Raw genomic sequence first — 115343 nt, 5'->3', positions numbered from 1 at the left:
ATTTAACGCTTAGATATCTATCACGCTAAAAGTAATGCCCTTCATCAGGTTTCCTTTAACTTTGTAAATCTGATCCCCCAACAGAACCTGAATTGATGTAAGCACGTTATCAAATGATCCTTTCCCTTCTGCATCAACAACTTTAATACTCACCTTATTATCTTTATTAACAGCTTCTATGGTCAGATAGATGTACTTTCCGTTTTTGTATTTGAACCCCTCTCCTTCATCGTAATATACCTTTCCCAATGCCTTATTATTTTCATCCAGATATATCATCAATTCCAAATTTTTTATTGAATACTGTGTGGTGTTTTGAATGACCTTACCCAACGGAACAATGGCTCCGGGACGAATCATTACATCGGGCAAATATTGGTCTTTTGAACTATCCTCACCAATAATTGAAATCAATTTCCAATCTCCCTTCGGCATGCTTACCTCATCTGCCCACTTGGGAACAATAAATAAATCCGGGCCAAATAAAAAAGCCTCGTCTTCCCCCCTAAGGTTAAGATCTCGAACATCGGCAAAAAAAGCCGGTTGCATTACAGGCATTCCGGTTTTTGAAGATTCGTAGAACTGGGTATACAGGTAGGGCAACAAACGATACCTTCTTTCAATTGCTTTGCGCGACACATTTTCTATTTCTTCTCCGAAAGCCCATGGCTCATGTGGTTTGGAACCTTCAATGGAATGCCCTCTCGAGAAAGGGTAAAAAGTGCCCAGAGCAATCCAATGCCCAAACAACTCAGGCGTGGCATTCCCCTCAAAACCGCCAATATCCGGCCCGTTAAAGGGCTGACCTGAAAGCCCTAGATTAAGGCTCATGGGTATAGACATTTTTAAATGCTCCCAACTGGACTCATTATCCCCGGTCCATGTTGCCGCATAACGCTGACCCCCCAAGAAATTAGAACGCGTAAGAACAAACGGTCTTTTTTTGGGATTGGCAGCCAGAATTCCCTCCCGGGAAGCTTTAACCATCATCATACCGTACACATTGTGATATCTCAGGTGCATGTTTTTTTGTAATACCTCACTTCCCAAATGTATGTTATCCGCGGGCATGGTAAAAGTTGGTGTCCCAAACACTGCGGGCTCGTTCATATCGTTCCAAACACCATCTATTCCCGTTGCCATGTAATCCTTGTATAGCCCCGACCACCACTTGTTGGTTTTGGTCTGGGTAAAATCAGGAAAGACACATTCTCCCGGCCATACCACTCCTTTAAAATCAACACTATCTTTAGTTTTGATCCATACATCCAGTTCTTTACCCGAATCGTAAACACTATAACCTTCTTCGTACTTCACTCCCGGATCAATCATCCATATGGATTTAAAACCTTTATTGTGCAAATACCTATTAGTTTCCGTCGGATTAGGGAAACGATCCGGTGAAAATGTAAACACTTTATACGCATCCATGTAATGAATGTCCATCCAAATCACATCACATGGTATCTTTTTTATACGAAAAGTATCTGCAATCTCTTTAACTCTGGTGTCAGGATAATACGACCATCTGCATTGCTGATAACCCAGGCTCCACAGCGGTGGAAGCTCCATTTTGCCCGTCAGTTCGGCAAGCTCTTTTACTACTTCCTGTGGAGTTTCTTTTTCAATTACGAAAACCCTAAACGGTGTGCTTTCCGCCGAGAACACAATCTCCGTTCCCAATGAAATTTCCTGGCGCCAGGTATTATCGGCCAATACCCCAAAAGCAGAACCGTCGTCCCTAACCCCCAATACCCAGGGATGTGATTGGTACAATCTTAAACCGTGAAAGCGTTCATAAACAAAATTGTCCGTATTGTACAAAGTCCTGGTAGTTCCATTACGCAGCAATTCTCCCGTGACTTCTCCCGTACCATATAAATCGACATTCTCCCCGACTGATACCTGGGCATAACTTCTGTTTGAAGATTGGTAAAATTCGACTTTCGTTTTCCATTCCGAAGGCAGTTCCCCAATAACCTGGGGCTCTTCTAGTAAAGCAAAAGAAGGAAGATGACTCATGGCATCAAAGTTTTCCGGATAAAACATAGCCACATCATCCTTGATCAATAATTCAATATTCTGAGCGCAAACCCCGCTCATTACCGCTACTACCAACAGCAAGGATAGTACAATACTTTTTATTTTCATGTCTTTAAATAAGGTTATACTAGTACCAACAAACAATTAATAGCATTGCTTAATTTACAACTTTCATCTATGAATTAAAATTTTATTCTTGTTTGTTTTCACAATGTCTTAGTAAACAACTAAGATTTATTATTTGGGATGAACAACTAGTAATATGTTCAGGTTGAACCCGGATTATGTATTGGAGGTTCGTCATGAGCATTGCAAGTACAATAAAACAAGGCATTACTGAAACGAGGCATTACTTGTCCCGATTACTTTCAGGAGCACCGATCCGGTGTGTTGAACTCAGTGCAACGACTCGTTTTGAAGTGGTTGGATTGCGTAACAGGATCTCTAATGCACATGACGGGTTTAAAGAGTTTGTATGGCCGGAAGAGAGTAATATTTGGCAGATGGATGTTTTTAATTTTTGAAACCTGAAAAAAGAAGGGAGAATGTTGTCTCCTTTTCGCGTGTGTTTAATTGAATCATTAAACAGAAAATGAATTGTTTCTTCGATGTTATTTGGAAATCATCATAACATAACATTAATCCCTTTATTAAATCACTAACTAGTAAACAATACCCCTTGTGTTAATTACGCACTTCTTCTTCAATCGTCATCCCATTTACTGCCAGAGAACCACTTAAATCAACAGCTATTCCATAGGCAACTAAATCATATTCTTCACTTGATACTGCCACATACTCAATATGGACAGCAACGTTATCGGCATCTTCGCTTCCATCAATTGTGTAATTGTATGTATAATCAACTTTAACATCAACCTTCTGATCTTTAGCTACCGTATTACTTTGGCGAACAATGAATAGGTTACCTTCCTCATCAAAATATCCTCTACAATTGTACGCTTCACTATTACTTCTTCCATGGCTGTTAGCTTGATAACTCTGCTCACGCCTACTGATAATAAAAGTATGCAGCGACCATCTCCGAGTCTAAATTAATATCATATCAATCTGTTCCCAGGGCATCTGAAATCGGCGTATTAATAATTAGAACTTTAGTTAATCACTCGTCATGTGAGACTGTTTTTCAGTGCATGAAATAATTTAACTCAAAAAAAGGTGAGCCTATTAGCCCACCTTTACAAACTACAATAAACATTTAGCAATATTTACCCTAAAAACTTCTTTCTCAAGGCCTCTACCTGCTCATCGTTGATCGGGAACAACTTGCCCAATGGGGCTCCCATAACCAGCGACTTGGCGCTGAATTCTGCAACTTCCAGCCTATCGAAGGTTTGCAGCAATTTATCTCCCGTAACTAAAAATGAATCGTTTGCGATCAAAACGGAAGGCACGGATTCACTTAACAACTCCGGAATTTTTAAGTCTCCTTCAAAATAGGTACCAAATGGGAGAAGAGGTACATCCTGTAGGAATATCCAACTTTCAGGAATGGTTCTTACATCAAACTTAACCCCTGTTGTGCCATAAGCCATTAAATAAGGAGGCTGTGTAAGTATGATAGAATTAATATGAGGGTTTAACTCATAAATTTTTTGGTGCAGAGCCACTGAGCGACTAGGTGTTTTTCCCGGTTCTGCCTTGCCTCCTTTTATTTGAACAATATCCTGGGGCATAATATCCCATCGGGCAACATTGGGAGGTGTTACCAAAAAGTCATTATCCTTCCAGCGAACAGATACCGTGCCGTACGAACTAATCATCAACCCCTGGTCGCAGGCACGTCGAACTATGTTACAAATATCCTGACGGATTTCACGTTCTTCCGGTGGATAGGTTACCTCATCGTTTTTAGCAAAACCATGTGGGATTTGCGAATCAAACTTGTTGATTTGTTCATCCGTTAGATACACAGGCTCTCCTATTGTTTTCGCATTGATAATGGTTCTGGCACAAAACTCTAAGGTCTCGAATCTTGTGTAGGCATCCATCATATCGGAACCACCCAATACGGTTCCATGGTTTTCCATAATCACCGCCATGATATCACTGCCTTTGAACTGCGCAGCGATATTGTCCCCCAACTCCTGACTGCCTGGCAACTCATATGGCGCATAACCAATTTCTCTACAAATTTGCTTAGCCTGCGGTATAACATTGGTATTAGGGATATCCCTTACAATACTAAACGAGACCAAGGCTGGCGGATGGGCATGAATCACAGCCTTAATCTCAGGGCGCACATCATAAATGGCTTTATGAAACGGAAACTCGGATGAAGGTTTATGATCTCCAATGATGGTTCCATCTTTTTTCACACAAATGATATCCTTTTCCGTTAATGTGCCCTTATCGATGGCAGATGGCGTTACCCAGATATCACCATTCTCGTCTTTAATGGAAATATTGCCACCTGAGGTGGTTGTCATTCCATTTTTATAAATCCTGCTAATTACTTTTGTTATCTGCACTTTGGGGTGCATTAACGCTACATCTAGTTGTTTCATTTGCTAAAATTTAGTGTCAAGTATCAAGATTCAGGATTTCTCAACTTATAAAGCAGTATCCCTTTTCCAATTACCACTTTAATATACTGTTATATCTGTTATTACTACCTGAATATCTAATACCTGATTGTTCATAAAATCTAATTCTAAAAAATCCGTTTTTTTAAATTAAAGCGCAGCTCTATAAATACTAATTGTATCCTCAAGCGTTACTTCTTTAGGGTTACCCCCGGCACATACATCTAACAATGCGTTTTTCGACATTAACTCAAAATCCTTTTCGTCAACGCCTAATTCCTTTAGCCCACTTGGAATCCCAACGTCTGCAGATAGCTTTTTAATAGCCTTGATAGCAGCTTTATTTGCCTCTTCGGTACTCATTCCGGCAGTATCTACTCCCAACGCCTCGGCAATATCCCTAAACTTATCGCCACATGCGTCTGCGTTAAACTCCTCTACGTAGGGAAGTAAAACTGCATTACATACACCGTGAGGCAGATTGTACAAACCTCCAAGCTGGTGAGCCATTGAGTGAACATAACCTAACCCACAATTCGAGAATGCCTGTCCTGCAATAAACTGCCCCCAGGCCATTTTACTTCTGGCCTCCACATTTTTACCGTCTTTTACAGCATCTCTTAAACTCTCCCCAATCAGCTTAACGGCTTTTATGGCAAGTGTGTCAGACCATTCGTAAGCACCTAAGGTAACATAAGCCTCAATGGCATGCGTTAATGCATCCATACCGGTAGCTGCAGTTAATGCCGCAGGTTTGTTTAACATCAACAAAGGATCGTTAACGGCAATATCCACCAAACAGTTTTTATCTACCATCACCATCTTTACCTTACGTTTCTCGTCAGTAATCACGTAGTTGATGGTAATTTCACTGGCCGTACCTGCTGTAGTATTGATCGCAATAATTGGTAAAGACTTCTTTTTTGAAACATGAATTCCTTCATAATCTTCGATAGCCCCACCATTGCTTGCTAAAATACCAATGGCTTTACCACAGTCCTGAGGTGATCCGCCGCCTAAAGTAACGATACAGTCGCAACCGTTCCCTTTAAGCACCTCTAAACCTTTGTTTACATTCTCAACAGTTGGGTTTTGTTTAACATCACTATATACTACATAATCTAAACCGGCAGCCTCCATAATGCTTTCTACTTCCTTGGCCAAACCAATTTCCAGTAACATGCTGTCCGTTACTAATAAGGCTTTGTTGAACCCTCTTGACTTAAACTCTTCTTCTAATTCTTTTAAAGAGTCAGGCCCCACAATACTCAATGGGGGCAAATAAATTTTTCTTGATGCGTTCATTTTATTTTGTTTATTAATTTAGTGTGAAGAGTGTAGTCCGTTTAAATTAACGCGCTTCACACTAAGTTAGAGTTTTTGTATCTTTTGTCAAATCTATATTACTGCTTTCAAAACCATGCAGGTTGTCAGCAATAACTAAAGCGGCTCCCAGTGCACTGGCATTATCAATTTCGGAAGTAAACACCTTCTTATTGGCATAATGATCCGACAAGAGCTTGATATATATAGGGTTTCGGGCAAATCCTCCCGAAACGTATAATATTTCCGTTTTATCGTCGGCAGGGATAATTAAATCAATAGAAGCTATACACAAATCCGTTAGTTCCATCACCATACGTGTATAGGCCTGATTGAACGAATGGAATACTGACAAATCTATCATATCCAATCCTTTATCGAAACCAGCTATTCCTTCCGGGAAGAAGACTTTACTATCGCTGAATTCTTTATTCAAGGTTTCTATAAGGTCTGGCTGATAACTTACCGATTTGAAATAATTAGCATCTATTGTAAAATAGGCGTTTAGCTTTTCAACTAATTTCTCATGAAAATAACCCATGAACAAACGTGACGACTTCACCTGTTGTTTTTGAGGTGTTAAAAAACACAAACAATCATTTTTTAGTTGGTCAGCAGTTAATGGTTCGTCATTATAAGGATTCATGCTGATGCACCAGGTCCCTGTTGAAACCAGGATAAATTTATCTTTCGAATTAGCAAGATAAGGAACCAGGGAAGCTGAACTATCATGGATACCCACCCCAGTTTTTATTTCTTTACTTTTTATGGTACAAGTATAAACGGTGTCGTTATTGACCGGCTCGGGAAGGCCAACCCCTTCTTCTTTAACCCATGGGTGGTATTGCATGTTATCAAAATCCCACATAAAGGTATGACAACCGATAGAGGTTGGTTCTGAAGATATTTTACCCGTCAATACATACGAAAGGTATTGAGGGAAGTGAAGCACATCATGCACTTTGTCCCAAATCTCTTTCTTCTCCTTTTTCAACCAAAGTGTTTGAATACCGGAATTCAGCAACAAACCTAAGGCAGGACTAGCCGTTTGACGACAAAACTCATTTACTCCGCCATGCTTTGAAAATAAAGTCTCTTGAATATCAGAATTTACCTCCTTTAAATAGTTATAAATAGGTGTTAATAGTTCACCCTCTTTATTTAAAAAGGCCAATGATGCCCCATAGGTCGAAAAGTTAATGCCCTGAATATCAAACTTCCCTTCGTCTATAATAGAACTCAGGGTATCTACCATCCAATCCTGTATCAGCTTGATATCATCGCACTCAAAACCATCTTCATCGACTGAGGTTTCGAATTTTTGCTCATGTTGATAAGCCACTTTAAGATTCTGATCGAATAACAAAATCTTTTTATTTGTTTTACCAATATCAAATACCGCTATAACTTTAGTCGCACTCATTACTTACTTTCTTTAGATATTTTTCTTCTATAATTCTCCACTTCCCAATTATCAATAAAATCGATTTGTTGTTGGGTCATAGGGCGCGGCCCCCCGAACGATTCAGATAAATAACTCACTTTCATCATATCCTTGTACACATCTAATACAATCTTTGCCGATTTCATGTTCTCTTCGATACATACCAGTCCCTTTCCTTCCAATGCAATTACCTTTGGGTTATATCCACACTCCTTCTTAAAAGAAGCAATCCTGGCATTCACATCATCCTTATCTGTAACCAACAAATATTTCGATTTGCAATACACGATATTATCCGGTGTAAAAGGAACACTTACACTGGCAAAGCTATTGGCATCCTTAACAAATGATTTGGTTAGCTCACTGTCATCAACAGCTGCATAAACTTTGCTCTCCTCTCCATTTAACTCTATTTGTCCGGCCAGCTTCAACAACGCTTCATTGTCGCCCTTGCCCGAATCGGGCGGACAGGAAGAAGCCTTGCTTTTTAACTTCTCTTCTATCTCAGTATAGATCTTTTCTATTTCCTCACAGCTATCGGCCCCCACAAACACCCCATGGTTTTCCAGGAAGATAATTTGGGCTTCTTTAGCTTTTTTTTCTTTGTATTTTAGCAAAGCGTTAACGACCTCTTTAAACAACACATAACCGGGATCGGTATAGGGTACATACACCACATCGTCCCCGAACAGGTCCTCAATCATTTCTTTGGATTTTTTGGCACACAAGACCCCGTTTACGAGGGTTGGGTGCGTATGCATAATAAATGCATACTGAATAACCTCGTGCATGCTGGCCTCAACCGACGGCCTTTTTCCTTCAGGAAATAAAATAGCATTCTGCAAATCCTGTTTTACCTCCTGCTCTCGCACCGTTGCATCGTCGCTATAGGTTTTCTCAGACAACACTTGCATCTTGTTTCTATCCAAACATACAAATCCGTTCTCATCGATATCGGCCATGGAAGTCCCACTGGCTTTTACCCACATTCTATCCTCATCCTTATAGGAACTGTTTCCGCCTCCGGCAATGATATAATCAGGGTTTTTCCCGAAGGTTTGGGATATTTTTATTAATCGATCAATATTTTTATCCATTTTTAAATTACTTAGATACACTGATTTTTAGGAGAATGACAAACATGACATTAAGGGTATCGGCATACCTGCCATTGTATTAAAAAAGGCAGGTGAAGAATGACTTGGGCAAACAAGTACAATTCTTCAACCTGCCTTATATATAACTTATCGTTTTGACAATACTTCTTTTTCGTAAGCTTGTATTTCAGCGATATAATCCTCACCTACAGCAACTCCTTCTTTCATACAGTAGTAATCCCATACCGCACCAAATGGCTTTGTTTTCAACTCCTCAAGAAGAGCCAGACGCTCAAAGTTCTGCTCGTTCTCTTCATATTTCACTAAAGTAGAAGTAGGTTCTAACATGGCTATCATAAATGCTTTTTGGGCAGCACGGGTACCTACCACATAAGCACCAATGCGGTTGATAGAAGCATCAAAAAAGTCAAGACCTACGTTTACTCTATCAATAAAGTCGTTACGTACAATTTCAGAAGCAATTAACTGCACCTCTTCGTTAAGCGTTACAACATGGTCAGAATCCCAACGGATTGGACGTGTTACGTGCAGCAATACTTCATCAACAAACTGAAGACAAGATGAAATCTTATCACCTACTACTTCTGTTGGATGGAAGTGACCGTTATCCAAACAGATCATTTTGTTGTTTTTGATGGCATATCCTAAATAATAATCGTGTGAACCAACAGTCATAGACTCAGCTCCAATTCCAAACACTTTACTTTCCACGGCATCCTTCATGTGTTCCTTAGGGAAATCTTGTGCCATTCCTTCGTCAAGCGACTTGGTTAATTGGGCACGCATTCCGTTACGATCGATTGGTGTATCTTTTGATCCATCGGGAATCCAGGTATTCAAAACACATGGAGTACCTAATTGCTTGCCTACTTCGGCAGCGATTTCGCGAGAACGTTTCAGGTGCTCTACCCAGAATTTACGAATTTCTTCGTTTTTAGAAGACAAAGTAAAACCGCTATCCGCTTTAGGGTGTGAGAAGAATGAACCGTTAAAGTCCATACCAATACCTTGCTCTTTACACCAATCTATCCATCCCTGAAACTGCTTCACGCTAATTTCATCACGATCAACCATACCTTCGGAGAAATCACCATATAAGGCATGTACGTTAACACGCTGTTTTCCCGGAAGCATGGACATCACTTTCTCCAGGTCAGCCATAATTTCAGCAGCATTACGGGCCTTACCGGGATAATTACCTGTAGCCTGAATACCACCGGAAAGCTGTCCATCCGGGTTCTCGGTTCCTGAAACATCATCCGTTTGCCAACAGTGGAGACTTATTTTAATGTCATTGATTTTCTTCAATACCGCTTCGGTATCTACTCCTAACGCTGCATACTGCTCTTTGGCCAACTCATAGGCCTTTGTAATCATTTCTTTACTTGCCATTTTATGTTGAATTATACTGTTTGTTTTAATTAAAATACTTTTACTAACGCACCAGAAAGATTGAATAATCATTCACCCCGCTCTTTTTAACAACTGATATAGTTCCGGCCATATCTCGTTATATCTCTTGATGTATTCCCCCTTCTGCCCTTGATTTAAGTGCATAATAAGGCCCCTCGATTTATTGGATACTTTTTAGTGGGCGAAATCGGTCTTGGCAATACCCATAATTATTACCGATAACAGGATCAGACCAATTCCGAGCAAAATCGTGGTTTTGGTTTTTTTAGAAACGCCTGCCCATTCCTTACGATAGAAACCCCAAAAGTTGGCTGTAAGGATAATTGTGGACATGTGTAATATCCATGAACTGGCGCCATTACCAATCTTTGTCTCTCCCATACCATAAAAGAAGAACTGCAAAAACCATGTTGTACCTGCCAATGCACAAAAAAGGTAATTCTTTAACAATGGAGTTTTGGTGTCGACAAAATCGCCACCCGTTTTATTTTTAAGAATCAGGGCAACTGTCCAAATGAGATTGGTTGTTAAACCACCCCAAAGGATTACCAAAAAGATAATATTGTTCTCAAACAAATATTTACCATCGCTTACAAAAGAGAAGTCATTAGTAACTGCTATTTCTCGAACGGCTTCACCCATCTCTTTTCCAGCATCTATTCCAAAGCTAAAAAAAGCACTCAATATGCCCGAAATCGCAGCAATTATTAAACCTGTAGTAAGTTTAAATTCACTGTTTACACCCTCTTTTACGTCTGCAAGTTCCTTATCTTTCATCAGGCCGGCCTTGCCACATAAAACAATCCCAACCATAAGTACAAGTATCCCGAGCAAAACGATTTGTCCACTGGTTGTTGAGAGCATATCGGTAAAAGAATCTCCTTCCGGCAGAATTTCGCCCAGACTACCTATATTACGGAGAATAGGTAAGCCCAGAGACCCTACCAACGATGTTATCCCCAGTAATACCGAATTACCCAAAGACATGCCCAAATAACGGATTCCCAAACCATAAGTCAGGCCGCCTATGCCCCACAATACACCTAAGATATAGGTAAGGCGAACTGTTGACGAGTCTGTGGCTGACAAAATATCCAGCCATCCGGGAGAAGTTAGTGCTGTTGCTATGTATGGCATTATTAACCACGAAAAAAGACCTCCTACTATCCAGTAAATTTCCCAACGCCATTTTTTTACAAGGTTATATGGCATATACCAGCTTCCTGATGACGCCCCACCCAATGAATGAAAAATAATTCCTAATAATGCTTGCATATTTTTGTTTTTAGTATAATAAAATGAATACTTTTATCTCTGTTTAAAAACTTATTTGATACAAAAATATATAGATACACACGCACTTACAATACACAAAATGGCGTTTGATTTGCACTTTTTGGACTAACAATGAAAGATTTTTTTAAATATATAACAGCCAGTGAAGAAGACAAAAATTGGGGCTTATATTTAAATGTTGCCGGAAAATCAACTATTCCTGCCGGAATTACCTACCCTTCGCCGGAACACCCAAGTGGGTATTACTTTACCTGGAATAATGGCCGTACTTTGCCAGAATACCAAATTAACTTTATAACAGAAGGATCAGGAGTGCTGGAAAACGAAAGAGGGAAATTTATCGTTAAAGCTGGTTCATTAATGATTATACGAAAAGATGAATGGCACAGATACAGACCTAACAAAAACCAGGGTTGGCTAGAACACTATATTGGTTTTGATGGAAAGCTGGCGCAACATTTTCTTCAGGAAAACCAAATCCTTCAAGGACAATCTGTTATCAACTGTGGTGTGCGTGAAGATTTTATTGATACCTATTATAAAATATTTGAACTCATTAAAAACGAGGATCCGGGCAACCAGCATATTGCGGCAGGTCTTATCATCAAATTGTTAGGTTATATAGTAGCCTGGCAAAAACAAAGAAACTTTACCGGCAGACCTATCGAGAAACTGATTCAGGAAGCACGTTTCCATATGCGCGAACATATTGAGGGAGAAGTAGACCTTCAAAGACTATCGGAAGAGAACTGTATAGGATACTCCTATTTTAGAAAGATGTTTAAAAAGTACACAGGCATCTCACCACATCAATATCACTTGGATTTAAAGATTATGAGAGCCAAAGAACTCATCCTTACTTCCGATAAAAACATAAAGGAAATAAGCTATGAACTGGGATTTCAGAGTATCCATTATTTCAGTCGTCTATTCAAGAAAAAAGTTGGACAAAATCCTACAGAATTGAGAGGTACCGTAATAAAAAAATAAAGGTTGCTAATCCGAAGACTAACAACCTCTCCATTAAATATATGTAGATGAAATTTTAGTAAACAAACTTGTAGGAACCCGATCCCAACGTCAACTTTAAAGCACCTGCTGATTCAGTGATATCTGTTTTAACCATTGTTTTAATGGGCTTTGAGTTAACCATTACCGGCTTCCCTTTGGCATTAGGCAAAGTCACAGTTCCTGTTGAATTAGCAGGAATAACAACTTCATAAATAAATTGCTCTCCTTTAATTTCCCAGGCTGATTTAGCTTCTCCGTACATGGTGTTAAGCTCATACATAACGTTTGTTAATCCACCACCTGGATGTGGGTGAAATAAAATATGTTTATATCCCGGATTATTTTCATCGATACTAATACCTGCTACGTAACTATACAACCATTCTCCAATGGCTCCATAAGCATAATGATTAAAGCTATTCATACCATCAATGATAGTACCATCTGGCTTTTGTGTATCCCAACGTTCCCAAATGGTTGTAGCCCCTTGCGTAACAGGATATAACCAACCCGGATACTCTTTACGGTTTAGCAACATAAAAGCCAAATCGTCGCGACCAATGGCAGACAAGCTACTATTTAATATGGGCGTTCCTAAAAAGCCAGTTGTTAAATGTTTGAACTTTTTCACATCCTCAGCAAAATAGTGAGCAGCTTTTTCTTTAAGTTCATCCGGGATTAAATCAAAAGTGATGGCTAAAGCATAAGCTGTTTGTGTATGCGAGACCAAACGACCATTAGGAGTGATATATTCCTTAGCAAAAGCAGCCTTTATCTTTTTTACTAATTCTTCGTACTCCTTTGCCTCTTCATTTTTTCCTAATACCCTTGCAATTTTAGCTAAAAGCGAAGTTGAATAACAATAATAAGCTGTCGCTACTAAATCAGTTTCGGTATAAGCCCCCGGATAGCCAGGTTTATCGGTATTATAACTCAACCAATCTCCCCATTGATGGCGTCTTTGGTTCCATATATAATCATCACCTGCATTTTTCTTGACATACTGAACCCAGGCTTTCATGCTTGAATATTGCTGCTCTAAAATACGCTTATCTCCATATGCTTTATAAACTGTCCAGGGCACAATAAGGGCTGCATCTGCCCAACCGGCACAACCTCCAAATTTATTATTCCACATATCAGGAATAATATTTGGAACTTCACCGTTCGGCTGCTGGTCTGCCGATAAATCTTTCAACCATTTGTCATAAAACGGAGCTACTCCAAAATTATAAGAAGCTGTCATACTAAAGGCCTGCGTATCACCTGTCCAACCCACACGCTCATCACGCTGAGGGCAATCCGTTGGAATATCCAAGAAATTATCCCTCTGCCCCCAAAGAATATTGCTTTGCAACTGGTTAATCAAAGGGTTAGAGCATGAGAAATTACCCGTTTGCTTCATATCAGAATGAATTACAATTCCTGTAACAGCATCCTTAGTTACCACACCCGGATAATCAACTAATTTTACAAAGCGGAAACCATGAAAAGTAAAATGAGGCTCATAAACCTCTTCACCTCCTCCCTTTAAGGTATAGGAATCTGTAGCCTCGGCGGAACGTAAGTTTTTAGTAAAGAAATTTCCCTCTTTATCCAACACCTCTGCAAACTGAAGCGTTACTTTGTCTCCTCTTTCACCATTTACTTTCAGACGAACCCATCCTACCATATTCTGACCCAGGTCAAGAACTGTTTCTCCTTTAGGCGTAGTAATTATTTCAATGGGTCTAAGTTCTTCAATAGCTCGAACCTGCAGACCATTTGATGCAACCAAAATATCTTTTGTATGATCAATAAGCTCTACTGTTTCCCAGTCATCATCATTAAACCCCCTGTCAGCCCAGCCATCCATTTCTTGGGTAGCATCGTATTTTTCACCATTGTATATGTCCGATTCCTGAATAGCCCCATACGAAACTTTCCAGTTTTCATCGGTGGTTATCAGTTCACTTGTTCCATCTTTGTAATTCACCTTTAACTGAACCAACAATGAAAGCTGGTCGCCATAATACGCTTTATCGCCATCCCATCCCAGATACCCACGATACCATCCATCACCCACCATCGCTCCAATGGCATTTTCTTTTTGAAGCATACCTGTGACCTCATAAACCTGATATTGCAAACGTTTTTTGTAACTGGTAAAACCCGGCGTAAATAATTGGTCGCCTACTTTTTTTCCGTTCAAAAACAATTGGTACAAACCCAAGGAGGTTACGTAAGCACGAGCAGAACTCACCTCTTTTGATGTTGAAAATTCATTTCTGTAATATTGAGCGGGAAGTGACTTACTTGACTTATTTTCATTTTTGGTTATCCATTTCGCTTTCCACTCATCAGATGACATAATGCCCATTTCCCAATAAGCAGGCCTACTCCAGTCACTCACTTTCCCGTTGTTATCCCAAACACGAACCTGCCAATAAACTCTTTGTGATGATTTTAATGCTGGACCTGCGTATTCAACACTTACCGATTCGTCACTTAAGACCTTGCCAGTGCTCCAGGTTATTTTATCTCCCTTAATAAGATTAGATTCACATTCAGCTACTCTTATTTCATAAGCAGACTGCGTTACATTTTGCTTATCCGAAAACATTTTCCAGCTAAGCCTGGGCTTTAACACATCTATCCCAATTGGATTAATGTGGTACTCACAAACTGTTTCACCCACTTTTACTTTGGCAGAAACAGATGTAACAAACATACCCAGCAAAATAGTTACAGCAAGCTCTTTTACAATATATTTCATTGTTAATATTTTTAAGACACTAAGTGCATTTTATAATCCTAATAACTAAAAAACAAACCACAGAATACGCTATGGATAGGTCAATAGGCTAACTATACGTATTCTGCGGTAATATCCAGACATATCAAATCATAGGGGCAACTAAGATATATAGTTCCAGACATTTTAACTTATTCGATTACCCTTAATTTTACTGTCTTTAAATCTTCTGTCCTTGATGAAGTACCTATCGAAATTGTAAAAGTACCGGGCTCAACTACTTTTTTCATGTCCTGCGTTAAAACAGCCAGATTTTCCGGGTTTAATTCAAACTCTACTGTTTTGGTTTCGCCTGGTTTAAGGTTGATACGTTCAAATCCTTTTAACATTTTAAGATAACGGCCTACAGAAGCATAGTCATCTCTCACATACATTTGGACTACTTCGTCACCTGCCCGTTTACCTGTATTGGTAACATCTACCGATACTGTTGTGGCATCACCTACCTTAATAGCCGACTTTACTAACCTTGGTGTTCCATACTCAAAAGTTGTATAACTCAATCCATAACCGAATGCGAATAATGGAGACTTATCACTAAATCGATATAACCCTTTACCCGAACCAATAAAATCAGGACGTTCCAGATATGTTACAGGTACCTGTCCAACCGAGCGAGGAAAAGACATTGTCAGTTTACCACCTGGGTTTACATCACCAAAAATAACATTGGCAACAGCATCACCTGCTCGCATACCTCCATACCATGTCTCAAGCACAGATGGGATATTTTCGGCGATGTAATTTATACTTAATGGACGACCATTGATTAAAACAACAATAACAGGTTTACCTGTTTTATGAATCAACTCTACCAATTCATTTTGAACGCCATACAAATCAAGATCAGAACGGTCTCCACCTTCACCGCACGTTTTATGAGAGCTACCCACAACTAAAACAACTGCATCCGACTTTTTTGCAGCAGATACAGCTGCAGAAAATCCTTCTTTTGAAAAACTATCAATATCGCAGCCTTTGGCGTAGTTTATTTTTACTTTTTTACCTACTTTTTTCTTTAAACCATCTAAAACTGAAACGTAGTATGGAGGTAATCCTGAATATCCTCCCAATAGTTTATAGGTTCCTTTTTTAGGTTTTTCTTCGTGGGCGTTAGGTCCAATAACAGCTAAAGATTTGATTTTTGATAGATCAAGAGGTAAGAGATTGTTATCATTTTTCAGCATGATAATAGATTTTTCCGCTATTTCCAATGCAAACTCACGATGTTCTTCACGACCAGCATTTACAGTTTCCTCGTCAATCTCTATTTGTTCTGTATCAAACAACCCTAATTTATATTTTGCGGTCAAAATACGTGATGTGGCTTTGTCGATATACTTCATTAATGAAGGATCCTGCTCTACCGTATCTTTCAATATATTTGAGTGATATGTTGCCAGTTCAACATTTTTACCAATTACCAGGTCCATATCTACACCCGCTTTTAATCCTAAGATAGCCGCTTTTGTTCTGGTTTCAGGAATAAAATGCATGGTCTCTAATCTACCTACATCATTATTATCAGAAACAATAAAACCGTCGAAACCAAGCTCATCTCGTAAGATATCCTTTAATAACCAGGTATTCATATGACATGGAACGCCGTTGAAGTCTTGATGACCCGGCATAACGGAACCTACCTGTGCTTCCTTTACAGCCGCCTCAAACGATGGAAGGTAAACCTCACGTAAACGACGCTCAGACATATCGCTAAATCCACCATTTATACCTCGGCGGTTTTCAGGATATCCGACAAAATGTTTGGCCGTTGCAATAACATGGTTTTCATCAAATTGCTCATCACCTGTACCTTGTAAACCCTGGATAAATGCAACTCCCATTCGTGAAACCAAATAAGGGTCTTCACCATAAGATTCTTCAACACGACCATAGCGAGCGTCTCCTGCATAAACATCCAAATTAGGAGAGTAACAATGAGTAACACCTAAAGCACGGGCTTCCAGCGCCGTTTGAGAAGCCATTTTTTTGATGAGCTCAGGTTCCCAAGTTGAAGCACAGGCTACGGCTTGCGGATAAACAGTAGTATTCCCATAATAGTCAAGAACAAGCCATAATCCATGTAATGCTTCTCCATATTTCATAACAGGAATGTCCAACCTGTCATTGGCAGGTGCATCCTGGGTCATCTCGGCTATTTTTTCTTCTAAGGTCATTTGGCTTAAAAGCTTCTCAACTTTAACTGCAATTTCTGCATCTTTTTTGCTCAACTGCTTTGTTTGCTTTTGTTGACATCCTGTGAATAGGATAACTGCCGTCAAAAAAATTATACCTTTTTTCATTGTTCTGTATTTAAATATTATTCAATCTCTATTTTATTAATCCACAAATAACTCATCTATATAGGGTCCACTTTGTCCTGTGGTCTCCAATCTTATACTATTGGCTCCCGATTTAAAATTGACAATGGTGTTCACAAACTTCCACTCTTTTTCCCAACCACCGGTTGCCTTAAACTCGAACGTTTTAACATATTCGTCATTGACAAATAATTTCATGGGGTGCAATTTTCCTATGTTGTTGTGCATGTACCTAAAGCGTATACTAAAATCACCGGCCTCACCATCATTTTCCTTGTACCAAGTAATAGCGCCATCCTGGCCATTAAAAACTACAAAGCCGCTACCTTTATAACGATGTGCATTATCACTAACTTTTATTTCACCTTCTAACAGCGCATCTTCCGCAGCAATATTTACACCTCTTCCTATCCACATATCAGCCGAATGTTCATCTCCCCAGAACAAACCCTCGTTTTCTCCAAAGACCTCTTCCATGGATAAAACCACCATGCCATTCTGCAGGACAATAGCTTTCACGGTAGTTCCATCCGAAACCTCAAAAGGAGATAGATATTTAATACCATTCGTTTTAGGGTCGGAACCATCAGTCGTGTATTTGATACTTAGTTCAGGAAAATCTGTATTACCTAAAACAGGAATTTGTTTTGCTTCTATCGCAATTTCATTGGATAGGTAAAGGTTTTTGTCTCCAAGTATGGAGGCGGTGATCACAGAAGCCTCAGTGCAATGATCATTTCCTTCCAGAAACAGCCTTGTTTTCCCAAAGAACATTTTCCTAAAATCGGATTTTGTACGACTCGTTGGGTCAATAGGATCCCCATTCTCCATGGAAACCTTTTGAATACCCCCTTGCAGACGATAGTATATTCTGTTTTCGGCATAGGGAAATAAGTTTCCTTCATTATCCAAACCCTCTGATGTTAAAATATAACTTGCAGGAAAACCGTCTTCGGCTTCTAGTGTTTGAACGGTATGGTTTAGTTTTGATGGTTGTTTACTTGTGTTTACCTCAAGGTGTTTTACTTCCTTTCCTTGGATATAGGCTACCGCTTCTAATTTCCCTTTCTCGTAAGGCACCATCCAATCGCACTGCATCTCATCCCACACGGTACCTGGCTTATCTTTGCCTAAGGACTTACCGTTTAAAAACAATTCTACTTCATCGGCATTGGAATAAACCCAAACAGGTATAATCGTACCTTTTTTCATGCGAGGGTGGGTCCAATGAGGAAGCATATGCAATACTGTTTCATTAGTCCACTGACTTTGATAGAAGTAATACAGATCTTTTTTTAAACCTGCCACATCCAGTGCTCCTCCCATAAATAAATTAAATGGTAAACCGCCATGAACCAAACCTGCCTCCCCGTAATAGTCAAACCCTGTCCAACGGAAATGACCACTGTGCCATGGATTATCACGCATCTGCTCCCAATTTTTTCGGGCACAAATCCGAACCGTCGCATTATCATACGAGGAATTAAAACGTTGTTTTCTGTTCTTCCATTTTTGGGGGTCGATACCTTCATAGAAGAAAATCTCCTTTTCCGTTAGATTTGGTAGAGGGTAAGTATTGGGCAATTCATTATCGCGCCACCATGTGTGGGTACGATAATATCCCCTGGTTTGCCAGGTATGTGGTGCTTCGGTAGAGATAAAAGGTTTATCGAAGCTTTTGTTTTCAATAAAAGATTGGTTCTCGGAACCTCCATTCACACCAATAATATCCATGTCTTCACTATTACCGGCGCCGGAAGTGTACAAGCGGGTATTATCAATGTTTCTGCTGAATTTTACCAACTCGGGCGCAATGTCGCTATGTGTTTCATTACCCAGGCTATATACAAAAATACTTGGATGGTTACGGTCTCTGGTAATCCACTCCTTGATGTCGCGTTGCCACCAGTCATTAAAAGCCTGCTTTCCATAATCCTGTGGGGCTTTTTTGTGCCAGCCATCAAAAATTTCGTCCATCACCAACAAACCAATTTCATCGCAAATATCGTAAAACATGGGAGGGGTTGGGTTATGAGAAGGGCGAATGGCATTCAACCCCATATCTTTTAAAAGTTGCAATTTCCAGCGCAGCATTGGTTTAGTCCAGGCTCCACCAACCGGGCCACCTTCCCAATGTTCGCAGGCTCCTTTTAGCTTAATATTCTCACCGTTTAACCAAAAACCGGTACTCTGCTCCCATTTAACGGTTCTGAACCCAAAATTTGTTTTCACCACATCAATCACTTTCTTGCCCACCATTACCTTCGTTTCCAGCACATATAAGGCAGGGGTTTCCGGACTCCATAACTGTGGTTTGCTCACATCCATTTTTAAGTCAAATGGTTTTGATGTATCAGAAACACTATGTTTGGCCTTTGCGATCACTCTGCCATCCGAAGAAAGAATGGAAGTTTTTAGGATTGTCTTTGGGGGCACTTTCCCCGAAACTGTTAACTTCACCTGAGCATTAACGCTACCCTTATCCTCTGATATTTCCGGTGTGGTTACGAAAATTCCGTTTGGCGAAATATGTAGTGGATTGACTTCAATCAGTTGAACAGGTGCATAAATTCCGCAAGGGTGATACCAGCGTGCAGAAGGTTCTAAACTGTTGTCCACTCTTACCGCAATGGTATTTTTACCTTCCTGTAAATATTCTGAAATATCGTAACGAAAACTAATATAACCGTACGGTCGCTTGCCTAAATGTTGTCCGTTTATCCATACCTCGCTGTTCATATATACGCCTTCAAAATTGACATAAGTAGTGCTTGAAAGGCTCTTGTTTTTTACCTGAAACGATTTTCGATACCAGCCAATTCCGCCATCATGGTAACCTCCACCCTGTCCCTGATCACCGCCTGTTCGCACTCCTTTTTCAAACGCCCAATCGTGCGGAACATCTAAAGGCGTCCAGCTTGCATCATTGAAGTTTTCTTTGGCAAAGTTTTCCTTATCCTCATCCAGGATAAACTTCCATTGCTTATTAAAATTCGTTGTTTTTCTTTGGCTATAACCTGTAAACACAGCCAAAACCAAACATAAGATTAAAATAAATTTGAATTTAGTTCGTGTCGTCATATGCTTAGTTAATTTCTTTTAATGCTTTATTATTCTCACCAGCAGTTAATTCATTTTTTCCAAAACTCAACTTACTCCCTTCACCAATGTATAAGCTAACCTGTACTTTGTCTCCTTTGCTTTGGGTACGAACAATTCCAAAGCAGCCGTCGAATTTCAGTTTTAATTTCTTATTAATGTAACTATCTTTTGCACTATCCTGGCAAATAATGTAATCTGTTATTATTTTATCTTTCACCTTTGAAACCACGATAGCCCCAACCACCTTATCGCCATTCATTAATGCTTCCACACTTTGAATACTCGATTCACATTCGGTTGAAGGCTCAAAAACAGCTATATAAGGTTTGTTCCATGCCTCACCTTGCTGACGAACAGCCAGCACCTGCGTTTTCTTATCAATATATCCATTACGGGCCTCGCGGCTAGGAGGAGCCAATGCCTTGGTATATTCACGTGTGACACCTGCTGGCATAAACATATGCATATATCTGTCGTCGTATTTTATATCGAAACGAACCTTAATGGCTTCTTTTGTTGGAGAAGAAACTTCCGTATTTTCAAAATATCGCCAGCCAGGAGAGTGGACAACATCACCTATATCGGTTTGGTATCTGTTGGTTTGTTTTAGATCCAGAACCTTACCATTTTTATTACTTAGTTGTGTTTTGTCTCCTAAATTGTGATAGATATAATCGTGAAATTTGTTTTCATCGTTAGACTTTGAACGAAACATATCGAAGTAATATCCGGTTGTTTCACTGGTACGGATGGTGCTTAAGGTACGTTGCTGGTCGCAATTATTCACTTCATCCTTTAGAAACTGAGTAGCAAAACTAAAATTTGCGCAAATTGGCTCTTCCAAATGTTTGGGCTCAGACGCTATATTTTTGACTGTATTTTGCCAAACATTGGCCATGCCTTTCCACGACCCTTCATCACGGCCATGTGATGTCCCGTTTACAATAACAGTATTATTACCAGCATAAAGCCTAAAATAATGCTCGTGCAACGGAATTTTACGTTCTTTTACCGAAGGAGGCAAACCTGCATTGGGAGCCATTACATAACCAGCTCCATACAATTCCATTGCAATACCCGTCAAATGAGAATGTACATAATGCGCTCCGCCAATTATTCCGCACAAACCGTAGGTTTCATTGTCCTTCTCCACGGCATTCCGTTGTAAAGCCACACCTGCATGCTCAACAATCACGGTGGGTTTATTAAAATCCATATCACTTTCTACCTCCTTTGGAACAGGAAGACCCCAAAATAATTCAAGTGCTTGGAAATTATTGAAAATTTGATTTGGTGTTATACGTGGATGATAGCCTCCCTGAGCTTTATATGATAGCTGCAGTGCGAGTTCTGCTTTTTGTTGTAATTCAGCATAACCTTTTCTTTCTGCGATGCTTAAGGTATACCTGTATAGATCAGCCGTATTATCATTATTTCGTTTTGAATCCCCATATCGGACAAATTTTCTGTCTGGATTTCTTAAATAATCAAAAAGGAAATTACCTTCGAAAACATGCATATAGTCAGCAGTCACATCCATTTCTGGCTTAACTCTATCAACAATATTTAATACCATGGTAATTATGGGCATAAAACTATAACTTAATGACTCCGGCCATATACCCTGATCGGAGAACATCGGTAAAATGGTATGCTTAAATGAGTTTTGATGCCATGTTCCTGTTTCCCAAAACACATTAAACAAACGTTCGCGTTCCATGTCATCTTCAACACAAAGAATTCCGAACAAAACACCCGTTGCAGTTAAAATAGGATGGTTTGAAATGAACTTACCATGGCGATCCGGCTTACCATACTCTTGTAATACATTACCCACAATATTGGTCATTGCTTTTTGCGCTTTAACCTGATCAAACAATACATAAGCATTAGTTGCTTTATTGTATACTTTAAGGTCTGGCTTCTTCAAATAATTCCAAATGAAATCATAGGTCAGCGCAAAAGGCCCATAAGTAGTCCTGGCATCATAAAATGCAAAACCACAAATCGAAGTTGTTTGCGGGGTTCTTGGGGCTATTTCATCAACGTATGCCGCTAAAATATCTGCCGCAAATTGTGCATATTTTTCATCCTCGGTTATATAATAAAGCATCCCTGCTTTAGCGGCTAAAGACAATATTCTATTATGCCCCTGGGCAAATGGTGCCGCCTGAGACTCCGCATTCTGATGATCATTCTTTGCAAAAACAGGAATTTCTCCTAAAATAGCTCCCGGATCAGCCTGATGGATTTTTATGTGCGGATCCACTTGCGTGTGCAATTGGCAAGCGATACTTTTTGCCCAGTCGTATTTTTCTATTTTACTTAAAACTTCCTCTCGCTCATCAACCGTTGTATATATCACTGGATGCTTTAAAGACTGTGCATTTATTAATGCACTGCATAAGGCTAAAAAGATTAAAGCAAATATTTTAATATATTGAAAATTCATAAATAATATCTTGTAATTACTTTATTGTTGTTTTCTACTGACTGCCAAGTTTCTGTTCTTCCATAAAACTTAATCATCTTGTCTTTTTAAATACACCACAGCAACAGGTTGTCCTAAGACCTTTGCTGTGGTGTATTATGGAGTAAACCTAACAACTATCTTATTATTACTTTTTGAACTTCTCTTCCACGCTCGGTTATTACTTCCAGCATAAACAGTCCGTTTATATTTCTCTCCACATTAACCTCTGCTTCAGAGAAGAAAATTCCGTTTTTCACAATTGTTCCATTGAGATTATACAAATTATATTCTGCATTCTCACTTTGAATTAGTTTAATAGTGAACACCCCCTCAGAAGGGTTTGGACTAATTCTCAGGATATTTTCCACATGGGATTTGACGGCGGTATTATTTTGATAATTAGCAGTCATATTTAAAGTGGATACTACCTTTAATGTCAATGGATTATCGGTTCCTGTATAATCCCCCGACCAGGATACGAATTCATAACCTTCATCAGGAGTAGCGGTTATGGTCACCTCCGTATGAATTACGTGCTCGTCTTGTTCGGGAGTTACAGCTACCTGACCATGCTCAGATACAATATTCAGACTAAATGTCTTCCATGTCCATGTTGCAGTCACTTCCATATCTTCTGTTACCACTGTATTTTCATCGAACGTCTCACCTGTACTTGTAACCCAGTTTACAAATACCTTTTCTACCTGTGTAGGTGTTGCAGGAAGCTCGCAAGTTCCATCATTACCTGAGTATGCATTTGTAATATTTTCACCCCCATTAAAAGTGACTTTATAAGCATCTGAGGTTTTGGTCAGCTCAAAATAATCTAAATCAAAGCCATATTCCAGCATATTAAACCGTAATACATGGGTTCCTTCTTCTAAATAAATATTCCCAATAGTCTCTGTTAAATAACTACCAGAACCTGTGTTAGTCATTACTATATCACTTAAAAAAGTGATGTTTTCTTCGGGAAAAGACACCGTGAGCTGCTTAAATGCGGGGCTACGACGTGTTTGATGTCGAACCTCCAGATCATAATTTCCTGATTCCGTAACATCAATCGTAAACTCCAACCATTCACCTGTTTTAATATCACGGACTTTTGTACCATCCGAACTGATATCCACCATCTCATCCGGTCTAAATGAGGATGAATTTTGATTTAACTTGTCCCAATAGGCTATATCCTTGCCTCCATTGTCATAATGTTCGAATTCCACTCTTCCTGGAATTGGGTGAGGCAGATTATCATCGGTATAAGCCCATTGATTAGGGGTTAAAATAGTAAGTGTGCGTTCTTCCACTTCTCCCTGTGCATCCTTAGCTACAATTTTTATCAGGTATTCCAGTTCCGTCATATTTGTTAACTCGGGAACTGACGACCAAACATAAGGAGCTTCGGTTAACGTTCCAACGTTAACATCATTTACAAATAGGGTTGCTTCGGTAAAATCAGCACCCACAATCGCTTCAACATCTATATTAGATCCTTTGGCCACTTCCTGGTTATTTTCAAGATCTTTAAAACCTATAATGCGACTCATATCGGCATCGACCTCAATTACCTTTTGCCCCTTTTTGTCACTATCCGCATCAAGTGAGTGTTCGCCATAAGCCAGACTCGTTCCTTCGCCAATATATAAGGTTACATATGCCTTATCCAGTTTTTGTTCTGAACGTACAATTGCAAATCTTCCCGTAAAACTTATCCCCTCTTCGGTCCATGTAAACACCTTTGCGGCATCCTCCTGACAAATCACATAATCCGTAACTACTTTATCACCAATCTGACTGTAAACTTTAGCGCCAACAATTACATCTCCACTATATAAATGTTCTACAGATTTCACACTTGAGTTGGTAGATTTTGAAGGTTCGAAAATATGTACATAAGGTTTATTCCAGGCTTCACCTTGTTGTCTTACGGCTAGTATTTGTGTTTTTTTATTGATATACCCACCCTTTGCTTCACGGGTTGCAGGCCCAAGCGCCTTGGTATACTCACGCGCTATACCAGCAGGGGCAAACATATTCATATAGGTATTGGTTTCGTTTAAATCAAAACGTACCTGAATAGCTTCATCGGTTGCATCTGTCACATTTGTTTCTTCAAAAAATCTCCATCCCGGAGATTTTTGAAAATCACCTATGTCATTTTGGTACCTGGTAGTTGGGGAGACACTCAGCTCCGTTCCATCCATGGTTGTGATATGGATAGCATCGCCCAGGTTATGGTAGATATAATCATGAAAATTATTTGCACCAAGAGATTTTGAACGGAACAAATCAAAATAATACCCACTTGTTTCACTTGTTCTGATCGTACTCAAAGTTCGTTGCTGTTGGTCATCATTTATTTTGTCATCTAAAAACTGGGTTGCAAAACTGAAGTTAGGATTTATGGGATCCTCCAAATGTTTTGGTTCGGCAGCGACATTTACTGTGGTATTCATCATTAAATAAGAATCCGTATTCCAGGATCCTGGCTGAGTTCCGTGTGTTGTTCCATTTACAATCATGGTATTGTTACCCGCATGACGCCAAAAATAGTTTTCATGTTCAGGCTCGCTTCTTTCGGCCAGGGTTTTGGGCAGTCCCGCATTTGCTGCCATAATATAATCAGCTCCGTAAAGCTCCATGGTTATACCTGTACAATGCGAATGTACATAATGCGCTCCTCCAATGATACCGCACAATCCGTAATCTTCATTGTTCTCTTCTACATAATTACGCTGAAGAGCTACACCGGCATGCTCTATTATAACAGTTGGTTTTTGGAAGTCTATTTCACCTTCAATGGTTGTAGGAATATCAATACCCCAGAACAATTGATCAAAAGCCCTGTAGTTACCAAAAGTAGTAATCGGAACAATGGGATTATAGCCACCCTCAGCATCATAACCATGCCTTAAAGCGACTTTCGCTTTTTGTATATAAGCATCATATCCTCTTCTGGTAGCCAAATTTAAGGTATAACGGTAAATTTCACCGGTTTTGTCAATGTCTCTATGAGAATCACCATAACGAACAAAACGTCTATTGGGCATCCTGAGGTTATCGAAAAGAAAATTACCATCGAGAATTCGCATATTATCATCCATCACATTCAACTCCGGCTTAAGGCGATCAACAATATTTAGTACCAATGTAATGTTTTGCATAAAGCTATAGCTTACCGCTTCCGGCCAAATACCTTGTTCCCCGAACATTGGTAAGATGCTTTTGGTAAATGAATTCTGCTCCTTTGTTCCAACCCGCCAGAACACATCAAACATCCTTTCTCGCTCATTATCATCTTCCACACACAGAATGCTAAACAAAACACCGGGAGCCCTTAATATAGGGTGATTGCTTACCACTTTGCCATATTTAGTATCTGCTCCTCCATGCTCATGCAAGGCATTCATGGCAACATTATAAACTGCTTTTTGCGCCATAACATTATCAAAAGCCACTTTAGTACTGGTAGATTTCTGATATACCTTGGTGCCCGATTGCTTCAAATAATTGACCATAAAATCATAAGCGATGGAAAACTGCACATATCCGGCCCGAGGATCATAAAAGTTACTTCCACTCATTGCTGTATTTGCAGGAGTTCTCGGAGCTAGCTGTTCGATATAATACCATAGGATATCTGCTGCAAATTGCGCATATTTTTCTTCACCTGTTACGTAATACACCATGGCAGCATAAGATGCATAATTCAACACTTTGGAATGCTTAGCATTATTTGAACTGGCTGCAGCTTCAGATAAATTATCATCTGATGCAAGGACAGGTATGGTATTTAAAATAGCATCCGGGTTGCTTACATGCGTATTGACTTTATCATCAATGGCCGCTTTCGCTTTTGTGATTATACTTTCGGCCCAGGTATAATTTTCAATTTTCGCTAATACTGTAGGTTTGTCTTTTGGTGTAGTCCAAATTACAGGATGTTGCAAGGATTGCGCAAAAGAAGAAGCTGCCAATAGCCATACACACAACAACCACCCAATTTTCGTTTTAACTATTTTCATTTTGTAGATTTTTTTTGATTCTAATTTTCGTCTGGATAGAAAGAGGTTCTGTCAACCGGAAATTGCTTCTCCAGTAGTTTTTTCATTCTAACTTCTACCTTTTTATATTCAGGATTTCCTGCAAAATTCTCCTTTGCCACCTGAAGGTTTTCTTCATATCTATAAAGCTCAGCTCCTTTTACATCTTGCGTTATGCCGTTACGCCATTCGGTATAACGCCACTCGCCATCCGTACAAGTAATACCCATGGCCTTACCTCTTGCATATAAACTGTAAGCCCCTTTATCCCATTTTAATTTTGGGTTATCCACCAATGGCAATAAACTTTTACCTTCAAGAGGATGTGTTTTTAATCCCCATAGCTCAGCTATTGTGGGAAATAAATCGACATTTTCGACTAATGCATCGGATTTTACATTAGTAACCCTGTCTTTATAACCTGTTTCCCGACTGATAATCATGGGCACATGCACATCCAACTCAAAATTCGTATGCTTACACCACGCTCCATATTCACCTAGTTTCCATCCATGATCGCTCATTAACACAACCACGGTATTTTTTCTTAAGTCCAACTCTTCCAAAGCCTTCATTATCCTTCCCATTTGCGCATCCATATAGCTCACACAGGCATAATAGCCGTGTTTTAGATCTCTCGACAGGTCATCATCCAAAAGTCCTTCTTTAGGAATTCCATCATAATTTCGCAATTCTCCCCAGCGGGTTAATGCCAGTTGGTGCATACCTATAGGTGTCGTTTTTTCAGGCACTGTTAAATCGTCTTTGTTATAAAGATCCCAATATTTTTTGGGTGCATTAAATGGTAGGTGGGGCTTAGTTAAGCCCACGAACATCAAGAATTTTTTATCCTTAATTTTATGCAGTATCTCAATAGCTTTGGTTGTTGCACGCCCATCCTTATAAGCGTCATCACCTACATCAGCACATTCAAAAGGAGGTCCATTGCCTTTGACTCCTGCCTTTTTTAAGCTATCGATGATGACTAAACTTTCAGGCTTCACCCATGAATTTATTTCTTTAGGGATATGTATAGAAAAACTCTCCATATCATCATGCCCATGATGATAAACTTTTCCTACACTAACTGTTGTATAACCTCTCTCTTTGAAAAACTGAGGCATAGTCACCATATCCTTATGCACCTTACGAAGTGGGGTGAATATAGAATAAATGCCAATGGACTCCGGTCGCAAACCAGTCAGTATACTCATGCGCGAAGGTGCGCAAATGGCTTGTTGCGCATAGGCATTGTTAAACAAAACACCGTCTTTAGCCAGTGCATCAATGTTAGGACTTTTAACAATATCACTTCCATAACATCCTAGTTCTGCTCTTAAATCATCTACTAAAAAAACTACCACATTGGGTTGTGCTCCTTTTGCAAAAGTGAAATGGCAGCAACCTATGGTTGCGAAAAATATTGCCAGTCCCAAAAACATTGTCCTTAATTGTGCCATTTTTTATACCGTAATCGTAAATTATAAATAGATGAATGGTTGGTTTGAATCGAAATTTGCCTTTCTGATTCACAATACTAAATAAGTTACTTGCGAAGCAATCTTTGTTAAGTTTTGTGCCCCATTGTGTAAACATTAGGTCACAAGTGAATAAATGTTTCACAATGCAACATATGTGCTGTTCGTAAGCTTGGTCGGCATCTGCCTCTACAGTATTAACTTTTAAGCGCTTTACGCCATTTTAGGAGTTAAGGAACGACTCCTTATACGCACATTGCGGCACAGAACCGTTCCATAGAACTTCCTGAACGTTCTACTCACCGAAACCGGACCCGTGAATTCATGTTTTTAAGTCAGGGAAACACTAGAATTCCGCTCATAAAAAAAGCTGTCCTGGTTAAGACAGCTTTCTTCACTTTTCAAATATAAAAACTACTTATTAAAACATAATTTTCTGCGTTTTTCCGTCGTACTTTATGATATATACTCCTTTAGGCGAAGTTGAAATATCCACTAACTGACCTTTACCTTCAGCTACAGCCGATCCTGAAATTGAATACACAGCCCAGTCTGTACTTTCTTTTAAATTAAAAATACCATTGGTACTTGGTACTGGATATACATAATTGGTTGATTCTTTCACCTCATCACCAATAGCAGTTGGAACACCACCCACATATTCTAAAATCCACTTATAATGGTTGTGGTTTTTATTTGTGTAGAGGCCCATACCAATGTCAAATGCATCGCTACTTTTAACATTAAAAGCCCTTACAACACCTGTATTTGGTCCACTTGCAGGCGTTACGCTTAAATAATATCTTTCAGTATCGCCATTGCCATGCACATTATCAACCGTTTCAACAGTAATAAGCGCGTCTGCCTGATTTATATCGCCAGTTAAATCACTGGTTTTTGCGGTCCCTCCATTTACTCCAATTAAAAAACGTTGTCCATCACCCGTAAACAAATTGAATTTACCAGAATTAGCAACATTAGGAACCAAGTTAAAAAGAATATCTGATCCTGTAATAACATCTGTTGCTAAAATATCATCACTGTTTGCATCATAAGACATATAGGTTTCCTGACCAAAATTTTTCAAACGATATTGACCTTCTCCTTGATATTGTGCACTTACACCAAAAAAACCCAGCATTAAAAATGCTACTAAACTCGTTAATCGTAAATTTTTTTTCATCCTTTTAAGTTTCTTAATTAGTAATTAGATTAGAATTATCCCATACAATTACTTGCCTTTCTATAACGAATGGCTTGCGTATACCTTTAATTGAGATTACAGTATCTAAGTAAAGAAACCTAGAGGAGTTTCACTTGTAGCAATGTTGCTTAAAACGAAAGTTTTATGTCAAAAATGAACATTTATAGCAGCATGCTACACTTGTTCATATTAAGCAAAGAATATTTAGCTGATTTTAGGTTTTTAACATATATGCAAGTCGGGTTTTAATTTGATTTGACAACCTGACTTGCCTTATAACCAATCCGATGTGCTTTTACCATTAATGAAGCTCCTTTGGCAACACCAAATGGTTTTTGGTACACCGTCCAGCTTTGGGGTACATTTCCACCTTGGTCAATAACTTTATATCCTATGGATGCTCCTTCTGTGGCACAAGTAATGGTAATTTTGCCATCCTTGAATTCAATCAAAGGCTTCGCTGTTTGAGGCTGCTCTTTACTACCTTTCCATAGTTGTTCAATAAGTTCAGCTTCAGGCAGGTTGGGTTGGTCGCCAATTTCTTTTATCCAACGATCCATTTCAGTCCTTAATTCCATTAGTTTTTCCTTATAATCGGGATTATCCGCCAGATTATTTAACTCATAAGGATCATTTTCACAATCAAACAATTCCTCTTTAGGTTTCGTTTTGCGAAACCATTGCATTTGAATACTATCCAATTTACCGGCATCACGCAAACGCAATAGCTCTTGCATGGCAGGAATTTGTTCCCGGTAAGCGAGAGGCAAATAATATCCTTGCTCCGGCCTGTAGTTGCGAATATATTTGAACTGTTTATCTCTGACAGCACGCAAGCAATCTGTTACTTCATCAAAACGGTCGGCTGCTGCATGGATATATTTTCTTACTTCTATTTCTCTATCATCTCCTAAAAAAGCTTGTCCTTGCATGTAATCGGGTGGGGTAATCCCAGCTAGAGAAAGCAGTGTTGGCGCAAAATCCACAAAACTTATCAACTGGTTATCTTTGCTTGCGGCAAGCTGCTTATTCGGAAAGCGAATAATCATAGGTGTATTCAGTCCGGAGTCATAAATTAATCGTTTTTGCCTTGGTAAGGGGCCTCCATGGTCTCCGTAGAAAAAAATGATTGTATTCTCCAACAGACCATCATCCTCTAATTGTTTCAACACCGCTCCAACCTGTCGGTCCATTTCAACAATATTGTTATACATCTTATACATATCTCTGTGCGTTACCTCATTCTGGGGCAAATACGGAGGGATTTTGAATTCAGTATTTTTAGATAAGTGAACTGATGTTTCTTCCTCTGTCATTCGTCCGGATGCCCATTTATAACTTGTATCACCTGCCTGGTAATGCCTGGTTTCTATATATCTGTAACCATAAGGTTCAAACAAACCGGATTCATGCGTTTCCGTAAAATTGAATATGGCGTAGAAGGGCTGTCCTTTTTTTCTATTGCGCCAATGTGCATAAGGACTGCTTTCGTCCCAGGCTGTACATGGCGCTCTAAACTGATAGTCTTCTTTATAATTATTTGTACAGTAATATCCATTTACACGAAGTAATTCGCTAACCATCCTTACGTCTGAAGAAGGCACTCCTTCATACTTTTTTAGCCCCGTTTGCTCAGTATTAGATCCTGTACGCATATTGTTTGTGCCCATACCTGTTGGGTACATACCGGTAGCAATAGCCGACCTGCTCGGGGCACATACTCCCGAAACGGAATACAAGTTCGGATATATGATTCCTTCTTCTGCCAACCGACTTAAGTTAGGTGTTAAAACAGTAGAATCACCGAATGCAGGAAGCCAAGGCCCCATGTCCTCTGTTACCAACCACAGGATATTTGGCCTCTCCGCCAATTTAATTTGATTGTACTCTTTTGAAATTTGAAGCGTTTCGTTTTCTATATCTATAAATGATATTAAACTTATACTTAAAATTGAAATTGTAATAACGATATAACTTTTAACCTTCATATACTTTGATTTTTAAAAATCGGATCAACGTAAAAAGCGACTATTCTTTATAATCCTTTACTCCAGGGATAATACGCAAGTGAACATCGTTATTATCAACCGGCCACTTTTGTATCATTAGCTGTTGTCTGGCACTGTTCCAGCATACATCTGCCGGATTACTTCCTATATCCATTTTAACGACATCTAATCCAGTTGTCTTTAAAGGATTATGACAAAGTATAAATGAATCGTTTATCACCACAGTAAATCCGTCTGGATAATGTCTGTTTGCACCAACAAATATTTTTGAAACCCCTTTAGAATTATCACTTTTAATAAACACATCGAGGCTCCTGGTTGCAAAATCGTATTTAAACGATTGAATGTCCCCGGCTATGCTTTGAGGATACGGACGAGCAATTATATCGGTTATATATTTTCGTTCTGCGGTACCCACTGCATGTTTATCGGTAAAAATTGCCCAGGTTGAAGGTCCGCCCGGCAAAAAGTTCTGCATTCTGGGATTACCTGAAAACCATGCCTTAATGGTATTAATGCCCAGGCTATCGAACAATTCTGCAGTTCGAATGTAAAAATCCATATAATTTAATTGACCCAGCCTGCCTGACATGGTAGAGTCGGTTCTACTAAAAGTAGGGAAACCCCATTCACCTATAAAAACAGGCGCTTTTAATATCTTTGATTCTTTCTCGAATCTTAAGAGGGTTGGTTTAACTAACTCCTTTTGATTTTGGTAAATATGTGGTGCAAACAGAATCTTCTTTCTTTTAATAGGGCTAGAGAACTCTGCATATTGGTTACCATTTATTGCCTCGCCTTTGTTCATAAAAATAGATTGAACAAGGCAGTATTTGTCAGGATTTATTTTTTGAGACGTATCAATTAAACGCTGATAGTAAGGGATTAGATATTGATTTGTTAAGTCATCATAACTAATATCCATAGCAAGTTTTCTCGGTTCGTTGACAATATCATAGCCTACAACAGCACTTATATTTTTGTACCGATTCCAAACAACCTTCCAAGCATCCAGGTATTTTTCGTGTACCTTGTCTTCGTTGACCCAGAATTTTTCCCAGGAAAACTCTTTCACCCCATAAACAGTCATTTTAAATACTGTATTCATTCCGGCATTTGCGCCTAATTGCACCAGGGTGTCCAATTTCAACAGGTAATTAGGGTCAAGGCTGGCTCCGGGGAAGTCGCCCAGTTTACCCAGCTCCAAACGGACCACTTGATAATTTGCCCCAAGACGAACCATTCGGGTATAATCATCTTCAGAGAAAAAAGTATTATTGGTTACGACAACAAATCCGCGACCTATCACATGTCTTCCATGAGCATCTCGAAGGGCATGTTTTAATTGAGCTGATAATTCAAACGTTGAAATAACAAGGATAACTAATAGTAGTATTTTTTTCATTGAGGAACAAATTTAAGATAGTCTGATATTTGAGTATAAAACATGACCCCTCCAATTAGAAATATTAGAGGGGTCAGTTGGAAAACCTAATTCATTATTAGTGCCTTACCCTGAAAGTTCTGCCATATTCTGGCTGAATATTCGATTAAGGCATGTAAGCAAAATTTTAATTATTGAAATAACTTAAATAATCTCTGGTTTCGTTAACACCATCCCTTACCCTGTTTCTGAAAACAAGTTTAGTAGAAATGTGATAGATTGTATCATTGCCAACTTCAGGCTTTTGGTACTTAAAGTTAAGCATAAAGTCTCTTGTTGACGAATCATATGTATTTTCGCCATCTGCCTCTACCACTGGCTCTCCTTCGATAGATTGTAATGAAACATTACCATCCTGAACCGTGATATTAAACTTTAAACCACCATTAAATGATGTAGTTGCACCGGTGGCCTCTACCTGGAAAGGAGCTAAGGTTGCCAGTCTCCAGGCACTATCATCGCTTTCGTTTTTATATTCTTCGGTTGTTGTTTTATCCTCAAGCACAGTCCCTTCTATTTCGCGCCTAATAACGGATTCGTCGAATAAATAGTATCCATCGACTCCACACATATATTTAACTGAGATATTAACAGAATCTTTACCAATAGAATCTAAAGATGTAGCAAGTATTTTAACCGGAAGCGTGTATGTTCCGTCCAACGACAATGGGTCGCTCAAAAACGCCACTGAATCCATCACCACATCGAAAAAACCTAAGAACTCCCCTTTAGGAATAATAGTTTGAAACGTGCCACTTAATTCATCTGCATTATAAAAAGATGTTGGCATTAGCTCGCGCAAATCATCTTCCTCCTCAAAAGCCAGACCGCTTTGGTAAATCATAAAATCCACAGTTCTGTCTTCTGTATTCGTCAATTCACCAGCCATTGCTACACCTACCTTAAAGTTCAATCCCTCGCCAACAACTACGGTACGGCTATGGTTCTCGAAAGAAGCAAAGTATGCAATCGTATCCAAACTTGGATCTAAGTACTCATCATCATATTTACATCCGGTAAATGCAATAACGATCAGTGCAAATATTATTTTTCTCATCATTTCTAGTTTTAAATAGTGAACAAAACTACCACCCTTTGTTATTTATAAGAGTACCACTTGTTTTAATAATTTCAGTATATGGAATAGGCATGTATGGAGATGCAAACGACCTTGTTTCAACCGGACTCTCAGAATATATGCCGTAAGCAGGCGTTTCGATTAAACTTTTGTCCTCAACGCCGGCACTCCATCTTCTTAAATCCCAGAACCTGAAATCTTCGAAACACAACTCTACTCTTCGTTCGTTTCTCACAACATCAATAAAAGCTTCTTTTGTTGTAACGGTTGGCAAATACTGATCATTTCCTTGCCCTAATGCTCTATCTCTAACCTTGGCTAAAATAGTTCTGGCGCTATAACCAAACTGAGCATCATCAGGGTCTCCGGTAGCTTGAACAGCTGCCTCGGCAAAGTTTAAGTATAACTCTGGTCGGCCTAAAAGATACACCGCTCTGGTAGTCTTAACTTGATTATTGGCTTCTAAACTAACACTTGAATCCAATAACTTTTGAAGGTAATAACCCGATCTTGTCGCATTTTGGTCAGAACCAAAAGCATCCAATCCGCCAGTTAAAGTACTTAATGTAATTCCTCCAAATGATTCTCCATGATGCACAACAGCCTTTTCCAGACGAGTATCGCGCCCTGCAAACTGTGCATCCTCGTCAAAAGTAACTGTTGGAGATGTCCCTTTGGGGTACCCATCAGACATAGGAAATGCATCCACTAAATTTTGTGCGGGATTAAATTTCCCCTGACCTCCATTCATTCTCGGAGCAAAATTCTCTCTTTCTAAAGTATTATCATCTTCAACAATGGGTCCTCTAAAAAACAAATCCGGGTTGGTAAAGTCAGTACCATTGTTCAGGTTGTTTTTGCTGTAATAAGCCGATAAACTCATTAAGTCATCATCGCCAATTGCCTCGATAGCCTCTGCAGCAGCAGTTGCCGCTTTATTCCACAGTTCGTTGCTATTGCTCACATTAAAGGCAGGGCTTGCCTGATATAAATAAGCTCTTGCTTTTAGTGCCAGGGCTGCAATACCCGATCCTCTTCCTGCATCAGTTAATAAACCAACATCGAGGCTACCGGTACTTTCTGAATATTGCAGTGGTAAGTATTCAAAAGCCTTGTCACAGTCGTTTGAAATTTGCTGAACACATTCTGCGTATGTATTTCTTGGTAAGTTTAAATCATCAGAATACTCAAGATAACTGGTTGTAATTGGAAATCCATAAGCAACTCCATCTTCAGCCACTCCACCATATTTCTCCAACAAATCCATTTGATACCAGGCTCTCAGAAAGTAAGCTTCACCTAAGGTCAAGTAAAACTTTTTAAGGTTTACATCTTCGTTTAAATCAAATCGAACAGGCGTAGGCACAGCCTTTGTTTCATCAAGCACCATTTTCTCCAAAAACCAGTTTATAGTGTTGATATTCTTGTAATTTGTTTCCCAAATATCATCATCTAAAGGATTGCTTTGGGTGGTAATACCACCTCTGGCTGCTTTTGATTCATTATAAGAATCCTTGTTTACAATGGCATTATCAGTAGCAGCTTCATAACTAAAATTAACTCGTTCTGGTAAGTCCTGATATGCTTTATAAAAGAACCCTAGAAAGATATCCCTGTCCTGCAGTGCTGTTTCGGTAGGTATCGACGAGTCTGTTACCGTATCTAAGAAATCATCACATGAAACCAAGGTTGCCATGCTTATGATTGTTAGAAATATATATTTAAGTAATCTCATAATATTCTATTTTAAATTTGTGATTTAGAATGAAATTGATAATCCACCAGCATAAGTGCTAAACAATGGGAATGCAGTTACACCTGCGCTTAGAGACTCCGGATCTAAATCCTTGATTTTTGATGCTGTAAACAGGTTGCTACCATATACATAAAGTTTAACCTCACCTAACTTTAAAGAATTGCTTACATTTTTAGGTAAAGTATAAGATAAGGATACATTCTTTAACTTTAAAAACGAACCATTTACAATCCAGTAAGTTGAACTTTTTGTATCGTTAGTTGGTGTACCTGTTGTTAGCAATGGATGATCGTTTCCGTTAGGAAGCCCCTCTATAACAGCCTTAGAGTATTTGCGAGTACTATATGCATGATAATACTTTAAAGTTGATCCGTCATTTAAATTACCGTTCAGCCTACGATCATATTTTCCATAACCTAAGAAAGAAGCATACAACTGCAGGTTTTTATATCCGATTTTCATATTGGCTCCATACATTAAACGAGGAGTTGAGTTACCAATTACTTTTTCATCGTACTTGTCGATCACTTTATCTCCATTCACATCTTCATATTTGATGTTTCCTACTCTTAAATCGGAGGGACTCACACCAGAAGGAATCGCTAAATCACCTGTAATAGCATTATCAATATCCGCTTGTGTATAAAAACCAATGGCATTATAACCTCTGATATCATCGGTAGCATCACCTACTCTACTGTAGTTTGGATCATATGCTTCATCAATCTTTATTTTCTCGCTTTTTGACATGGTCATATGTGTACCTATATCAAAGGTCCAATTTTTAGTTTTGGTTCTGAAATAAAGTTCTGCTTCGGTACCTTTCAAACTTGTTTCTCCAAAATTTTGCTGAGGCAAAAACACATTGCCTCCTAATATAGATGGTGTTGTATTACCACCTTTACTTAAAGTACCGGAGGTTAAGTAATCGAAATAACTAACTTTTAAACCTAGTGCCTTTAACAAACGAGCTTCGATATTAACATCTACCTCCCGTATGGTCGGCCAATCCAGATTATTATTAGCTATTTGAGCAAATTGAGAACCCGACAAAGGAAGAGATGCTTTATTAAGCGTATAATTACCTGAACTGGCATCCCAACTATCCATCCATAAACGATGAGCTATATTACCATCTCCCATAATGCCCCAAGTGGCATTTAATTTTAAATAATCAATTAATGAATTATCCTTTAAAAAGTCTTCTTTCGAAACAACCCATCCAGCTCCTAACGCAGGAAATAATTTAAATCGGTTGTCCTTCTCATAACTACTGGAACCTGCGTAATTAAGCACTCCCTCAATGTTATATTTACCTTTGAATGTGTAGTTTGAACGCAAGGTAACATTTTGCCTTCTGTAGTCATCTAACCTTCTTGCCAAGAGCTCTTTCGACATTAGAAAAAGCAAATCGGCATCCACTTTATGGTCTCCCATTTCTTTTTTCCACGAAGTCAATACATTTAGCGCCCAACGCTTAGAATATTCATCATCACCAATAGTTTGGCTGGTTGCCAGTTTCTCAGCTTGTATTTCATTTATAGCTATAGGATTACCTTCTTCATCAAATGAGCCAATTTCGTAAATACCTACTGTATTGCTGCTATTTAAGTTTTGCTGGTGATATATGTCAAATGCAAAATTAGGTTTAACTTGTAAACCTTCTACCAGGTTATCCAGTTTAAAAACAAACCCTAAATTGGCTTGCATCTGCGCATAAGTCTCTTTGATATATCCACTTCTTACCTGTGCTCCATAAGGATTATCTTTAAACGTTGATGTACCTCCCAAACTATCCGGTGCCACAAAAACAGGGTATGCATTTGGGTATCGAGATGACAGTGTATTAAAACCTGCAATGATAGGACGATCATCGTCATTATTTGTTGAATTGGACTTGTATGCACCAAATCCCTTAGAATATTCTCTATCTCCAAGGTAACCACTAAAGTCGGCTAATACGGTTATATTCTCATTAAACTCAGCATCCAGGTTAGCTCTTAAGTTGTATATGTTCATGGTAGTTTGTTTGCTGCCATACTTCTCCAAACCACCTTCGTTTTGAACACCTGCCTGAAAATAATACTGGGTCTGGTCTGTGCCTCCAAAATACTCGGTACTTACACGAGTGATGTCCATTGAGTTATTCAAAAACTCATCATAATAATCCACATCAGGATACTGTAATGGGTTCGACTGGCTGGCATACGCAGCTATAGCTTCATCGCTATACCCTAGTCCGTCCGGAATTTCACCAGCATTATCATTTCTGAGTGCCTGATTGTACTGAGTAGCAAATTCAGCCGCATTCAAATAATCAGGTAACCTGGTTGGCATTTTAATACCCCGCTGAACTTTTGCTTTAAACTGGTTTTTGCCAACCACTCCTCGCTTGGTTGTAATCATGATAATGCCGTTCGACATTCTTCCTCCATACATTGATTTAGTAACCGGATCTTTTAGCACCTTAATGTCCTTAATCTGTTCCATGCTTAAATTAGCAAACGGACGTTCAAAGCCATCAATCAATACAATATAGTCACCATAACTACCTCGTATATACGTCATGAAATTATCCTCATCAGAATCAATGGTTGTAATATCATAACCGATATTACCATTCTTCTGTAACATAAACAATCCCGGCAACTTCCCAGCTAAAGCTTCACGAACATCCAAAGTCGGATAATTTTCCAAATCCTCTCCGGAAACAGTATTCTGATTTCCGACAAAACGGTCTTCACTTCTTTCGCCAAATAATACTTCAATCTTATTGATGACAGTATCTTTGGGGTTCTCTGTTTTTACGGCAGCATCCTGAGCAATAGCATTTGCATGAAAAAACATACCCAAAACTACCGCGAACACTGCTTTATAACTATATTTATATAATATCATTTTTATTACTTTTTTAATTAAATAAACAGTCAATCCCTACTACCATCCGGGGTTTTGCACGAAATCAGGTCCTAAGAAAGTATCTGAATTCTCGATTGGGAATAAATAATGTTGTTCTTGATAATAAAGCTGATAAGTTTCGTCTATACGAACTATAGAATATTCAAATTCATCTGCTCCAGTCTTTTTAATATACATCCCCATCTGTTCCAACGTTTCTGCTTTATCTAAAATGCGCCATCTGCGTAGGTTGTAAAAACGTTTATCTTCAAAAGCTGTTTCTACACGATATTCGTTACGGATTTTTTGTTCAAATTCGTCAATGCTTCCAATGGTTAATCCTGGAGTAGAATTATCATACGCAGGCATATCTACTCTGGCTCTTAATTCGTTTAAAACCTCTACTGCCGACATACTAAAACCTGGTGCCGGAGTGGTTGGACCATATGCGCGGTTAGCCGCTTCTGCATAAAACAAGTATAAATCTGCTAAACGAATAAAGTTAAACATGTGTGATGTTTTGGCATTGTTCTTAAAATTAGCATCCGCTTTAAGTTTCCAGTTATAATAACCTGTAATGGTATATCCTTTTTGAGAACTACCTTGAGCATCCAACTTAAGTTCTTCCGCTGCTTTATTATCGTATGATTCGTTCCAGATTTGAACGTTTCTGCCCAGTCTGGTTGTCATTGGGTTTGCTTGACCGTTATACACAATCGACATATCAAACCTTGGGTCTCTACCTGTATGGTTAATACCATCTCCGGTATAAGGAGTTGTTTTATATTCGGCTGACGTTGGATCAATAGGGTCACCATTGCTCCATGTAAAACATTGAGCCAGGTTTTCAGTTACAGACTCCGCAGCGGCACCACTACCAAAAGCTTTGGATCTAATGCCTGAATACCACCAATCAGGCTGACCTTTTTTCCATTGTTTATCTTTATGAAAGATTCCGAATAAGATTTCCTGGAAAGTCTCCTCTACACAACCATGAAATAAATTGCGCCATTTATCTTTTTCTATTAATTGATAGTAACCGGAACTTTTTGCGGCAGCTAATGCTTCACCAGCTGCGATGGCAGCATCTTCCCACATTTTTTGATTGTTAGTTGGGTTTGCAAAAGGACTGGCTGCAAACAGTAAAGCTTTTGCTTTATAAGTTAGAGCGGCTACTCTTGAAGGGCGTCCCCATTCTGCTGAAGCTACAATCGTTGGCAAGTATTTTGCTGCCATATCAAACGACTCTGCAATATTCTGCATGGTTGTTGCGTAGTCATCACGTGGTAAATCCATATCACCAGAAGGATCCATAGGCCCATCAAGCCATGGCATACCTCCCCAATTCTGTACTACCTGAAAATAAAAGTGTCCTTTCATAAAATAGGCTAAACCTAAAATATTGGCTTTTTCTTCTTCAGTGGCATCAATCAACTGATCGATATTGGTGATTGATAGATTTGCGATACGTATCGCTTTCCATTTTACATCCCATCTGCGCCATTGGTTTGGCATCCATCTAAAATCTCTATCATTTTGAGCAGCAATAAAATCTCCTCTTCTGATATTATACATTTTATCAGATGTTAATTTTAAATGCGCTGGTGTACAATCATCAGTAATGCGGTCGCGCGATCCATTCATTTGTAATGGAAGACCGGTTGCTGTTTCCTTTTCACTTGCCCAGGCTCTGTCATCCCAAGGGTCACAATCCCAATAACTTGGTATCAACAATTGATCAACAAACTGCTGAGCCATAGTATAATCACTAAATACCTCTTCCTTGGTAAAGGATTCGGAATCCGGAGATTTATCTAAATAATCTTCACATGCTGTAGTCAGCATCACCAACAACATGACAGATAATATATATAATATTCGTTTCATTTTTCTGATTTTAAGAATCATTAGAAATTAACTTTTACTCCTAAATTTATCCTTTTAGGTAAGGGATAATTATTATTAACAGTAGCGCTCGGCTCTGCTTCCGGGTCACCCAGCTTAATTTCAGGTGCATAAGTTAGCAGGTTCGTTCCTTGAACATATAGACGAGCAGAAGACAAACCCACTTTTTTAATTACATTTCCTTTGAAGTTATACCCTAGCTCTACCGATTTAAGTCTCGCATATTTTGCATGAACTCTATTCTTTTGAGCCCCACTCCAAACGCCCCAGTTGGCATACTCAGCATCTCTATTGTCAGGTGTCCAAACATCAGTCCTTCCTTTTATTAAGATTCCCTGTTTTGTGTAGTTGTTAACCGGGTTTGGTTGCAACGCGCTTCTGGTAACCTGCGTAGCCCCTTGAACCAGGAAGTTGAAATCGAAGTTGCCCACTGCCAATCCGGCAGTTAACCCAAATGTATAACTAGGACGGTTGGCATAACCATATGGTACAACATCGTTGCTGTTTATTACACCGTCACCATTAAAATCCAATACCATGTCTCTACCAACAACATCCAGCGTACTCATCCCAACAGAATAGTTTAATAACTCATCCATATTCTGGTAGTAACCAATGTTGTACGAACTTCTTACCTGACCGATGGGCATTCCTTCCGTTTTTAAGTAATCAGGAGTACCTGCTGGTTCATCTCTTTTTACAATACGGTTTTCATTAAAGTTAAAATTGGCATTTACCCAATATCGAATTTTATTTACTTGTTTATTTAGACCTGCCACAATCTCGTAACCGTGAGATTTTGTTTCTCCAATATTTTGAGCTTTCATATCTTGACCAAACAAACTTGAAATTGAGTTACGCTCCATCAAAATACCATCACGCTTCTCATTAAATAAGTCCACCGAAAAAGTGTAAGTATTATTTTGGAAACCCATTTCAAAACCTAAGTTATTTTTAATGGAATGTTCCCATTGTGCGTATGGGTTTGCTACTTTATCTTCTTTTATGGTTTTTACCTCACTGCTGCTGCTTATATCTCCAAGGTTATAACCTTTTGAGTTTTCATAAGCTTCTTCGTATAAAAAGCCAGCTATAGTAGCATCACTACCCGTTTCACCATACGAATAACGAATTTTAAAATTATTCATAGCCGGTAACAAATCAGCCATAAAAGGCTCCTTAGCCACATTCCACCCTATAGCATAAGCAGGAAAAATACCAAACCTGTTATTTGGTGCAAACTGCTCAGATCCACTAATACCCACACTCAACTCTAACATATATTTGTTCTTAAAGTCGTAGGTTGCACGTCCAACCCATTCCTCTTCGTAATGTTGGAATGCAGATCCTGATTGCCATTCGCGTCTTTTAAACAAAGCAAGCCCGCTTACATTATGGGATCCGAAATTACGACGGTAATCTAACCTGGTTTGGTACACCATATCTTTAACTGGATTACCGTTTCTTCTTCCTGCACTGTAGTAGGCTGGTCTTATAATTGATTCATTATCTTCTGATTTAGCAATAAACCTTGTCCAGTCGTAATCATCTTCTCCATTATATTGAAATACATAATAATCAGCGGAGTAATTAATTTTACCTGCATTGTAGTAGGCTTTGCTGTTATACGAAATCATCGCAGATGCAGAAAGCCCTTTTGTAATAAAACCCAGATCTTGTTTCAAGGTAAAATCGGTTCCTATTTGATGATTGGTATTACGACTTGAACCAGAGTAGTTATGCAAGATATAAGGTGTTTTTTCACCTAACTCGATGTTACTCCCCGCTAAACGATCTCCTAAATAAGGCCAATCTTCATCAGGATACTGCTCTACAAATTCAGCTGGATAGATATATGGTGTATCATAAGGAGAGTTGTACATGATAAAACTAGGTATATAAGTATAAGTCTCGCCGGGTGTATTGGTTTGTCCAATGTTACCTCCTGAAGATAATTTTACCGTAGTAGATTCTGTAAGTTTAAAATCGAAGTTCATACGGAAAGTATAACGATCATGGCTATAACCTGCATCGTATTGCGTTTGTGGATCGGAATTAAACAAACCACCTTCGTGCACTGCTCCTAAAGAAACAAAGTACTTTAATGTTTTTGTACCTCCCCTGGCAGAAACGTTTACTTTATGATCTTTACCCCAATCTTTTAGCATAAAATCAGAAGGGTCAGAATCGGGATATATATACGGCATATCCTGAATACGATAATGCTCCAAAATTTCGTCACTTACAACTTTACCCCATTCTTGTTTATTTCTATATACATCGTTTATGGCAACAAGTGTATTATAGGAGTTTTCGACCTCGCGCTTAAAAGAAGGTTTCGTAAAAGTCATCTCGGCATTAACCGAAATCTCCATCCTACCTAACTGTCCTCGCTTTGTAGTCACCAATATTACCCCGTTTGCACCTTTAACACCATATACAGCAGTAGCCGAGGCATCCTTAAGTACCGAAATACTTTGCACTTCAGACGGATCAATATTACTCATACTTCTTTCTACACCGTCTACTAAAATTAACGGTTGGTTATCTCCGCTAAATGAAGATTGACCACGTACATATATTTTAGCATCCGTATCTCCTGGCATACCTGATTGCTGAACAGTTACTACACCGGGAGCTTGACCTGACAACGCATTGGAGATGGTTGACTGTCCTGAACGTGTTAGTGCCTCTCCCTTTACTTGAGATATGGCACCTACAACACTTTCCTTTTTCTGGGCACCGTATGCTACCACCATTACTTCCTCAATAATTTCGGTATCATCTTTTAATACAATATTAAAATTGGTTTGTGCTCCAATAGTGATTTCCTGGTTTGCATAACCTATAAATGAAACTAATATCACATTAGCATTTCCAGGTACCGACAAATTAAAAACACCATCAAAATCGGTAATTGTACCGATTGTAGTTCCTTTTACCATAATGGCAGCTCCCGGCACAGGTTCTCCTTGTGGGTCCTTAACTGTACCTGTCAGAGTTTTTTCATCTTGTTGTACAACAACAAATGGAGAATTAACTTTAGTCTCTTCCTTTTCGCTAGCCATTATAGAAACCGATGAGCCTAAAATTAATATTAGACACAAATTCATGGATAGAACTATTTTTTTATAATTCCCAATAATGGGAACCCAGTTCTTACTTCTTTTCATAAATTTATTGATTTAATTTACACTTAAATTTAACATTCATTTCTTAAAACCTATCAGAGATATAAACCTTTACACCATATCTCTTATACACTTTCACTTATTTAGTCCATACTCATTAATTTAAAATTCATGATAAATACAACTCTCAGCATAAAAACATTGGCGAAACAGGTTTTCTCACTATGATCTTATCGGTTTTTCCCTCTTGCTCCACCCTTTTTAACTTTATGCTACAATTTTAAAGGCTTTTAACCATTTAGGGGTGAATCATTGTATTATTAACTAGTAAGAATATGCCATGCCTGAACAAATGTTTCATATTGCAACAAACATTATATGATTAAACAAGAGTGGTTTCTGATAATTACAGTGAATAATTATTAATTTTGTGTCAATTGTTAATTTGAGTTAATATGTATAAGTCTCTTTTGATTGCTTTGTTTTTTGTTTTTGCAAACCTATTCCTATCTGCCCAAACCTATTACTTTGAAAAGAAGTCGCCCGAGTCAGGTTTTGCCTTTGATGGTATTACCTCCATTGCGGAGGATCAGAATAGTTTAATTTGGTTTGGTTCGAGCAATGGGCTTTACAATTACAATTCCCATAAGTTTTATCATTACAGGTCAATAGAAGGTAACACAAACACCTTACCTGACAATAATATTCAAAAAGTTTATCTGGATAATAATAATCACTTGTGGATATGTACAGATAATGGCTTGTGCACATTTAATCGCGAGACTAATGATTTTACACGAATCAAATTAAACCCTTCCGTTGTTAGGGGCAAAAATCATTATGTAAACAATATATTACAAGCCAACGACTCTGTTTACTTATGCATTATCAATCACCGTTTCTATAAGTATAACAAGTTTAATAAACAATTAAACATCCACTTTTTTTACGACGAACAAAAAGATGTTCAGTGCAGGACTTTTACAAAAGACGATAACGGAAACATATGGATTGGTTTGGGTGGCGGCCATATTTTTAAAACAGATTCTACTCTGAAAAGTATCGACCAGTGGAAATCGTTTAGGAAATCTCCAATTAGTTCCATCTGTATCAACAATCATGATATATGGATAGGATACACTAATCAAGGAATAGATAAGGTGGGTGTAGATGGAAGTTTTATACAACATTACAGTGAAAGTCAACCTGCTCCATTTAATCTATCCAATAACAATATTCGAAAAATTGAATCTAGGGACAACGGCGATATTTGGGTGGCCACATATAAGGGAATTCATATTCTCAACGAAAAACAGAACCATTATGTTGTAGAAAACGAGTTTAACAATCTGCCCCACAACAGTATTTTAGATTTATTAAAGGATAAAAACAATGGTATGTGGGTGGCTACATGGGCAGGAGGTTTAGCACATTATAGTGAGTACAACTATTCCTTCAGACACATTAAAAAAATTCCCTACCACAGTGATATAACGCGGAATATCATTTCCTCTATTATTGAAGACCAATCAGGAATTATTTATTTGGGCAGTGAAAACGACGGATTAAAAACTTATGATTCAAAAACAGAAACCGTAAATTCCATCAAACTATATAACAATCATGGAGAACTAATCAACATTAAGTCATTGGCTATTGATAAAAAGGGTAGAATATGGCTGGGTACTTTTAATAGTGGTTTATGGTACAAAAATCCAAACGAAAAAAACTTTAAGAAAGATGAAAAAGTATTTGCCAGCAAAGCACCCATTATACACAAAATTGAACCGTTTAATGATGGCATATGGATTTGCTCGAACGGACAAGGCGCCACGTTTTATAATCCCCAAAACAAGGCAGTGAATAACTTTAAGAGAATCCCTACCGATGACTCCGGCTTATTAACAAACAATATAAAATCCGCATTAACGGACCATAAAGGCAACGTTTGGTTTGCAACTATTCAAGGGATATGTGTAAAAAAAACAGATAGTGATGCTATTAAAAATCTGGGAGAAGATGATGAAAGTTTTAGAAATGTAATTCATTCTCTTTGTGAAACAGACCAGGGTGAGATTTGGGCAGGTACAAACAATAAGGGTATTTTAATCTTAGACACCCTTACCAACACTTTTAAAAAACTTCCAAAAAAATGGAACGATGAGTTATATGAAGTTTTTAGTATTATATCCGACCGAACCGGGAATATATGGATAGCCTCAAATTTAGGTATTCAGATGTACAATCCCCGAACTGAAAAGATTCTTAATTTTAATGAGAACGATGGTGTTTTAGGAAAGAATTTTAGCCCCAATGCTTCGCTATGTTCAAAACAGGGCACTTTGTTCTTTGGGGGATACAACGGCTTTAATGTTATTGATCCGGATTATATTAACCTAAACCCACATGCCCCGGATGTGATGTTATCCGAGATTTTCATCAATAACCAACCATTTTATGAAAGTTCCATTAAACAGTTAAAAGATAAAAATATTAACGTAATCAAAGAACTTAAACTTCCGTCGCATGCAAACACCCTATCGTTTAGTTTTGTAGCCAACAATTTTATTAAATCTTACAAAAATAATTTTAAATACCGACTTGTTAATTATCAGGATGACTGGATTGACCTGAAGACCAAAAGCGAAATTTCATTCACTAAAATTCCTCCCGGACGTTATACATTGGAAATATTGGGTTCAAACAACAATGGAATTTGGTCAGTCTACCCATTGTCATTACCTATTTACATAAAAGCTCCATTTTGGCTTACATGGTATGCCTTTGTTATATACTTTATTCTTATTCTGGTTATTGGTTATATAGTTACAAAACAATCATACTACAGGATAAATATGGAAAAAGAATTGTTGATGGAACGCCTTAAGCATGAATCTGATGAAAAGCTTTTTAAAGAAAAACAAAAGTTCTTTACCAATATCTCTCATGAATTACGAACACCATTAACATTAATCTTATCGCCTATCAATTTATTAATTCAAAAGTTTAAATACGATAACAGTACCCAGGAGCATCTCATAACGGTTAAACGAAATGCCGACAGGCTGTTAAGATTAACCAATGAATTTTTAGACTTTAGGTTGATTGAAACCGGTAAGATTAAATATAACCCTGATAAATTTGATATTATAGAAATCTGTAAAAACGTATATAGTTGTTTTACTTTTGAAGCATCTGAAAGAGATATCAATTTCATTTTCTCCTCTCGTTTTGAAAGCCTGGAAATGAATATTGACAATAATAAAATGGAGAAAATCGTCTTTAACTTGCTTTCCAATGCTTTCAAATATTCAGATGATAAAAGCAATATACTATTAACGATAGAATCATCGAACAAAACGAATAAAGACTATGAAAACTTGTACTATACTGGGGAATCCTTCGAAGGGGAAACCCTGGAAATAAAAGTAAAAAATTATGGCAACCCCATACCCGACGATCAATTACCTAAAATATTTGAACGTTTTTCTATGCATGACAGTGTTCAATCTTCGGCCACAGGATTAGGCCTGCATATTTGTAAAGAATTTATACAACTACATAAGGGAAACATCTCGGTTACATCCTCAAAAAGTGAAGGTACCAACTTTACCATAAGCCTGCCATTTAATTCGGATAGTGTGCCCGCCGAATACACTCATGTCATCCAAAAAGAAGCCAAAGATTTTTTAACTTATCAACCTTCAGAAGAGGATAGTAACCAACAAAAGCTACAATCAGACATTGTAATCCTTATAGTTGAAGATAACGTTGATTTAAAAAAATACTTAAAAAAAACCTTAGAAAGAAGATATAAAGTTTTAACAGCTTCCAATGGTTTACAAGGTTATGAAATTGCTCAGGAAATTATTCCTGATTTAATTGTTTCTGATGTAAAAATGCCTGTATTAGATGGCTCGTCGATGACTAAAAAATTGAAGGAAAATTCCAAAACAAGACTAATTCCTATTATTTTATTAACCGCAATGGCCGATAAATCGGATCAGATTAAAGGAATAAAACATGGGGCCGATTCATATTTAATAAAACCTGTTGAAATAGATTTATTGTTTGCTCGTATTCAAAACCTTCTGGATACCAGAAAAGAAATATCAAATCAAATAAGAGAAGAAGGAAAGGCAGAGAGACCTTCAAGTACGATTAAAAAGAAATATACATTTATTGAGAAGGTGGAAATACTTGTTCTGGAAAACCTTCTTAATCCTCAGTTTAGTGTAGGAACATTAGCTGAGGATCTTGATATAAGCAGAAGTTCCTTACATAGAAAAGTAAAACAAGATTCTGGACTGAGTATCACAGAATTCATTAGGGATATCCGTATGAAGAAAACAATAGAACTGATGAAAGAAAATAAATACAACCTCGAAGAAATTGGTACTTATGTCGGTTTCAACTCACATTCTTATTTTGCCAGAACATTCAAGAAAAAATATGGAAAAACACCTACTGAGTTTTATCATGACATCAAAGTCAACAAAGGGACTGAGCAATAGCCCGGACAGTAGATTTTAAGATTTGAGACAATAGACTAAAAAAAATATACAATACTAAAAACCAGAATTTCTTTATAACCAAGAAATTCTGGTTTTTTAGTTTTTCTATGATTGAATGATGTGCCTAATAACAGCTATTTCTTTTTAGCTATCACCACGTACATCCTGCCATTTTCAGGAGCAGCACCGTCGCAGTTTCCTGCCATCACAACACTTTCCCCTTCTTTTACTTCACGTTTGAATAACGACATGGTTACATCACCCAATTTAAAATCCTCACCTGTATCCAAATATTCTTCTCTTAAAAACGCAGGTCGTGGCACACGGTCATCATGCCCAACATAAAGGGTAATATCTTTTCCCGCAATAAATTGCAATAAATCACGTGCCCAATAATGGCTATCTGAATTAGGCAGACGTACATACTCCGCTCCATGCAAATAAGTTGGAATTCGCGTATAGTTATAATTTAAATCGGTATACGGTTTCTTTCCCCAGAATATATTGGTTCGTAACATAGCCGGAGAGTCACCTGTATAACTAAATTTTGTAAATATTTTACTTTTATTGCTTACTCCCGGTACATAAGGCGGTATGAATGGTGTATGCACGGGAAGTGGTTCTTCTTTGGCTACGACATCAAAAACCTGGGGCATTTGGGTGGTTAAACCACCTTCAACATTCACCGCTTTAGAAATCAGTTGTATACTAGCTGGTTTTAAGCCCTCACGCGTGGCTGTAACAACTACTTTACCGGCCTCTAACAACGAACGTACTGCTACCCTATTAATACCTACCTCAGTATCTAAATACAAATTATTGGTTGAATTTTCTTTTCCACTATTATAACCTCCCCGCCAAATAGCCGGACCGGATATGGTGAAATCAATGCGTCCCCTATCTAGCACACAGCGTTGACCTTCTTTATCAATCACCTCAACATCGATTAAAGCAATATCTGAACCATCCGCTTGCCAACCTTTTGGTCCTGCAATAGACGTTAATTTGATAGCGAAAGGCTCGCCAACCGTTTTCTTTACCTGCGTTCCTTTTAATTCACCATTGATATAAGCTTCCGCTTTTATTTCTCCGGATTTCCACTGAACATCATCAAACTGATACACATAGCCATTATCAGGTACGGTATCCATTCCAATTAATTCATCATTGACATACAATTTAACTCCTGCACAGTTGGAGATAACATACATCGTTTTTTTAGTGTCGTCTGAATAGTTCCAATGCCCCACAATATGCACCTGCGGCTCAGGACGCCACATGGCTTTTAATGCGTAAAAGGCTTCTTTGGGTAAACGTACCGCATCCACCTCTCCACTGGCGCGTGTAACCTCCGTTGGACAACGGCCTCCATGGGGACCATCGGAGAATATCCAGTTGGCACCTCCACAATGGTAAGGCTTTTTACCCATCTTTTCCCACCAATGCTCTGCCTGGCGCACAGCAAATTTCTCTGCTGCAAACTTGTATGTATTTCGTTTAAAATTAGGATGACTAAAAAAATTATCATCTCTTGAATATTCATCCCACACTCTTCGCGGACCTTCATCACGACAATATTCACTTTCGATGATAGGCAGGTTCGGATATTCACCTTCCCATCCTTCTGTTCCTATTTCTATACTAATATATTTCTCCGAACACTTTGCATTATCAGCTCGCCGGTTACCCATCAGGCGTTTTCCGTTGGAATCATATGTATTGATCACATCAAGAATCTCTTCATAATGCCCTGCTGACTCGGCCCAGTTACCCCCTTCCCAAATCATTATTGAAGGGTGGTTACGATAATACACAATCATATCGCGAAAAGCAGCTATCCGGATGTCCCAGGTTTCACCTTCGTCTTCCGATTCGCCTGCTACACCAGGCATCAAGGTAACAAAACCATATTTATCTCCCATGGCAATCTCGGCAGGAGATCCGGCACAATGTCCCCATCGAATAAAGTTTCCTCCAGCTTCATTCATTAATCGAAAAGTAAAATCGCGCAACCAATCGGGTAAAGCAGCTCCTAAACCCGCCCAGGTGTTGGTTGGTTTTTGTCCCCAACCGTGAAGTTTAGTATGTTCTCCATTAATATGAAAGCCTGTATCTTTATTAAACTCAAAGCTCCTGATTCCCAACGGAGTGTTGTACGTATCTAATACATTGTTTTGATCCTTAATCACAGAAACCACCTTATACATATAGGGATTACGAGTATACCATAGCTTAGGATTTTCGAGGCCCATTTTAGTCTCAAAAGTAAATTTTGCATTTGCCATTAATGTTTGCTTTGCTTCACTTTTTTGTACCACATTACCTTCTTCATCTACAATGTATGACTCAAAAACAATGTGTTTATCCGTAGTATCTTCATTCTGCACCTCTGCCTTTACGATAACCGTAACATGTTGCTTGCTCACATCCTCGGTGTACACATAAGTACCTACTGTTTTAAGGTTATCGTATAAGGGCAAAGTGATGTGTACCGGATCCATCGTGTGTAAATACACATTACGGTAAATTCCCCCATGCGTAGGGTGCCAGTGCTCATGATTCCACACCAAAGGAAAATTATCCCTAAAATGGTCGCCTCTATCGTTATTGGCTTTAACGGCAATTACATTTTCTTCGCCAAATTTAATGTATGGTGTTAGATCAAATCCGAAAGGAATAAATCCGGTTTGGTTTTTCCCTAAATACTCTCCATTAATATATACATCCGCTATTTGACGTACACCTTCAAATTCGATGTATACTTTTTTACCTTTTTCTGTCTCCGGCAAGGTAAAATATTTTCTATACCAAACAGTTCCCCTCCACTGGTTGTGTTCGCCATTGTGATGCCCGGGACTTAAATCGTCAAAGGTATCGATATCGTTAAAAGTATGCGGACAGCTTACTGGTGTCCAGTTTGCATCATCAAACTTAAGCTGCTGGGCGTTGTCCGGGTTTTCCTTTATAAACTTCCAGTCCGGGTTAAAATTATACTTCGTCCTCTTTCCTTCAGGCAAATCATTCTCGTGCATTTGTGTTGTGCAAGCACTTAAAACTGCAATTCCCAATAAGATTAAGGCTAATTGTAATTTAGGTTTAAACATCTTTTTATTTTTATAAAATCCTATAACTTATTTTAATAATCCAATATCAGGTAATCTTCCTTTTTAAGGGTATTTACAAGACTATCGTGTACGCTTAAGTTACTTCTTGGGTGATCCAAAAGGAATTTTTGTGTCCAGATTAGTGGCATATACCCCGGTTCTCCTGTTAAAATATCACCTTGTTCTTTCATCCATCTCTTTAATTCAACAACCAGCTTTTGTTTAATAGCATCGTAGGATGCATTTTGAGCCAGATTATTTTGCTCAAAAGGATCTTTTTCAATATCGTACAACTCCTCATAAGGCATGTTCTTATGCTTATTTGCCCCAATGCTCAAAAAGGCATTGACATATGTATTATCCCCAAAATTCTGGTCGAGTACTTCAACAGAATTAAAATTGCGGATGTATTTATATTTTTTACTACGGATCATACGCGCAGGAAATACGGAAGCTGCCAAAATACCTTGATTGGTTTGTACACCATAAACATACTCGTGAATTTCAGCACTTTCATCTTTTAAAACAGGTAAAAAACTTTTTCCGTCAACATCTCGGATAGCCTTTCCTCCTGCCATTTCTATAAAGGTAGGCACCACATCGGTATAGTGAATTAAAGCATTGGTACGAGAACCGGCTTTTATCACTTTTGGCCAGCGGGCAACAAAGGGCACATTCAATCCACGGTCGTAAACGGTAAATTTCCCGGACACCCCATGATCAGCACTATAAATAAACAAGGTATTGTCATCTAACTCCTCATCCACATATTGAAGCACCTGCGCTAAATGAATATTATCTTCTTCCACACTACGGTAATAACCACTTATTCTCTTTAATACTGCAGGGTCTGTTTTCTTATCCTCATTAAAGGGATAGAACTGAATGCTATCTGCTGGTTTACTTGGCTCATCAAAATATTCGGCATGCGGATAGTACGAGGTGATGAACATACAAAATGGCTTCTTGCTGTTTTTAAAATAAGCCTGAATACTATCCAATGGAATATCTTTACGTGGTCCACGACCTTCGACTGAATGCCATTCCAAATCCCAATTGTACACCGATGCCGGTTGCACGTGACTTTTCCCTGCAAGGATCACTTCATAGCCCAAGTCCCCCAAATAAGTCGTAACTGATTTTATATCGGGCTTAGTTCTAAAATGATTGATAAAACAACCATTCTTTAAAGGATAATTGCCGGTATAAAGCTGCGAACGACTGGGTGCGCAAATGGACTGTGCCGTAAAGGCGTTTTCGAACACCATACCTTCACCAGCCAATCGGTCAACGGCAGGTGTCTTTATATAATCATTACCATAACATCCATAATCGTATATGTCCTGATCATCGGCCAGGTAAAAAATAATATTAGGTTTTGCTACTTTCTTAGCATTACCTACAAAGCATATGCCCATGAGTAGCGAGATTAATATCCAGCTGAACCTGTTTTGATATGTAATATGTTTCATTGTTCTTTATTATTATTTGATAGCATTTACTTGGATTGTATTGAACTAATTTCCCATATTCAATGGGGGATAAGCCACCGGTTCCCCTGAATTTCTCCATGTACCTGTAGGTGCACTCCTATTCATGAGCCATTCTCTAAGCTTATTATTCATTTTCAGGGCTAAATCAAAGGTCGTTTGGTCTGGATCTCCTGCCAATAGATTGGTCGTTTCACCAATATCATTACTGAGGTTATATAACTCATATGATCCATCCTCATAACTATAAAAAAGTTTATAATGTTGATTATTAGAATGCCTATAATGAATAACGGATTGAGGCCAATTCCGCACATCCATATAGCCCGGAAAATGCCAATAAAGCTCCGTTTTATTTTCAATTACTTCCATTTCACCTTTTAAAATACTCGCCACCGATTTTCCATCTATGTCATGTACACCAGGGTCCGGAAGTTCGGCTCCCACCATATCAGCCAATGTAGGATAAAGATCAATAGCATGAACCTCTTGAGTTGTATTAACAGAATTGGGGGCTATAGTACCCGGATATCTGAAAATCAACGGAACGCGAACTCCACCTTCAAAATAAGTCCCTTTTCTTAAACGTAATGGGGTATTATCAGTAGGTCCCATGAACCCACCATTATCTGAATAGAAAACGACTAAGGTATTGTCAGCAATTCCATCGGAGATATCTCCATCTCCATTCGGATCATCAAGTGCATTTAAGATGCGACCTACATTTTGATCTAGCAGTTCAACAAATGCAGCATAATCTGCCCTAAAGTGACGCGGATCTTTTGATTTTTTGGCTTTATACTTTGCTTCCAGATCAGGACGGGGAAGTATACTCACATGCACGGCGTGAAAAGGAACATAGGCAAAAAATGGCGTGTTTTGTTGTGTCCTTTCCTGAATATAATCTACTACTGCATCTCCTAAGGCATCGGTAAGGTGTTTTGGTGTTCCTTCCAATATCCAAGGATCGTTACCATTTTGTAAAGGTTCCAATACATTTTTTATATAGCTGGCATCATAGGGCTGAGCATAGGGTTTTAAACCTTCATGACTAAACATCCAGCCTTTAGTATCGTCTTTTTGCGCAAAAAACTCATTATTCACTTTTTTCCCATTTACGGTTGCTTTGGTTTCTTTTCTTAGCGCCAGATTGTGGTCAACACCCAGATAACTTTCAGCATGCTCTCCAGTTTTTATAGCATGTAATTTTCCGAAAAATGCAGTATGATAACCAACCGTTTTTACCGTTTCAAACATAGATACACATTCCTTTGTCAAATAGTTGGTTTGATTGTGAGGAATGATAGCTGTAGAAGCACGAAGGCCTTTGGAAGCGCGATGCAGGCTACCCACATTATACACCCCGTTTTGAGGCCCTGTGGCATATTGTCCAGTGAGGAGTGCGGCTCGGGTAGGTTGACAGTTTTGCTGCGTATAGGCGTAAGTAAATGACATCCCTTGCTTCGCCAGTCTATCTATATTTGGGGTTTCATAATACTTAGAGGCGTTGCCCAGGCTGGTGTTTGGAGAACTTAAGTCGGTCCAGCCTAAATCATCAGCCATAATCAGGATAACATTCGGTTGCCCCATCATTACGGTAGTGAAGCACACTAGTAGGATGAGGGATAAGAATATTGGGTTTTTCATGATAATTATTTTATTCGTTTTCAGAACTCAGTTCGGCCATTTCTATTTATAGTTAACAGCTTGATTTTGTTTCGCTTTCAGGGCATTTCGCATTTCTTCAAGCAACTTGCCATAAGTTGCTTCTGAAACAACATTCATGTTCTCTTCAGGGTCTAATTTAAGGTTGTACAACATCTCCTCTCCGTTTTCATACAACGAATAATTAAAGTCTTGAGAAACAATGGCATCTGCTACTTTGAACCGTGCATAAACGGCATCCCTAAAGTGCTGGTTGGGATCATCAAGAATGGATTTGAAACTTTCTCCCATGATGTAATCAGGCGCAGGCACATTTGCTAAATCACATAGCGTAGGATAGATATCAACACTCTCAACCAATGCTTGAGTGTGTTGACCTTGAGCCTTTCCTGGTACTTTCACGATTAAAGGTACTTGCAAGGCATTATGTAAGGTGTTGTGTTTTCCCCAAAACTCGTGCTCTCCCAAATGCCAACCGTGGTCTCCCCATATCACGACGATGGTATTCTCTTCCAAACCTAGATTTTCAAGTTCACTGAGCACCTCACCAACTAACTGATCCACATAGCTGACACAAGCATAATACCCATGACGCATCATTTTATGAAATTCGTCAGTGTTAGGCGTATATGTGCCAAAGGTGTACGTTCTAAATTCACCACTCCCTTTTAATGCATCTGGGGCATTTTCGGGACGATAACGGTTCTGAGCTATCTCAATAGAATCTCTTTTATACAAATCCCAGTATTTTTTTGGGGCATAAAAAGGCATGTGAGGCCGGAAAAACCCACATGCTAAAAAGAAAGGCTCTCCTGATACTTTAAAACGTTGCAAATCGCTGATGGTTTTTTTTGCTATTTTATAATCAGGATATACACTATCTTCCACTTCTGGTGCTTCGTATACACGACCGTTACCCGATTTTGTCAGCTCCTGAGTGGAAGCGGAATCAAAGCTTGCCCTATGAGAAACATCTGGCATCCACGGTTTTTGACTCCAACTTTTATCCTGAGCATCTTTATTATAATGGAATATCTTCCCATTAGAAATACACGTATAACCTGCCTCTTTGAACACCCCTGGTAAAGTCTGCGCATTAGGAACATCCACTTCGGCTTTTGCCAAATAATCAACAAAACGTGTTTTTGTAGGTAAAATACCTGTGAGCAAACTAGCTCTTGAAGCTCCACAAACAGGGACATTACAATAGGCGCGGTTAAAAACAATGGCTTCTGCAGCCAATTGATCGATATTTGGCGACTTCACCTGTGGTGCCCCATAACAGCCCAGTTCGGGGCGTAAATCATCGATGGCAATAAACAATACGTTTGGTTTTGCGGATTGAGCTTCAACTCCATGCATAAAATATGTTGCAGATACTAACAAAACAGTTAAAACCACTTTTAAATTCCTGTTATTCATTTATTTATTAATTAAGGTTCTCAAACTATACATCGCGCAAAAGTAACAGCTTTTTAAGCGATTACTTATGGTCAATTTACTTATTTAAAGCTCTAAAATTCCAATGACCTCCTGCTACTTTAAAACTGACATAGTCCTCATCAGATTGATCGAATTTCAGATCGCTCACATTATTTTTTAACTTTCCTTTTTTCCAGATTATTTGATCATTTAAAACCACTTCTGAAATTTCTTTTCCATTTTTAGGGATAAAAACAGTAGCGGTAGTATGCTCTGGAGAAGTTAGTTCTAACGTATAAGTGCTTTTAGTTTTATTTACTTCTAACAAAATGTCACCTTTAACGCAAGGCACAATTTGTTTTATATGTGAAAGATGTGCCATATTAGGTTTTACTTCAAATTCCGACCAAGCCACATCTGTAGCTTTAATCCCGGCAATGTAGCGCGACAACACATAGTTGGGGGCATTCCATGCATGGTTGTAGGTTCCTCGAAGTTTTGGGTAATATTTTTCATATAAAGTGCTCAAATCTTCTTGATTAGCCTGTGATGCATAGCGTTGCTTCATTCGAAGCAAACCTTTATCGTATTGCCCTGTAAGCATAATAGCCTCTTCCGCTAACCATTCCATATGTGGACTCGCTTTTTGTATCGGAAGCAGCACACTATCTACCAATAGATCGTAATGCCTCTTATCTGCCAAACCACTAATTATAGCAAGTGAGCTGACACGCTCTTCTACCTGATTATTTTTCGATCCATAACGCTTACCCTGCCAGTATACTTTTTCAAAATTCTTCTTAATGCTATTAATGCGGCTATCATACCACGCCATATCCTTATTTTTATTTAATGCTGCTGCCATTTTTTGGGCTGCTTTAAGCGCCATATAATACAATACAACATTAGTTGGGGTTGGATCGGGATCTACGCCCCAATCAACCCAGTTAGCATAGCCTTTTCGATGCCTAGGTAAACCATCTGTTTTCATTTCCCAAAGCTTTAGGTAATTCAATACCGCAGGGTAGGCATTTTCTAAGGTAGCTGTGTCGCCTGAATTGTAGTAATACTGCCATATCCCCTGATCGATATATTGTAGACTTTGTCCCGTCAGCTCACTGCTCTTACCACGATAGGCTCCAAAACCAGGTGCTAAGCCCTGAATAGTATCACCATTACGGTAAGCTATCGTATTGTCAATACCTTTTTTCAACAACAAACGTCCCGGTTCATCAAGGGTATAAAACACCGCACCAGTCTGATCAGCCACATCACCAATCCACAATCCTCGCTCACGGTCGGGGCAATCCATATAGTTATCGCGAGCACAAACATACAGGGTATTACGCGCCATCCACCACAAGCGGGTATAAAAGTCATCACTACACACAAAAGTACCTGGCATATCGCCCACACCCGTCCAGCGATATTTCAGTTCCTGGACCTCTACTCCTGATGGTATGGCATATTCAACATAGTGACCATTAAACCAGGTGTAACCTTCAAAAGCTTGCACACCACCTTTAGTTGTATAGATTGATTTTAACAGATTAAATCCATTATCGGTATCCATTACAATTGTTTTCCCGCCGGAGCTTCTCACTTTCAAATACGGCGTTATTTGTTGATTAAAGGGAAGTTTGGCACTAATTACAACGCTTGTATCTGTATTATTCTTAAAAGGTAACTTTATAGCTATTTTTTCTTCCCCAGATTGTATACTTAATGCCTGATAGTCGACCAGTCCACGGTCATTCCATTGAGGGATGCAACGCTCCACCATAGCACCCCAAGGTAGACTATTTGCTGTCCCTTTTTCGGTCGGCACATCCCAGTTATTATCATCAAATTCGGATGTGTACCACGCATTTTCAGTCCAATCCCCCATTGCTTTTCGGGCATCATACTTCACATTGTAAGCATTGACGCGGTTTGCAGAATTTCCGCCACCTCCCCCTTTAGGATCATAAGCAGAATGCACTTTCATTTTCCACGAGGCATTGCTGTTCAGGTCAGAAGTCCAATCTGCTTCAATATATAATCCTCCCTGTCCACTATCATCGTGGGGCTTGCGTGTACGCCCCCAGTACCACACTAAAATAGCCACCGTATTTTCCCCTTCTTTCAAGTAAGGTCCAAAATCAACAGGATCACAATAAATGGTATTATGACCAGCACCACGGCAAAGCCCACCTTCGAATAAAACCATCTCACCGTTAATCCACAACCAATATTTGGTATCTACAGATATATGTGTGATGGCCTCAGATGGTACTTCATCAAGACTAATCGTCTTTCTAAAAGCGACCCATGTATTGGCCGGTCCAGCTTCTTCCTGCCAAATCCATTGGGCCTTGCCCCAATCTTTAGTACTGGCTGCACCAGATAACTTCGCAAAGGGTAAAAGCATAAAAATTATCAGTACAACTATAGAGTTTTTCTTAAATTTGTTTCTCATTATATGATTATCTAATATGCTGGGTTTCTATTTTACTTTTTTAATTCGATAGGGTCTAATAATCACAGGACCTAACAAACCAGAAGATTGTAATTCATCGTCTTTGTTCCAATGTTTAAAAGCGGCAAAAGTTAATCGCTCCGTTAAACGCTGTTCAGGATTTTGAAGCCACTCAGGCCATTGTTTTACTTTGGGACCTTGGCGTTTTATGTCGGAAGGATTCTGCTCATCACCAATTAATCGGTTAGTCCAACGATTGGTTACTTTAACTTCCAGACTATTTACTCCTTCATGTACATACCCATCCAAATTAATTCTAAAAGGCGATTTCCAAAGAATTCCCAGATTTTTACCATTCACAAGCACTTCGGCAATTATTTGTACACTGCCTAGGTCGAGTTCCAACGAAGTTTTGGAATTAAGAAGCTCTTTGCTGAGCATAAACTCCTTTCGATAACTTGTGGTGCCAGAGAAGTGTCGAATCCTATTATCTTCATATAAGGACCATGATTTTAGTTCGGAAAAAGTTGTATTTATTGGTCCATCTTTCTTAGATGGGATATAAACATTCCAGGATCCTGTTAACTCCAAGACATCGGGAACCGACTTTACATTAACGCTTTTTGATTTCCCGGAAGTGGTTCTATAGCTCATTTTTCCAGCAGTTGGTGTAACCCAGTTTTTAGTAGCTTTAATATATGAAATGGTTGATTTTGGACTTTCCTGCGATAGTTTCAGGGTTCTGCCTTGTTCTACATATTTATCAAATACCTGGCCATGGCTTGAGTAAGTAATATGCAGTCGATTATTTCCGTTTTCTATAGTTTTACCATTTAGTAAATTTTCATCCACATAAATATCCACTTTACCAGATTTTACAATTGTAGAAACAGACTCCGTAATATCAATCGAATGGACATCCGCAGGTAAACCATATACGCCCCCTGCAAACTTCCCGAAAATGGCTTTTTTAATTTCTAATTGACCTTCGGCTTCTATTTTCAGCATTTCTTTTTCCATGACTTCTACATGGTTGGTTTTGCCATCTAAACAATATTCTACTCTAAGTTCTTTATGGTAACCCGGAGCCGGGTCACCATTGCACAGCGAGCGATTTGCTTCAATTATTAGTTTATCCTTTTTTACCTTTTTCTGTAATACCTCTGTAACATCCACTAATCCTTGAGATAAAAACGTTCCGTATTCTGCTTTGATTATTTTTAAATCAGGTAACGGAATAACATTGGTTTTATGAAGTTGAACATGGGATTCTACGATGTGTTCCTTTTTAGATGCTGGTTCCCTGAAAATCACAAAAACAGCTTCCTCTGCCTCAAACTTAATAGGAACACTTGTTGTGCCATCTCCATTATCTTTCCATACAACGGCCTTTGTAACTTCGCCGGTCTCCGCATTCCACAGCTCCGGTTGTAATCCGCTTATTCTGAATTTGCAGTTTACTTTACGTCGCTCTTTAATTGAGTTGGCTACAAAATAAATATCGGCATTTGGGGCTTTTCGGTGTATAAAAGCAATGCCTTTGCCCTTACCATTCTCCACTTTAAAATCCGGGGGAAGTTTTCCGTTTTTAAGCTTATCAATGATGGATTCATTTTTTATAAGTGTAGCACCCCAAAGGCGATTAGCCAATTCTGCAACCTGCTGGTCGCACTTTGGATAGCTTTTTAGACTTGGTGACTTTTGAGGCTTTGCACCCAATATAATACCTCCTGCTTTTACCAATTTTTCAATTATTTTTAATGTCACGGGAGTTAGCCATTCACTTTCTGGAAATACCAGCATTTGATATTTATCCCCGTTTGTGGTATAAATCAATCCATCTTTTACAGATAAAGTGCCCAACTTATTTGAACCAATTAAATCATAATCATAGCCCATGGCCTTAATCTCAGGAAATAGCAAAGCATTATTGGGCGAAGCTTCTCCGGTAAAAACCAACACATCGGCAACAGTCGAACCTTGTTGAAGAAGGAACTGAGAGCGAGCAATGTAATCCAAAAATGCTTTCCCTTGATTCCACCATGTGTTATGCCGGTTAAAGTCGATACCAAATGGCCCCAGTGTTAAACCCGGAGGCACATGCCAGGGTTGATGCACATAACTATGAAAAATAAAACGATTGATGCCCTGTGCCCATGCCAAATCGCCAATGGACTTTAACATAGCCGGGTGCTGCTGCCAGCCTCCCATCCCGGTAAAAGCTTCGGAACCAACAATCGAATTTCCATTGAGTTTGGCAATGGAAGCCACAAACTTTGGTGAATCGAAAAAAGCCAGGTTACCACTCCAAAACTCACACATTACCATATCTCCTGTTGCTCCCACCTGCATGTTATCGAAAGGCCCCCAATAGGGTTCTACAAAAAACCGCAAGTTGTTTTTGTGACACAAATCGCTGAAGTGACCGTAATAATTTTCGGATATCAAATCACCTATCGTCCTTCTGAAATCCCACAGAAAGCGTTCGCTAACCTCTAAACTTTCAACATAGTAACCCGCTAAAGTTGGCAAATAAGAAAAGCAGTCATACGATCGAAGTCGTTTAAACTCCTCCTCAAACCCTGCAGTCCAATTGCTTGTTCCTACTTCGTAACTATCTATTAAGCAACCCTTAACAACTGTACCAATGAGCGTATCTAATTTTTCAATGATAGGGCTGATGCCTCCCCTCCAAAAAACATCAACTGCTTTACTGCTCATTTTGTCGCATTCCAAGCCCTTACCACCATACGAAGCAAAGCGGTTTTTTGTACCTATAGCTGTATGCCCTACACGTAGTACGACCCATTCTCCTTCAGGAGCTTGCCAATGAAGTTTTCCATCTTCATCAAGCTTTGAAGTTAAGTCAACGATATCGGATTTACGTACAATTGCTGTAACTGGGATCTTATTGTCATTGGGAGATAAATGATTCCGAATCTTTCCTTCAAGAATTTTTATGTCCAGATCTTTTATACGCTCATTGCTCAGGGGATTTGGGAAAGCCAGTACTGCAATATCTTTGTAATAGTTTAATATGACCTTGGGTTTAGGCAGTTGTACTTCAATTTTTCTGCCACCGCTAACTATCAGTTCGCTATAAACCAACTTCTGCATGGCATATTTGGGAGTAATCCAGGGTCCACCGCTAGATGACCACCCTGGTCCATTATGAAAGGTAAGCTCAAGTCCTAAGCGCTGTGCCTCGGTGGCTGCAAATTTTAAAAGCTCCAACCACGCATCACTTAAATATGCCGCGGAACCTTTGGGCTCTCCCAAACTTACGTTAAAAATTTGCGCTTCCTGTATGCCAACCTCTTTCATAGCTTCCAGATCGGCAGTGATTCCTTCACGAGTTACATTGCCATTTATCCAGTGCCACCAGGTACACGATTTGGCCGATGCAGGTGGATTTTTAAACCCATCCTTAAGAAACCCATCGGCTTTTGTTGTCTGAAATACAACAATAAGAGTCAACAAAAGTAGGTGGCCTATTGAAAAAACCTGTTTCATTTTAGATACTTTTTTACTGCGGTATTAACTCTATAAGTTTAACACTATGCGGACCTAAATCTACTTTAAGGGTAAGACTCCCATCCTCAGCTTTTCCCACAATAGAATCGTTAATGGTTTGTGGTAGTTTTGCCAATTCAGTATACTTTGATTTATTAGCATTAAATATGTCTTCCCAACCAGTGTTGAAATAATCATCAGGCCGGTTTCCATAAATACGGGCACTACTACCCGTTTTATTAGATACCCCTGCAACTTTTACATCCTTATAAAGCTCGTGCATAAATATACCGTGATCCTTATCTACCGTCCACTCATTCATTTCCCAGTGGGTTGTGCTGCCTATCTGCGTGCCTTCTATTTTTGGATAAATAGATTTTTTTGCTGTACTGGTTCTGGTGGTATTGTGATTATAAATCAATAAATAAATTTTCCCGTCTTTAATAACAGGTATGGTACCCACATGCCCACTCATATTATGTGTAGCTGCGAGCCTATTCCCATTTACCATCTTTAAAAACATGGATGTAACGTTTCTTCGTCCGGTGGCTAAAGCATCCGTAGATTCCTGTCCCCAATCATAGATCTCCGTTATTTTATACTTATAAGCCATATCGGCAATGGTTGCATACCAACTTGCACCCAATTCTGTTGCATCACTTAGGCTAAGTCCTCTATTTCCATATTCATCTCTGAGTATTCCAAACTCCTGAATATCGAAAGGAATATCTGCAAACTGAGCGTAACTATTCAGTTTAGTTCTGTAAGGTTCCACTGTTTCGGGAAAATTTATGGTATTCTGGTCAATCTTCTCATAATAAGAAAGGCAGAAAAAGCTCATTCGTGTACCTATTTCTCCAGTAGCGTAGTTTGTTCCGTTGGCACAGTGGTCAATAATCTCTGTACGCCATTCAGCTGCACCTTCAGTAAGCAGGTTTCCCGGACCAATTATCGCATCAGGAATCACTTTCAACACCTCATCAACTGTAATATCGTAATGTTTAAAAAACTCTTCCTTGGTTCCATTCCAATGTTCCGGTACATAATTTGGCTCTGTTGCCACTCTAAAACGCCAGGTTTTAACTTCATCATATGTAAATTCGTCGATTAACACATTTAAAAAGGCATTGATGTATTGTCTCCAAACGATGTAATCATCGGGAGGATTGGTATTACCATACTTATTTTCTTCCCTCACAGCATTCATTTCCCATGGCACATTATCTAATACAATTCTAGGCTTAAACCCTGTTTGCATAAAACCCTGCATACTGGATATTAAACCACTAAAATCAGTAATGATATTACCATTGGTATCAACTCCTTTGTAAAAATTGTTTAAGCCATCCGTTCTGCCACCCAACACCCTTACCAGGTTGTAACTTTTTACATAGGTCTTGATGGACTCTAAGCCACCAGTAAAGTTGGAGCTCGTAAAGCGAGTTTGATTAACCATTGGCCGGGTTGACCAAAAGTTATACATTTCTCCAACTACACTTTCTGTATTAATGTTTACAATTTTGTTCGGATCAATTTGTTCCTTGTCGCTCGTATCCGGTGTTTCCGGCAATTTAAAATTATCATCACCTGAATCTTTAGAACATGATAAAAACATGGATAAAAAAACGATTACAGGCAGAACCCTGAATATTTGTCTTGAGCAATTATTTGTAGGAAGTATTGTAATCCTTTTCCCCGGCAACAAGTCCTTCTGTACATTTTCCATACTTTTAAATTTGATTGATTAATAGGTTTGAAAACCAACTTAAAAAAGCAATGTAGACCTTGAAAGGCAAAATAAATTGAAAGAATCTATCAACTTCATGAATAATTTCTCCACAGACGAACTAATCTCGCAAAATGGAACATATGTTCATACTAAAAACCTATCGTAGCACTCAAATTTATTTAACCCGCAATATGCATTAGAGAACCTATTACTCATTGAAAACATTTCAAAACAAGTCACTTCGTTACATTGTTTCATCTCACCAAAACGATGCTATACATCATTTCTGCAAAGCCTTTACTATCTGCTGCATAGTTTTATTCTTTAATGATATTAACTGTGCGTATAACTACCCGTTTGATACTTTCCAACATACCAGCAGGAGAAAAACGCTGCCCATTTTCATAAAAAAAATAGGTAGCAAATTGGAGCGAATACCCAATGGAGCAGGTTCATTATTTACAAACCAATCCACCATTTAACATTGATTAATCAACTATAGGTTCATACCTTAGACATACTATGGTTTATTGATTTGAGGTCGCATATCATAGCTCGTAAGATTCAGAAAATTTTCATCTCAGATTAATTGAATTATTGATTTCTGATTTTTCAATCTGATATCACCAAATTATCAAAGAGATTAGTATTATAAGAGCTTCCTAATAATACATAGCCCGATCGACTTTCGTGGTTCACCTTTGTCATGAGTTCTCCATCGACAAAGGCTTGAATCTCTTTATCTTTAAACTGAAGTTTGATATTGTGCCAACTCCCTCCATCAAAATGAGTAATGCTTCCTTCAGCAAGCATTTTCTTATCAAAAACAAGTTTCCAGCCCCCACTTTTTTCGAGCATAAAGCGATAACCTTTCAAATAACTGCCCTGAACCCTGCCACCGAGCTCAACATCGCCACCTTCAATAAAAACATCCACACTACAAGTAAAATCCTTCCAGTTTACATCTCCAACCAAAGTATTAGGCTTAACGTTGGAACGTCGGTAAACGCGCATCCAGTCGTAACCTTGTTCCGGGTTTATTTGTTTTAAACAGTTTGTTCCGTCTTCTCTTTTGGCAATTTCGAAACTACCTGTTTGATCCGAATGATATTTTGGCAAATCGCCTGCTTCCCTATTCTCATAGTCCTCTTTATAGGGGAATGGAAAAGCTGTTTCCTCAGGTATTTCATATTGCCCTTTTTGCTGACCTGTAGTAGTTGTCAGTGAGTAAATACATTTAGGATCAAGTTCAATGGTAAACACTCCATTGTTTGGACTAATGCTGTTCTGCTGAACAAATTGCTCATTTACATCGGATTTCCATACATGCACTATTTTATCTGATAGGCCTTTGCTAATATTTACCTCCATTTTTTCAGCATCTTCTGTACAGATAATCATACTCCAGTTATTACTTTGCTTTTCTTTAAGCGTGACACAGCTGCCTTTGTAAGTAGAAGTATCAAAAAGTCCGCATCCTCCATCTAAATATTGCCAGCTATGCGGATCGGCAAATTGAGTAGTATGCGCCGTAGCCCAAATGGTTGGCCATACCTCATAATAACCGCTCCATGGACTGTTCGCCTTCATAGCTCCGGCTTTATCCCAGGTAACCGATTTATAAATTGAACCGATAGGCGCCCATATCAAGGTTTTAGTGATTTTGTCACGTATGTAGAACTTATTGTACAAACGAGCCAGATTCAATGCGCCTGCACCTCCCCAGTCTTTTCCTGTCCAGCTCCAATCTTCACTGGCCCAAAGGGGTTTGCCCGATGCTTTTGCCTTTTCAGTCGTTGGACGTCCACGACCATCGACCATATCTTCGGTAAACTCGCGCCCGGTAACATAATGGTATCCAACGGCCTCTATCACTTTATCAAATGCAGGATCACCATCAAATTCTTCAAAAATTTGCCAATCGCCACTGTTATCATCCGGACCTTGAATCTTTACATTTTCATAACCACGAGCATCCAACATGGGGCGTACTTCATTCACCAACCAATCCCTATCGGTATAGTTCTCATTTTCGGCTGCCGCCACCCAATCCATATCCAAATCCCAATTGCGCTTTGCTACATCCATAAATGTCACAAAGTATTCTGCCGACTCTTTGGTGTAAATATTCTCTTTTAGATAGCCCGGGAAACTCCATGGGAGGTATTCCAAAATCATATCCTGATTTCTGTTCTTGGCTTCTTTCATAAACCAAAACTCGTATCCCCTGGATACGGGATTCTTTAACTCTTCACGCGTAATGGCATGCGAGGGTTCTGAGCCACAGGTTGAGTTTTCGCCTCCACCCATTTCTACTTTGAGATGCTGAAAGGCTGCTCCAAATTTAGGTTTAAACAGCAAGTCAAGAATCTGACTGCGAACGGGGTCTTGGTAGTCGTATAATAAATCCGTTGAAGCACCAGCACTTACTCCTCCAATGCCTTCAAATGTTCTACCCTCATCATTGGCACTTAAAGTGATTTTAACTACGCCATCCTTTTGTTCAAATACAGGTGGTTCAAATGCTTTTTCTGGATTCTCAATTTCACCCATCTGAAACCAGGCCGGTTCGCTATGTTTAACCCCTCTATTGTTACCCCATACAGAAACTCTCCAATAAACTTTCTGTCCCGGTTTCAAAGGTTCGCCCAAGTAATGATAGGGGCCAGTTTCTGATTTACTGGTTGGTCCCGTATCCCAAATATCGGGATATTTAAGCTTTTCAATACTTGTGGCCATCATAATTCGGAAACCACCTTGCTCGGGGCTTTTATCATCGCCAACAAAAGTCCAGCTAAAGCCAGGCCTTGCCTTTGTTATCCCTATTGGATTTGTTCTAGATTCACATTTTAAATCTTTCACTTCAATAGCCTGGACAACAGAACACAGGCTCAAAAATAAAAATACAATCAATCTCATATCAAATTACTCTTAGTTAGACACTTAATTCATTCTACTTCGACTACATTAAAGACCTCGATTTCCTCAGGTCCTAAAAAGACTTTTCTTCATATTTCCAGACGTTTTCCGGTCACAAAAATCAGCTATTTCGTTTGCAAGAAGAAGGGAGTAAGACACACTCAAGCACCTCATTCCTTTAACATTTCATTCAATCAGCCTATAAAGCTATTCCTGTATTACTTTTTCAAAAAGCATTAGTTGTACAGGACCACATAATCCTGCTGGTATAAGCTTAGATTTTTTATTGTAAAAATTGGTAATCGTAAATGTGGAGCGTTGGTTAATAGGGGCTGGCTCATTGTTCAAAAACCAATCAGGCATCATATCTGCTTTACGGTCGAATCCTGTTTCGTTTGGAAACTGCTCGTCACCAATCAAACGGTTAGTCCATTGATTGGTCACTTCTATCTTAATCGTGTTTTTACCTCTTTTTAGCGCATCAGTTACATCTACCCGATAAGGTGCCATCCATATTACACCTAGGTCCTTACCATTGATGAAAACCTTAGCTGCAATATTTACCTCACCCAAATCTAAGGCGACTCTTTGATTATCTGCCAACATCTTTCTATCCATAAGGAATTCATTTTCATAAATGGCAGTGCCCGAAAAGTATTTCACCACATCAGCCGAGTGAGTCGTCCAATCAATGAGTTGGAGAAAGTCATAACTTTTTTGTTCCGATTTCACCTCAGGAAATGTCACCACCCAAGCATTCTTAAGCTCTACAGGCACTGTATTTACAAGGGATTCCTTTTGAATCTTGAGATCGTTGGTCAAAGTAAAGCAAGTGGCATCGAGTGGCTTTGATGATGCAGAAGGGACTCCTTTTGCCGAAGTTCTAAACACCACAAAAACGGACTCCTGAGATTCCAAATCAACCCATACCTTGGTCTGCCCATTAGTTTGTGCAAATTGAGCTGATTTCACTACTTCACCTGTCATAGGATTCCATAACTCGGGTAGCTTTCCATCCACTCTAAAGGTGCATTCAAAACGCTGTGCAGCAGAATCAGGATTAAAGAAAAAATAAAGGTCTTGTTTATCCTCCATACTACGGTGTGCAAATGATATGTCCATTCTTCCTTTAACTGTAAAATCAGAAATTATTTGTTCTGCCTTCATCATCTCGTCCCACACAAATCCATCATACACATTATCTTGTTGGCGCAAGTTGACTATGCATTGCTCAAAAGCAGCACTATCAGACGACGAATTAAGATAGCCCGCCACCCACTCAGGCATTTCTCCAATAATAGGCACTCCTGCTTGGGCTATTTCGTCAATACGTTTTAAGGTTTTTAACGAAAGTTTTTTAGAATTTTTCAGCACCAAGGCTTTATACTGTGTCCCTTCGGGCAGAACCAAAGCCTTATCTTTTATACGAATACGGTTAAGCAATACATCTGCATTTACACAGTCGAAGTTGCTCCCTGCAGGCAAAACAGGTTCAAAATCCTTACGTAGGAAAACAGAATTAGGCGAACCATCGCCAATAAACACTAAAAAATCTGCTACGGGTTGACCTTGGCGCAGTAAATACTGACCACGCATAATGTACTTGAACCAAGCTGCACCGGCATTATCCCACCAAGTTTGTACCCTGTCGAAATTAAAGCCCCACCGCCCCATCGTCATACCTGGACTTACATTAGGATTGGCCTGATGTGCAAAACGGTGAAACATAAACTCATTGACACCAAATGTCCACGCCAAATCTCCCGACACTTTTGCCCTGCCTGGGTGACCCTTCCAATTGATTTGAGGATTGGAAGTAAAGGACTCCGCTGAAGTCACATTTTTGCCATAAATATGTGATGCCGACACAGCTGATTGTACCATCGTCATTTCACGATCCATCCAAAATTCACCCATATTAATATCTGCCTTTGCCCCTACATCGAGATCATTTACTGGGCCAAACCCATAAGGTTCTATGTAGCTTTTGATACCGTCGGCGGTACACAGTTCAGCAAAATATCCGAAGTAATTATCAGTCATCAACTGGCAGTTAAGCTGGCGCACGTCCCACAAAACAGCTTCTGACGCTTTGGCACTTTCTACAAAACGTCCAGCATACAAGGGTAAGAAATCAATAATATTATAATTGTATTTTTCATTGAAGATCGATACGTATTCCTTGGTCCAGTTCTGACCTCCCATTTCGTAACTATCTATCTCTAGGTATTGCATCGCATTGGGAGCTATATCCCGGGTATTATCTATCACTTTCTTTGAAAAAGCATCGTAATGAACCTTGAAAGCCTCACGGTTAAACTTATCACACTCTAAACCACGACCAGAATCAGAAGCTGGGTTATTAAACGCGCCAGTAGACGTATAGCCAAACCGCAGTATAGTCCAATTACCTTTGGGCAAAGAAGCTTTCAAAGTGCCATCATCCTGCAATTTATCACTAAGATTAATCATTTGATCTTTAGTAATAATCATATCCGCAGCAGGCTCCCCAATTGGCGTCATCGCATGATCCTCAGTACGCCCCATACTGATGCGTCCCGTGACATTATGTAGGCACTGGGTAGATAGCAATTTGGCTTCGTGAAGTGACATAGTTTGATTAAAAGTAACCCTAAAGTACTTTGCACTTATAGGTTCAAAACTATCGTTAATTGACCACTCGCGCTTTCCTGTTCGTACAGTAAATAATTCCCGCACATCAGTAAAATCAACACCATTATCAGAAACTTGCAATGTTGCAATCGGATCGCGTTGATTACAAACGATAAAGACTGAACGTATTTTCTTCATGTCTGAGTAGGCATATTGAATCCAAGGCAATGATTTTCCTTGCTTTTTAAGAACAGTACGATCATCCAAACGATTATTCATTAAAACTAAAGGCTCAAGGTTTGCATCCGAAGAGGTAATAATAGGTTTATTCTGAACATCGTCCATTTCAGAGGGCAAGGCGGGATATGCTACGACAGCTATATCACGGTAATAATCTTCGCGAGTAGTGGGCTGTGGCAAGCGCATCGCAATATCGCCACCTGTGGTTTGTACTTCACTACACACCACCATTTTCATGCTCTGCTCGGGAGTAATCCAAGGGCCACCACTCGATGACCATCCATCGCAGTTGTGCACCCCAAAGCTTAAACCTAAACGCTCACATTCCTGAGCTGCATGACTTAACATTTCATGATGTTGTGGCGAATTATACTTAATCCTTCCATCAGGAATTTTTTGATCTATATTAAATAGTAAAACACCACCAATCCCAACTCGTTCCATCGCTTCAAGATCTTTAGTGAGACCCTCTTTGCTCATATTGCCATCCATAGCATGCATCCATGTTCTGGGTTTTACAGAGGCAGGTGGTTTTTTAAAGTTTTGTTCTAAGTTGTCTTGGAGTGACTGTCCAAAAGAAACATTGAAACACAATAACAGTGCAAAGCTAAGTGCAGTATAAAATTTCATATTAATACCTTTTATATTACGCATCTATTCTTTATTCCCTACTACAAAAATCGATTTCACAGGAGGAAGTATAATTTCCACTTTGGTATAAACTTTTGTATTGATAATAACTTCTTCTCTCGTTGTTTCTTCTATAATTTGCCCATTGTGCGGATTCCATTTTTCTGATTGCAACTTGCCACGTAGCAGCACAGTTGTTGAAATAGTTTCATCGCTCGAATTTGTAAATAAATAGATATGCTTCCCTTCTTTTATTTTATGGATATAATTTAGCTTTCCTAGATCCGTCTTTAATTCTGGATTGTCAGCAAAAATAACATCAGGATAGGGTTGATATTCCTTTAAAACACGCCCTATTTTTTCCTTATCTGCTCGACGAATAAAAATAGAACGTCCACCCTGTGCATTGCTATTGCTTTGCTCAGCATACTTCTCCTGTTTAGTCGGATCTACTCCAAAAATAGCCCTTACTAGTGCTATAACTTCAGCATCTTTACCAAGTTCTATTGCCTTGTACGGCAACTGAGTAGTCGCTACAATAGCTCCTCCGTCATCATAAAAAGTCTTTAGTTTTTGAAGTGTTTTTAAGGAGATGACATTACTCCCTGTTAACATCATAACACTGTATTCCTGAAAGTTATCCGAATTATTCAACTTTACTTTACCATTAGCAACACTGTAATTATCTTCTATAAAAAACTCAGGATGTACAAAGGTGAAATCGCGACGAATATCATTCGTCAGCCAACCACTGATAGTCTGATAATCTGTTTCAGGAGATACATAAAAACCTTGTCTTATATTATCTGGATTATCGAAACAGAACCAACCTGCCAATCCTTCAAATGGATACATTACGCCAATTTCACTTACCCGGCGCCCTCCTCTAAGCAGCATACTACTTCGTCCCACATAATTTGAATAAGCAGGTAATGCATCTGCTAATTTCTGGCTGTATGGAGACACTAATGGCGAAATGTAAACTTTTTTAGGATTGTACCACATGCCATGAGGGATAACCATATTTACCCCACGAGCAAATAAATCCATCATAGCCCTATACATCATCAAAGAATCGAAAGAATGTTCCTTATAAGCACCATAAATCTCAGTAGCCACCATAGGGCGATCGTAATAGTCGGCAGCAGAGCTAATCAATTTATGCCCATCTTGTCCAAATTGATATCGAATAATGGCATCGGTTAGCGGAATTTGAGTATAGCGGTAAAACTTAAAAATATCCGCATTCATATCAATGGGTGTCGGGTCGTAATTACCCGGAGGATGTCCAGTACTATTCAGTCCATTAGCCTCGTTCCACTGCCCCACCAATTTAGGAAATCCTTCGGCCAGTAATTCAGCACGTGTATTAAAAAAAGCATTTCGAATAGCTTCTGTATCTGATCCAATGTTATACCACAAAGCAGGATAATACGGGCGTGGATCAAAACCGTTTAATTCTTCAAACTTTTCATTGAAACGCCCCGTCCAATTGCGTGGATGCCTCCAAAAACCAACATCATCGAAAAAAGTAGTTTTTATGGTGTTTCCAAAATACTGCCCAAAGCGCTCTTTGTACTTTTCGTAGGTTTCATTGATCATATGACGCACTGCCACAGTATCCATAAAATCCATACACAAGTATTTTTTATGGAAAGAATCTTTCATCAAAGGAAACAGCATTATGCTCCAATTACCACTCGGAACTTGCCATTCTATAATTCCATTTTTAACAAACGAACTGATTTCTATGCGTTCTTTAGTTTCTATGTTGGTAGCTACTGCGGCCATCAACTGAATACCGGGAACGCTATCCACAAAAAATACAGGCCCAATCAACTCATGTTCAATTTTATCTAAACGTTTCATGGTGTGGTCAGGATATTTTTCTTGCATTTTTCCACCAGCCATTCCACTTGGAAAATCATTATCGTCGTAGAGTATGATTTCCATATCTAATTCCTCCGCTATGTCAATCATATCCTGATAACGTTCAAAGTATTTATCCGAAAGGAATTTTGGAGAAGTACCTGGGCGAGTAGAACTCTTTTCGGCCAAGGGTAACAAACTGACGCCTGAAAACCCAGCATCCTTTGCATCTTTCATCTGCTTGCGGATACCTTCCGTGGTTAAATCTCCATTAATATGCCAAAAAGGCATGGGTTTAAATTCACCGGGAGGATTCTTAAAGTTTTTCTCCATCGATGACTTGCAACTATATACAGATATCGATAATAGTACAAGAAAAGTGATCTTATTAAAAAGTATATTTTTCATCTTTTTAAAATTTTTGTTTTAAGAAAATGTGCCAAAATTTTCTGCACATTCAGGAACTCGCATTATCTTTTTTTAATCATCCACCTGTGTGTACTTTATGAATAATACAGTTAATGGTCGTTTCATTGTTCAAATAATTTATCCGTTCGATAAACCAGTATCAAATAATCTTCATTTTAATAGCCAAGGAAACTCCAGGGCAGGTATTCCAATATCATATCCGCATTTCCGGTTTGGGGTTCTTTCATCAACTAAAACTCGTAACCCCTGAACACAGAACCCTTTAATTCCTCCCAAGTAATGGCATGCGATAGTTCATAACCACAGATTAAATTTCTACCACCCTGGAGACTACAATTTTCACAGGTCCCAACAACCCAGAAGGTAAAAGCTCAGAATGTTTATGCCAATGCTTGTACGCTGCAAAAGTTACACGTTCAGTTGGGCGGTCTGTATTATTTAAAAGCCAATCGGGCCATTGCTTCACATTGGGTCCTTTACGTTTATAATCTAAAGGCATTTGCTCATCACCAATCAAACGGTTTGGCCACAGGTTGGTAATTCTCACTTCCAGGGTATTTGTGCTTTCTTGCAAGTAATCATCCAAATTCAATCTGAAAGGCGCTTTCCATAAAATCCCTAGATTGTGTCCGTTTACAATAACTTCAGCAAGTTCTTTCACACTCCCCAAGTCTAACTGTAAAGAAAAATACTCTTTAAGAAATTTAGAAGAAACCTCAAACTGCTTTTTATAAGTGGCTGTACCCGAGAAATAACGAATAGCATCATTGCCTGATATTGACCACGAGCTTAATTGATCGAAGGTAACATCTAAAGATGCATCCTCTTTTACAGGAAAACTCACATTCCAATCCCCTGTTAACTCCATGGGTTCAGGAACTGATTTCACCTTTACTTTTTTTGTTTTATCTGCAGAAGTACGATAAGTCATTTCCCCTGCATAAGGTGTTACCCAAGAATCGACACCATCCTTATGAATCAATTGAGGTTCTAATGTTGCCTGCGTCAATTTCAAAGTCTCCCCATTAGAAACATGAGCGTATTTCTCCACCCCATTGGTAGCATAGGTCAGGTACAAAGCTTTCTTAGTTCTAATATCTTTTCCTTCGGCAAAACTGTCGTTTACCGGAATTTCATAAACTCCAGATGCCAACATCGATTTTACTTTCTCTGTAACGTCATAAACCGGATTGTTTGGTGGAATACCGCTGATTCCGCGTTCAAATTTACCAAATACAGCTTTCAGAATTTCGAGTTCTCCTTTATCAGAAGTAGCAATCTCTAACCATTCTTTCTCCATGGCATTCTTTTTCAAAAGGACATCGCCAATTTTATATTCTATGCGTAATTCCTTGTGGTAACCTGGTGCCGGGTCGCAATTGCAAAGACTACGGGTGGCTTGAATATTCAGGCTGTTATTTTGGACTTTATTTTTGATCACTTCTGTTATATCCACCAAACCACTAGGCAAGAATGTACCATATTCTGCTTTTATGATTTCTAAACTGGGCAATAGTTTTGATGCAGGCTTTTTAAGGGTCATTGAAGCACTTACCATATGTTTTTCTGACGAAACGGGATTTCTAAAAAGTACAAAAACAGAGCCTTCAGAAGCAAAAGGGATGCTTACAGTGGTTGTGCCATCACCATTATCCTGCCAAACAACAGCCTTGGTCATCTCACCTGTCTCCGCATTCCAAAGCTCTGGCTGTAAGCCTGACACACGAAATCGACAGCCTAGCTCACGGCTTTCTTTGCGTGAGTTGACCACAAAATAAATATCAGCATCCTCGGTCTTACGGTGGATATAATCCATGGATTCACGGCTTCCTTTTTCTATTGTAAAATCAGGAGGTATTGTGCCATTTTGCAATACCTCTACGATAGAGTTCTCTTTGATCAGTCCTTTAGTCCAAAGTTTATATGCTAAGGCTGCTACGTTTTCATCGCAAGCGGGATAGCTATTCATGCTTGGTGATTTTTGTGGTTTTGATGCAAGTATGGTTGCTCCTTCATTGGCCAATTTTTCTATTATTTCAAGCGTCTGAGGTGTCATCCAGGATGTTGAAGGAAGTACCAGGGCTTGGTACTTGTCGCCAAGCGGTGTACATATCAATCCTTCGCTGACAGTTAATGTCCTTATTGTATTTGAACCAACCAGATCATAATCATAACCCAAAGCTTTAATTTCGGGCATCAATAAGGCGTCGTTAGGTGATGCCTCGCCTGTAAATACCAATACATCGGCTACGGATGTACCTTGTTGTAACAAGTACTGACCGCGAGCTACATAATCGACAAAGGGTTTGCTTTGATTCCACCAGGTATTCAAACGGTTAAAGTCAATACCAAAAGGACCTAAGGTTAAACCAGGCGCCACATCCCAAGGCTGGTGCACATAACAGTGAAATACAAAACGGTTGATACCTTGCGCCCAAGCCAGGTCTCCCATCGCTTTCAATGCACCGGGATGTTGCTGCCATCCACCCATATCGGTAAAGGCCTCAGCTTCGGCAATAGGGCTCCCATTTAATTTGGCGATGGATGCGACAAATTTTGGCGAATCGAAAAAAGCCAGATGTCCACTCCAAAACTCAGACAAAACGGCATCTGCCGTAGCGCCAACTTGCATATTATCAAAGGGCCCCCAATAAGGTTCTGTGGAAAACTGCATCCCATGTTGATGACAAAGTTCTGCAAAATAACCATAATAATGTTCAGCCATTAAATCGCCAATGGTACGACGAAAATCCCATAAGAAACGTTCTGTTTCTTCTCCACTTTCTACATAATAACCTGCTAAGGCTGGTAAAAACAACTCGCAATTGTAAGCACGAAGCCTATTGAACTCACTAGCAAACCCCTGAGTCCAGTTTGTAGTCCCCACTTCATAACTATCAATATGGCATCGTTTAACCACTGAACCAATGAGCGTATCGAGTCTATTCACGATGGGCATGATAGCTCCTTGCCAATATACATCCACAGCCTCGCGACTCATCTTATCACATTCCAGGCCTTGTCCGCCATCAGGTGCCGCAATATTTTTTTTGCCCGTTGGCGTATGACCAAGTCGTAGAATCACCCATTCTCCTGCAGGTGCATTCCATTCTAAGGAACCATCACTAGTCAACTTCGATGTCAAATCAATAATATCTGATTTTTTTACGACTGCCGAAGCAGGCACTGATTTATCGTCTGGCCCCAAATGATTACGTACTTTGCCCGACAGGCTTTTGATATCCAAATCATTGATGCGTTCTTCGCTTTGTGGCTTTGGAAAGGCTAGTACCGCAATGTCTTTGTAGTAGCCAAGGTTTGTTTCCGGTTGTGCTAGCTGACCATTGAATTCCTGACCACCTAAATGTAGCGTTTCTGAATACACTACTGTCTGCATGGCATATTCTGGCGTAACAATAGGGCTGCCCGATGATGACCAGCCTGCTCCATTATGAAAACTCAATTCAAGTCCCAAACGTTGCGCTTCCAAAGCGGCATAGTTGAAAAGATCGAGCCATTCGGGACTCAAATAAGACACGTATCCTTGGGGTTGCCCCAAACTAGCGTTGAAAATGAGAGCACCTTGAATACCCACATCTTTCATCGCTTCCAAATCGGCAGTAATGCCAATTTTGGTGACGTTGCCATTAATCCAAAACCACATCACAAGGGCTCTTGCCGATGATGGTGGGTTCTGAAAATTATACTCGAGTGACGTGTTTTGAGCTTCTACATTAGATAGAATCAAATTCAGTAGTAAAGCTATAAAGATGGTTTTGCTTAGCAAGCTTTTTAATATTTCCTTCATTATTCGATTATTCATTGTACAGTTTATTTATCATTCACAGTTGATATCGTGACTTCCCCCCAAATACCCGATGGCAAAATACCATGGTTTGGCATTTTTTCAAGGGCGTGTACCAGTTGCCAGGTGTCCCGTTTTTCTACAGTTTTTTTTGTTTGCCATAGCAATTGGTTGACCCAATTATTAGTTACCTTCACCTCTAGGTCGTTGGTGCCTGACTTAGCGGCATACCATTATGACCGCCTCCAATATTCACATCAAAACCGAACTCTAAAGGGTTATGGCTTAAATGCCACTTTCCTGCATGGCAGGTTTGACAGCCATTAACCTGCAAAACCTGTGGCAGAATGGTATGGTTCGAAGGCAGTGTATGTGTGTTTTTTGTAGGAATTAATTTTCTGTCTTCCGATTTTCCTCGTGCGGAAGGACTAACCGTATAAACGCCATGGCGTGGTGTCCATTGCCCTGTCATTAAACAGGCTCTGCTGGGTGCGCAATTCGATGCTGCTGCATAGCCATTTGTAAATACCATACCTAAACCGGACAGATAGTCTATATTAAGTGTTTCGTAGTATTCGCTACCCATAAAACCAACATCTTTCCACCCCATATCATCAATATTTATAATGATGACGTTTGGAACTGCTGAATCTTGTTTATTGGTACAATCACCAAAAAATAGCAATATTAAAAATGAAATTATTGGTATTATTCGTGTCATTTTGTAAATATTTTAAAATAAAAGAAGCCCCTTGCATAGAATATGAGTTATAAATGCTCTTCCCCAATTGTACGATAACGACTGTTGGTGTTTTTCATGTTTAATTTATTGGTACCACCACGCAGTTTTAGCTATAGTTTCTTTGGCGATTGAACTACACCTTTACCATCGACAAAACTCCAATGATCAATACAGTTCTTCTTTTCATCCAAGATATAATCCCATTTTTTAATGTAGTAATCACGCGGTTTAAAATCGTCACCAACAGCTTCGAGTGACATGTTCAGTTTATCATCTAGGATTTTTTGGAGTTCAGCAAACTCAGGATTCCCAACAAGGTTATTCATCTGGTAAGGGTCTTTTATATTATCAAAAAGCCTACTTGGGCCTTCTAAGGTACGTTGGTAGGTATATTGCTTGGTACGTATTAGGCGATATTCAGGCCCTCTGGCATTATCAGCAAAGGGAGCAACTCCCATAACTAAAGCTGCTCGGTCAGCATTGGGGTCAGGATTTTGTATTAATTCAGAGATATCTTCTCTCTCTATCGTTTCGGGAATATCAAGATTGGCTAAGCCTAGTAATGATGGTAAAATATCGGGTGTATTGATGGGGGCATTGACTACAGCGCCTTTATTTTTTCCGATGGATGGATAGCTAATAAGGAAAGGTACTTTAATGGATTCATCCCATCCCACCTGTTTTTTGTAAGGTCTTTCCCCGTGCGACCCCATCATTTCTCCGTGATCAGAGGTGAAAACAAAAATAGTGTTTTCCATCAATTCCAATTCTTTCATTTTATCCAAAATATCACCTATAGCTATGTCTGTAGACGTGCAGTGCCCATAATAGCCTAGTAATTCTTCGCGTGTTTTTTTCTCCAACCTTTTGGGCACATTAGGCGACAGAATCAAATCCTCTTTTGGATACATCGCCATCATCTCCTTAGGAGCAGAATGGTGAGGAAAATGAGGCGTACCAATAGAGATAAAGAGTAAAAAGGGCTTATCGCTTGCTTTGCTCTCGGTCATATAATCATTGGCAGCATTAGCAATGGCATAAGGCGAATAGCCATTATAGTACTTCACCTCAGGGTCATCATTCTCGTAATAGTGTTCATTGGCATAATCATGCGAACACTCGCTACCCAACCAAAAGTCGAAACCTTGGCGTCTTTCCGGTGCCGCATTATTCAACCGTCCGTGACCATCAAGGTGCCACTTGCCCCCAATATGTGCGGTATTATACCCTTGTGCTTTGAATATCTCTGCCATACACAGTTCATCGCTAGGCAAGTAAAGGTCGTTAAAAATCATACCAGTACTTGTAGGGTAACGCCCCGTCATCAGTGCAGCGCGGTGTGGCGTGCACACAGGCGCTACCGACACAGCATTCGCAAAATTCACCGCCTCTTTGGCGAATTCACCCAATCGTGGCGTTTTAACGTTAGGATCGCCGGCATAGCCCAAGGCTTGTGCACGCCATTGGTCGGTAAGTATGTAGACCACGTTGGGTGGGATTGACTCGGTTTTGCTTTTAGAGCTGCAAGCCATCATGATGATAGCTGATAGCAGCATTAGTAGTTTTTGCATGATAATAATTTTAGGGAATTTCTCCTAGTCTTTATTATTGCGCTTGTATCATTATTTATAACTCCTTCAATCGAATATTTCTATACTCCACCTTCATAGGAGGGCCCACATGTACCTGTACACCTATGTATCCATTTATAACTTTGTGAATGCTATCATTATCTGTCACATCACTCATTAAAGTACCATTGATATAGTGCAATAAACGGTTTCCCTTGATGATCAGATGAACCTGATTCCAGTCATTCTTCTTAATTTTTGAGTTTAAAGTCTCGCTTTCGCCTAGCTGACGTAGTACCTCCCGGGTTTGCCAACAATTCTTGTTCACATTGTTACGTATATTTTCAATTACTTCGGGATCTTCAGGTGTGGATAATAGTACCTTCTCCCCCCTATAAGCCAGAGTTGTACGTTTTTTCTCTTCGTAATTCTGACCTGTATATTTATTCTTGCCATCTATGTCACATTGGTAGCCGCGCAAAGCGTAAGGTTTATCTTTTACATAGGTGCTCCGGTAATTGATGCCACTATTTCCCGATTCAGAAATACGATACTCCAATTGTAATTCAAAATCGCTAGGTTGTCCACCTTGCCAAACAATAAAGGTGTTGCTTTTTAAGATAGTTTCAGGAGTAATCGTTCCTTGTATACATCCATTCTCAACGTGCCAATAGGTCGAATCACCTTTCCAATTATCCAGCGTTTGGCCATCAAAGATTTCTACGAATTCTTTATTACTTGGTGTTTGACTAAACACATGACTAATATTCATTAGTGTCACTAACAGAATAAGAAAGCCATATCTTCTTTTATTATTTAACATATCTAAAATCTTAATTACAAACCAATACTATTCTCACCACTCTTCAATTCAATACTCTGACCATTCCAATTGAAAACACCACCCAAGTTATTAGGCACGATGACTTTGCCTCTAATACCGCTCTTTCCCTTTTTCTTAAGATTAAAAGAAATAAAACCATCTCTTAATGGCATTTTCCCTTCAATATAGTCTAACTCACCTAGTGATGGGCGCATCTCGAAACGTTTAAAACCGCTCTCAGTAGGCGCTATACCTGCTATTGAGGCATAATAATAAAACAAAGGCGAAGCACTCCAGGCATGACAATCGGAGCGTGAAGGATCAAATTTTTCGGGAAAAGTTGTGAAGCCATTATCGATCAAATCGCTTAAAACGCTTAATCCGGAAAAATATAAATTGCCTAAGCCCACTTGCTTCAATGCCGCTACTTTGTAAAAATCAAAATAGTAAGAGGCCGGTGCAATCTCTTTGTTATTAACTACGCGTTGCATCAATTCTTTTTGCTTCTCTGCAGGGAACGAATGACTAAGTACCGCTAATATATTGGCGTGCTGACTAAATACATCTTTATCTGGCGTATCGGCGAGTAATTGTTTGTCCTCATCCCAACAATTATCAATAATAGATTGCTGAGTCAAATTTGCCTTTTGCTCCCACTTTTGCCTTAGCCCAGACATACCGTAAGACTCAAAAATGTCCATCGCTTTATGTATGGTATACACATATTGCATCCCAATAACAGATGAGTATTTTTTATCCTCATTTAATGGTGGATAACCCGTCTTCCACTGGTCCACCCAATCCACAAACAACCAGCTTTCCAATTGGCCCAACATCCCATTCTCCTCTACTCGCTCATCGAACCAATTTAGGATGCCAAGCATAGTAGGAATCATCTTTTCGATGAAAGCTTGATCGTTGCAATGCATCATATAGTCATGTACCATAGTGATCCATACCAAAGAAAACGGCGCTATTATTTGCTGCTGACTGCTCGGATAACGCGACTGCGTCAGACCAAAAGGCAACTGAGAATCGTAGTAATCCTGAATCGCATCTTTCCATAGCACGGTATCGCCTGAGGCATAGGCCGTATTGAGTCCTTGTATGCGGGTATCGCCCGTATATTGCAATTGCTCGTAGTAGGGACAATCAAAAAAGACTTCACCCGCACACAAACGTTGGGTGCGCCAAGCCACCTCAAAGATGTCGCTCAAACGAGGGTCGTCACATTTAAAATTTGCTTTCAAATCCAAAGGATAAGCCCTAAACTCACTGTTAAACGCATTTAACGCCAAAGGCTCATCGTCAGTTGTTATTTCTAGTTCCACATAACGAAAACAACGCCACCATAGGGGCTCAAAGAGGCGATCATCACCGCCATCAGGTAGTATGATATCATAATTGCCCCACATCACTTTTCCATCAACCTCATCGCGGTTACCCTTATCAAAGGTAGGCATACCATCCTTTGGAATAAAAAGACTTTCGGCATAAGTGATTTGGATATTACTCTTAGCACCTTTGCTATATTGCAACTGTGGATAAGCATTGGTCAGGTGCCCTTGATCAAGCAATATTTTCACTGTACTATTCGCAGGTATTTCAACTGGAGCATCTCCCGTGATTAAGCCTTCTGCATCAGTTATACCTTCAGACTTTCGTACTTTGGCAAAGCTTTGAGGCTTGGCATCCATCATAGCTATCGAACGCGGATGCAATACACGCGCATCTGTTTTTCCAGTAACGGAATAGTATTTTGTAGGCATCCCATTTTTGCCGGCTTTGGCCTGCTTCCAAGCAATTTCTTTGTCCGATGTTTTCCAATCCCAAGGGTGCAATTCCCCGCTAAACTTTTCGCCTGGACCTGCGACATAAAAGCGTCTCAGGTGTTTTATCATGTAAAATGAATAGGCCTCATCAATAACTACGCGCCACGATTTATCGGTATTAATTTCCTTTTCCTTTGAGGTATTTCCCTGGATAATTAAACCCGTAATATAGCTCATTTGAGCCGTGGGTTTCAAGTCCGCCATATTCCACACTTTAGCTGCGATATGATTCTCCCCCTCTTTAAGATAAGGGGCAATATCTAGGGTCGCAAATTGCCAACGGTTAAGATCGCTACGCGCTGGACCACGCGCCACCACAGTTCCATTAATGTAAAACACGTACCTATTGTCCGCCGAAATATTGATCACGTACTCTTGTGGTACAGCTTCAAGCGAAAGAACTTTCTTAAACAAGTAAACACCCACTTCATCACCTGTAATATTAGGGTGCGTAATCCATTGGGCTTGCCATTCTTCATTTAACCATTGCTCGCTTGGCATTGCTTTATTTACAATGTTTTGAGCCTCACTTTTCTTTTGTGAGAAAGTGCTTATAACTAACAATTGAGAAAGTAGTGTAATTACAATAATTCTTTTCATGTTTATATTTATTTTCATAGGTCAGATAGAAGGGGCATGAAATTTCAATCAACACCAGTTATGCATCAAGTATTCAGAAAGAAAGCTCCATATTATTTGATTTTTATTATCTCTATTTCCTTGGGCGCTTTTATTTCTGATTTTACATTCCCCTTACTGTCCTTTGTGTGTTTAATATGCACTAAGCCATAAGGTGTGGGGTAGGTACCTTCTACCCATTCCAGATCTCCCAAGTGTGGTTCGATTCTTATTTTTTTACAGCCGGGAGCCACTATGTTTACACCAAGTACGTATTGCGACAACCATGCTGTTGGTCCTGATGCCCAGCCATGACAAAAGCTATGCCTGAGGCCTACATAGCAATAATTACCATACGTTCTATGGACATCCACTTTATCATCGGGAACGATCTCGTCAATACGCCCGGCATTATCCATCCAATCAATGTCAAAATCCTCCCAAAACGAGGTGGCTCCTAGATCAAGCATTCCGCCCCAATACTCTCTTATGACATCGATTGCCCCTTGATGGTTACCTGCCATTGCCATGGCATTAAGCACGTAATACCCGTAGAATGTAGAAATGTCTTTAACGCCATCTTTCACCAGCAAATCATCATTGACCTCTTTGGGATCTAAAATGCCTGCCATAGCTAATAATGCACCTGGTGATTTTCTTTTGGGAAACTCGTGCTGGTAGCTTTTCAACTTTTCAGAGACTGCCTTATAGTGTTTGGCTTTCTCTTCGTTCCCGAATGTGAGAGCAATATCTTCTCCTGCATCGAAAGACATGGCCAGCAAAGCCTGCATACCCTTTCTCACTTCAATCTGGTCACTTCTGGTAGGCCAATCCAGGAAACACCTTCCTTCAAAGCTTTCTTTTCCATCACTATCAATATTTTCTTCTAAAACTTCTAATAAGCCATAGATGTATTCTTTGTGTTTTTGCAAATAACCGACATCGCCTGTATTCATGTACCATTGGTGTTGAATAAGCAACCACCACATAGAATAAGAACTAAAATTACCATTCATCCAACCAGGGAGTGGTGTAATTTCTTCCATTAAATCCAAGGATTTAGTGACGACCTCATTTGCGCCAAAAGCAGCAAGAATAGTCATGACTTCGGGGTGCATATCTCCCACCCAAACCAGACGGTCACGTTTGATACCATCCCATAAATATTCTTGCATATTAAGATGAACGGTATAAGCGCCTGTTTGCCATACTTTATTTAGTCGTTCGTCGTTTGATTGAAAAGAACCCAGGTAAGGAATATCACGCATCACAGAAATAGCACTCATTTCCTTTAGTAATAATACTCTGTCTTTATCCAGTAAATCAATTCGAACAAAGCGAAACCCGGTATTACCTACTTCGATTTTACCGCACCAAGGCAACTGTAAGGTCATATCTCTCACTGCATGGTCATTTGTTGCACCATCTTCGCCAACGTCAGACATTGCTTCTGATACCGATTCACCAAAACGAACACGCACTTGAATTGGCTTTTTACCTTTAAACATTCCTGTAACGATCTCCAATCCTCCATGCATCTCTTTTCCAAAATCCAATAGAATAGCAGCCGTACTTTCACCATTATTAAACTCAACAAGATCATTTTTTTTGGTTGTTGCCTGATGCCGTCCTTCTTTTAGGAGTTGTTTTGTATTTTTAACATCACCGGACTGCCACACGATCCGGGTTGGTGTAATGTAGGTGCGTTCAATTTTATATGAATGCTCCTCAGCCTCTGTCTGTTTGGAATATGGTCGATTGCAGCCGATTAGAATACCTAATATTAATACCGTTACAAATATATTTTTCATTTTGAATTGATTGTAATATGAACAAAATTGTGTCAAATATTATATCCCATACTTAGTTATCTTCAGTTAATTCGATTGTATTTCCGATTTGGCATTGGATACCAAACAACTCATTGTTCCTAATTTCCCCATCATTATTTCAGTCATCTCAATTCTATGCTTTTCGATGGCTTTTTCATCATAGAGATTATTCCACTCCTTGGGATCTTTCTGCAAATCATAAAATTCGCCACCCACAATATCAGCTTCGGTATATGTTGAAGCATCTTCTTTTCGGGCAAAACATAAAATCAACTTATGGTTTTGAGTTCTCACCATAAAGGAAGCTTCGTCCTTTCGTTCGTGCAGGGCACAAAATGAAGCTTTACGAGTTGCATTTTTCTCCAAGAGATTCATTCCGGCAGATTTTTCTGGCACTTCAATTCCTGCAGCTTTTAACAAGGTCGGATAAATGTCCACCAGCTCAGCCGGACGAGCATCTTCTTTACCTTTCCAATCTTCGGGCAAAGCAGCTCCGGAGATGATAATTGGAACGCGTACACTGGCATCGTACAAACAATATTTGTTAAATCGGTAATACCGTTCGCCCAACATTTCGCCATGGTCGGAAACGTAAATGATGATTGAGTTTTCGAGCAAGCCTTTTTCTTCCAAAGCCTTCATAGCGCGTCCGAACATATCATCAATCCATGTGCAGTTGGCATAATAACGCATGGTCATTTCTTTCCATTGTTGTTCTGAGGCCTCTTTCCAAAACCCTTCGTACAATTCGCGGCGGTTTACTCCTTCAGCGTGAGGCGAGTTGTCTTTTTCCCATGGAGGTTGTTCGGCATATACCGTTTCGTCCAAATTATAATTATCCTCAAAACCGACCGGAACGTTATGTCCTGCATGTGGTTTTAGAAATGAGAGATACAAAAACAGAGGTCTTTCATCTTGTCTGTTCTTAATGTAATCCAGGCATTTTTCAGTCACCCAGCCATCACGGTGATCGCCTTCGGGAAGCTTGCTGGTTTCGCCGATATAACCCGATGGATCTTCCTCACCAGGCCCGTAACCAATGGTTTCATCCAGGTAACGTTGTTTTTTATCGGGGTCAAGGTCTTTCATCATTACTGCGCCCTCTTCAAAGCATTCTGCTATATATCGTGTTTCAAATCCACGGGTGTTGCAACGCACGCCCCAATGTGTTTTTCCAAAACCGACTGTTTCGTAACCGGCATCCTGAAAAACCTGTGCAAGTGGCTTTGTGGGTAATTTATCATCCGGAATACCACGCGCATTTTGTAATACGCCGGTTTGATTGGCATATAATCCTAACATCATTGAATTTCGACTGGGAACGCACATGGGAGCCTGACAAACCGCCTGGGTAAAACGAACACCATTCTTTGCCAACTTATCCAAAGTTGGCGTTATTATTTCTCCATTTTCTACTCCCAAAGCATCCCAACGGTGTTGGTCGTCCATTAAGAAAATAATGTTGGGGCGCTCGTGTTTCTTTTTATTAACTTTCGATGTGCAGGCGCTAAACAGGATGAAAACCCCCATTAGCAGAATAGCCAAATTTGACTTTCTATAGTTTGGTATAATCATTATTTCGTTATTTTTGTTTTACTCTTTATAAAAAGTTTGAAATTGCATTTAGTTTGTTTTAAACGTACAATACTGTCGGGCTATTTTTTTTCATTATTGTGCTAATTTTTTGACTTTTGTACCAATGCCTCATTATTTGCCATAATGCACAAATAGTAACATTGGATAAAAGCTAAATGACACTTTTTATAAAACGAAAATCAATTGACAAACTGATATTTTCACTGCATAAAATGACACAGAAGAAAAAGCCAATATCAACAAAAATAACTCCGAAAAATGGAAGCTAGCTTTTAAAGTCTGAACTCCCATTTAAAATCTAACTTACCAGACTAAATCACCAGACAGGTACACAAACTAATGTTTCACCCTTTTAAACGCAATACCCATCATTTTGCGTTAATTTACTGTTTATCAATCTTTCAGATTCGGGTATTGGGAACAATGCCTCAAAGGCATCAAATTTGTAATCACCAGTAGTAAATGTAACTCCTCCCCTATCAGTTGTTTGCTCATTTTGCTCTCTGGCACCATGTGCATTCATAAATTCTGCCAACTCAATAGTACTCATAGTTCTTATCAGGTCGTACCAGCGATGATTTTAAAACGCCAATTCAACTCTTCTTTCTTTTAGTACTGCTACACGGAAAGAATCTTTGTTAAGACCACTTAATGGAGCAAGTCCGGCTCTTAAGCGTAATGAATTGACATATTCATAACTTTCGGCGTTAGGACCAGACTCTTCATTTATAGCTTCTGCCAACATTAACAGCACATCAGCTTAACGAATTGCCACCACTGTCAGTCCAACCCGTCACGGAGCCCAGGGTAAGTGGAATTCCCAAACGCTCAAATTCCTTAACGGCATGAACAAAATTATTCTGCTACTCATCACTAAGAAGTTTCACAGGCCCTAGGTACAACCCCGTTTACTTCGAGAAAAAGTTTGTAGCCAATTCCTGCTTTTTTCATGGATTCCGGGTCGGTAGTCATTTCCTGTTTATCCTGATAACCTTCCATAAAATACCAGTAAATGCCGGGCTCTGCAGAACTTAAAGGTTGCTCGAAATAAGCTCACATCATATTGTACTAACGGTTTTGTTTGACACACAAAGCATAAACAAAGCGCACACCGATAAAAATTCCAAAATTAAATCTTTTCATAAAAGTAAATCCGTTTATATCGGTTTCGGTTTTATTGGCCAACCAAGCTATTGTTTGGTACGAAATGATATTCCACAGTTCACTTTTACATTTAGAAATACCATCCTTGTTAATGTTGGAAGAAGATCAAAATTGATGGGTATAAAAACCGTTGAGTATATCCTCAACGGTTTTTGTAATTTTTAAACTATTAAACTATTTCAATTCCAAAAATTTATTCTGCTTTTAACGTTCACAACCTGTTTATCTGTATCCATTATTTGTAGGATCAGATTCCAATAAGACAGGATTTGTTTGCAACTCCTGCAACGGTATCGGCAGCAGGACATGATGAGGCTTAATATTCAAATTAGGTGTCCAAAAACGATATTCCAGATTTTGAACTACATCCAATAAAATGCCCCATCTGATCAGGTCATATCTTCTCATACATTCTCCGGCTAACTCCCATTTACGCTCATCGTAAATTGCTTCTCTAAACTCTTGTTGAGACAGACCAGATAATTTCCACTCGGGCTCGGTGGCATAAGCTCTTTTCCGAATCGGTTCGATATACTGATAAGCATTGGCAGGACCATTTGCTTCGTTTTCACACTCAGCAGCCATCAAATAAACATCGGCCAAACGGAATACCAACCTGTTATCGGAGTGGTTAAAACGAGGAGAAGTCTCCAAATCCAGGTTCATGAATTTTAGCATATAGGGATAATTTAGTTCGTAACCTAAATAACTATCCATTATATTCAAAGGTCTTCTCAAATCATTCAACGGGAATTTTTCAGCAAAATCCTTTGAAGCAACTTGCAGTCCGGTACCATTAAAAGATTCTCCCCTTGCGGTAAGCGCTGCAGACAATGCAGCCCTGTCTACTGAATTTTTAGGTTCATCCCTCAACCGGGGATTAAACAGACTTGGTCTCCAGTTTCCATTCCCTGGTAATACAGGGACGCCAACTTCAAACTGCCCAACAATGTCTTTTGCAAAATCCAATGACCAGATAATCTCATCGTTATATTCATTTTCAGGATCAAAAACCTCATCATAAGTGGGCAGCAATTGATGTGAAGATTGGTTTATAATCTCAAGACATTTACTTAGGCCTTTTTGCCATTCATGTTCTTGCATATAAATCTTTGCCATAATCATTGCAGCACACCATTTTGATGCTCGTCCTCTCTGTGATTCAGTAATTTGGTTTCTTCGGGGCATGTTATCCTGCGCGTATTGCAAATCCTGCATAATACCGTCCAAAATAATTTGCTTATCGGATCTACCTAAAACTTTAATTTCATTGATAGTTAAGGCCTCTATGTAATAAGGCGCATCGCCCCACAGGTTTGTAATATGCCAGTAACACAACGAACGCAGGAACAAAACCTCGGCCTTGATATCGGTTTGTACAGCCTCTGTAAGAGCATCGTTCCCTTCGATCCGATCTAAAATCACATTTGCATTGAGAATTATTTTATAAAGATCCTTCCAGCTGTCAGAAACACTCATTTTTTGAATAGACCGATCTGCAACAGCCTCATCTATTACATAATTTCCAATTGGTGCTACGAAATCAGCGATACGGTTGGGCTCAATAATATCCGCTCCGTTATCATAAAAATGATCCAGTCCCACCTGTCCATATAGTGAGTTATTCTTTAATATCGCATAAATACCGGTTACAGCTTGTCGTGCATCAGCTTCTGAACTAAAGAAGTTTTCGGGGGCAATAATATCTCTTGGTACTTCTTCCAGGAAACTTTCACATCCTGCAAATGCAAAAAGCATCAATAAAGAATATATATATAGTTTCTTTTTCATCTCATTAAAATTATTTGTTCATATATGGTATTCCATGGAACACGCCAATCATGCTTCCCCTCCCGCTAGGCGGGACAAGATTCTGCTAGGGCAGAACAAGTTGTGTGAGGAGCTACACTCATGGCTCGTTTCATATCTACATTTTTTTATTTGCACAATTCTTAAAAAGTTACATTTACACCCAGTGTCAGCACCTTGGCGGCGGGGTATTCTCCACTTGAAAAACCCTGAGCAATATTTCCCACGCCATCTTTTCCGTATTTACTTGTTTCCGGATCTATTAATCTGAACTTAGATTTCAGGAACAGGTTTGTACCGGAAGCGTAAACCGACATCCTTTCCACTCCACTCCAACCTAACTTACGAACCGGTAGATTATAGTTCAATCGCACCGTTTTTAAACGGAGATGTGAGCCATCCTCTACAAACAACGAGTTACTAACAATTTGGGTAACGGCATCTGCTCCAGCTCTTGGAATATCCGAAGTTGGGTTATCTGGTGTCCACCTGTTTGCTAAATCAATGTATTTAGGCGCTTCACCACGTGTAAGCAAGCTATTTTGGCTTCTTAAGTTATATACTTCGTTACCAAGAGTCCCCTGAAAGAAGAAATTCAAATCAAAATTCTTGTAGGTAATTGAATTATCAAAACCAAAAACCAAGTCAGCCTGCGGGCTACCGAGCACGACATAATCCTCTGTAGATATTATTCCGTCTTTGTTTTTGTCCTCAAAACGAGGACCTCCAACTACCTGAGAAGCAGGGTTTAATCCGGAAGCGTCAATTTCGTCCTGGCTCTTCCATGTTCCCAGGTAACGGACACCTGTAAACACGGGTGTTGGTTCACCTACAATGATACGGGTATTGCCTGATCCTAAAATTTCATCTACGACAACATCAATATACTCCTGTCCCCCAAGATCTAAAACTTTATTTTTATTGGCTGACAATGTCAAGGTTGATTTCCAACTAAAATCCTTATTACTAACATTAATGGTTTTCATAATAAACTCCCAACCTTTGTTTTCCAGCGAACCTATATTCTGCAGCTGCCCTGTAAATCCCGTCTGACGAGGAACAACAACTTCTAATAATAAGTCATTGGTTTCCTTACGATAGTAGTTTAGCTCTGTGAAAATACGTCCACCAAAAAACGTTGCTTCCACTGCTAAATCGAGCTGATTGGTAGTTTCCCATTTCAAAGCTGGGTTTGCTGGCCGTCCTAAAGTTACGCCCGGGTTTTGACTGCCACCAAAGGTTGTACTGGCTGCAGTCATCAGTGCTAAAGTTCTGTACGAATCAATACCCTGACTACCTGAACGTCCATAACTAGCTCTTAGCTTAAGATTATCGACGAAATTTACGTCCTGCATGAATTCTTCTTCCGACACCCTCCATGCACCAGCTATAGAAGGATAAAACTCGAATTTATTACCTGGGGCAAAGCGTGACGAACCATCAGATCGACCAACCAAAGTCAATAAATACTTATCCTTGTATGAATAGTTTAAACGGCCAAAAAAGGAAACAATCTGAAATGCATCGTAATCGCTTCCGATGATATTCCGCGTTGGATCAGATCCAAGGGCCAGATTATTAAACTTTGTTGCGTCAGATGTGATACCATAGGCTTCAGCAAACACACTTTCTGCACTAAATTTCTGAAATGAAGCACCCGCCAGCGCTGTAATGCGGTGGTTCTCTCCTAAATCCGTTTGGTATTGAGCGGTATTTTCGTTATTCCATCCCATACTTGACAGGGCTCTCACCTCTGCGCTACCGGTATCACCTACCTCCAATAAGTCTGGCTGCTGACTGGAATTAAAAACATTCGTTTTGGTATTATTTATTTCCGGACTAAACGTAGAACGAATGACCCATTTTTCAGTTGGCCTAAATTCCAAATAAGCAGTTGTCAGAAAATTATTTGTGTAGGTTTCGTTTGTATTTAATGCCGCTTTGGCCACCGGGTTTGAGAAAGGTGAGCCAATTACCTCATTAAAACCATTGTAGGTCCCATCTTCATTATAAATTGGTTGGGTTGGCAAAATACCTCCAATCAAATTGGTGTATCCAAATGATCCATTGTCCTGATGGATTCTGGAATAATTAAGACGGAAACCCGCGCTTAATTTTTCACTTAATTTAATATCGAGATTGGATCTGAAGATATATTTCTCAATTCCGGTGCTTTTAATCAATCCATCCTGTTCGAAATAGTTTAGCGAAGTATAATATTTTACATTTCCATTCTCTGATGAACCTGCAATTGAAAGATCGGCATTATAAATAGGAGATGGATCCAATAGCAAGTGAAACCAATCGTTATCCGGGTAGGTTGAAGGATCATTCGGGAATGGCACCGATGCTGATCTGAACAGTGCGTCTTCATTCGTATATGCTATTTGTTGCACCTGGCTCAAATATTTAGGTCGTTCGGGAACCAGTTGTGTACCTGCATAAACACCCAAATTTATCTGTGGTTTACCTCCGGTAGCACCACCACTCTTGGTGTTAACCAATACAACTCCATTGGCTCCCCTCGAGCCATAAATGGCAATTGACGAGGCATCTTTAAGGATTTCGATCGATTTAATGTCGTTCGCGTTTAGGTTGTTAAGGTTGAAATCCTGACCAACTATAATTCCATCAATAACCCACAATGGTTCGTTGGTTCCCTGAATTGAGTTACCACCACGTACCCTGATAACTGTACCTGCTCCTGGCGCACCACTTGTTTGGGTAATTTGCACACCTGCAGCCCTACCTTGCAACGCCTGGTCAACACGTGCAACAGGATTACGTTCAAGAGCTTTTGCATCAACAGTTGAAACAGCACCTGTAAGATCTGATTTTCTTACCGCTCCATACCCAATAGCCACAACCTCATCTAGGCCAATGGCATCAGCTGCCATGGTAACGTTAATCACGGTTTGGCTACCAACGGTTATTTCCTGGGATACCATCCCTACAAAGGAAAACACCAACACATCACCAGCTTTAATATTAAGTATCTGAAAGTTGCCGTCGATGTCGGTAATTGTTCCTTGGGTAGTACCTTTTAATACCACCGTAACTCCTGGTAGTGGCTGACCGGCATTGTCGTTTACTGTTCCTGTAACGGATTTTTGTTGTTGGAAAACGGACTCTGGGTTTGTGTTGCTAACTGAATAGCCATCGGCAGCAAATGAAATCATGCTCATCGCTAACAGGATGAATAATACATTCGTTACTTTAACTGTTTTGTTCCATGGATCATTCTGTATCCATGAATAAATGATTTTCTTTTTTTTCATAAATTTGAATTTAATTAAGATTAAAAGTATTAGTTACACTTCTATTCTGGAGGAAATGGTAGAACAGTTCCTCTCTTTCTTTAACAGTCTCATCACATAGGCTTTATATTAATCAACAATTTTATTATTCTTGCTTTATTCCTTATTTCTATGTCAGCAAATTTTAACCACTTTTATTTGCATTAAATGCCCTAACTTTTCAATCTTATCAGCAATATGTCCAACGCCGATGGCACAATGGTGGGCAGGGCCTTGTTTCGACCATTGATTCATAAACGCTTTTGCGCCAATCGAAAAACGGTAACGACTGTTTGTATTTCCAATTTGCAGGATAGGACCTTTAACTGACTCTCCTTCAGCCACCAATAAAAACACTTTGTCTTTCCCTTCAACCACCGAAAGAATGGTAACAGGGCCATGTTTCACGGTCATCTGTATCGATAACCCTTTACCCGGCTTTCCATGATAAATGGGAAGCGGAACTAGTTGCACGTTTCCTTGGGCAATGGCAAAATGAGCTGGGCCATCATGACCCAACATTACAATGTCGTCGTTAAAATCCATGGCATAGAATTCTGAAAATGATCCACCAACGCCAAACAAGTCCATAATTTTCATGGCCTGTGCATTTTTCACTTCGCATTCCCCTGCCACCGGAACATTTTTACCGGTAAGTAAAGTATTTCCAGCAATAACCGAGGTTACAATGTTCTCGTAATCGTTGCCAGCTTCGCCTTCGTAGTAATAAGCCATCGAACCCAGGTTGTGCGCTTCAACCAATTTATCGAGCGCCACCGAAGTACGAGCAGCGCGCTCAATCTCGTCCTGTTCGCAGGCATCAACTACTTCGAAAGTACTTTTGAATTCAGTGATTTTGGCTTCAACCTCGTCATAAGTTGCAGCATCGCGGTGTTTTTTCACCTCACACATTTCAACCAACTCAATGTGGGTACCAAATGCAGCCGCTTGTTTAGTGAGGTCGGTATATACATCCAACATACCACAGTAATAATGCCCCAATACGCCCAAACGATTTGTGCGGATGGCGGCAGCAACATTTGCAGCTTCAATCCACGATTGCATTTCATCCCAAACAGCCTCCTCGCCCAGATAGCCGGTTATAAACTCGTAGCCAATTCCGGCACGATTAAACACATTTGCCAACTCGGGCGCAGAGCATGCCTGACAATGCGCTAACCATTCTCCGGTCATTACGCCACGGTCACCCAGTTTGTTAAATCTTTCGTAATCGATGGCTGCAACCGGTTGTATGTTTAAAATGATAATTGGGCATTTCAACTTTTGTGCTACGGGCAATACCGTTGACGACAAGGCATAGGTCGAAACATATAGAAATACAACATCTACATCGCTAGTCTTTAAGAAATCTCCAGCTAACTGTGCTTTTTCAGGTGAGTCGACCAAGCCTGCATCAACCACCTCGGCACCAAATTCCATCATTTTACCGGCAATTTGATTTTGGTAGCCTTTTAACCGTTCTAATAATCCATCGAATTGATCCCAGTATGTATCCAGACCAATTCCGAACAATCCTATTTTTGACATTTATATTTTATTTTGGATTTGTATTTCTAATTATCAACATTCATGATTCGCACTGGCCCCAGTAATCCGGAAGAAAGCGGTTCTGTATAGTGAAAAGCACTCATCGACAGTTTTGTAGTGAATGTGTACCTACCTGTACGATATTCCTGTCCGCCCAATAATCCGTTATTGAACTTAATGGTTCTCACATTGGCATCGGGTTCTTGTCGGTCGCCCAACAAACGATTCACCCAACGGTTGGCCACCTCTATCTCCAATTCGTTCGTTCCATGTTGTAAAGCCTTTGAAATATCGATACGCCATGGGGCACACCAAACTACGCCCAGGTCTTTCCCATTCAATTTAACACGGGCAATATCGTTGACTACGCCAAGATCGATGTAGCTTACATTATCAGGCACATTATCCATCTCAAAGGTCTGTTTATAGGTCGCAATGCCTGAATAATATTTGATGCCGCGCATATTGTGTGTCGTCCAATCCTGAAGTTTATCGAAAACAATATTTTCAGGACCTCCAAATTTTGAATTGAAGGAAACATCCCAGGCACCTTCTAGCGTTTTAAGCTCAGTAAAAGCAGGGAAATTGCCAGCATTTTTAGTTGAAACTGATGGCTCGGCTTTGCCTGAGAAAGTAATAAAGAAGCTTTCGTGCGGGAAGAATTCCATTGGAATGCTAGTTAAACCGTTTTCAACCGTATAATTGGTCAACTTTCTGGTTTCTCCCGTGGTTCCTATCCATAATTCAGGCTGACCAGTTGCACGGAAAGTACAAACCGTTTTCTGAAAGTCCTTTGTTCTATTGGCAATAAAATAAATATCCTTGTCGGCGGTTTGACGATGTCCAAACCGAATGCTATTGTTATCCGATTTAAAATCTTCTGCAATATTTAATTTTGTTAAGAGTTCAGCAGTACTTTTATAGGTTGGGTAAAGTTCTTCCGAGACCAGATTTCCTCCCCAAAAAACAAAACCTTCTCCAAAACTTATTTCGCTAAATGTGTTGGGAGTTTGAAGTGCGCCCCAAAGTTTTTCGGCCAGGTTTTTCACTTCAATATCGCAAGCCGGATAATTAACCAAACTTGGGGATTTAAGAGGCGGCGCACCAACTACTTTAGCCCCTTTTTCGACCAAGGAGATAATCTTTTTTAACAAGTCAGGCGTCATGGTTTCAAAATTTGGCAAAACCATAAGCTCGTAAGAAGTGGCACCCGGAAAAACAATTTTTCCACTTTCAACCCTTGCCCATTCCATGAGCATTTTGGGTGAACAGCCATCAAATCCGTAGTTTTTTTTATCCGGTATCATATTATTTTCCACCAATGCATCGGCCGGAGGGGTAAAAATCATAGGTGCACCTTCGGGCGTTAAATAAAGAATATCGGCCACTGCCTGCCCTTGTTGCATCATATGCGAACAACGACTGATATAATCGTGGTAGGCACCCACCATTGGCCACCAGGTTTGCCCACGGTCCCAATGCACGCCGTATCGTCCCATGGTCATTCCGGGGCGGTGTTCTTCACCCAGTGGTTTGTGGGCAAAAGTGTGGTAAACAAATCGGTTAATTCCGTGCGCCAATGCCCAGTCGCTTTGGTTTTTCATATTCCCGGGAAAAAGGCTCCATGCTTCCTTTGGTTGTGAGGTAAATACCTCAGCTCCAACCACAGGATGTCCTTTGATGTGTGCTATTGAAGAGGCCTGCAATACTGCATAAATGGTATGAAATCCAAAACCATTGCTCCAAAACTCAGCCATTATTACATCAGCAATGGCACCTAAATCCAAATCGCCTGCCGGGTTCATATCGTAAGGTTCGATGGTTAGTTCTAGCCCATTTTTATGCGCATACTCTTTCCCGTATTCCACATGATATTCTAGCACCAATTCTTTGCATGTTTGGCGTAAGTCCCATAAAAAGCGTTCGGTAAGTTCTACGCTGTTAATGGCGCGTCCGGTATATGCCAAAAAATAAGGTTCGGGATCGTAGCCCCTCCGCTTCTTAAACTCCTCAACAATTCCATCGGTCCAGTTTTGAGCACCGCTTTCCCAACTATCCATGTGAAAACCAGTCCACCCAACACCTTCTTTACGCGGTGTGGTTTTTTTAAGCAGGATATCGGTATAATTTCTCAGGTGATTTCGGAATGCAGAGGTATCCATTTTATTGCTTTCCAAACCAAGTGCAGGTTCAGGTGCAGGACGCGTTCCTGCCCCTGTTACTCTTTTACCCATGCGTATGATGGTCCATTTGCCCTTTGGTGCATCCCATGCAAAATGTCCGTTAGCTTTTAAAAATTGGCTTACGTTTAACATTTGAGAAGAAGCAAGTATTTTCTTTCTTTCTGGCTCATCATAACTAGATAAAGCAGGTAAATATGGCTTTACATTTGGTTTTGAAGAATAGGGATCTCTTTCAAACAGCGCTTTTTCATTAATAGCTTCGATCACCGGAACCGCTGTTTTTGGAATGGCATAAACCGCTACATCTTCATAATATGAATCTTTGGTTTTATGCCAGGTGGTACTGCGTTGTTTCGGTTTGGGAAGTTTTACTTCTATTTGTTTTCCTCCAATCACTTCGGTTTCGCTAAATACCAAATGCTTCATCGATTCATCGGGCTTAACCCACGGACCACCACTGCCACACCAACCGGGACCGGCACCCAACAAAATTTTAATCCCAAGACGTTCAGCCTCTCTCACAGCATGTACATATAAATCCTGCCATTCCTCACTCATAAAGTCGACCGAGCCGCGTGGTACACCAATCCCTACTTCCAAAAAAATAAGGTGGCTTATTCCTGCTTCCTTCATCGACTCCAGGTCATTTGTCATCTCTTTGCGCGACAAATTCCCATCCATAAAATACCAGTACACCCCTGGTTTTGCAGCATCGGGTGGATTGAAAAAAGTTTGTTTTAATGAATTATCCCCTTGATATTGACTACATGCTGAAAAAAGCACAACTGCCAAACAAACACTTAAAACAAATTGCATCGTTATAAAACTATCTTCTTTAGCTTTATTCATGACCATGGTTTTATTTAACTTATTTATTATTTATATAATATCAATAAAAGCACATTTTAACTTAAAAAAGAAGTGTTAGCATTGAACAACCAACATTCTTTTTTTCTTGTTGAGAATATTATTTAGATCACAAACTCCCTTTTTATGAAAACATTAATCTTTGCTTTCTGAATTTACGGATATGAAGTTCATTAAAAATTACACCATTTAATATTGACAATCTGATATTTTTATTATATGAAATGACATGGGTTTGTAGGATAATCACCGGAAGTACTTAATATCATTTGAACACGACATGAAGTGGGATTTCTGTGTCAACAGCTTAGGAAGTGCAAAAATCAATAAGGGTGATTCTAATCTTATCAAAGGTCATCCGGGGAGCTATATGTTTGCGTGGGAAAAAGTGTGCGTGCTAAAAGAACTTCAGTTTGTTCCATTTACCGAAAGTGGAGGTGTTTTTGAGACGAAGAAAACCGATAAAAAGAGAATTTTAAACGAGGATGGTTTTATACTTATTTATGGGGTTTAGCACAGATATAAACCCCACAAAAAGACAGGTTGAGCTGAACGTTAGGTTGGTTTTTACTTCTATCAATTATCTCAATCGAATCAGTTGATTTAATGATTTTAAGCTACCTGATGTAACTCTTCAAAAATTCCAATCATTGACTTCGCCGATCTTGTGATGCTCCTGTACTTAAAATGAATATCTACTTTACTGAAGAATAATTTTCCTGACAGATCTAGCTTGTTCTGTAGTGACTTCCAACAAATACATTCCTGCTCTATATTGCGCTAAACGAATTTCTGTTTCAGTAATAATTTCATAGGTTGAACCATATAATGTTTTCTCTAGTGGATACTTTGATATAGAAAGTATGAAAGAAATAGAAAACAAAAGAATTAGTGATCTAATGGGATCTTTTATTTTGAGGGATTACGGAACGATTCTGCATAAAGACCTTTGGGTACAAAACCGTTCCATAGAATTTTTAGAACGCTCTACTAATGATTCAATCTTACTTCTTTTTCAAGATAATTTAGTAGCATTGCTTTTATATCATATACTGCAGGCTGAATCTCTCCTTTGTTAACATTTGCACCTGTTATCCAGTAATACACCATACCGGCATCAGAGCAGTCCCACTTCCCTTTTTGGAATTTAACAACATCATCCACCTCGGCCATTTTTCCCATCAGCCACACCCACTGCATACGATGATCTGGATGGTCCTTTGCCCAATCCCATTTTTCTTCATCTACTTTTAGCAGGATGTTCTGATCTGGAATACGCACCTCTTCAACGTTAAATTCCAAAATCTCCTCCCACATATAAAACTCGCCCGTTTGGTCATTGGCCGGATGGTGGGTTATCACTTTTACAAATTCGTGTCTCTCCCTTAATGATGCATCCAATGCAAAACCAATTAAATCAGGTTCTCCTGCTTCGACAATCCACAATGGATTGTCGGCACTTGATGCATTAATAGCACTGGCCAAATCCTTGATGGCAAGATCTAAGTTCCGCTTTGCGTCAATAAAGTCGATGTGCTCAAAACCTCCCCAGCGTCTTGCTGTTCCGTCGCAGGTTAATTGCATCATTAAATGGCGCTCTTTCTCCGCTTCTTCCGATATCCTATTACTTCTAACAATATCACAACTGTGGGAATAGTGCACCAATCTATCTTCAAGACCTGCAGCCCTTAACAAGGCTATGGTTACAGCAGTCCCTCCCAGATCATCCGGATCCGGAGAGTTACCATCGGCCACAATGGCAATACGACCGGCAGGTGGGTTAATATCAGTAGCTGAACCTGTTGTTGAAACAGTAAAAAGGACGATTATTAATAGAGCTATTTTATTCATAATGCTTTGTTTTTCTGTAATATCAAATGTTAGTTAGGATCGAAGGTTGAAGGAAAATTCTGGATTTTTTCCCCTTTTCCCACGGGCGCAAACACCAAGCCGGCCCATCGTGCACGACAAAATTCCTTTCCATCTGTACCTACTTTGGCATTTACCGTAAGCTTGTCACCTTTTTTTAATTCAATGTTTTTCCAGAGTGCATTAAAATCTTTACCTTCTTCAAACATGTTTTCGGTCGGCTGTGGTTGGTAGGTACCCACTTCTTTACCATTCACCAATAGTTGAAAGGTCGAACGTCCATCATTCTCTCCAACACCAATAAATACAATATCGTATTTCCCGCTTTCAAAGTTGAATGCAGTGCTGGTAGTGGCTTCTTTATGGGTATTGGGGTTAATGGCCATCCAGTTTTTACCATGGGTATAAAAGTCGGTACCGACTGATGGAAATTTCTGTGCTGCTATGGATTTATTCTCAGGCAATGCCTCCGCTACCAACTGGAAATAATTTTTTCGGATGACGGGTGCAGGTACAGAAGCATATGCAGCGGGGAGCATAGCATTGGCAAGCACCTCAGGGCCTTTACCTTCAGGTTTGTAATACTTATCCTTTGTTAACAGGAACTTATCAAACTCAAAACCATCTTCGCGCATACTAAATTGCACATCATGTACACCTGGCTTTTCAATATCCAGGTAAATGGCATAAGGAATACCACAATGTACTTCTTTCGTCCGTTGCTTGCTACTCCAGGTCCAGCGGTTTCGGCCTATGCACCATTGTAAGCGTTGTCCATGCTCCGGCCATTGTCCATTCAAGCCAACATGTACACCATTGTCTTCGCCTCCTGTGCTCATCGCCCGTGCCCAAACATAATAACGTCCGGGGTTTGTGAATTTAATCTTATAGTGAACTGTAGCCATCATACCAGGAATATCACTAAAGTTTTCACCTCTTACCAGCGGGTCGTCGTGAGTCACGCGGGTATCAGGTAAAATTTCGATATAAGCATTTTTACTAGAACCGTAGACATGCAAGGTATCCTCATCACGGCCTGCTTTTGGCTCTTCGAATTTTGAGGAACGGTACCACTGCCTGATATCCGTACGGCTTTGTTTATAAAAATACTCGGCCTCCACTGCTACCAGACCTGCTTTTTCTTCAAAAACGACATCTTCACTGACAATCGCATTTGTTAAATTTGCTTCTTGCGCCTTAACAAAGAAAGCGGAAAAGCTTAGCATTAACATTAATGCTCGTATAAACTTCATCTTCAAATAATTCATAAACATAAATATTAACTTTTAATTTCATTACTATTCTTCAATCTTCATAAAAACCCAAAACCTACGGCCTCCCAGTTAGAGGGTACAGGAATGGTTGTCCGGGAAACACCACTGCCGCCATGATCGATTTTAAAATCCCGGTTGACAGCAGTGGCAGCATCTTCGCCTGAAAGATATATTTTGCGCTGGGCATGCATCGCCAACGAAAAGGTAGCAATAGGCAAGACAAAGCTTCGATATAATAATCTACTATTCATAAGTACTAATATCCTATATTAAATTTACTCCAGCTCCATATCCACACGTTTCGCTTTTACAGTAGGTTTATTCCAGTTGATGAACATAGAAACGGAACCTTTCACCTGCTGGTTAATCATATGAGGTTGTGCATCTGGCCCAAACTCTGTTGGCTTCTTCCATTTGGAACCAACAGCTGAGATATAATCGAAAAAGAAAAAACCTTCTCTTGTCGGATAAGTCCATTGGGCTTGTTTGGGATCTTTGGCATTGGTCGGGTTGAGTACACCTAAAATCACATCCGATTGATTTTTAAAGCCAAGATTTAGATGATTATCCAAATAAAACACGGCCCAATTCCAAGGTGCAAAACAGCCTTCAAAAGCAGGTGCATTATAGACTTGACCTGGAATATTTACTCGTTTTTCTACCGAATACACATCGAGGACACCTCCTTCTTTACGGTTGCTCCAGATACGCTCAGGGCCTTGACCAAGAAAGCGCTTACGCAAGACATCCTCAGCCCTCACTTCGATACCAATACCGGCGTAGTGGTACTTGCCTTCATCAAGGGTGTAGGCGTAGTCCAAGGCTATTTCTCCGTTGGCTTTCAGCGTCCACTTAAGATAGTCGAAACCTTTGGTATCTTTAGCTTCAATAATCCAATCATTGCCCTCTTGATTCACACTGACATGTGATATTTTGACAGAACTATTGACGAGCGTAGTATCGGCTTCACCAAATGTCAAGAATGGATAGTTGGCCAAACTGGTAAGCTTACCATTATCCAACACCGATAACAAAATCCCACTATTACGATCAAACTTCAAGGTCGTTTTATAGCGTTGGAAAGTAAAGGCATCAACCTTTGACTGCTTGTAGCCGGCGTTAAATGACCCTCTAAAGTCAGGTCGCTTTGAGGTGGTGATAGGCATACGCTTATCATACACCTGGATCCCTTTGGTATCATACACCTGGATGCCAAGCGCATCGTTATTCACATACGATTCGGGTATTTCGAACGAAAGCGTTCCCTTCTCTCCTGCTGCCACATTTGCATCTATTTTTCCGGATGCCACAGTCCTGTGTCCGTTGGGTGTACCATCGGGGTTGGCAAAATTAATCAGTTTCCATTCTATGTGGCATTGGTTCAGGTTGGTAAACGAGAATTTATTGTGCACCTCTAAGGTACCATCGAAGTCAACGCCGATATTTTTATTACCAATCACAACGGGCGACCAAATTTCTCTAACCGCATAAGAGCTACCATCCCATTCGCCATGTGGCCCAATGATACCATCTGCAGCTTTTGCTCCCTGGTTATCGACAATGTAGCCCATATCTGTGCGCATCAATCCTTCATCAAACAGCGCCCAGATGGTTAAACCGCCCCCAACTTCTGAGGCCTCAAACATATCCCAATAGGTTTTCAGGTTGGCACCACCACCACCGTCGTATAGCGCATGTAAAGTTTCGTTGGGCAGATAAATATGATCTTGCTCAAACAAAGCACACTTTACGGTTTCGTAATTAGGATAATAGGTTGTATTCACAATGTCCCATTCAGGAGTATACCCTCTGAAAATATCGCCATTTTTAGGTGCATTTTTTAACGGACGACGTTTCTGAATGTCCCATTGATGAAATACCAGGTCAAGTTCAGGATTATGTGCATTGTGATTACCGTTACTCCATAAGATGATGGACGGATGGTTCACATCCCTCGTCACAATTTCTTTAACGATTTGTGTTCCGATTGGCGTAGCAAGCGGTTTAACCCAACCCGTTGTTTCATCCATACAAAGCAAACCTAAAGAATCACATAAATCAAATAAATAGGTATCCGGTGGATAATGACATGGGCGTACACAGTTCATATTTAAATTCTGCATGATACGGATGTTTTCCTCCATATCAGCTTTAGCAAGTGTACGGCCCGTCTCAGGACTAAAACTGTGCATATTAGCCGCTTTCAATAAAATGCGTTTCCCGTTCAGATAAAAACCATCGTGATCGCGTACCTCAAAGGTTCGAAAACCAAACTTCTGGGTATAAGTATGCAGCACTTTATTCTTATTCTTCAATTGAACTTCGACAGAATACAGTTGAGGAAACTCATGCGACCAAAGGCCAACATCATCAAAACCAGAAACTAACCCTGTTTTCTCACCTTGAATTTTTGCCGAAAATGACTTACCTACTTTATGACCTTTAGCATCATAGACCTGTGCCGAAATCGTATTGGCTTCTTCTACACCATTGGTATACACCCACATTTTGAAATCGCCTGTCATTTGGGCATCAATGGCAACGTTTTCTATAAACTCATCAGGAACCTCATCAATAAATACGGGGCGAAAAATACCACTAAATAGCCAGAAATCGGCATAGCGCTCAGCAGCTGCAAGAGAAGCGTCAGTAGATGTACTGTTCACTTCTACTTCCAATCGGTTTTCGCCATCTTTCAGTGCATCGCTCACTTCATACTTAAATTCAGTAAATCCGCCCTGATGAAAGCCTACTTCTTTATTATTTAAGGTGACTTTGGTATCGGTCATCGCCCCTTGGAAAGTGATAAAGTAACGCTTAGCCTTTTGCTTGGAAAAAGAAAACGAATGACGGTAATAACCTAAAGGAGGTGTTCGTTTCTCCATTTTATCCATCCCGTAGAGGTAGTAACCAAAGCCTTCCGTTTCCCAATTGGATGGCACTGGTATGGTGGTCCAGAAACCGCTATTACGTCCATCACTGATTTTAAATTCCCAGTCGATCGCTGTTGCGGCATCTTGCCCAGATAAAAATACTTTTCGTTGTGCAACGATAGTTGGTATAGAAAGGCTAATAATCATTAGCCATAAAAAAGTCTTACAGTTAGAATCCTTCATTTTTTAATTCTTTAAAGCGTTACACTACTTTTGAAAATAGCAATATCCTTAAAATCATATTCTATTTTTACATTGCTTAAGGCATTGTAAACTTTTGGAGTTAAAAAAGGAATTATATACATGACGCAACAGAACTTATGTTGCAAAACATTTAAATTTTACACAAAACTTGAACTAATAGGTCAAGATAAGTCATCTGTTCCTTATGATTCAACCATTATCCTATACGATATACTTTGGTTTTCTTTCCGTTGACAAATAAAAAAATGAACTTCTGAAGCATACAAATATCTTATCTAATCGTTATTTTGAACAACACAAATAAATCAATTTAAAGTTAGCCCGGATTATCAGATAATTTATGACATTTTAGGAGCTTGTATATAACACATGAACTTACGAACCTCCATGACACAATAATTCATTTGTGGGTTATATATTCAAAAAAATGACAAAAAACTTCATTGCTATTATCCAAATCTTAGGCATTTTTAATGTTGTAAATAAAATAGCATACACATTATTAAAATATTAAACTGATGCATAAAATATTTTTAGCTTTGCTGACTCTTTCATTCATGTCATGTAGCCAACAAAACAATAAAGAAATTCAAAAACCCAATGTCGTTTTTGTTTTAACTGATCAGTGGAGAGCCCAGGACTTAGGTTTTGTTGGCAACGAACAAGTCAAAACTCCGGCCATAGACCAACTAGCAAAAGAGTCAGTGGTATTTACCAATGCCATTTCTAACATACCCGTATGTACTCCGGCCAGAGCATCTTTAATGACTGGAAAATATCCGCTTAGTCATGGCGTTTTTTATAACGACAAACCATTAAAGTCAGAAGAAGTTTGTATTGCGGAAGTATACAAAGAGAATGGTTACCAGACAGCATACATAGGTAAATGGCATATTAACGGTCATGCTCCAGGAGAGAGTCATCGTGATGGACGTTCTAAGCCAGTACCTTCTGATCGTCGTCAAGGTTTTGACTATTGGAAAGTTCATGAGTGTACGCATAATTATAATAACTCGGTTTATTTCGATGAACAAGACACAAAACATAAATGGGACGGTTACGATGCCATTGCGCAAACCAAAGATGGTATCAGGTATATGCAGGCCCATAAAGAAAATCCATTTGTTTTGTTCCTTTCATTTGGCCCTCCGCACGCACCTTACAATTCAGCGCCTATAAAATACAGAGAAATGTACAAGGACATGGATATCTCACTTCGCCCTAATGTACCAGAAGATAAATCAGAAACAGCCAAAGAAGCTATTCGTGGATACTATGCACACATGTCAGCACTTGACTATTGCGTTGCTGAATTGCAAGCAGAGATTAAAAGATTAGGGTTAGATGAAAAAACCATTTTTGTGTTTACTTCCGATCATGGCGATATGCTATATTCTCACGATCAAACAAAAAAGCAAAAACCCTGGGAAGAATCAATCCTTGTCCCCTTTATGTTAAAATACCCTGCAAAATTAAAAGGCGGTGAAAAACTGACAAAAATGTTCTCTTTCCCTGATATTATGCCCACTTTATTAGGCATGTGTAATTTACATATTCCGGAATCTGTTGAAGGTGTCGATTATACCGGACAGCTACTTGGAAAAGAAGAACTGGATATTGATGGTGCGTTTATTACATGTCCGGTACCCTTTCACCAATGGAATTATAAAAAAGGAGGCAAAGAATTCAGAGGAATCAGAACTGAAAAATACACCTATGCCAAAGACCTCAACGGCCCATGGTTACTGTATGATAATTTAAACGATCCTTATCAGTTAGATAATTTAGTTGGAAACATAGAGTATAAAACTTTGCAAGAAGATTTAGATGCTAAATTACAAAAGATGCTAGACAAAAGAGGTGATCAGTTTTTAGATGGAGCGGAGTATATGAAAGACTGGGGTTACCATTGGGACTTTAAAGACTCTATAAAACTATCTGAATAACTATACTTTATGGCGTATCTAAGGGGCGCCGGAACTAAAGCATTGTTGAACCACTTCTAAACAAAGTATAGAAAAGAGAAAGAGGCTACAACCTAAATTGAAAAGAAAAAAGACTTGAAAACCAAGACATAAGTGTGCAAGACATGGATTGGCAAGCTAATAAAAACTGGTGTGGAAGTGTTTATAATATAGATCTGTTTCGCCATAAGAATTATGAAAACACTATGAATAAATTTATAATATTCATTGTTGGGGGCACTATTAACAAGCTCCAAACTTTTCCCACAGTTTTAGCTCCTATAACTTGTTTCGAACTAGTCTCAAGAGCCTACTCCGAACCTGATTCGGAGATTAATATACATACTGATTATAAAGGTTTTGCCAATTTTTAAACAGATGAAAGACAATAGCTACCATAGGTACATGATGATATTTGAGAATGACAAAAAGTGGGGCTTTTATATAAATGACATTGGTGCCAACAAAATTGAAAAAGGATCAGATTATCCAACCAAAGGGCATCCAGGCAGTTATATGTTTTCATGGAAAAAAGGCCGTATACTTAACGAGTATCATTTTGTACTGATTACCAAGGGAGAAGGTGTTTTTGAGAGTAAGGAAACTGGTGTTAAAAAGATATCGGCAGGTGATGGCTTTATTTTATTTCCTGGCGTTTGGCATCGCTACAAACCCTTTAAAAAAACAGGGTGGGACGAACAATGGGTAGGTTTTTCCGGAGATGTGGCTAAAAACCTAATGAACAATGGCTTCTTCAAACCCAACCAACCAATTATTCACAAATGCAACAGGGCATCTGTTCTAAATTATTTCGATACCCTTTTTAAGTTATTCAAAAATGAGCCTTTCGGTTATCAGCGTCTGGCATCAGGCATTTGCATGCAACTGGTTGCAGAAGCATACAATATTCAACAAAGCAATAACAACGATGATTACTTCAACTCAATGGTAGCCTATGCCAAACATTTAATGTATAAAAAAATTGATAAATCGATTGACCTCCAGAAAATAGCCCACGACTTTGGCGTTAGCTACTCAAAGTTTCGTATCGATTTTAAAAAACAAACAGGTAGCTCACCATTGCAATACTATCTACAGCTTAAAATAGAGAAAGCAAAAGAGCTTTTGATACAAACTGACAAAACACAAAAAGAAATCGCTTTTTCTTTGGGTTTCGAGTCCGACTATTATTTTAATCGTTTATTTAAAGATAAGGTAGGAATAACCCCAGTACAATTTAGAAAGAAAAATCGTATTTAAAGTAGTACTTCGTTTTTGAATATTGTGAGTTGAATGGATCTTTGAACAAGGATGATAAAAATGGATTGTACTTATATTATCATACCATCCATTTTTCACATTTAATTATTTAAACCTATATATTTATAATAGCCTCTAAAGATAATTAATGAACAATCATTTTTTGCGTATGATACCCATATTTATGATTATAGATGCGAATAAAATAGGTGCCTGAGTTTAAAAATTTATTTCTATCAATAACACATTGTGAGACTACATTCTTCCGTTGATAAACTAAATTTCCGGCTATGTTATAAACAAAAACATCGGCCTGTGACAATTGTTTTAATTGCACAGTTAAATGCGTACTCATCGGATTAGGATATACAGAGAACATATCTGTAGCTTTTACGTTAGATCCTGCACTTGTTGAGGCTTCAACCATTAGCTTAAAACTGCTTATTCCAAAATTATTGTTTACATCAAGGGCTACAATCTTTATCTCATGCTCTCCAGGAGATAAACCATTTAATTCCTGCGGATTTGGAGAATCTGCATGCCCCCATTCATATGGTGCTGAATTATCTCTTCTTACCTCTTCTCCATCAATGAATAGAATAACCTCTGAGATATTTCCAGCTGAGCTGCTTGCATTTACGGCAACATCTAAGGTATAACCTTTCTCACGAGTTATATCACCTCCTGGTTTTGTCAGATTTACCTGAACCGTGCCATCACTTGATTTCGGATCATCAGCTATCTTCTTAAATTCAAACTCCTTAAAAAAGCAAAGATAATTACTAATAGAAGGATTAATAAACTCTAACCGTATATTTGCCTTCTCCAAATCTTCAAGAATCTCAATATATGAAACGGTAAAATTTTTATAGGTAGTAAATCCACTATTTGCGGTTTCTGAAATAGGTACTGTGGTAATTATCTTATTATTTAACCAAACCCTTACATCTGCACTTTTACCGGCATTTGCTGAGGTGTTCAAAGAAATAGCGTATATCCCTTTTTCAACACTTGACATGGTATAACTTAGCCACTCACCATTTCTAACCGCACTAACACTATAACTGCCAGCACTCATCTCTATCTCAACATCCTCGTTGCCAGCTTTAGTATATCGTGGATTTTGAGCACCACCCAATCCTCGCTCAATGCCTTCGTTAAAATCGTGATAAGCGATACCCTCTTTACCTAAATCGAACTCATAGGCCTTTATAACACCGGGAATAGTAAGATTTGTATTGAAAGGCTGTCGGGCAATTACTTTTAGGTCAATTTCGTTAAAGGAGCGATAACCCAAATCGTCTGTTGCTTCTATTTTTATAGTGTAGCTGCCTTCTGGCAAGTTTAACAAAGCTTCTACGTCCTGATTGTTATTCCATATAAATGGGGCTTCAGTTAAAGTACTAACTTCAACATCGTTGATGTATAATTTAGCGTTTGCTATTGTCCCATTGCTTCTGGGTGAAGTAATACCCGCTTCAATCTCGATTGCTGCAGGCGCATCGTAATAATTATACTCATCAGCTTCATTCTTTTGTGGAGTTATGAAATTAATCTCTGGTGCTCCCTGAATCATAAAGTTGAAACTATTTAAGTAAAACTGAGGCTTTATTATTCCGTTTGGGTGTTTAAATTCCACCCTTAATGTTTGCAATCCTTCCGACAATGGAATATCCTTAATTAGAGCTACCGGTGTTTCTGTAAAACCATTAATCGGAGCCTGTGCCGGATCATTTAACACCGTCGTGAAACGTCCTAGTTCCTGGGTTCCTTTTTTAATAATAATAGTTCCACCAAACTGCTTAGAGCGCTGTACAAACAAGTCAACATCCACATCATACATACCAGTATGAGCCACATCCACCTTATAATCAACCCACTCTTTTCCATACACATGACGAATATATCCATCAGGGTGAGGATCATTCCTTAACTGATAACTCGTTAAATTATCTGCCCAAAAGAAACCAGGTATTGCTGGTGGATCTTTTAGAACCTTAACTCTTATGGATTTATGTGTCTCCACACCTGAAATATCTGTCACAACAGCGCGTAATTCATGATATCCCGTAGTAAGGTCAGTCAATTCTGCCCCACTCCAACTATAGGGCGCAGAGGTATCCTCTCCAACCAAAACATCGTTTATATACAACTTTGCGCTACTAACTGTTGCTTCTGTTACAGTTATACTTACATCTATATTACTATGATTTTCAAAATAATCGCCATGGCAGGGTGTTGAAAAAGATATCTTTGGCTGAATATAACCATCATTTATTTTGCTTTTCTGATCGATGAGCCAATGCGCTACACCAAATGTACTTCCATATCCAAGTGTTTCTGGAAAAACCTGATCATCGGAATAAGTATTAGGAACAAATATGACATGATCGGAACTTAGGTAGCTTGGATCCAGATTTTCTTTTAAATAATAATAGAATTCCTTATATGCAGAGATGAAAATCTCTGGCGTTTCCTGAAATGTAGTTAGAAACACAACCATACGGTCATTATCAACACAATATTTCATGAGTTTGGCTGCATCATCATATTTACCAGGATCTGTTACCTTAAACTCCATCATAATACCTGATGTACGCATGATTTGGCTTCTTATTTCAGCGTGGGTAGAAGTTTCATTATAACTGCGACAGTGTGTTATCAATGGCCAGGTAACATTCTGACCTAATGCATCCGTCCATTCATCTGCATCCATTGCGGGAGCTTCGTTATACAACATAAAAGCCGTAACGTTGGCAAAATTCGGAGTTTTGGTCATGGTTGACATCGTATAAATATCAGTTCCATGATAAACGCCGTGGTTGATGAAATTTTTATTGGTAAACTGGTTAAAAATGGTGGCTACCTGTGAACTGGAAAAGGGAGCAAAACTATCGTGTTGCAAATTAAATCCATCTGCGTTTTCAGCAATAAAGGGATAATTGGCTTTATCTAACATTAACTCGTTTTGTGCACTTGTAGGATACACTCTAAAAGCGTGCATTTCCTTGTGGATTAAAAGGCATCCAAATATTAAAATATAAAGTCGCAGATTTTTCATTTAGTTGGTCTTATATTGATCTTTAAAGGATTTACTGTAATATTTTATCCTATGCTGATATTTGTAAAATACGTCCAATTTAACCCTTATGTTCTCGGCACTGCATTATAAAAAGTATAGACAAAAGCACGCTTATAGTAGAGAGGCATAGGTCAAATTGGATATATCAGAAATTAGCCAGGTTTTATTCGGTATTTATTGTTTATAAAATTGGTTTGTTAATTCCAACGATTAAAAGTATTATTAGACTAGTAGCCCACTTTAACCAATTTCCAAACTTCTGATCCAGCACTTAAAAAACCACCTATGCCAAAGATGACAGTATGATCAGGGTCAAAAGCTACCGGATATCCTCCAACAGGTTGAATATTGATTAAGCGCCCATCTTCTTTTTGTCTATCGCACAATGCCTTCCAACCATTGAGTACTGAAGACTCATATTTTTCTTTATCCAAAATTCCATTGTTAATTCCCCATGCCAAACCATAAACATAAAAAACAGAACCACTTATATCATCCTGAGCAGGATCCTTTTCATCTAATAAGTTGGGTGCCCATGTTCCATTAACCTTTTGAATCTCCAATAGCTTAGCGCTCATCTTTTTATAAATAGATTCAAAATAATTACGCTCGGGATGATCTTTGGGCAAGAATTGAAGAACTTCTACTAATGCTGCAATTACCCACCCATCTCCTCTAGCCCAAAAAACTTTATTACCGTTTAATGAAACTTTTGTTATATCGCGCCTATCATGAAAATATAGGCTTTCTTCTTCACACCAATACCAATCGTGCGCCTGTTTCCACTCTTGCACCATATAGTCTATATATTTTTCCTGACCCGTAACGGCACCTAAACCAGCCCATACTGGAGCTGCCATATAAAGTGCATCGCACCAATTCCAACGTTCCCGATTATATCGCAACCTCACTTTGCCATCTTCACCTACAATTGTTTTCTCGGGTGGATTAGCCAATATCCAATCAAATTCCTTCTGAATTTGTGAAATCATATTTTTATCGTTAAAATTCTGATACATCTTAACGTACGACAAGCCTACTGCATGATCATCGGCATGATAACGGCGATTTCCAATATTCCAATGATGTTTTGCTCCTGTATTTTTTACAGCATCCAGGTATTTTTCATCACCTGTAATTTCATACAGATCAGACAATCCCATATAAAACGGTGCACAATGCCATTCTAAAACTCCAAAACGGGTTGGATTTTCTAATTGCCAATCCGCAGCCTTTATCATACGGTTTTCTATTTCTGTCGTATCAAAAACACCGGCATAAAGGCTGCTAAATCCTAATAACATCCATCCAATAAAGTATATATAAATTCTATTCATGGTGTTTTCTTTAATCTACTTAAAGTTTTAATTGATTTGCCAGATATGTATTCCAGCTGTTAGATGTTTTTATTATGCCAGCTTTTTCCCATCCATAACCAGCTATATAATCTATTTTCCCATATTTGTCCGTAGAAGTGATAAACAGAGCATGCCCATCATCTTTTTGATCAGTATCAATAAGTTTGTATTGTTTTATTCTGGATGGCTTTATCAAAACACCTGTTCCCAGGCCAAAACCATCGATATCTTCCCAACAGGACATCCATCCTTTAGATAAATCTTTTGAAGCACTAGCTTTTCCATCATGCGTAGTTACACCAATTGCAATAGGAAGATTGGTTGCTATCTTTTCGTTTTTCCAGAATGTAGACTCCAACCTAAAAAAAAGTTCGCCTAACCTTATCGTTATCTGTTTTTCTTCTTTATAATTATCACCGTCGTATTTCCACTCGTAGGTCAATACAAAAACAGTTTCTGTTATATCACTTTTAATTACCTTCCATTCTGTATAAGTATCCGAGGTTATCAGACTGTCGTTGATCCATAAGCCTAAACCGCCGCATCCTCTGGATGAACCTACATGATAAGGGTCGTAGCCTTCTCCATGATCGCGGTGGTATGACTTTTTATTTACATTTCCTAAATACCACTTGTCAATAATCGGATAGTCCACGCGCTTAAGCCAACAATCGATCCCGCTATCTTCGGGCCTGTTGCGCATAGCCGGTCCATAAACCCGAAAAGCGACTTTATCATTTTCCCATGCAAAATCATCAGCCCGTTCGGGCACAAAACGTGCATATGTTTTAACCTGAACCTGCTCTTGAGGTTTCCAGGATACTAGTATGGCAAACGTAATGAACCCCAGCAAACCAATATACAACACTAATATAACAGGTACTACCCGGTTAATACAACTTTGTTTAACTCTGAAGCTCCAATTCATTTCTTTCACTTGATATTAAAAAATTACAAACTACTTTTATGTGAATGTTTAATGCCTAATTAATAGGCCAATCCCGAATTAAGTACCCATCCTTTGTTACTAATTTGACATTACGGATTTGCATGATACCTTTAGATGAAGAAGGCTGAATTCTCAATACTTTTAAAGTCTTACCTAAATTCATATCCATAGAATAATGATGCCATTCGTCATCATGTATAGCATTAATCGAAGTTGAATTACTTTCCTTGTATACCTTATCTCCTGCACATTTCCATGTCAATTTCCCATCTCCATTACTTGTAGATTTCATTTCAAATTCAATTTTAAAAGTTTCATTTGAAATGTTTGGGGTGTAATAAGTTTCAATACATGGTAATGGTCCTGAAGAAACCACCTGTAAACTATTTCCCAAAACACTTATTTTAGCATCTGCAGAACCTATCCATGCATCTGCAGTATTGCCAGCATATTTTTTATTCTTCTGTGCCAACAAAATTCCAGTCTCCTTCGCATGGGCATCTAGCATTTTTTCCATTAACTGTACTTTCTCTGGCATTTGCGAGGCTAAATTATTTGTCTCACTAATATCAATATCTAAGTTATACAACTCGTAGCGATGTTCCTGGTTTGGGCCATCATAATAAAACTTGTAAAAACGCCAGGGGCCTTGTCGCATTGAAATATTAGCACGATTACCTGTAGCTATTACATTATGGCAAAAAGTAGAGTAAATTGGTGCTCGTTCATAATCTTTACCTTTTAACGCTTTTACATAACTAACACCATCGGTTACAACTTCTTCAGGAAATGGGATATTTAACAACTCCAATAAAGATGCATAATGATCGACCGTTGAAGTAACGACTTGTGACTTTTGGCCTGCTTTAGTCACACCCGGAACCCGAACAATCAAAGGAACGCGTACCCCTCCTTCGTAGTTATTACCCTTACCTGCGCGCAATGGATAGTTGTTTGTAGGGTTGGTTCCGTCAGGGCCATCATACATATTCCCCCCATTATCAGAAGTAAAAATAACGATGGTTTCATCTTCCAATTTTAGATCTTTTATTGACTTCAATATTCTGCCAATATTTATATCCATAGTTTCAATCATAGCTCCCATAGTAGGACAACGTTGAATATGATTCGGGTTTAGTTTGGCCTTATATTTTTTTATAAGTTCCTCTTTTGCCTGATAAGGGGCATGAACATCATAATACCATAAGCATAAAAGAAATGGATTCTCTTTATTGGATGTCATAAATTTAACAGCCTCATCCGTTAATACATCCGACACATGCGTTCCGTCAGGCACAACAGGAAGCGTTTCACAATCCCAGGGAGCAAAAAACCTGCCTGGCCCCGGAGGGCCTGGATGCTCCCGACCTCCCACAACAAGGTCGAATCCTTGATTTTCCGGCAAATAAGGTTTTCGTCCTAAATGCCATTTTCCCATAAAGGCAGTGGAGTAACCCTTATCCTTTAAAACTTCGGCAAATGTCAGGTACTCTTCATTCGGAAGACGCGTGCGTGTTTGAGGGATGGCCGTTTTATAATGTGGTGCAGCATTAAACTGTTCCTTCGGATCAAGAACTACCTTTAGTTGGTGACAAGCAGGCACTGTAAGACGCAAACGACCCGGCTCTTGCCCGGTTAATATACTGGCTCGGGTTGGAGAACAAAGTGGGCTGGCTGTATATGCATTGGTAAATGACATTCCAGTTTTAGCAAAAGCATCTATGTTGGGCGTTTCATAAAAATCGGATCCATAACAAGCTAAATCCTTCCAACCCAAATCATCAGCAAGTATAAATACTACATTCTGTTTTTTTGATTTTGTTTTAGCTGTTGCGTTTACACAAGCAACAACAATTATTACGGCTATTAATAATAAATTTAATTTTCTAAATATCATATTCTATTATTCTTAATGTTCCGACATTTTAATTAAATAACTTCCCGAGCCCATCTCACCAAGCGAAGTAAAATCTGAAGAGTAATCATTTATTTGTACCGCTTCGCCATTTATACTTACATCTACTTTTTCCTGATAATTAGGTACAAATATTTCTCCTGTTGAATTGTCCGGTATTTGTATTTCCCACGAAAAATTCCCGCTATTTCTTGACCAGACACTTTTGATTATTCCAAAAGCAGATTTATACGATGCCTCAGCATTTTTTAAATATTTTGTTAAGTATGGTTTAAACACAATTTTCTTAAAGCCGGGTTTCTCCTGTGATGGATTAATCCCTCCAATACCATTATAAAACCAGGCATCATAACCTGCTTGCATTGGATGGCTGTGCGATCGATAAAACAATTCCTCAGAATCCAATGACCGAATTGGCAAAACCTCCCAAAGTGTTGTTGCATCAAAATTATCCCACATAAAAGCAAAACTATTTTCTCCTTTTTTATGAATTAGACGATATACTTCATCCTCAAAACCATTTTCTGCTAATACCTGAAATAATCTTGAAAATCCAAATATTCCCGTTTTTATAAAACCATTATTTTCAGCATTTAAACTTCTCACAATGGAAGCAGCAACTTTTTGCTTGCTATTTTCAGGCACAATACCAATACTTAAAGCCATAACATTGGCAGTTTGGCTGCCATAAGTATAGTTGGTTGTATCGAGAAATTGCTTGTTGAAACTTTCAACTGAGCTTTTGTGCAATTGCTTATAATGCTCATAATCTTTAGTTACACCTAATATTTTAGCCGTTTGAGCCATAATATTTAAATCGAGAATATGATAAGCCGTCGAACTTATAGGAACCGGACAATCTATATTTTGATTTCCTCCCGGTGGACACCAATCTCCCAAACCATGCGTTATTATTCCGTTTTCATTTTTTGCATTCACATAATCCACCCAAACTTTCATATCCGGATAAAAATTATTCAAAATAACCATGTCGCCATAGTACATATACATAGCCCACGGTAACTGTGTCATGGCTGTTCCCCAATCTGGTGATGCTGTTCCACTGGTGCGTTTCCCAGGGACAATCATTGTAGGCACACCAACAGGTTTATTCATCATACTGCGATCGTGAAAGCTGGTTCCAAAGTACAATTCATTATTTGTTCGCCGAGCAGAAGAACGCATATCAAAAATGTACTTGCTAATAAACTTCTGACAATCGTAATTATAGGCAAGGGCATTAATCAAAGCATGCGCATCACCAGTCCACCCGCATTTTTCACGATGCGGACAATCGGTTGGTATACCATGTATGTTACTTTTTAAAGTCCATGTAGCCAGGTTGTGAAGTTTATTTATATTCATCTCTGAACAATTAAACTGTCCGCTTACCGGCAGGGAGGAGTATACCACAATTCCTTTTAATAAATCTTTTGATGGTTTCGTAGTTAATCCTTCAACTTCTACAAACCGAAATCCGAAATAAGTGAATTTGGGTTCCCACACTTCATTCCCCTGGCCATTACAGATATATTTTTGCGTCTGGATAACTTTTGTTGCGCGTATTCCGGTAGAGCGTGGATCTATTTCGCCATTTTCGTCCAACTCTTCTACACATCGCATAGTTATCTCTTGCCCTTTTTTTCCTTCGATATCTAATTTTACCCAACCGGCAAAATTCTGTCCAAAATCGAAAATATACTTCCCATCGTTTTTGGCTATAACCCCCTTCGCTTGAATACTATCCATTCTTTGTATAGTTTCTGCAAACTGTTCATACAATTTAGTTGGATGTATTTCAGACAAAGAAGCTTTCTTCCAGGCATCATCACTACTTTCGGTAGCAAACCAATCATTTACTTCTGAATTCGCGTCATAGGTTTCACCTGCATAAATATTCGAAAAAATAATAGGCCCATTTTTCCATGTCCAGCTTTCATCACTACCTATTATTATTTTAACTCCATTTTTATAATGAATAACTACTTGAGCTACAAAAACAGGCTGCCCATACCTCATTCCTTTGCCCCAAACAACATTTTGGTTATACCAACCATTACCTAACATAACGCCTAGCACGTCATACTTTTTATGTACATCTATATCTAAATCGTACACCGTGTAATAGGTATAATCTTCATAATTGGTTTGCCCGGGATCAAGAACATTCTCACCAACCTTATTTCCGTTCAAAAACGCCTCATAAAAGCCCGGTGCAGCTATATATAACTTAACACAGTTAACTTCCTTCTTATTAGGAATTTCTATTATTCGTTTAAAAACAGGTAAAGTATCTCCTATATTATAATCATATGTTATCCATTTGGCGTTCCAATCTTTAGGATACTCTATTGGGATACAAAATTGTTGCGATTTACTCCATGCACACTCATTGCCTTTATTATCCCAAACTTTCATTTTGGC

General features: G+C 39.2%; 57 protein-coding genes and 1 pseudogene (1 of these 58 only partly in view). 5 read left to right on the top strand and 53 right to left on the bottom strand.

The genetic code is table 11. The features are described 5' to 3' along the window. Positions 1-9: 9 nt before the first annotated feature. From ACT29I_RS00935 to ACT29I_RS00905, 7 genes are all read right to left on the bottom strand, one after another. Positions 10-2151 (bottom strand): TIM-barrel domain-containing protein, encoded by a 2142-nt coding sequence (locus tag ACT29I_RS00935; RefSeq protein WP_430932634.1) that lies wholly within the window; start codon positions 2149-2151, stop codon positions 10-12. 1121 nt (positions 2152-3272) lie between these two features. Then, positions 3273-4571 carry a class II aldolase/adducin family protein gene (locus ACT29I_RS00930; protein ID WP_430932633.1) on the bottom strand — a complete coding sequence of 433 codons (1299 nt, stop codon included), beginning with the start codon at positions 4569-4571 and terminating at the stop codon, positions 3273-3275. Positions 4572-4739: 168 nt separating this feature from the next. After that, positions 4740-5894 (bottom strand): iron-containing alcohol dehydrogenase, encoded by a 1155-nt coding sequence (locus ACT29I_RS00925; protein ID WP_430932632.1) that lies wholly within the window; start codon positions 5892-5894, stop codon positions 4740-4742. A 61-nt stretch (positions 5895-5955) separates the two neighbouring features. Beyond that, positions 5956-7335, bottom strand: a complete 1380-nt coding sequence (locus ACT29I_RS00920; protein ID WP_444792502.1) for an FGGY-family carbohydrate kinase — start codon at positions 7333-7335, stop codon at positions 5956-5958. Beyond that, positions 7335-8453 (bottom strand): class II aldolase/adducin family protein, encoded by a 1119-nt coding sequence (locus ACT29I_RS00915; protein WP_444792501.1) that lies wholly within the window; start codon positions 8451-8453, stop codon positions 7335-7337. Before ACT29I_RS00915 ends, ACT29I_RS00920 begins: the two co-directional genes overlap by 1 nt. 147 nt (positions 8454-8600) lie before the next feature. Further along, the gene (locus ACT29I_RS00910) at positions 8601-9866 is read right to left on the bottom strand and encodes an L-rhamnose isomerase (protein ID WP_444792500.1); all 1266 of its coding nucleotides are present in this window, start codon (positions 9864-9866) and stop codon (positions 8601-8603) included. 195 nt (positions 9867-10061) lie between these two features. Then, positions 10062-11162 (bottom strand): L-rhamnose/proton symporter RhaT, encoded by a 1101-nt coding sequence (locus ACT29I_RS00905; protein ID WP_430932627.1) that lies wholly within the window; start codon positions 11160-11162, stop codon positions 10062-10064. A 132-nt stretch (positions 11163-11294) separates the two neighbouring features. On the opposite strand from ACT29I_RS00905, the gene ACT29I_RS00900 reads away from it, so the two are divergent. Next, a complete protein-coding gene (locus ACT29I_RS00900) occupies positions 11295-12173 on the top strand; it encodes an AraC family transcriptional regulator (RefSeq protein WP_430932626.1) in 879 nt (292 codons plus the stop codon). Between the two features lie 55 nt (positions 12174-12228). Here the strand turns inward: ACT29I_RS00900 and ACT29I_RS00895 are convergent, their stop codons facing one another. From ACT29I_RS00895 to ACT29I_RS00830, 14 genes are all read right to left on the bottom strand, one after another. After that, positions 12229-14949 carry an alpha-L-rhamnosidase gene (locus ACT29I_RS00895; RefSeq protein WP_430932625.1) on the bottom strand — a complete coding sequence of 907 codons (2721 nt, stop codon included), beginning with the start codon at positions 14947-14949 and terminating at the stop codon, positions 12229-12231. 170 nt (positions 14950-15119) lie between these two features. Continuing rightward, a complete protein-coding gene (locus ACT29I_RS00890; RefSeq protein ID WP_444792499.1) occupies positions 15120-17291 on the bottom strand; it encodes a beta-xylosidase in 2172 nt (723 codons plus the stop codon). 36 nt (positions 17292-17327) lie between these two features. Continuing rightward, on the bottom strand, positions 17328-20390 hold the full coding sequence (locus tag ACT29I_RS00885; RefSeq protein WP_444792498.1) for a sugar-binding domain-containing protein: 3063 nt from the start codon (positions 20388-20390) through the stop codon (positions 17328-17330). Between the two features lie 4 nt (positions 20391-20394). Continuing rightward, complete coding sequence (locus ACT29I_RS00880) at positions 20395-22863, bottom strand: hypothetical protein (protein ID WP_444792497.1); 2469 nt, start codon at positions 22861-22863, stop codon at positions 20395-20397. A 155-nt stretch (positions 22864-23018) separates the two neighbouring features. Next, positions 23019-26909, bottom strand: coding sequence for an InlB B-repeat-containing protein (locus tag ACT29I_RS00875; protein ID WP_444792496.1), 3891 nt, complete (start codon positions 26907-26909; stop codon positions 23019-23021). Positions 26910-26929: 20 nt separating this feature from the next. Continuing rightward, the gene (locus tag ACT29I_RS00870) at positions 26930-28387 is read right to left on the bottom strand and encodes a sulfatase (RefSeq protein WP_430932619.1); all 1458 of its coding nucleotides are present in this window, start codon (positions 28385-28387) and stop codon (positions 26930-26932) included. Between the two features lie 439 nt (positions 28388-28826). Continuing rightward, positions 28827-29588, bottom strand: a complete 762-nt coding sequence (locus tag ACT29I_RS00865; RefSeq protein ID WP_444792495.1) for a T9SS type A sorting domain-containing protein — start codon at positions 29586-29588, stop codon at positions 28827-28829. Between the two features lie 266 nt (positions 29589-29854). Next, positions 29855-31597, bottom strand: a complete 1743-nt coding sequence (locus ACT29I_RS00860) for a sulfatase family protein (protein WP_444792494.1) — start codon at positions 31595-31597, stop codon at positions 29855-29857. A gap of 40 nt (positions 31598-31637) precedes the next feature. Then, positions 31638-33023, bottom strand: a complete 1386-nt coding sequence (locus tag ACT29I_RS00855; RefSeq protein ID WP_444792493.1) for a cellulase family glycosylhydrolase — start codon at positions 33021-33023, stop codon at positions 31638-31640. Positions 33024-33189: 166 nt separating this feature from the next. After that, on the bottom strand, positions 33190-34122 hold the full coding sequence (locus ACT29I_RS00850; protein ID WP_444792492.1) for a BT_3987 domain-containing protein: 933 nt from the start codon (positions 34120-34122) through the stop codon (positions 33190-33192). 25 nt (positions 34123-34147) lie between these two features. After that, entirely contained in the window at positions 34148-35875 is a 1728-nt protein-coding gene (locus ACT29I_RS00845; RefSeq protein ID WP_444792491.1) for a RagB/SusD family nutrient uptake outer membrane protein, read from the bottom strand. Between the two features lie 24 nt (positions 35876-35899). Then, entirely contained in the window at positions 35900-38794 is a 2895-nt protein-coding gene (locus ACT29I_RS00840; RefSeq protein WP_444792490.1) for a SusC/RagA family TonB-linked outer membrane protein, read from the bottom strand. A gap of 39 nt (positions 38795-38833) precedes the next feature. Then, positions 38834-40681: a RagB/SusD family nutrient uptake outer membrane protein gene (locus ACT29I_RS00835; protein ID WP_444792489.1), complete on the bottom strand. Its 1848-nt coding sequence runs from the start codon at positions 40679-40681 to the stop codon at positions 38834-38836. A 20-nt stretch (positions 40682-40701) separates the two neighbouring features. Further along, complete coding sequence (locus tag ACT29I_RS00830; RefSeq protein WP_430932611.1) at positions 40702-43872, bottom strand: SusC/RagA family TonB-linked outer membrane protein; 3171 nt, start codon at positions 43870-43872, stop codon at positions 40702-40704. Positions 43873-44285: 413 nt separating this feature from the next. Here ACT29I_RS00830 and ACT29I_RS00825 point away from each other — a divergent pair, with 413 nt between their 5' ends. Then, positions 44286-48344 (top strand): hybrid sensor histidine kinase/response regulator transcription factor, encoded by a 4059-nt coding sequence (locus tag ACT29I_RS00825; RefSeq protein ID WP_444792488.1) that lies wholly within the window; start codon positions 44286-44288, stop codon positions 48342-48344. Positions 48345-48478: 134 nt separating this feature from the next. On the opposite strand, the gene ACT29I_RS00820 is transcribed toward ACT29I_RS00825, so the two are convergent. From ACT29I_RS00820 to ACT29I_RS00710, 23 genes and pseudogenes are all read right to left on the bottom strand, one after another. Then, positions 48479-51448: a sugar-binding domain-containing protein gene (locus ACT29I_RS00820; protein ID WP_430932609.1), complete on the bottom strand. Its 2970-nt coding sequence runs from the start codon at positions 51446-51448 to the stop codon at positions 48479-48481. Between the two features lie 32 nt (positions 51449-51480). Then, the gene (locus ACT29I_RS00815) at positions 51481-52920 is read right to left on the bottom strand and encodes a sulfatase family protein (RefSeq protein WP_444792487.1); all 1440 of its coding nucleotides are present in this window, start codon (positions 52918-52920) and stop codon (positions 51481-51483) included. Positions 52921-52965: 45 nt separating this feature from the next. After that, positions 52966-54585, bottom strand: a complete 1620-nt coding sequence (locus tag ACT29I_RS00810) for a sulfatase (RefSeq protein ID WP_444792486.1) — start codon at positions 54583-54585, stop codon at positions 52966-52968. Positions 54586-54627: 42 nt separating this feature from the next. Then, a complete protein-coding gene (locus ACT29I_RS00805) occupies positions 54628-56025 on the bottom strand; it encodes a sulfatase (RefSeq protein ID WP_444792485.1) in 1398 nt (465 codons plus the stop codon). Between the two features lie 76 nt (positions 56026-56101). Further along, positions 56102-58483 carry an alpha-L-rhamnosidase-related protein gene (locus tag ACT29I_RS00800; RefSeq protein ID WP_444792484.1) on the bottom strand — a complete coding sequence of 794 codons (2382 nt, stop codon included), beginning with the start codon at positions 58481-58483 and terminating at the stop codon, positions 56102-56104. Between the two features lie 27 nt (positions 58484-58510). After that, positions 58511-61996, bottom strand: a complete 3486-nt coding sequence (locus ACT29I_RS00795; RefSeq protein ID WP_444792483.1) for a glycosyl hydrolase — start codon at positions 61994-61996, stop codon at positions 58511-58513. Between the two features lie 13 nt (positions 61997-62009). Then, positions 62010-63722, bottom strand: coding sequence for a GH39 family glycosyl hydrolase (locus ACT29I_RS00790; RefSeq protein ID WP_444792482.1), 1713 nt, complete (start codon positions 63720-63722; stop codon positions 62010-62012). A 615-nt stretch (positions 63723-64337) separates the two neighbouring features. Continuing rightward, positions 64338-66644: a glycoside hydrolase family 78 protein gene (locus ACT29I_RS00785; protein ID WP_430932599.1), complete on the bottom strand. Its 2307-nt coding sequence runs from the start codon at positions 66642-66644 to the stop codon at positions 64338-64340. Positions 66645-66851: 207 nt separating this feature from the next. Beyond that, a complete protein-coding gene (locus tag ACT29I_RS00780; RefSeq protein WP_444792481.1) occupies positions 66852-70127 on the bottom strand; it encodes a glycosyl hydrolase in 3276 nt (1091 codons plus the stop codon). A gap of 24 nt (positions 70128-70151) precedes the next feature. Further along, positions 70152-72404 (bottom strand): glycosyl hydrolase, encoded by a 2253-nt coding sequence (locus ACT29I_RS00775; protein WP_444792480.1) that lies wholly within the window; start codon positions 72402-72404, stop codon positions 70152-70154. A gap of 328 nt (positions 72405-72732) precedes the next feature. Continuing rightward, entirely contained in the window at positions 72733-76248 is a 3516-nt protein-coding gene (locus tag ACT29I_RS00770) for a glycosyl hydrolase (protein WP_444792479.1), read from the bottom strand. Between the two features lie 181 nt (positions 76249-76429). After that, positions 76430-76951, bottom strand: coding sequence for a sulfatase-like hydrolase/transferase (locus ACT29I_RS00765; protein ID WP_430932595.1), 522 nt, complete (start codon positions 76949-76951; stop codon positions 76430-76432). A gap of 131 nt (positions 76952-77082) precedes the next feature. After that, entirely contained in the window at positions 77083-78543 is a 1461-nt protein-coding gene (locus ACT29I_RS00760) for a sulfatase family protein (RefSeq protein ID WP_430932594.1), read from the bottom strand. 55 nt (positions 78544-78598) lie between these two features. After that, the gene (locus tag ACT29I_RS00755) at positions 78599-79366 is read right to left on the bottom strand and encodes a 3-keto-disaccharide hydrolase (RefSeq protein ID WP_430932593.1); all 768 of its coding nucleotides are present in this window, start codon (positions 79364-79366) and stop codon (positions 78599-78601) included. A gap of 14 nt (positions 79367-79380) precedes the next feature. After that, positions 79381-81798, bottom strand: a complete 2418-nt coding sequence (locus tag ACT29I_RS00750) for an alpha-L-rhamnosidase-related protein (RefSeq protein ID WP_444792478.1) — start codon at positions 81796-81798, stop codon at positions 79381-79383. A gap of 92 nt (positions 81799-81890) precedes the next feature. Continuing rightward, a complete protein-coding gene (locus ACT29I_RS00745) occupies positions 81891-83627 on the bottom strand; it encodes an alpha-L-rhamnosidase-related protein (RefSeq protein WP_430932591.1) in 1737 nt (578 codons plus the stop codon). A 66-nt stretch (positions 83628-83693) separates the two neighbouring features. Then, positions 83694-85223 carry a sulfatase family protein gene (locus ACT29I_RS00740; protein ID WP_430932590.1) on the bottom strand — a complete coding sequence of 510 codons (1530 nt, stop codon included), beginning with the start codon at positions 85221-85223 and terminating at the stop codon, positions 83694-83696. Positions 85224-85596: 373 nt separating this feature from the next. Continuing rightward, positions 85597-85998 (bottom strand): annotated as a pseudogene (locus ACT29I_RS00735) (RagB/SusD family nutrient uptake outer membrane protein). Between the two features lie 119 nt (positions 85999-86117). After that, positions 86118-86243 carry a hypothetical protein gene (locus ACT29I_RS00730; protein ID WP_430932589.1) on the bottom strand — a complete coding sequence of 42 codons (126 nt, stop codon included), beginning with the start codon at positions 86241-86243 and terminating at the stop codon, positions 86118-86120. Between the two features lie 387 nt (positions 86244-86630). Continuing rightward, positions 86631-88199 carry a RagB/SusD family nutrient uptake outer membrane protein gene (locus ACT29I_RS00725; protein WP_430932588.1) on the bottom strand — a complete coding sequence of 523 codons (1569 nt, stop codon included), beginning with the start codon at positions 88197-88199 and terminating at the stop codon, positions 86631-86633. A gap of 161 nt (positions 88200-88360) precedes the next feature. Then, a complete protein-coding gene (locus ACT29I_RS00720; RefSeq protein WP_430932587.1) occupies positions 88361-91495 on the bottom strand; it encodes a SusC/RagA family TonB-linked outer membrane protein in 3135 nt (1044 codons plus the stop codon). A gap of 153 nt (positions 91496-91648) precedes the next feature. Then, complete coding sequence (locus ACT29I_RS00715) at positions 91649-93061, bottom strand: hypothetical protein (RefSeq protein WP_430932586.1); 1413 nt, start codon at positions 93059-93061, stop codon at positions 91649-91651. A gap of 26 nt (positions 93062-93087) precedes the next feature. Continuing rightward, entirely contained in the window at positions 93088-96093 is a 3006-nt protein-coding gene (locus tag ACT29I_RS00710; protein WP_430932585.1) for a glycosyl hydrolase, read from the bottom strand. 298 nt (positions 96094-96391) lie between these two features. On the opposite strand from ACT29I_RS00710, the gene ACT29I_RS00705 reads away from it, so the two are divergent. After that, positions 96392-96625, top strand: coding sequence for a hypothetical protein (locus tag ACT29I_RS00705; RefSeq protein WP_430932584.1), 234 nt, complete (start codon positions 96392-96394; stop codon positions 96623-96625). A 476-nt stretch (positions 96626-97101) separates the two neighbouring features. On the opposite strand, the gene ACT29I_RS00700 is transcribed toward ACT29I_RS00705, so the two are convergent. Genes ACT29I_RS00700 through ACT29I_RS00685 form a run of 4 tightly spaced genes read right to left on the bottom strand, consistent with a single transcriptional unit; the run spans position 97102 to position 102370 of the window. Continuing rightward, complete coding sequence (locus ACT29I_RS00700; protein ID WP_430932583.1) at positions 97102-97962, bottom strand: hypothetical protein; 861 nt, start codon at positions 97960-97962, stop codon at positions 97102-97104. 29 nt (positions 97963-97991) lie between these two features. Further along, entirely contained in the window at positions 97992-99233 is a 1242-nt protein-coding gene (locus ACT29I_RS00695) for a hypothetical protein (RefSeq protein WP_444792477.1), read from the bottom strand. Between the two features lie 59 nt (positions 99234-99292). Next, entirely contained in the window at positions 99293-99505 is a 213-nt protein-coding gene (locus ACT29I_RS00690) for a hypothetical protein (RefSeq protein WP_444792476.1), read from the bottom strand. Positions 99506-99529: 24 nt separating this feature from the next. After that, a complete protein-coding gene (locus tag ACT29I_RS00685) occupies positions 99530-102370 on the bottom strand; it encodes a glycoside hydrolase family 2 TIM barrel-domain containing protein (RefSeq protein WP_444792475.1) in 2841 nt (946 codons plus the stop codon). Between the two features lie 539 nt (positions 102371-102909). On the opposite strand from ACT29I_RS00685, the gene ACT29I_RS00680 reads away from it, so the two are divergent. Both ACT29I_RS00680 and ACT29I_RS00675 read left to right on the top strand, forming a co-directional pair. Continuing rightward, positions 102910-104337, top strand: coding sequence for a sulfatase family protein (locus ACT29I_RS00680; protein ID WP_430932579.1), 1428 nt, complete (start codon positions 102910-102912; stop codon positions 104335-104337). 396 nt (positions 104338-104733) lie between these two features. Continuing rightward, positions 104734-105615 carry an AraC family transcriptional regulator gene (locus ACT29I_RS00675; protein WP_430932578.1) on the top strand — a complete coding sequence of 294 codons (882 nt, stop codon included), beginning with the start codon at positions 104734-104736 and terminating at the stop codon, positions 105613-105615. Between the two features lie 145 nt (positions 105616-105760). Here the strand turns inward: ACT29I_RS00675 and ACT29I_RS00670 are convergent, their stop codons facing one another. The 5 genes from ACT29I_RS00670 to ACT29I_RS00650 all read right to left on the bottom strand — a co-directional run. After that, entirely contained in the window at positions 105761-108676 is a 2916-nt protein-coding gene (locus ACT29I_RS00670) for an Ig-like domain-containing protein (RefSeq protein WP_444792474.1), read from the bottom strand. Between the two features lie 248 nt (positions 108677-108924). Beyond that, complete coding sequence (locus ACT29I_RS00665; protein ID WP_430932576.1) at positions 108925-110034, bottom strand: glycoside hydrolase family 88/105 protein; 1110 nt, start codon at positions 110032-110034, stop codon at positions 108925-108927. Positions 110035-110053: 19 nt separating this feature from the next. After that, a complete protein-coding gene (locus tag ACT29I_RS00660) occupies positions 110054-110983 on the bottom strand; it encodes a DUF4861 family protein (RefSeq protein WP_430932575.1) in 930 nt (309 codons plus the stop codon). Between the two features lie 55 nt (positions 110984-111038). Then, the gene (locus ACT29I_RS00655; RefSeq protein ID WP_430932574.1) at positions 111039-112901 is read right to left on the bottom strand and encodes a sulfatase; all 1863 of its coding nucleotides are present in this window, start codon (positions 112899-112901) and stop codon (positions 111039-111041) included. 12 nt (positions 112902-112913) lie between these two features. Continuing rightward, on the bottom strand, positions 112914-115343 hold the 3' portion of the coding sequence (locus ACT29I_RS00650) for a family 78 glycoside hydrolase catalytic domain (RefSeq protein WP_444792473.1). Its footprint extends 354 nt past the window's final position; 2430 of the gene's 2784 nt are visible here — the last part of the coding sequence; its start codon lies beyond the right edge, outside the window; the stop codon is at positions 112914-112916.

Source organism: Saccharicrinis sp. GN24d3 (assembly GCF_052400645.1).
GTDB lineage: Bacteria > Bacteroidota > Bacteroidia > Bacteroidales > Marinilabiliaceae > Saccharicrinis.
The sequence above is the reverse complement of the archived record's forward strand: the minus strand, read 5'-3'. Positions and strand labels throughout refer to the sequence as shown.

What these genes read in the sequence shown, in the direction of transcription:
- ACT29I_RS00930 (WP_430932633.1), bottom strand. Translation starts at nt 4,571, where the DNA reads ATGAAACAACTAGATGTAGCGTTAATGCACCCCAAAGTGCAGATAACA.
- ACT29I_RS00825 (WP_444792488.1), top strand. Translation starts at nt 44,286, where the DNA reads ATGTATAAGTCTCTTTTGATTGCTTTGTTTTTTGTTTTTGCAAACCTA.
- ACT29I_RS00800 (WP_444792484.1), bottom strand. Translation starts at nt 58,483, where the DNA reads ATGAGAAACAAATTTAAGAAAAACTCTATAGTTGTACTGATAATTTTT.
- ACT29I_RS00780 (WP_444792481.1), bottom strand. Translation starts at nt 70,127, where the DNA reads ATGAAATTTTATACTGCACTTAGCTTTGCACTGTTATTGTGTTTCAAT.
- ACT29I_RS00750 (WP_444792478.1), bottom strand. Translation starts at nt 81,798, where the DNA reads ATGAAAAGAATTATTGTAATTACACTACTTTCTCAATTGTTAGTTATA.
- ACT29I_RS00745 (WP_430932591.1), bottom strand. Translation starts at nt 83,627, where the DNA reads ATGAAAAATATATTTGTAACGGTATTAATATTAGGTATTCTAATCGGC.
- ACT29I_RS00760 (WP_430932594.1), bottom strand. Translation starts at nt 78,543, where the DNA reads ATGCAAAAACTACTAATGCTGCTATCAGCTATCATCATGATGGCTTGC.
- ACT29I_RS00880 (WP_444792497.1), bottom strand. Translation starts at nt 22,863, where the DNA reads ATGAATTTTCAATATATTAAAATATTTGCTTTAATCTTTTTAGCCTTA.
- ACT29I_RS00690 (WP_444792476.1), bottom strand. Translation starts at nt 99,505, where the DNA reads ATGAATAGTAGATTATTATATCGAAGCTTTGTCTTGCCTATTGCTACC.
- ACT29I_RS00775 (WP_444792480.1), bottom strand. Translation starts at nt 72,404, where the DNA reads ATGAAAAATATACTTTTTAATAAGATCACTTTTCTTGTACTATTATCG.
- ACT29I_RS00840 (WP_444792490.1), bottom strand. Translation starts at nt 38,794, where the DNA reads ATGATATTATATAAATATAGTTATAAAGCAGTGTTCGCGGTAGTTTTG.
- ACT29I_RS00935 (WP_430932634.1), bottom strand. Translation starts at nt 2,151, where the DNA reads ATGAAAATAAAAAGTATTGTACTATCCTTGCTGTTGGTAGTAGCGGTA.
- ACT29I_RS00860 (WP_444792494.1), bottom strand. Translation starts at nt 31,597, where the DNA reads ATGAAGGTTAAAAGTTATATCGTTATTACAATTTCAATTTTAAGTATA.
- ACT29I_RS00865 (WP_444792495.1), bottom strand. Translation starts at nt 29,588, where the DNA reads ATGAAAAAAAATTTACGATTAACGAGTTTAGTAGCATTTTTAATGCTG.
- ACT29I_RS00720 (WP_430932587.1), bottom strand. Translation starts at nt 91,495, where the DNA reads ATGAAAAAAAAGAAAATCATTTATTCATGGATACAGAATGATCCATGG.
- ACT29I_RS00905 (WP_430932627.1), bottom strand. Translation starts at nt 11,162, where the DNA reads ATGCAAGCATTATTAGGAATTATTTTTCATTCATTGGGTGGGGCGTCA.
- ACT29I_RS00675 (WP_430932578.1), top strand. Translation starts at nt 104,734, where the DNA reads ATGAAAGACAATAGCTACCATAGGTACATGATGATATTTGAGAATGAC.
- ACT29I_RS00850 (WP_444792492.1), bottom strand. Translation starts at nt 34,122, where the DNA reads ATGATGAGAAAAATAATATTTGCACTGATCGTTATTGCATTTACCGGA.
- ACT29I_RS00655 (WP_430932574.1), bottom strand. Translation starts at nt 112,901, where the DNA reads ATGATATTTAGAAAATTAAATTTATTATTAATAGCCGTAATAATTGTT.
- ACT29I_RS00875 (WP_444792496.1), bottom strand. Translation starts at nt 26,909, where the DNA reads ATGAAAATAGTTAAAACGAAAATTGGGTGGTTGTTGTGTGTATGGCTA.
- ACT29I_RS00805 (WP_444792485.1), bottom strand. Translation starts at nt 56,025, where the DNA reads ATGAATAACAGGAATTTAAAAGTGGTTTTAACTGTTTTGTTAGTATCT.
- ACT29I_RS00900 (WP_430932626.1), top strand. Translation starts at nt 11,295, where the DNA reads ATGAAAGATTTTTTTAAATATATAACAGCCAGTGAAGAAGACAAAAAT.
- ACT29I_RS00660 (WP_430932575.1), bottom strand. Translation starts at nt 110,983, where the DNA reads ATGAATTGGAGCTTCAGAGTTAAACAAAGTTGTATTAACCGGGTAGTA.
- ACT29I_RS00925 (WP_430932632.1), bottom strand. Translation starts at nt 5,894, where the DNA reads ATGAACGCATCAAGAAAAATTTATTTGCCCCCATTGAGTATTGTGGGG.
- ACT29I_RS00790 (WP_444792482.1), bottom strand. Translation starts at nt 63,722, where the DNA reads ATGGAAAATGTACAGAAGGACTTGTTGCCGGGGAAAAGGATTACAATA.
- ACT29I_RS00870 (WP_430932619.1), bottom strand. Translation starts at nt 28,387, where the DNA reads ATGGCACAATTAAGGACAATGTTTTTGGGACTGGCAATATTTTTCGCA.
- ACT29I_RS00785 (WP_430932599.1), bottom strand. Translation starts at nt 66,644, where the DNA reads ATGAGATTGATTGTATTTTTATTTTTGAGCCTGTGTTCTGTTGTCCAG.
- ACT29I_RS00755 (WP_430932593.1), bottom strand. Translation starts at nt 79,366, where the DNA reads ATGTTAAATAATAAAAGAAGATATGGCTTTCTTATTCTGTTAGTGACA.
- ACT29I_RS00810 (WP_444792486.1), bottom strand. Translation starts at nt 54,585, where the DNA reads ATGAAAAACCCAATATTCTTATCCCTCATCCTACTAGTGTGCTTCACT.
- ACT29I_RS00700 (WP_430932583.1), bottom strand. Translation starts at nt 97,962, where the DNA reads ATGAATAAAATAGCTCTATTAATAATCGTCCTTTTTACTGTTTCAACA.
- ACT29I_RS00680 (WP_430932579.1), top strand. Translation starts at nt 102,910, where the DNA reads ATGCATAAAATATTTTTAGCTTTGCTGACTCTTTCATTCATGTCATGT.
- ACT29I_RS00715 (WP_430932586.1), bottom strand. Translation starts at nt 93,061, where the DNA reads ATGTCAAAAATAGGATTGTTCGGAATTGGTCTGGATACATACTGGGAT.
- ACT29I_RS00845 (WP_444792491.1), bottom strand. Translation starts at nt 35,875, where the DNA reads ATGAGATTACTTAAATATATATTTCTAACAATCATAAGCATGGCAACC.
- ACT29I_RS00705 (WP_430932584.1), top strand. Translation starts at nt 96,392, where the DNA reads ATGAAGTGGGATTTCTGTGTCAACAGCTTAGGAAGTGCAAAAATCAAT.
- ACT29I_RS00685 (WP_444792475.1), bottom strand. Translation starts at nt 102,370, where the DNA reads ATGAAGGATTCTAACTGTAAGACTTTTTTATGGCTAATGATTATTAGC.
- ACT29I_RS00890 (WP_444792499.1), bottom strand. Translation starts at nt 17,291, where the DNA reads ATGAAAAAAGGTATAATTTTTTTGACGGCAGTTATCCTATTCACAGGA.
- ACT29I_RS00740 (WP_430932590.1), bottom strand. Translation starts at nt 85,223, where the DNA reads ATGATTATACCAAACTATAGAAAGTCAAATTTGGCTATTCTGCTAATG.
- ACT29I_RS00920 (WP_444792502.1), bottom strand. Translation starts at nt 7,335, where the DNA reads ATGAGTGCGACTAAAGTTATAGCGGTATTTGATATTGGTAAAACAAAT.
- ACT29I_RS00670 (WP_444792474.1), bottom strand. Translation starts at nt 108,676, where the DNA reads ATGAAAAATCTGCGACTTTATATTTTAATATTTGGATGCCTTTTAATC.
- ACT29I_RS00855 (WP_444792493.1), bottom strand. Translation starts at nt 33,023, where the DNA reads ATGAAAAAAATACTACTATTAGTTATCCTTGTTATTTCAACGTTTGAA.
- ACT29I_RS00815 (WP_444792487.1), bottom strand. Translation starts at nt 52,920, where the DNA reads ATGAAACATATTACATATCAAAACAGGTTCAGCTGGATATTAATCTCG.
- ACT29I_RS00820 (WP_430932609.1), bottom strand. Translation starts at nt 51,448, where the DNA reads ATGTTTAAACCTAAATTACAATTAGCCTTAATCTTATTGGGAATTGCA.
- ACT29I_RS00835 (WP_444792489.1), bottom strand. Translation starts at nt 40,681, where the DNA reads ATGAAACGAATATTATATATATTATCTGTCATGTTGTTGGTGATGCTG.
- ACT29I_RS00725 (WP_430932588.1), bottom strand. Translation starts at nt 88,199, where the DNA reads ATGAAAAAGAAACTATATATATATTCTTTATTGATGCTTTTTGCATTT.
- ACT29I_RS00915 (WP_444792501.1), bottom strand. Translation starts at nt 8,453, where the DNA reads ATGGATAAAAATATTGATCGATTAATAAAAATATCCCAAACCTTCGGG.
- ACT29I_RS00710 (WP_430932585.1), bottom strand. Translation starts at nt 96,093, where the DNA reads ATGAATAAAGCTAAAGAAGATAGTTTTATAACGATGCAATTTGTTTTA.
- ACT29I_RS00765 (WP_430932595.1), bottom strand. Translation starts at nt 76,951, where the DNA reads ATGACACGAATAATACCAATAATTTCATTTTTAATATTGCTATTTTTT.
- ACT29I_RS00830 (WP_430932611.1), bottom strand. Translation starts at nt 43,872, where the DNA reads ATGAAAAGAAGTAAGAACTGGGTTCCCATTATTGGGAATTATAAAAAA.
- ACT29I_RS00695 (WP_444792477.1), bottom strand. Translation starts at nt 99,233, where the DNA reads ATGAAGTTTATACGAGCATTAATGTTAATGCTAAGCTTTTCCGCTTTC.
- ACT29I_RS00895 (WP_430932625.1), bottom strand. Translation starts at nt 14,949, where the DNA reads ATGAAATATATTGTAAAAGAGCTTGCTGTAACTATTTTGCTGGGTATG.
- ACT29I_RS00770 (WP_444792479.1), bottom strand. Translation starts at nt 76,248, where the DNA reads ATGAATAATCGAATAATGAAGGAAATATTAAAAAGCTTGCTAAGCAAA.
- ACT29I_RS00885 (WP_444792498.1), bottom strand. Translation starts at nt 20,390, where the DNA reads ATGACGACACGAACTAAATTCAAATTTATTTTAATCTTATGTTTGGTT.
- ACT29I_RS00730 (WP_430932589.1), bottom strand. Translation starts at nt 86,243, where the DNA reads ATGGAAGGTTATCAGGATAAACAGGAAATGACTACCGACCCGGAATCC.
- ACT29I_RS00910 (WP_444792500.1), bottom strand. Translation starts at nt 9,866, where the DNA reads ATGGCAAGTAAAGAAATGATTACAAAGGCCTATGAGTTGGCCAAAGAG.
- ACT29I_RS00665 (WP_430932576.1), bottom strand. Translation starts at nt 110,034, where the DNA reads ATGAATAGAATTTATATATACTTTATTGGATGGATGTTATTAGGATTT.
- ACT29I_RS00795 (WP_444792483.1), bottom strand. Translation starts at nt 61,996, where the DNA reads ATGAAACAGGTTTTTTCAATAGGCCACCTACTTTTGTTGACTCTTATT.